77 protein-coding genes, 1 tRNA gene and 8 riboswitches (1 of these 86 only partly in view) are annotated in these 103,067 nt (G+C 43.9%); of the genes, 33 read left to right on the top strand and 45 right to left on the bottom strand.

Going from position 1 to position 103,067, the window contains the following annotated elements; all coding sequences use genetic code 11:
- From I2I33_RS05085 to I2I33_RS05055, 7 genes are all read right to left on the bottom strand, one after another.
- Nucleotides 1–1,439 (bottom strand): ATP-binding protein (locus tag I2I33_RS05085; protein WP_195666745.1); only part of this gene is annotated, 1,439 nt, incomplete at its 3' end.
- 91 nt (nucleotides 1,440–1,530) lie between these two features.
- Nucleotides 1,531–3,081 (bottom strand): ATP-binding protein, encoded by a 1,551-nt coding sequence (locus I2I33_RS05080; RefSeq protein WP_087419575.1) that lies wholly within the window; start codon nucleotides 3,079–3,081, stop codon nucleotides 1,531–1,533.
- A gap of 97 nt (nucleotides 3,082–3,178) precedes the next feature.
- The gene (locus I2I33_RS05075) at nucleotides 3,179–3,934 is read right to left on the bottom strand and encodes an ABC transporter ATP-binding protein (RefSeq protein WP_087419576.1); all 756 of its coding nucleotides are present in this window, start codon (nucleotides 3,932–3,934) and stop codon (nucleotides 3,179–3,181) included.
- Entirely contained in the window at nucleotides 3,931–4,884 is a 954-nt protein-coding gene (locus I2I33_RS05070; RefSeq protein WP_410491995.1) for a FecCD family ABC transporter permease, read from the bottom strand. Before I2I33_RS05070 ends, I2I33_RS05075 begins: the two co-directional genes overlap by 4 nt.
- A 297-nt stretch (nucleotides 4,885–5,181) precedes the next feature.
- The gene (locus I2I33_RS05065; protein ID WP_229128207.1) at nucleotides 5,182–6,270 is read right to left on the bottom strand and encodes an ABC transporter substrate-binding protein; all 1,089 of its coding nucleotides are present in this window, start codon (nucleotides 6,268–6,270) and stop codon (nucleotides 5,182–5,184) included.
- A 166-nt stretch (nucleotides 6,271–6,436) separates the two neighbouring features.
- A riboswitch (cobalamin riboswitch) is annotated at nucleotides 6,437–6,643 on the bottom strand.
- A gap of 78 nt (nucleotides 6,644–6,721) precedes the next feature.
- Nucleotides 6,722–7,240, bottom strand: a complete 519-nt coding sequence (gene cobO, locus I2I33_RS05060; protein ID WP_087419579.1) for a cob(I)yrinic acid a,c-diamide adenosyltransferase — start codon at nucleotides 7,238–7,240, stop codon at nucleotides 6,722–6,724.
- 48 nt (nucleotides 7,241–7,288) lie between these two features.
- Nucleotides 7,289–7,942 carry a hypothetical protein gene (locus I2I33_RS05055; protein ID WP_229128197.1) on the bottom strand — a complete coding sequence of 218 codons (654 nt, stop codon included), beginning with the start codon at nucleotides 7,940–7,942 and terminating at the stop codon, nucleotides 7,289–7,291.
- Nucleotides 7,943–8,212: 270 nt separating this feature from the next.
- On the opposite strand from I2I33_RS05055, the gene I2I33_RS05050 reads away from it, so the two are divergent.
- The 13 genes from I2I33_RS05050 to I2I33_RS04990 all read left to right on the top strand — a co-directional run bounded on the left by I2I33_RS05050 (nucleotide 8,213) and on the right by I2I33_RS04990 (nucleotide 31,858).
- Nucleotides 8,213–8,899 (top strand): hypothetical protein, encoded by a 687-nt coding sequence (locus tag I2I33_RS05050; RefSeq protein WP_087419580.1) that lies wholly within the window; start codon nucleotides 8,213–8,215, stop codon nucleotides 8,897–8,899.
- A gap of 169 nt (nucleotides 8,900–9,068) precedes the next feature.
- Nucleotides 9,069–9,271, top strand: a riboswitch (cobalamin riboswitch).
- Nucleotides 9,272–9,429: 158 nt separating this feature from the next.
- Entirely contained in the window at nucleotides 9,430–11,148 is a 1,719-nt protein-coding gene (locus I2I33_RS05045) for a PKD-like domain-containing protein (protein WP_158571803.1), read from the top strand.
- A 19-nt stretch (nucleotides 11,149–11,167) separates the two neighbouring features.
- Entirely contained in the window at nucleotides 11,168–13,219 is a 2,052-nt protein-coding gene (locus tag I2I33_RS05040) for a hypothetical protein (RefSeq protein WP_087419582.1), read from the top strand.
- 22 nt (nucleotides 13,220–13,241) lie between these two features.
- On the top strand, nucleotides 13,242–15,626 hold the full coding sequence (locus tag I2I33_RS05035; RefSeq protein WP_087419583.1) for a hypothetical protein: 2,385 nt from the start codon (nucleotides 13,242–13,244) through the stop codon (nucleotides 15,624–15,626).
- A gap of 182 nt (nucleotides 15,627–15,808) precedes the next feature.
- Nucleotides 15,809–16,011, top strand: a riboswitch (cobalamin riboswitch).
- 196 nt (nucleotides 16,012–16,207) lie between these two features.
- Nucleotides 16,208–17,890 carry a PKD-like domain-containing protein gene (locus tag I2I33_RS05030; RefSeq protein ID WP_087419584.1) on the top strand — a complete coding sequence of 561 codons (1,683 nt, stop codon included), beginning with the start codon at nucleotides 16,208–16,210 and terminating at the stop codon, nucleotides 17,888–17,890.
- Between the two features lie 17 nt (nucleotides 17,891–17,907).
- Nucleotides 17,908–19,995, top strand: coding sequence for a hypothetical protein (locus I2I33_RS05025; protein WP_087419585.1), 2,088 nt, complete (start codon nucleotides 17,908–17,910; stop codon nucleotides 19,993–19,995).
- A 22-nt stretch (nucleotides 19,996–20,017) separates the two neighbouring features.
- Nucleotides 20,018–21,997 (top strand): leucine-rich repeat protein, encoded by a 1,980-nt coding sequence (locus I2I33_RS05020; protein WP_087419586.1) that lies wholly within the window; start codon nucleotides 20,018–20,020, stop codon nucleotides 21,995–21,997.
- A gap of 159 nt (nucleotides 21,998–22,156) precedes the next feature.
- A riboswitch (cobalamin riboswitch) is annotated at nucleotides 22,157–22,359 on the top strand.
- Nucleotides 22,360–22,497: 138 nt separating this feature from the next.
- The gene (locus I2I33_RS05015; protein WP_087419587.1) at nucleotides 22,498–24,504 is read left to right on the top strand and encodes a TonB-dependent receptor; all 2,007 of its coding nucleotides are present in this window, start codon (nucleotides 22,498–22,500) and stop codon (nucleotides 24,502–24,504) included.
- 32 nt (nucleotides 24,505–24,536) lie between these two features.
- Nucleotides 24,537–25,709: a YncE family protein gene (locus I2I33_RS05010; protein ID WP_087419588.1), complete on the top strand. Its 1,173-nt coding sequence runs from the start codon at nucleotides 24,537–24,539 to the stop codon at nucleotides 25,707–25,709.
- Nucleotides 25,710–25,995: 286 nt separating this feature from the next.
- Nucleotides 25,996–26,197, top strand: a riboswitch (cobalamin riboswitch).
- 89 nt (nucleotides 26,198–26,286) lie between these two features.
- Complete coding sequence (locus tag I2I33_RS05005) at nucleotides 26,287–27,441, top strand: DUF5074 domain-containing protein (protein WP_087419589.1); 1,155 nt, start codon at nucleotides 26,287–26,289, stop codon at nucleotides 27,439–27,441.
- A 10-nt stretch (nucleotides 27,442–27,451) separates the two neighbouring features.
- Nucleotides 27,452–29,470 (top strand): TonB-dependent receptor plug domain-containing protein, encoded by a 2,019-nt coding sequence (locus I2I33_RS05000; RefSeq protein WP_087419791.1) that lies wholly within the window; start codon nucleotides 27,452–27,454, stop codon nucleotides 29,468–29,470.
- A 43-nt stretch (nucleotides 29,471–29,513) separates the two neighbouring features.
- Nucleotides 29,514–30,845, top strand: coding sequence for a DUF5074 domain-containing protein (locus I2I33_RS04995; RefSeq protein ID WP_087419792.1), 1,332 nt, complete (start codon nucleotides 29,514–29,516; stop codon nucleotides 30,843–30,845).
- An 8-nt stretch (nucleotides 30,846–30,853) separates the two neighbouring features.
- Entirely contained in the window at nucleotides 30,854–31,858 is a 1,005-nt protein-coding gene (locus tag I2I33_RS04990; protein WP_087419590.1) for a hypothetical protein, read from the top strand.
- Nucleotides 31,859–31,928: 70 nt separating this feature from the next.
- On the opposite strand, the gene I2I33_RS04985 is transcribed toward I2I33_RS04990, so the two are convergent.
- Nucleotides 31,929–32,747, bottom strand: a complete 819-nt coding sequence (locus tag I2I33_RS04985) for a GIN domain-containing protein (RefSeq protein WP_087419591.1) — start codon at nucleotides 32,745–32,747, stop codon at nucleotides 31,929–31,931.
- A 173-nt stretch (nucleotides 32,748–32,920) separates the two neighbouring features.
- Nucleotides 32,921–33,104, top strand: a riboswitch (cobalamin riboswitch).
- Nucleotides 33,105–33,222: 118 nt separating this feature from the next.
- Between I2I33_RS04985 and I2I33_RS04980 the strand changes: the two genes are divergently transcribed.
- The 3 genes from I2I33_RS04980 to I2I33_RS04970 are packed head-to-tail and all read left to right on the top strand — an operon-like array spanning nucleotide 33,223 to nucleotide 36,796.
- Complete coding sequence (locus I2I33_RS04980; RefSeq protein ID WP_087419592.1) at nucleotides 33,223–34,764, top strand: acyl-CoA carboxylase subunit beta; 1,542 nt, start codon at nucleotides 33,223–33,225, stop codon at nucleotides 34,762–34,764.
- Nucleotides 34,765–34,780: 16 nt separating this feature from the next.
- Nucleotides 34,781–36,265 (top strand): acetyl/propionyl/methylcrotonyl-CoA carboxylase subunit alpha, encoded by a 1,485-nt coding sequence (locus I2I33_RS04975; RefSeq protein ID WP_087419593.1) that lies wholly within the window; start codon nucleotides 34,781–34,783, stop codon nucleotides 36,263–36,265.
- 9 nt (nucleotides 36,266–36,274) lie between these two features.
- Nucleotides 36,275–36,796: an acetyl-CoA carboxylase biotin carboxyl carrier protein subunit gene (locus tag I2I33_RS04970; protein ID WP_087419594.1), complete on the top strand. Its 522-nt coding sequence runs from the start codon at nucleotides 36,275–36,277 to the stop codon at nucleotides 36,794–36,796.
- Here the strand turns inward: I2I33_RS04970 and I2I33_RS04965 are convergent.
- The 10 genes from I2I33_RS04965 to I2I33_RS04920 all read right to left on the bottom strand — a co-directional run bounded on the left by I2I33_RS04965 (nucleotide 36,751) and on the right by I2I33_RS04920 (nucleotide 48,752).
- Nucleotides 36,751–37,359 carry a DUF2284 domain-containing protein gene (locus tag I2I33_RS04965; RefSeq protein ID WP_087419595.1) on the bottom strand — a complete coding sequence of 203 codons (609 nt, stop codon included), beginning with the start codon at nucleotides 37,357–37,359 and terminating at the stop codon, nucleotides 36,751–36,753. The genes I2I33_RS04970 and I2I33_RS04965 overlap by 46 nt on opposite strands.
- Nucleotides 37,360–37,374: 15 nt before the next feature.
- Nucleotides 37,375–37,893 (bottom strand): anaerobic ribonucleoside-triphosphate reductase activating protein, encoded by a 519-nt coding sequence (nrdG, locus tag I2I33_RS04960; protein ID WP_087419596.1) that lies wholly within the window; start codon nucleotides 37,891–37,893, stop codon nucleotides 37,375–37,377.
- Nucleotides 37,886–40,093 carry an anaerobic ribonucleoside triphosphate reductase gene (locus I2I33_RS04955; protein ID WP_087419597.1) on the bottom strand — a complete coding sequence of 736 codons (2,208 nt, stop codon included), beginning with the start codon at nucleotides 40,091–40,093 and terminating at the stop codon, nucleotides 37,886–37,888. The genes nrdG and I2I33_RS04955 overlap by 8 nt, the downstream gene beginning before the upstream one ends.
- Before the next feature lie 135 nt (nucleotides 40,094–40,228).
- Nucleotides 40,229–40,411: riboswitch (cobalamin riboswitch) on the bottom strand.
- Between the two features lie 96 nt (nucleotides 40,412–40,507).
- Nucleotides 40,508–41,101: a MarC family protein gene (locus I2I33_RS04950; RefSeq protein ID WP_027200273.1), complete on the bottom strand. Its 594-nt coding sequence runs from the start codon at nucleotides 41,099–41,101 to the stop codon at nucleotides 40,508–40,510.
- Between the two features lie 107 nt (nucleotides 41,102–41,208).
- Nucleotides 41,209–42,564, bottom strand: a complete 1,356-nt coding sequence (locus tag I2I33_RS04945; RefSeq protein WP_087419598.1) for an aldehyde dehydrogenase family protein — start codon at nucleotides 42,562–42,564, stop codon at nucleotides 41,209–41,211.
- Between the two features lie 7 nt (nucleotides 42,565–42,571).
- Nucleotides 42,572–43,687, bottom strand: a complete 1,116-nt coding sequence (locus I2I33_RS04940; RefSeq protein ID WP_087419599.1) for a 4-hydroxybutyrate dehydrogenase — start codon at nucleotides 43,685–43,687, stop codon at nucleotides 42,572–42,574.
- 12 nt (nucleotides 43,688–43,699) lie between these two features.
- Nucleotides 43,700–45,010 (bottom strand): acetyl-CoA hydrolase/transferase family protein, encoded by a 1,311-nt coding sequence (locus I2I33_RS04935; RefSeq protein ID WP_087419600.1) that lies wholly within the window; start codon nucleotides 45,008–45,010, stop codon nucleotides 43,700–43,702.
- A complete protein-coding gene (locus tag I2I33_RS04930) occupies nucleotides 45,010–45,339 on the bottom strand; it encodes a NifU family protein (RefSeq protein ID WP_087419601.1) in 330 nt (109 codons plus the stop codon). The genes I2I33_RS04935 and I2I33_RS04930 overlap by 1 nt, the downstream gene beginning before the upstream one ends.
- Nucleotides 45,317–46,780, bottom strand: a complete 1,464-nt coding sequence (locus tag I2I33_RS04925; protein WP_087419602.1) for a 4-hydroxyphenylacetate 3-hydroxylase family protein — start codon at nucleotides 46,778–46,780, stop codon at nucleotides 45,317–45,319. Before I2I33_RS04925 ends, I2I33_RS04930 begins: the two co-directional genes overlap by 23 nt.
- Before the next feature lie 354 nt (nucleotides 46,781–47,134).
- Nucleotides 47,135–47,338, bottom strand: a riboswitch (cobalamin riboswitch).
- A gap of 220 nt (nucleotides 47,339–47,558) precedes the next feature.
- The gene (locus I2I33_RS04920) at nucleotides 47,559–48,752 is read right to left on the bottom strand and encodes a phosphoglycerate kinase (RefSeq protein ID WP_087419603.1); all 1,194 of its coding nucleotides are present in this window, start codon (nucleotides 48,750–48,752) and stop codon (nucleotides 47,559–47,561) included.
- 486 nt (nucleotides 48,753–49,238) lie between these two features.
- On the opposite strand from I2I33_RS04920, the gene I2I33_RS04915 reads away from it, so the two are divergent.
- From I2I33_RS04915 to rpiB, 6 genes are all read left to right on the top strand, one after another.
- A complete protein-coding gene (locus I2I33_RS04915) occupies nucleotides 49,239–50,669 on the top strand; it encodes a tetratricopeptide repeat protein (protein WP_087419604.1) in 1,431 nt (476 codons plus the stop codon).
- A gap of 5 nt (nucleotides 50,670–50,674) precedes the next feature.
- The gene (locus I2I33_RS04910; protein ID WP_087419605.1) at nucleotides 50,675–51,109 is read left to right on the top strand and encodes a nucleoside deaminase; all 435 of its coding nucleotides are present in this window, start codon (nucleotides 50,675–50,677) and stop codon (nucleotides 51,107–51,109) included.
- Nucleotides 51,110–51,271: 162 nt separating this feature from the next.
- On the top strand, nucleotides 51,272–52,297 hold the full coding sequence (gene ruvB / locus I2I33_RS04905; protein ID WP_087419606.1) for a Holliday junction branch migration DNA helicase RuvB: 1,026 nt from the start codon (nucleotides 51,272–51,274) through the stop codon (nucleotides 52,295–52,297).
- A gap of 208 nt (nucleotides 52,298–52,505) precedes the next feature.
- Nucleotides 52,506–54,050 (top strand): sensor histidine kinase, encoded by a 1,545-nt coding sequence (locus I2I33_RS04900; RefSeq protein WP_087419607.1) that lies wholly within the window; start codon nucleotides 52,506–52,508, stop codon nucleotides 54,048–54,050.
- Between the two features lie 56 nt (nucleotides 54,051–54,106).
- Nucleotides 54,107–54,796, top strand: a complete 690-nt coding sequence (locus I2I33_RS04895) for a response regulator transcription factor (RefSeq protein ID WP_027200284.1) — start codon at nucleotides 54,107–54,109, stop codon at nucleotides 54,794–54,796.
- 143 nt (nucleotides 54,797–54,939) lie between these two features.
- Entirely contained in the window at nucleotides 54,940–55,371 is a 432-nt protein-coding gene (gene rpiB / locus I2I33_RS04890) for a ribose 5-phosphate isomerase B (RefSeq protein WP_087419608.1), read from the top strand.
- A gap of 161 nt (nucleotides 55,372–55,532) precedes the next feature.
- Here rpiB and I2I33_RS04885 read toward each other — a convergent pair whose 3' ends face one another.
- The gene (locus tag I2I33_RS04885; protein WP_087419609.1) at nucleotides 55,533–57,815 is read right to left on the bottom strand and encodes an NADP-dependent malic enzyme; all 2,283 of its coding nucleotides are present in this window, start codon (nucleotides 57,813–57,815) and stop codon (nucleotides 55,533–55,535) included.
- A 153-nt stretch (nucleotides 57,816–57,968) separates the two neighbouring features.
- Here I2I33_RS04885 and I2I33_RS04880 point away from each other — a divergent pair, with 153 nt between their 5' ends.
- A complete protein-coding gene (locus I2I33_RS04880) occupies nucleotides 57,969–59,315 on the top strand; it encodes a TlpA family protein disulfide reductase (protein WP_087419610.1) in 1,347 nt (448 codons plus the stop codon).
- Nucleotides 59,316–59,319: 4 nt separating this feature from the next.
- On the opposite strand, the gene mutL is transcribed toward I2I33_RS04880, so the two are convergent.
- The 5 genes from mutL to I2I33_RS04855 all read right to left on the bottom strand — a co-directional run bounded on the left by mutL (nucleotide 59,320) and on the right by I2I33_RS04855 (nucleotide 63,927).
- On the bottom strand, nucleotides 59,320–61,185 hold the full coding sequence (mutL, locus tag I2I33_RS04875) for a DNA mismatch repair endonuclease MutL (RefSeq protein ID WP_087419611.1): 1,866 nt from the start codon (nucleotides 61,183–61,185) through the stop codon (nucleotides 59,320–59,322).
- 10 nt (nucleotides 61,186–61,195) lie between these two features.
- The gene (locus tag I2I33_RS04870) at nucleotides 61,196–61,504 is read right to left on the bottom strand and encodes a hypothetical protein (protein WP_087419612.1); all 309 of its coding nucleotides are present in this window, start codon (nucleotides 61,502–61,504) and stop codon (nucleotides 61,196–61,198) included.
- Between the two features lie 28 nt (nucleotides 61,505–61,532).
- Entirely contained in the window at nucleotides 61,533–62,627 is a 1,095-nt protein-coding gene (locus I2I33_RS04865; RefSeq protein ID WP_087419613.1) for a YbhN family protein, read from the bottom strand.
- Between the two features lie 88 nt (nucleotides 62,628–62,715).
- Nucleotides 62,716–63,426 (bottom strand): hypothetical protein, encoded by a 711-nt coding sequence (locus I2I33_RS04860; RefSeq protein WP_195666743.1) that lies wholly within the window; start codon nucleotides 63,424–63,426, stop codon nucleotides 62,716–62,718.
- 427 nt (nucleotides 63,427–63,853) lie between these two features.
- Nucleotides 63,854–63,927: transfer RNA gene (locus I2I33_RS04855), tRNA-Ala, on the bottom strand.
- Nucleotides 63,928–64,026: 99 nt separating this feature from the next.
- On the opposite strand from I2I33_RS04855, the gene I2I33_RS04850 reads away from it, so the two are divergent.
- The 7 genes from I2I33_RS04850 to I2I33_RS04820 all read left to right on the top strand — a co-directional run bounded on the left by I2I33_RS04850 (nucleotide 64,027) and on the right by I2I33_RS04820 (nucleotide 73,987).
- Nucleotides 64,027–64,608 carry an RNA polymerase sigma factor gene (locus I2I33_RS04850; protein ID WP_087419615.1) on the top strand — a complete coding sequence of 194 codons (582 nt, stop codon included), beginning with the start codon at nucleotides 64,027–64,029 and terminating at the stop codon, nucleotides 64,606–64,608.
- A 109-nt stretch (nucleotides 64,609–64,717) separates the two neighbouring features.
- A complete protein-coding gene (locus I2I33_RS04845; RefSeq protein ID WP_087419616.1) occupies nucleotides 64,718–65,878 on the top strand; it encodes a FecR family protein in 1,161 nt (386 codons plus the stop codon).
- A gap of 95 nt (nucleotides 65,879–65,973) precedes the next feature.
- Nucleotides 65,974–69,555: a SusC/RagA family TonB-linked outer membrane protein gene (locus tag I2I33_RS04840; protein WP_229128196.1), complete on the top strand. Its 3,582-nt coding sequence runs from the start codon at nucleotides 65,974–65,976 to the stop codon at nucleotides 69,553–69,555.
- A gap of 11 nt (nucleotides 69,556–69,566) precedes the next feature.
- Entirely contained in the window at nucleotides 69,567–71,159 is a 1,593-nt protein-coding gene (locus I2I33_RS04835; RefSeq protein WP_087419618.1) for a RagB/SusD family nutrient uptake outer membrane protein, read from the top strand.
- Nucleotides 71,147–71,812 (top strand): hypothetical protein, encoded by a 666-nt coding sequence (locus tag I2I33_RS04830; protein ID WP_087419619.1) that lies wholly within the window; start codon nucleotides 71,147–71,149, stop codon nucleotides 71,810–71,812. The genes I2I33_RS04835 and I2I33_RS04830 overlap by 13 nt, the downstream gene beginning before the upstream one ends.
- Before the next feature lie 11 nt (nucleotides 71,813–71,823).
- On the top strand, nucleotides 71,824–72,612 hold the full coding sequence (locus I2I33_RS04825) for a hypothetical protein (RefSeq protein WP_087419620.1): 789 nt from the start codon (nucleotides 71,824–71,826) through the stop codon (nucleotides 72,610–72,612).
- A 100-nt stretch (nucleotides 72,613–72,712) separates the two neighbouring features.
- Nucleotides 72,713–73,987 carry a thioredoxin family protein gene (locus tag I2I33_RS04820; RefSeq protein ID WP_087419621.1) on the top strand — a complete coding sequence of 425 codons (1,275 nt, stop codon included), beginning with the start codon at nucleotides 72,713–72,715 and terminating at the stop codon, nucleotides 73,985–73,987.
- A 50-nt stretch (nucleotides 73,988–74,037) separates the two neighbouring features.
- Here I2I33_RS04820 and I2I33_RS04815 read toward each other — a convergent pair whose 3' ends face one another.
- From I2I33_RS04815 to aspS, 7 genes are all read right to left on the bottom strand, one after another.
- Nucleotides 74,038–75,060 carry an endonuclease/exonuclease/phosphatase family protein gene (locus I2I33_RS04815; protein ID WP_229128195.1) on the bottom strand — a complete coding sequence of 341 codons (1,023 nt, stop codon included), beginning with the start codon at nucleotides 75,058–75,060 and terminating at the stop codon, nucleotides 74,038–74,040.
- Nucleotides 75,044–75,244 (bottom strand): hypothetical protein, encoded by a 201-nt coding sequence (locus tag I2I33_RS04810; protein WP_087419623.1) that lies wholly within the window; start codon nucleotides 75,242–75,244, stop codon nucleotides 75,044–75,046. Before I2I33_RS04810 ends, I2I33_RS04815 begins: the two co-directional genes overlap by 17 nt.
- Nucleotides 75,245–75,246: 2 nt before the next feature.
- Nucleotides 75,247–76,173 (bottom strand): rhomboid family protein, encoded by a 927-nt coding sequence (locus I2I33_RS04805; RefSeq protein WP_087419624.1) that lies wholly within the window; start codon nucleotides 76,171–76,173, stop codon nucleotides 75,247–75,249.
- A 13-nt stretch (nucleotides 76,174–76,186) separates the two neighbouring features.
- Nucleotides 76,187–77,011, bottom strand: a complete 825-nt coding sequence (locus tag I2I33_RS04800) for a rhomboid family intramembrane serine protease (protein ID WP_087419625.1) — start codon at nucleotides 77,009–77,011, stop codon at nucleotides 76,187–76,189.
- Nucleotides 77,008–78,441, bottom strand: a complete 1,434-nt coding sequence (locus I2I33_RS04795) for a stage 0 sporulation family protein (protein ID WP_087419626.1) — start codon at nucleotides 78,439–78,441, stop codon at nucleotides 77,008–77,010. The genes I2I33_RS04800 and I2I33_RS04795 overlap by 4 nt, the downstream gene beginning before the upstream one ends.
- Before the next feature lie 108 nt (nucleotides 78,442–78,549).
- Nucleotides 78,550–79,677 carry an ATP-binding protein gene (locus I2I33_RS04790; protein ID WP_087419627.1) on the bottom strand — a complete coding sequence of 376 codons (1,128 nt, stop codon included), beginning with the start codon at nucleotides 79,675–79,677 and terminating at the stop codon, nucleotides 78,550–78,552.
- 100 nt (nucleotides 79,678–79,777) lie between these two features.
- Complete coding sequence (gene aspS, locus I2I33_RS04785) at nucleotides 79,778–81,529, bottom strand: aspartate--tRNA ligase (RefSeq protein WP_087419628.1); 1,752 nt, start codon at nucleotides 81,527–81,529, stop codon at nucleotides 79,778–79,780.
- 367 nt (nucleotides 81,530–81,896) lie between these two features.
- Here aspS and I2I33_RS04780 point away from each other — a divergent pair, with 367 nt between their 5' ends.
- Together I2I33_RS04780 and tyrS are read left to right on the top strand one after the other, a co-directional pair.
- Nucleotides 81,897–82,394, top strand: coding sequence for a CvpA family protein (locus I2I33_RS04780; RefSeq protein WP_087419629.1), 498 nt, complete (start codon nucleotides 81,897–81,899; stop codon nucleotides 82,392–82,394).
- Nucleotides 82,395–82,491: 97 nt separating this feature from the next.
- Nucleotides 82,492–83,784 (top strand): tyrosine--tRNA ligase, encoded by a 1,293-nt coding sequence (gene tyrS, locus I2I33_RS04775; RefSeq protein ID WP_087419630.1) that lies wholly within the window; start codon nucleotides 82,492–82,494, stop codon nucleotides 83,782–83,784.
- Between the two features lie 186 nt (nucleotides 83,785–83,970).
- On the opposite strand, the gene I2I33_RS04770 is transcribed toward tyrS, so the two are convergent.
- The 4 genes from I2I33_RS04770 to I2I33_RS04755 all read right to left on the bottom strand — a co-directional run bounded on the left by I2I33_RS04770 (nucleotide 83,971) and on the right by I2I33_RS04755 (nucleotide 87,860).
- Entirely contained in the window at nucleotides 83,971–84,681 is a 711-nt protein-coding gene (locus I2I33_RS04770; RefSeq protein ID WP_087419631.1) for an energy transducer TonB, read from the bottom strand.
- A gap of 211 nt (nucleotides 84,682–84,892) precedes the next feature.
- On the bottom strand, nucleotides 84,893–86,125 hold the full coding sequence (hflX, locus tag I2I33_RS04765; RefSeq protein ID WP_087419632.1) for a GTPase HflX: 1,233 nt from the start codon (nucleotides 86,123–86,125) through the stop codon (nucleotides 84,893–84,895).
- 63 nt (nucleotides 86,126–86,188) lie between these two features.
- Nucleotides 86,189–86,881 (bottom strand): energy transducer TonB, encoded by a 693-nt coding sequence (locus I2I33_RS04760; protein WP_027200304.1) that lies wholly within the window; start codon nucleotides 86,879–86,881, stop codon nucleotides 86,189–86,191.
- Nucleotides 86,882–87,164: 283 nt separating this feature from the next.
- Nucleotides 87,165–87,860, bottom strand: a complete 696-nt coding sequence (locus tag I2I33_RS04755) for an energy transducer TonB (protein WP_087419633.1) — start codon at nucleotides 87,858–87,860, stop codon at nucleotides 87,165–87,167.
- A 221-nt stretch (nucleotides 87,861–88,081) separates the two neighbouring features.
- On the opposite strand from I2I33_RS04755, the gene I2I33_RS04750 reads away from it, so the two are divergent.
- Complete coding sequence (locus tag I2I33_RS04750; protein ID WP_087419634.1) at nucleotides 88,082–88,762, top strand: 4'-phosphopantetheinyl transferase family protein; 681 nt, start codon at nucleotides 88,082–88,084, stop codon at nucleotides 88,760–88,762.
- A 20-nt stretch (nucleotides 88,763–88,782) separates the two neighbouring features.
- Here I2I33_RS04750 and I2I33_RS04745 read toward each other — a convergent pair whose 3' ends face one another.
- The 10 genes from I2I33_RS04745 to I2I33_RS04700 form a co-directional block, all read right to left on the bottom strand.
- On the bottom strand, nucleotides 88,783–89,856 hold the full coding sequence (locus I2I33_RS04745) for a thioredoxin family protein (RefSeq protein WP_087419635.1): 1,074 nt from the start codon (nucleotides 89,854–89,856) through the stop codon (nucleotides 88,783–88,785).
- 2 nt (nucleotides 89,857–89,858) lie between these two features.
- A complete protein-coding gene (locus I2I33_RS04740) occupies nucleotides 89,859–90,944 on the bottom strand; it encodes a TlpA family protein disulfide reductase (RefSeq protein WP_087419636.1) in 1,086 nt (361 codons plus the stop codon).
- 110 nt (nucleotides 90,945–91,054) lie between these two features.
- Entirely contained in the window at nucleotides 91,055–92,176 is a 1,122-nt protein-coding gene (locus I2I33_RS04735; RefSeq protein WP_195666742.1) for a hypothetical protein, read from the bottom strand.
- Between the two features lie 14 nt (nucleotides 92,177–92,190).
- Entirely contained in the window at nucleotides 92,191–93,759 is a 1,569-nt protein-coding gene (locus tag I2I33_RS04730) for a RagB/SusD family nutrient uptake outer membrane protein (RefSeq protein WP_087419638.1), read from the bottom strand.
- A gap of 10 nt (nucleotides 93,760–93,769) precedes the next feature.
- Nucleotides 93,770–97,360: a SusC/RagA family TonB-linked outer membrane protein gene (locus I2I33_RS04725; protein ID WP_087419639.1), complete on the bottom strand. Its 3,591-nt coding sequence runs from the start codon at nucleotides 97,358–97,360 to the stop codon at nucleotides 93,770–93,772.
- Between the two features lie 77 nt (nucleotides 97,361–97,437).
- The gene (locus tag I2I33_RS04720; protein ID WP_087419640.1) at nucleotides 97,438–98,571 is read right to left on the bottom strand and encodes a FecR family protein; all 1,134 of its coding nucleotides are present in this window, start codon (nucleotides 98,569–98,571) and stop codon (nucleotides 97,438–97,440) included.
- A 77-nt stretch (nucleotides 98,572–98,648) separates the two neighbouring features.
- Complete coding sequence (locus I2I33_RS04715; protein WP_158571808.1) at nucleotides 98,649–99,215, bottom strand: RNA polymerase sigma factor; 567 nt, start codon at nucleotides 99,213–99,215, stop codon at nucleotides 98,649–98,651.
- A gap of 83 nt (nucleotides 99,216–99,298) precedes the next feature.
- Nucleotides 99,299–100,669 (bottom strand): redoxin domain-containing protein, encoded by a 1,371-nt coding sequence (locus tag I2I33_RS04710; RefSeq protein WP_087419642.1) that lies wholly within the window; start codon nucleotides 100,667–100,669, stop codon nucleotides 99,299–99,301.
- Between the two features lie 153 nt (nucleotides 100,670–100,822).
- The gene (locus tag I2I33_RS04705; protein ID WP_087419643.1) at nucleotides 100,823–101,812 is read right to left on the bottom strand and encodes an aspartate-semialdehyde dehydrogenase; all 990 of its coding nucleotides are present in this window, start codon (nucleotides 101,810–101,812) and stop codon (nucleotides 100,823–100,825) included.
- 201 nt (nucleotides 101,813–102,013) lie between these two features.
- Nucleotides 102,014–103,067, bottom strand: the 3' portion of a protein-coding gene (locus I2I33_RS04700; protein ID WP_087419644.1) for a lipid A phosphoethanolamine transferase. 707 nt of this gene lie beyond the right edge of the window; only the last 1,054 of its 1,761 coding nucleotides appear in the window; the start codon falls outside the window, past its right edge; the stop codon is at nucleotides 102,014–102,016.

Raw genomic sequence — 103,067 nt, 5'->3', positions numbered from 1 at the left:
TGGATTTGTTGCAAGGCCTCTTCGGCACTGCCATTCAGTTTAAATTCCATGATGTAAATGTAATCGTTGGTTTTCAACACGAGATCCACACGTCCCTCGGAAGTGTGATACTCGACTTCCGTGTAAAAACCTACCAGCTTGAAGATGATGAAAAGCACGTTTTGATAATGCCTTTCCTGCTCGCTGATCAGCTCGTAAGGAGTATCGGCTAGAAAACTTTTCAATCTATTGAAAAAGGCATCCAGTTGCCCTGTCTCGATCTCGTGGACAAATTTTTGAATTTCAAATGGAGCCTCAATTTTGTTGAATCGGGTGTAAAAAGGCATCAGAAAATTGATAAAACCCTCTTCCACCTCTTTGTTTGGGAATCCAAGGCGATAAAGTCCAAAACGTTTATCATAGCTTTTTATCGTGAGGTACCCGCTTTGGAAAATCACGGGAATAGGCTGTTCGTCCCCGTAAATGCTATTCAATACGTCTGAGTTGGTTTCTTCGGTTGCCATCCGTTCCAGATCGTAATGATTGCGTTTCAGTAGCTCCACGAGATAGGTGGGTGTACCCGTTTCAAACCAGTAACTACCGAATTTCATCTTGAAAAATGTATTCAGCACGCTGAATGGATTGTATATACCTTCAGAATTTTCGACAAAATGGTAACCATCGTAATACTTCTTCAATTCAGCTCCCACTTCCTCGTAGGTCATCTTTTGTGCAGCGGCTAACTCGTGCAAATCTTCTTCAAAATTGTCATGAATTTCTTGCTCTGTCATTCCGCACAAGGAAATGAAAGGTTCATCCATCGAAATGTCTATCAGGTTATTCAAATCACTGAACACGCTGACTTTCCCGAATTTGGTTACCCCGGTTAAGATGGCGAATTGGATGCAACCATCCATTGTTTTGAGCACTCCGTAGAAAGGTTTCAACGTGTTACGGTATTCTCGTTGAAGATTCTCATTTCCAATAGCTTGTAACAAGGGTTTGTCGTACTCGTCAACGAGAATGGCTACTCGTTGGCCGGATTGCTGGCAGGCTCGTTCCACGATTCCTTTGAAACGTAGGGCTAAGGTAGACTCTCCGACTCCGGTGCCGTAAAGTACTTCCCATTTTGATATGGCCTCTTCGAGTATTTTATCCAAGCTATCCGGGGCATCATATTTTCCAATATTGAGATCCAGGTGTAGCACGGGCCGCCGAATCCAATCCTTCTCTAATTTTTCCATGGCCAACCCGTTAAACAACTCCTTTTTTCCGAGAAAATAGGCATCGAGCGTGGAGATTAACAGGCTCTTTCCAAAACGACGCGGGCGACTGAGAAAGTAATAACTTCCTTTTTTCACCAATCGGTAAATCAAGGCGGTTTTGTCAACGTAAGCATAACCTTCTTTCCGGATTTTCTCGAAATTCTGGATACCTATGGGATAAATTTTCTCACTCATGTGCGTTCGTTTATGGATAATAATAGAACAAAGATATTCAATTTTATATGATTATCGAAGATAGCTATGTTTTAAAAATTGAATATACTGGTTATGGCTCCACGATCCATTTCTCGATATTCCTTGTTTTCGAACTGAAGTTCACGCCAATTTTAAATATCTTGCGTTTATCTGATTGGAATGGTTGAGCGTAATGCTTGTCATGGATTTGTTGCAAGGCCTCTTCGGCACTGCCATTCAGTTTAAATTCCATGATGTAAATGTAATCGTTGGTTTTCAACACGAGATCCACACGTCCCTCGGAAGTGTGATACTCGACTTCCGTGTAAAAACCTACCAGCTTGAAGATGATGAAAAGCACGTTTTGATAATGACGTTCTTGTTCGCTGATCAGCTCGTAAGGAGTATCGGCCAGAAAACTTTTCAATCTATTGAAAAAGGCATCCAGTTGTCCTGTACGTATTTCACGAACGAATTTTTGAATTTCAAATGGAGCCTCAATTTTATTGAACCGGGTGTAAAAAGGCATCAGAAAATTGATAAAACCTTCCTCCACTTCTTTATTTGGAAATCCTAGGCGATACAATCCGAATTCTTTGTCATAGCCTTTTATCGTGAGGTACCCGCTCTGGAAGATCACGGGGATAGGCTGTTCGTCCCCGTAAATACTATTCAATACGTCTGAGCTGGTTTCTTCGGATGCCATGCGTTCCAGGTCATAATGATTGCGTTTCAGTAGCTCCACGAGATAGGTGGGTGTGCCCGTTTCGAACCAGTAATTGCCAAAATCTTTCCGCTTGAATGCGCTAAGCAGACTAAACGGATTGTATATGCCGATAGAATTATGCGTGAAGTGATACCCGTCATACCATTTTTCCAGTTCCGTGTTGACTTCATCGTATGTCATGCTTTGAACCTTGGCAAATTCATGTAATTCTTCTTCTAAATTTTCATGTATTTCTTGATTGCTGACACCGCAAAGAGTGACATATTCGTTCCACATGGAAAGATCTTCCAGGTTGTTCAGGTCACTGAACACGCTTACCTTCCCGAATTTAGTCACACCCGTGAGCATGGCAAACTGGATACACCCGTCCATGGTTTTAAGTACACCATAGAAAGGCTTTAGAGTGTTACGGTATTCCCGTTGAAGTTCCTCGTCGCCGATAGCTTGTAACAAGGGTTTGTCGTATTCGTCAACAAGGATGGCAACCCGTTGTCCGGATTGCTTATAGGCGCGTTCCACGACACCTTTGAAACGTAACGCCAAAGTGCTTTCCCCGGCACCCGTGCCAAACACCGTTTCCCACTTCACTAGAGCCTCGTTCAATATCTTGTCCAGGCTGTCGGGAGCATCGTATTTTCCGATATTCAGATCAATATGCAGTACCGGGCGTTTCACCCAATCTTTTTCCAGTTTCTCTATTGCCAATCCTTTAAACAATTCTTTTTCTCCCCGGAAATAGGCATCGAGCGTGGAAATTAACAAGCTCTTTCCAAAACGACGCGGGCGACTGAGAAAGTAATAACTACCCGTTTTTACCAGTCGGTAAATCAAGGCAGTCTTGTCAATATAGAAATAACCTTCTTTTCGGATTTTCTCGAAATTCTGGATACCTATGGGATAAATTTTCTCACTCATATGCGTTCGTTTATGGATAATAATAAAACAAAGATACTCAATTTTCTATGATTATCGAAAATGAACGACAAGTTTAACGCCTCTCTTAAGCAGTCTTTCATCGGACACGGATACGCAATTCTTTCGGGTCGAACGTGATGGTTTCGTTCCGGAACAAGCGTTCGATATGACCGCTGTTGATCATCTGTCGCGTGGGCAGGTAATGCAAATGCGGACGGTCAATCAAGGCGATGGAATCGCAGAGCGTGAGGGCAATATCCAGTTCGTGGGTTGAAAAAAGAATGCATTTGTTTTGTTCGTGAGCCAGTCTTTGTAGTAGAACCCCCAGTTCGTAACGGTTCGGTAGGTCCAGAAAAGAGGTGGGTTCATCAAGCAGGATGATGGGGGTGTCTTGCGCGAGAGCCCGGGCGATCATGATTCGCTGGCATTCCCCGTCCGACATTTGGTCCATTGTTCGTTCGGCATAGGTGGACATATCGAGTAATGCTAGGGATTTATCAACGATTTCCCGGTCGCGTGGTTGCAGTCGTCCTACCCAGTTCGTGTAGGGAGCCCGCCCGAGGGCAACTACATCCCGGCATTTCAGGTTAGGAATCCGTACCTTTTCGGTCGTCACGAAACTGACGGTACGAGCCAGTTCCTCCGGTCGCAACCCGGTAAGGTCTTTCCCGGTCAGCAATATTCGCCCGGACTTGATTTTCCCTAATCCCGCCGTGGCCCGTAGTAAGGTACTTTTCCCGCTACCATTACGTCCCAGCAGGGCGATCAGTCCACCCCCGTCCAAGTTGGCCGATACCCGGTCAAGCAGAACCTCTTGCCCGTATCCTAGTGTTAAAGATTCCAGTTGTATCATGCCGGTCGAAGGTTTTTATATACCACCCAAATAATTACCGGAATTCCCAGCAGGGCGGTAATACAATTTATGGGTAGCACGAGTGTTTTAGCAATAATATCACATAGTAACATGGCCACGACTCCCAGCAATATACTTCCCGGCAAAAGCGTCCGGTGATCCGCATCGTTAAACAACATACGGGCCACGTGAGGCACGGCAAGTCCGAGAAAGCCTACCGGGCCGCAAAATGCCGTCACGGTTCCGGTCAACAATGTTGTCGATACGAAAATAAGCGTTCTGGCGCGCCGTATATTGAGTCCCATCGTCTGGGCGTAATTCTCCCCGAGTAGAAGAAGATTTAATGCCTTGATACAATAAATCGAGAGAATGACGCCCACGCAAATCACGGGAATCATGATAAATAGTTTCGTGGTCGTGACGTGTCCCAGGGAGCCCATCGACCACAGGAAAAACATTTTCAATTGCTCGGCAGAACTCAAGTACTGTAAAATTTGTATGATGGCTCCCGCGATGTAACCGATCATCACTCCCATGATCAACACTCCAAGAATATTTTTCACGTAACGGCTGATGATGGCAATCAGTAACAGAACCATGACGGCCCCGCCCCATCCGGCCCCGACAATACCTACCGACTGCCAAAAACCGGAATGTGCCAGTCCCAGCAGGGGAGCTCCCAAGATAAAGAAAGCAACGCCTAATCCCGATCCGGAACTTACTCCCAACAAGTAAGGATCTGCCAACGGGTTCCGGAAAACGGTCTGCATCTGCAAGCCGCTTATCGAAAGAGCCACACCGATCAAAATGGCGACGATCACTCTCACCAATCGAATCGACAGCACGATATTCCGGGTTGTCATATCCGTCTCGTTACCCGTGAACACGTTCCAAACCTGCCCGACGGAAAGTGCCGAATCCCCCGACAACAAGTCGAGTACGAACAACACGAAAGTCAGCAGACCCAGGAAAAGGAATATGATCGAATTGCGTTTCACGATAAAATTGAAAATTGAAAATGGACAATTGAAAATGACATCACTGTTGTTAATTTCTTGAGTTATGATTTTAGATTCCAGCCGTACAAGGCCGACGCTTTAACAACCCCCTCTACCTCCCCCTTACACGAGGGGTAGGATACGCTACATTGTAATATCTTAGCGCCTTCTCGCATTCGTCTCTCCCCCTGTGTAAGGGGGAGCTGGTGGGGGTAGATGCTTTTTTCATTCTAAACTCTAAATTTTAAACTATTCCAAGTGCCTGTAATAATACAAATCCTCCGTCACCAGTTCCGGGTGTAAGATTTTGATCAGGTCACGGAGTACGATGTCCGGGCGTACAACAGCCGATTCCCAGTAATCATTTCCCCCTTCGGGAGTTAAGCGCAGGTTATTATTATAGACCTCGTTTTCCTGGATGGCTTTTGCATCCTTGAATTTCGGATTCATGATCTTCAACTCGTCGAGAGTCGTCGCCATACCTACATTCAACCACACGTCAGCCTCGCGAATCAACCCGTAGGCTGTTTCCAGTCCGATGGGTTCGGCCCCGTTAGAGGTGTTTTTTTTGTAAATATAATCTCCCCCCGCGTCCGTGATTAATTGTGCCACGTAGCTTTTCATGGAAGGCATGGCCCAACTGTCATTCCACGGTGTGTTCAGCATGACGGTAGGACGTTTTTCCACGTTTGCCGTTAACTGTTTCATGTTGTTATAACGTTCGGGAATCTCTCTAAATACTTTTGTACCTGTTTCCCGGCTATCCGTCAATTCGGAAATGGCAACCAGCCATTCGGCCTTGCCCAGCGGAGATTCTTCCAGGTATTCTCCCACGTACATATAAGGAACATTCAATTCTTTTAGTTTGTCCGTCACGGTTGATTGTGCGTCCCCGATGCCGTATAGTAATACAAGATCCGGGGCCAACCCGACAAGAAGTTCATAATTTATTTCCGCCCCCATGTCTTTTATGGTTTCTTTGTGTGCAAGGACATACGGGTTGGAAACATAATTCATTCCGGAAACTCCTACTACCCGATCCACTTGGTTAATGGCATCCAGCATGGCGATGTAAGTGGATGACATACATACAATTCGTTTCGCTCCTGCGGGAATAATCACACCGTCAAAATCTTTCGGTGCCTGCTCCCCGTTCCGAGCCACGAAGTAGGACATTTCAACGCCTTCCGCTCCCTGCCAGGGGTTACGCACGTGAATAATCGTGCTTTCCGTGTTATCAGCTCCCATGATGTCGAATCCCGTGGCGTATTCCGGTGTGTAAACTTCCTTCGTGAAGGCGCTTGTGGACTTTGTTTTCGTCTGACAACCGGATAGCATCAGAAAAACGATAAACGTGAATAATAATAGTACTTGTTTCATATGTAATAGTTTTTATAAAACTTCGAGAGAGATATTTATGCGAGCGGGAAAAACCTGAAACGGTAAATCAAAAACAGAATGACCTTGCCATCTATACCTGATTACCATCTGAATCCCGCAGATGCAAATCTATCTCGATCATAGCAGGTCTTCTGACTTATCCCTTTTATCGTGCCTTCCCAGCATTCTGACCAGTGGCAAACGTACGATAAACTTTTCCTTTAAAAGGGGGAAATACAGCAACGGGTATTGTTCCGGATTTCCACCGGATTCCCTTTTTCATTCAACACAACACGAAGTGGTGTATGAAACTATGACGATGCGAAAATAGGTTGTAATTTTTAATTAGGCAATAAATTGTATAAAAGATTTTTATTTCATTGGAATGAACCGCTGTTAGGCGAGGTTTTCAATGATCAATCCCGTTACGGGACAGGACGCCAAGCGAATAATAGTGTTTCACTTCTTGCATATTTGTTACGAGGTCTGCTATATCGATTAATTCCTGGGGTGCGTAACGTCCGGTAATTACGACTTCGGTGTGAGGGGAGCGTTGGCGGAGAACATTTAACACTTCTTCCAGGGAAAGCATGGAGTAATACAAGGCAATTGTCAGTTCGTCCAAGATAACCATATCGAATTTACCTTCCATAAGATGTTGGCGACATATTTCCAGCCCTTCGTGAGCTGCTTGTATATCTGCCGGGGTGGGTTCTCTTTCAATGAAGCAGCCTTCTCCGAATTGCTGGATAACAAGGTGGTCGAACAAGGGTTCTATGGCTGTTTCGTTATATTTCATGCTCTTGACGAATTGCCCGATGAAAACACTTTTCCCGGCACATAAAGCCCGGACGGCCAGTCCGAAGGCCGCGGTTGTTTTCCCTTTCCCGTTTCCCGTGTAGATATGGATGTATCCTCTAAGTGTCATGTCCTTTTGGTTTTAAATTTTTTGGGGGGTAGGAGAGCTGCATGAACATTACACTCCCGTGTACACGCTTGGAGAGAAACGGGTGGTATCTTTATTGCCGAAAAACAAGTAGAGATGTAGGGGTGTCCCTTCCGGTTGTTTCGCTGCCGGGATGTCCACGGTCACTTTGCCGTCGCCCCGGAACGAGTTAAGGCACGTGATCATTTGCGGGGCGCGGGGTAAGGTCCCGTAAAAATATCCCACGTACACTTGATCTGACACGCTCGCTTTCGGGCAGTCAATGTCATTTTCCCAGTTTAGGGTCACGGACCATCCTTCCCTTGTGACACTCGTGATCACCGGTGCGTCCAGCGTGCCTGTCGAGAATCGGAATGTCGGGAAAGCCCATACCCCTTCTCCCGGGCGAAAACATCCCCCGTTTTGAGAATGGAATAAGGAATCGCTTTTATTTATTCCCATCTCCTTGGCCATGAGTTTCCATATCGGCAAATCCCCGATGGCACGACGGTAGATTCTCCACATTTTACGGGCTTCCGTGAAACGGCTGGAGGATTCCTCTTCCCCCTCGGTTCTTGTTTTTTTAGGACTCCGTCGTGATTTGCAGGCCCGAACTTTATTGCCGTGTCGGTAATAGGTTATCCCGTCAATCCGGATAGAGCCTTGTGCCAGAAAAGCTACAGGAATAGATAATGTGTTTTCCATGATAATAATTATTTGATAATCACTCGTGTATTAATTCATGAGCAAAAGTAGATAGAATATTTTTAATACGCAAATAAAACTCTTTTAAAACGCTATTATATATAGCGATTTAATAGGGATTTAATAGCGTTCTAATAGCGCTTTACATGAAAGTGATCACTTATATCTCATGAATAATACATGTAATAATTGATTTATTTAGCTTGAAAATGTAACTACATTGGTTTATTTGTGTATCTTTGCTGGCGAGGAACATAAAAATAACAGGATATGGCGGAATTTGTAAATCCACTTGGAAAGATTCGGGGTAAGTTCGGTAACGTGATCACTTACGGGGGACCAAACGGGAAAAATTATTGCCGGGGGACAAGCATCTCGCATAAACCGAGCCAGGAACCGCAAAAACGACAGTCCGCGGCTTTCGGGGCGATAACGGAACGGAAAGTATGGATGAGAAATGCCGTCCAGTTGGGATTTCCCGGAGGGAACGGTTACCCGAAAGGTTTTCGGGGATTTACCAGTGCGAACGTGATGGATGCGGTGACCGTGGAGAAAGCAAATCCGGAAAAACCTTTCAATAGCCGTAAGAAGGCAGTCAAGGAATTTAACGGGGTGATCAACTACGAGAAATTACGCGTGGCAGCGGGGTCGTTGGTGATCCCAGAAATTCGTGCCGAGGTTGATATGGAAAATCGGAGAATCTTTTTCACTCACGAGAAGGAAGAAATCGAGTCCGTTGATTGCTTTCTGGATGATAAAATTTATGCCGTGCTTCTTTGTAAGACAAAATATATTTGTCGTGTCGAGGAGTTGGGACTTCGGGGAGAGACGATAGAAAAAAGCGTGAACTTTTCAGAAAAAATAGCCGGGGGAGGCCTTGTCATTTATGCCTTTGCTAAAAATGCCGACGGGAAGGATGTTTCCGATTCGGTGTGCCTGTGGGAGGCTGAATCGTAAATGAGCGATAGGAGATACGAAATATGGTGGAATTTCGTTTTATGAAAACGATAAGTCATAACGGGTTGTGTTATAATCATTCACAGTCATGTTAGGTCTCTATGAATGATAAATTTTGTAAAAATCTAGAATTATAACTTTAAAATCCGAATAATATTTGTTTTTTATATATTTTTGCGACGATTTTGGTGTCACACCCTGTTTCAGGCGTGTGGTGAAAAGGGAATCAGGTGCGAATCCTGAACAGACCCGCTGCTGTAAGCTCCGCCAAAGTCCGTGAACACGACTCACATCCACTGTTTCGACACGAAATGGGAAGGGCGTTCAAGGACGGAGCAAGTCAGAAGACCTGCCAAAGTCACGAATCTAAAGCTTTCTGGGACTAGAGCTTGGATGAGGTAATTATATTCACTATTGTTAATGATAGGCGAGTACTGACTGTATCTGTTTTGGATACAGCGGTTTTGTCGTTTTTAGCTACAGCTTGAAGCGGGAATAGCAATATTGGAAAATTGTTTAAATATATGATTATGAAAAAAGATGTTCAATTGAAGTTTGCGTTATTGCTGATGCTTTTTGTCGCGAGTTTTGCGGCTTGCGATGATGATGACGAAAAGATCGATGCGGGTAGTCCTGATTTCACGTTCAATTCTGAAACGGGAGAGTATAACGTGAGAATCGGGAAAGAGGTCGCTCTTTGCGCTCGTGTGAAAGATGCCGTGAATCCAGTATATACCTGGAAACGGGAGGGAAAAATCGTGGCGGACGATACGGTGTATTATTTCAAGGGGGAGATTTTGGGTGAGAGTTTCGTGAATTTTCGCTTGGATGCAGACAATGGTAGTGTGGAAAAACAGGTGAAGGTGACGGTCGTTGATCGTTTAGCCCCGCAAATTAAGCTGGAATCAGCCGCGGTGGCTTATTGCGGGATCAAGAAAGAGTTTGCCGCGGAAACGGAGTACACGGATGAGACAACCACGTTTGAGTGGAGTTATGGAGGGCAGGTCGTGTCGCATGATTCGATCATGTCGTTTGAAGAGGAGGATATAAACGTGTACACTCTTGCCTTGAAGGTGACGAATGCGGATGGAGTTGATGTGAAGAATATCAACGTGTCAGTTATTCCCGAGGAGAAACCACTTTTGTTTTTCGACAACGCTCGCTACGTGTTGCCTTCCATGTTAGACAAGGCGATCACGATGACTTGTCCGATCGGTAAAAATGTGGTGTTGGCTCCTATAAAATTTGCTATTAGTGATCAGGCTATTTACGAGTGGAAAGTTGACGGGGCGGTACAGAGCGGGCAAACTTCCGTTTGTTTTGATTTTAAGCCTTCCGTGGAGGGGAAAACGTACGAAATCGATGTGACAGCGACAGATAACGGCAAGACGGCTTCCGCGAAAGTTTACGTGGAATGTACCCCGAAAGAGGGAACGTATTTTCGGGATGTGACTCCAAAGAGTAGCTATATTTCCAATTATTGTTATGAATTTATTCCCGCACCCGGGCAATTTATTAATTTCCCGGAAGGTAAGACGGCGGAAGATGCCCGGATGACAATACAGAAAACGTTAGACAACGGAGGAGGTGAAGGGGGGTATCTTGCATCTTTGGGTGCGTGGGGAGGATATTTTATTTTGAAATTTGACCATAGCGTGGAGAATGGTGGTGACGGGGAACCTGATTTTGATATGACGGGTAATCCTTTAGGCAAGTACTGGTGTGAGTGTGGTGTCGTGTGGGTGAGCCAGGACGAGAATGGTGACGGGGTGCCTAATGATACTTGGTACGAGTTGAAAGGTAGCGAGACGGGTAAGCCGGGAATCACGCAACGGTATGCGTTAAAATACTATCGCCCGACGGCAACCAAGCAGGATGTGTTGTCCATAGATAATGACGGGAATCTATCTTTCCTGAGAAGGAACGCTTATCACCCGAACTCGGGTTACTTCCCTTGGTTTATGGAAGAGGAGTATTATATTTTGACGGGAACTTGTCTCGGTAATCAGTTCTTGACGGAAGGAATTGAAACGAACTGGGGATTTGACTGGGGATACGTGGATAATATTAATGATCCTGTGGGATTCCGCATAGACAACGCCATCCAGCAGGATGGGACCCCGGCTAAATTGAAGTATATCGACTTCGTGAAAGTACACACGGCACAGATGGGACAAGGTGCGGCTGTCGGAGAGGTTTCAACGGAATCTTCTGCCGCGATCGATTTGCGTTTAAAAGCGAAAAAATAGTATCTAAAAATTATAGGTTATGAATAAAAATATACTTTGGGGAGTTCTTCTTTTCACCTTGGCTTTTATTGCCGGCTGTGAAGATGATGATGATCCTTTTGTCGGGAGTGATAATTTCATCACGTCTTTTATTTTGCAATCGGGAGAGACGTCTTACGTGGCCTCGTTCCGGGGGGATACCATACTGATGGAGACTCCCGAGAATGTTGCCTTGGGCGAGGTTACCCCGAATATCGTGTGCAGTGAGAATAGTACGATAAAACCGGAACCCTCCGCGATAACCAATTGGGAGGAGCAGATTTATTTCGTGGTAACTTCGCATAGCGGGAAGGAACGGAAATATATTTATATACCGGAAAAGAAGGGAATAGCATTTGAAGGGGTTGTCGTTTTGAACACGCAGGAAGAGGTGGATGCTTTCGGGGCCAAGGGCGTGAGCCATCTTGATGGTTCTTTGGTCATTGGCCGGCAGGGAGGGACGGACACCATTCGTTCTTTGGCCGCTTTAGTTTCTTTGAAGAGTGTGACTAATGACGTGACGATTAATCGTTTGTTTGCGGGATATGAATTGACCGGGCTGGATAATTTGGAAGAGGTTGGTGGAAAATTGTATGTAAATTCTGCGGATAGCCTGTGGGGGGTGACGTTCAACAAGTTGACTCGTGTCGGGGGAGATTTGAACATTACCAGTAATGCGGTCAGCGAGATTCTTTGTCCTCGCTTGGAGACCGTGGGGGGAGCCGTGACATTGGCAGCATCTTTTGTAACATTGGATTTCTCTTCTTTGAGGCAAATAAGCGGGGATTTGAATTTGAACGGGAAATCGGGAATGACAGGTATCGTGTTCCAGAGATTGGAACAAGTGGGTGGCACTATTGCGACGAGCATGACTTCTCTCAAGAAACTGGAATTTCCGGTGTTGCGGCACTGTGATAAATTAACCGTGGGTAGGGGAGCTTTATTATTGCTTTATATGCCGCAACTAGAGGAGGTTGCCACGGAATTGTCGATTGCGTCTAATCCCTTGTACGAGGTTTCCTTTCCCGTGTTGACTCATGCCGGGGTTATTACGTTGGATTGTTCTCAGGTAAACCAGTTTAATGCTCCTCTTTTGAAAAACGTGGACGGTAATCTTAGTCTTACGCTTGCCGGGTTGAATCCTGAACAGTTGGGAGAATTGGAGCGTGTCGGGGGAACTTTGGCGTTGAATTTCGTTAGTGAAAACTTTAAATTTCCGGCTAAATTGGAGAATCTGGGAACTTTAGTAATTTCTTCCGGGATCAAAAGATTGGATGTGCGAGGAATTGAGATTGACGAGATTCAATTTAACGGTACCGGTTTAGAGAACACGACTGTAGTCGGGAATGACGTTTTTAACGGGAATTTTAATCTACGAAATCTTGGCGGGTATTTCCCGAAGTTAGAGGGCTTTAAAGAAATTAACGCTCTCACGATCGGTTACCTGGGAATGAGTGGCGATGCGGTTGAAATAGCGAGTGTGCGTAAGGTTAACGGGAATTTTTCTTATTGGGCAAATTCAAACGTAACGGGAATATCATTCCCCGATTTGGAAGAAGTTAGCGGAAATTTTGAACTTTATTCCAATATTAAAGAGTTTCACTTCCCAAAATTAAAAACGGTCGGGGGAAGTGCCATGATGTCTATTAATAATTACGATGATGAGACGTTCCCCTTGTTGGAGTCCGTGGGAGGCGATATGACGTTCCAGACCGGTTATGTTAGCTGGAATAATTTTTATGGACCGGACAAGATTCTTTATCCGTCGTTGCGAATCGTGGGTGGGGTGTTGGATATACGTCCTAGGACTCCGGACCCTTGGTCGTCAGATCCTTCGGAGTTGAATAATACATTGACGAATTTGGATTTCCTTTCAGAAGTTGAAAGTATTGGAGGATTCCGGATCGAGAATCACGAGGCTTTGGTTTCTTACGAGGGGTTGAAGAAAGCTATCTCAACTTGTCCCTCGTCGAAATGGGCAGTGGAGAATAATGGATATAACCCGACTTACGAGCAATTGACGAAAGAACAACAATGGACCAAGCCGGAATAATTCATGAATAAAAATAAAGGATATGAAAATAAATAATTTAATATATGTGTTGTTGTTCGCCCTCGTATGTTTTATTACCGGTTGCGAGGATGATGACAGTTTGTTCTCGGGAGATGAGAATTATATTACTTCCTTCCGCCTGATAGAAGGAGAACATGTTTATGCCGGTTGTATCGTTGGTGATTCATTGGTTCTTTCCATTCCTGAAAGCGTGTCGCTTGAAAATGTTGAGGTGGAGTTTACTGCGAGCGAGAATGCCACGTTGAGTCCGGATCCGGCTTCGATTGATGATTGGGGGAAGGAACGGACATTTACGGTGACTTCTTATAATCAGGCTTCACGTTCGTATAAATATATTGTGATTCGGACGCTTGTTGCTCAGGCCGGAGATGTTGTGTTGACGACGCCCGAGGAGATTGAAACGTTTGCCGCTCGCGGTATTAATAAGATCGAGGGGAACTTGGTTATCGGAAAACCGCTTGGAACGGTAAAGGAGGATTCTTTGGTTTCTCTTGCTCCGCTTTCTTCTTTGAAAGAGGTAGCCGGGAGAGTTACGATTAATCCCACTTTTGCAGGAGTTTCACTTGATGGGTTGCAAAACTTGGAAAGTGTGGGTGGTTTTACGATGCTCGCTCGTGCTAGCGAGTACGGGGCTTACGGGCTACGGGATTTGAAAGAGATGGTTTTACCTAACTTGAGGAAGGTTGGTTCTGATCTTGTCATTTCTGCCGATACGCTTTATTCGGTAGATTTGAGAGCATTGGAGAGCGTTGGCGGAAGTTTCACGATTGAAACGCGTGATGTCAGGAGCATGGATTTATCCGCTTTACAGGTTATTGCTGGAAAATTCTCTTTTTCCGGGCGTAATGGCAATATGCTTTTTCCCGAACGGTTGGAATTGCCCAAGTTGGGTATGGTCGGGGATAAAGTGGAAATAAATAATCCCATTCGAATGAAGGAGCTTTTGTTTCCCGCTTTGACTTCAGCCGCGGGTATTACTTTGCAACAAACCGGGGTGCTGGAGAAAGTGGATTTCAGTCAGTTGAGAGAGGTGGCGGAGACGTTGACATTGCAATGGACCCATCGGGTGAAAGAATATGACTTTTCACAACTTCAATCGGTAGGAGGCTTCCGGGTATATTATATTGAAGATTTGGAAAAGATTAATTTGCACCAGTTGAGCCGAGTTGGGACACAGGGATTTAGTATAGAGGTTTGTAATAAATTGAATGATGTAGATCTTGCTGCCTTAACAGAAGTTCGGGGAAATTTTGTGTTATCTGCCCCCGTGGATCTGAACGCTTTGAAAGAGGTTGGAGGAAATTTAACCTTTTCGGCGAATACGGAAAATTTTGATGGGTTTAATAGTTTGACTTCGGTAGGGGGAAATTTCGCTTTGAGCGGAACGGCAAAAGAGGTGAATGGTTTCAAGGCTTTGACAACCATCAAGGGGGCAATGACATTGAATAATATGAACAATGTGACATGCGTGAAAGGATTTGATGCTCTGAGGTCGATAGGTTCCGGTTTATCCATATCAAACATGGAAAAAGTGGAAGAATTCCCTTTCTTGGCTAATTTGCAGGGAGCGCAGTTCGCACAATGCTCGTTTTCTCGACTTCCGGCATTACAAGGATTGGATATTTCGGTTTTTTCTACTTCTAAATTGACGATTGATAATGTTGGGGCTGATTTTGTTTTGCGGGGGAACTCGGAACTTGATGGAGAAGTTACGTTGAATTCCAGTCGCGGTGTTCGTTTTGACGGCATCGAAAAAGTGCAAACACTTACTGTTACAGGCTTTACACAAAAGGAATCTGCCGTATTTAATTTTACGGGATTGAAACAAGTTGATAAATTGACGGTTAATTTGGGATATGTGACGGAGAATGCTGCAGCCTTGTGTTTCCCTGATTTGGAAGAGGTAACGGGGTTGTTGACTTTGTCGGAAGGTTCTTCTTGCGGGATCAAACGGTTAGAGCCTGTTCAACTGCCGGTTTTGCGAAAGGTTGGGGCTCTGATTTACACGGGTGTTATTCCGGTACTGGAGTTGCCTGCGTTGGAAATCGTGAATGGCGAATTCCGTGTTAGTACGAGCTATCAGAATGGTCCGGTTGAGATGTTGGAGGAAATTCGCGTACCTAATTTGAAAAGTGTAGGGGGACTTGTTTTGACATCGAATGCCTATAATGCAGATAATTATAACAATCTGATTACTGATTTAAGTTGTTTTAGTGCATTGGAAAATGCAGGCTATGTCAATATTCAGAAACAAGCGGGTTTGGTCTCTTTCGAGGGATTGGAGAAAGTGATTAAAAAGCTTGAGGGAAATGATTCTTGGACGGTATCTGAGAATGCTTATAATCCGACCTTCGAGCAGGTAAAGGCGGGAGAACTTGTGAAATAAGAGTAATTTAAGTTTTTTAGGGAGAGGAGCTTGGTGTTGTGCCGGATTCCTCTCTCTTGTTTTATCCTGAAGCGAACTTTTCTGCGTGTATATGGCTAGTAAGTGATGTAAAATAAATGTATTATTATTTGTGAATAATTGAATTTTTCGTTTCAAAATCCAAATAGTATTTGTTTTTTATATATTTTCGTAACGATTTTGGTGTCACACCCTGTTTCAGGCGTGTGGTGAAAAGGGAATCAGGTGCGAATCCTGAACAGACCCGCTGCTGTAAGCTCCACTAAAGTCCGTGAACAAGACTCACATCCACTGTTTCGACACGAAATGGGAAGGGCGTTCAAGGACGGGGTAAGTCAGAAGACCTGCCAGTATCATGTATCTAAAGCTTTCTGGGATTGGAGCTTGGGTGCCATGTTGTATTTATCCGACTATTGTTGTAATGACGAGTGTTGCTATGAGTTAGCAAGCTGGGAGGGGTGTATGTGTGCAATTTCTCGTTGTTGGAAGTGTTTTCTTGGAGAAAATGGTCGTTTTGTAAACGGTCGTTGAACTCGATAATTATAAATTAAACAGATGATGTTATGAGAAAGGATGTTCTATTGAAATTAGTATTACTGGTGATACTTTTTATCGGTATGTTCACGGCCTGTGACGACGATGAGAAGGTCAAAGTTGGTAATCCCGATGTCGCTTTCAACACAGAAACGGGGGAGTACAGGGTGAAGATCGGAAAAGAGGTGTTGTTGCAGGCAACGGTGTCGGATGCCATGAATCCCCTGTGTTCTTGGAAATTGAACGGGAAAATAGTTTCTACGGATACCACCTATTTGTTCCGGGGGGAGCAGGTGGGTGATTATTTCGTGAATTTTAAGATTGATGCGGAGAACGGTTCGGTTGAAAAACAGGTAAAGGTGTCGGTTCTCGATAAATTACCTCCAGAGGTTACTTTGGATGATGCTGCCGTGGTGATGTCCGGTCGAGATCGGAGTTTTGGGGCCGAAGTGTCGAATCCCGAGGGAGCTACTTATATGTGGGTATTGAACGGTGAGATTGTCTGTCAAGATAGTCTTTTCGTTTTCAACCGGGAGGATGTACGGATGTATGATCTTTCTCTCGTGGTTAAGAACGAGGATGGCGCGACGGCTAAATCCATGACGGTGACGGTTGTACCGTTGGCTCCCCCGAGATTGATCTTTAATGATGGACGCTATCGTACGGTTTCTGACAATCGGATTACGAATTTCAGTGTACCTTTGGGACGGGAGCTTGTACTCTCTCCTTATCCTATTGACATCACGGAAAAAGCCGTGTATGAATGGCAGGTGGATGGGGTAAAGCAAAGCGAGACGACCTCTTACTTCAAATTTGCTCCCACCGTGCAAGGACGTTACTATATCACCGTGACCGCGACAGAAGGAGGACAAACCGCCTCCACGGAGACTTACGTGGAATGTGTTGATCCGGAGGGTACTCACCGTAATTGGCAGACGGATGGTAGTTCTGCCCGTTTCACGGAAGTCTTTGAGTACATTCCGGCTCCGGGACAATTCGTGAACTTTCCGGTCGGGTCCACGGAAGCCGATGCTTTGGCAAAAGGAAAAACTATTCTTGATCCCTCTACCCCTTATCTCTCGTTGGGAGCTTATGGCGGGTATGTGGTTATTGGTTTTGACCATAGCGTGGAGAACGTGCCGGGTGAATACGATCTGATTTTGGAGGGGAACGCTTTTGCCGGAAGTTCTGAGCCGGGTATCGTTTGGGTGATGCAGGACGAGAATGGAAATGGTTTGCCCGATGACACTTGGTACGAGCTGAAAGGAAGTGCCTCCGCGGAAGAGATGTCACGAAAATACGTGATCACTTATTATCGTCCCACGCAAGAGAGAGGGAACTCTATTTGGTCCGATAATTACGGGAATGCCGGTAGCGTGGATGCTAACGGTTATCACGGGCAGACGTTCTTTTTCCCCATGTTTATCGAGGAAGATTTTATGCATTTCGGAACCCGCTTGGCCTCTAAGGTGGAAATACGGGGTGGATTGTGGTACAACGGAGAATACGATTGGGGATATGTTGATAATTATGGAACGGATAAAAGTTGTTTCAAGATTGACAACGCGATTCAAATTGATGGTTCCCCGGTCAAACTGGAATACATTGATTTCGTGATGATCCAGACCAGCGTTAACCAGAAGGCGGGCGTGTTGGGAGAGTCCTCCACGGAGTTCCTTGACGGGTATGATTATCATTTGAAGAATAAATAATTTAAGGAGAAAACGAAATGAAGAAACAAAATATATTGACCATCTATGCCCTCCTTTTAGCTTGTTTTTTAGGAGTGTGGGGCTGTGACGATGATAATGATCCGTTTACGGGTACGGACAACTACGTGGTGTCTTTTCGGTTGACACAGAACGGGGAGGTTTTGAAAGCCGCTTTGACGGGTGATAGTATTATTCTGCAAGCTCCCGTGGGTGTTTCTCTTGCCGGGGCCTCGGCGGAAGTGATATTGAGCGAGAATGCTCGTATCATGCCTTCCCCTGACTCCATTGCCAACTGGAACGAGGAGGCACTTTTTGAAGTGACTTCGGCAAGTGGAGTAGGGAGAGTGTACCATTATTTTGTAGTCCGGGAAAGTGTTCCCGTGGAGGGCAGCGTGACCTTGGCGACACAGGAGGAAGTTGATGCTTTTGGGGAGAGTGGGGTTACCGAGGTAGGTGGTAATCTGATTATCGGACGTTCCGGTTCCGAGGAGGTGATTACTTCCCTTTTGCCGTTGAATAAATTGGTGCGTGTGGGGCATGACTTGAAAATCACCGAGGCTTACACGGGAATAGATTTGATGGGATTGGAGAACTTGGAAGAGGTTGGTTCTTTGTTGATTACGGCCAAGGGGGATATTGACCAAATTTATCTGCCCGCCTTGAAGAAAGTCGGTCTGGACTTGACCGTGCAGAACAATCTGGCACAGGAATTTGTTTGTCCCTTGTTGGAAGAAGTGGGGCGTAACTTCACGTTGGCGGGTACGGTCAGGAAATTGGATGTCGGTTCCTTGAAAACGGTGGATGGTGATATGGCTATTTCCGGTTTCACGATGGATCGAGTGAGTTTTCCGCGTATTACCCGTGTGGGAGGAACCCTTACCGTGGGGCTTGCTGATTCGTACACGGTTGATTTTCCGGCTCTCGAAAAGTGTAATGCACTTAACGTGAAACCGACGACCGGGAGCGCCGTGTTCTCCGTGATGAATGCCTTGAATATGCCGTTGTTGAAAGAGATTCCCGGAGCCTTGAGTATTGGTAGCTGCAAATTGGTAGAGACGAATTTTCCGGTTTTGGAATCCGTGGGAAGTCTTGCTCTTGATGGATCGGACATACGTGTTATTCGTTTTCCGGCACTGAAAACAATTGCAGGTAATTGTACCTTGAATAAATTGCAATACGTTAATAACTTGGACGGATTCGAGGTGTTGACTACGGTGGGTGGTTCTTTTACCATAACTAATTTGGCCACATTGAAAAACGTGAGGCTCCCGGCTACTTTAGGAGAGTTTTCTGAATTGAAATTGACTGATTTAGAAGGATTGGAGACGTTGGATGTCTCTGCCGTCAAGGCACAAACATTGACTCTCGAAGGTTCTACATTGACGAAAGTGTCGCTTGTTGGGGGAGAGGTCTTCCCCGGAATTTTGAAACTTGTCTGTTCTTCCACCAAGGTGGTGACTCGTTTCCCTCCCGTGTTCGGGATTAAGGAAGTGGGTGGAATCGACTTGTCGGGAGCGAAAACTCTCGCAGAATGTGAGATTACAAGTATCCGCAAGGTGAATGGTGATTTTACCACGGGAACGAGTATGGCTTATTTAAACAGTTGTAAGAAATTTGTCTTGGCGGATTTGGAAGAGGTGATCGGGAATTTCACGCTGTCAAAGATGCCTGTGGTGGAGGAGGTGAATATACCGAAATTGCAGAAAGTTGGGGGTAACGTGGAGATTTTTCCTTTTTCTACCACTTGCACGGTCTTGGATGTTCCCGCTTTGGAAAGCGTGGGTGGAAAGATGACCATTTATTCTTGGGCGAGTTATGTTCCTTTTACCGAACTTTCCTTTGGGTCTATCAAGAGTATCGGGAGTACCTTGACGATCATGGTTACCCCTCCTCTACCCATGTACGCTAATAATGACATCACGGATATGGATGGTTTTGCCACTTTGGAAAGCGTGAAGGAGGTGGTGATAAATTTCCAATCGGCTTTGACTTCGTATGCCGGGTTTAAGAAAGCGATCGACACGATCGAGAAGTTTACCACGAGGAGTAACGGTTACACGGTGACTTTGGATGACTTGAAAGCGGGTAAATGGACAAAAGAATAGTTACACTTGAAAAATATAGAATATGCGATTAATAAATATAAAAGCGGCCCTTTTTCTTCTCTGCGGGTTGGTGTTTGCGGTGGGCTGTGACGATGATGACAGCGACTTCAAGGGGAGAGACAATTACATCACTTCATTTTGCTTGGTTAAGGGGGAGACAACCTTGACTGCTTCCATCCTCGATGATTCTTTGAAGATTGTTGTGCCGGAGGATTTTTCGTTCGACGGTATGCGACCGGAGTTCAGCGTGAGCGAGAACGCCACGATCTCTCCCGATCCCTCGACGATCACGGATTGGGACGGGGAACACCGTTTCACGGTGACCTCCTATGCGGGGAAACATGACCGGGAATACGTTTATTCGGTAGAAAAATCTGCTGTTGTCCGGGTGGGTAATGTTACTTTACTCACGCAAGCGGACGTGGATGCCTTCGGGGAGGCTATGATTAGCGAGATTGATGGTAATTTGACGATCGGTCAGACCGATGGGGAAGATGTTATCGAGACGTTGGAGCCCCTGAATCATTTGCGGAAAATCAAGCACAATCTTACGATTAACCCGACGTATGCGGGCGAGGAAATCATCGGATTGGAGAATCTTGAGGAGGTGAGCGCTATCGTCGTGGATGCGAATACCCCGTTGAAAAAACTTTGCTTGCCAAAGTTGAAACGGATATATTTGGATTTCAAATTTTCCGGAATCGGTCAGTTGGAGGAGATTGATTTCCCGGAATTGGAATCTATTGAAGGGGGAATGGACGTGTCTTCCATGTTCGCGTTGATTTCCGTGAAACTGCCTAAATTGCAGAGTGTATCTTCTTTAACGATCAATTATTGCACGTCCTTGGAAAGTATCTCTGTCCCAGTTTTGGAAGAGGTTACGACATTGACGGTCACGAACAACAACGTCCTGCAGGCGATTGATTTCACCTCTTTGCAGACCGTGACCGGGAGATTTACCTTGTCCAAAGGTGTGTTTGAAAATTTAGAAGGGTTTAAATCTCTGGCAACTATCGGTTCAACTCTTGAAATACAAGATCTGAGTAACCTGACGAGCCTCGACGGGTTGGAAGCTTTAACTACCGTGGGTGAGAGTGCAAACTTCCGCAGCATGAGTTCCCTTGCAGATTTATCTGCTCTTGGTTCTCTTACGAAGGTTTCCAGCCTTTATTTCTCGGAAATCCTTGCCGAGGATTACTCTTTCTTAGAGCATTCCCTATCTGTCGGTTCGCTCTCTTTTAGCCAATCAAATGTTTCGGAATTGGATATCCGGGAGATTGACGGCTTGACTTATCTTGAGGTTCGTAATAACAATGTGCCTCTCACCTTGATCGGAGACGAAGCTATCTCCATGCAACGTTTATCTCTTTATGCCCCGAATATTGTCATCAAGGGTATCAAGGAAGTCACGACGACAGATTTCTTTGAATTCTGGATATCTGGTAGTCGTACGGAGACGGTTCAGTTGAATGTGGAAAAAGTGACCGGGAAATTCAGCCTCACGGTTGTGGCTGCCGTGGATGATTTGGATTTACCCAATTTGAAAGAAGTTGACGGGGAGTTCGGTTTTTACATTCAAGGACGTTCCCGGGTAAATCTACCGAAACTGACAAAAATCGGTTCGTTAAATGCCGGACATTGCTGTAACATAGAGTTACTATCACTGCCTGCGTTGGAAACGGTGAAAGGTGATTTCAATATTAGGACGAATGACTCTTATGGAGGTCATTTGGATGGTGTCTATGCGCCGGCATTGATGTCTATCGGGGGAAAGTTGACGTTGAACGCATGGACGACGAGAACAGCCTCTTTGGAATACGTCAATTTTCCGGTACTCGTGTCGGCGTCTGCTGTGGAGATTAAGACGAATGTGGGGTTATTCGACTTCTCCGGCTTGAAAAGCGTGATCCCGGTACTGACTTCTGACAAGTGGATCGTGTCGGGTAACGGGTATAATCCCCAGTATCAAGATATGGTGGATGGAAACTGGAAAAAGGAGTAGTTTATTTCCGTGAGATGGTAAACGTGCTGGGTCTGCAAGTCAAAATATGTGCTTTGCAGACCTAGTTGTATGTTTATGTAGTAGATTATCAGTATTTTGTTTTGTGAAATAAAGAGTGAAAAATAGTGTCATAAACTTCTACTGTCTTTATATTTTATATATTTTTGCAACGATTTTGGTGTCACACCTCGTTTCGGGCGTGTGGTGAAAAGGGAATCAGGTGCGAATCCTGAACAGACCCGCTGCTGTAAGCTCCGCCAAAGTCCGTGAACAAGACTCACATCCACTGTTTCGACACGAAATGGGAAGGGCGTTCAAGGACGGAGCAAGTCAGAAGACCTGCCAAGATCATGAGTTCGTAACTCTCTGGGACTAGAGTTCGCGAGGTGCAAGAAAAATAAATCTTTCTTGAATTAATGATTGGGTCCAAGGTGATTGCAAATGAAGGCGATCGCCGGAAATGGAATGATCGGATTTGTTATCGTTTAATGGCAGAGTAAATGAAATTAATCGTTTTTGGTGTAATTTTATGGTGTTCCTTGTTTGGGAATTATTTGTGGGCACAAAAAGTGGACACGACAAAGGTGTACAATATTGATGAGGTTGTTGTTTCCGCCAAGCGGGTTCAGAAGGAGGTGATTCCGGTTCAAACGATGGAAGGTCCGGTGTTGCAAAGGTTGACAGTACATTCCGTTGCGGATGCTTTGCGTTATTTTTCGGGGGTGCAGATCAAGGATTACGGGGGAATCGGGGGCTTGAAGACCGTGAATATCCGGGCGATGGGGACCCAACACGTGGGGGTGTTTTATGATGGTATCGAGTTGGGAAACGCACAGAATGGGACCGTGGATCTGGGACGTTTTTCACTGGATAACATGGAGGCGATCTCTTTGTATAACGGGCAGCGGAGTGCCATATTCCAGTCTGCCAAAGATTTTGGCTCGGCCGGGTCTATTTATATGACAAGCCGTACACCTAGATTTACAGACGGGAAGAAATATAACGCAAAGGTTACTTTTAAAACGGGATCTTTCGGGGTGGCGAATCCATCGGTGTTGTTTGAACATCGGTTGGGGGAACACGTGAGCGGGGCTTTTAGTTCGGAGTATATGTACACGACAGGAAAGTATAAGTTTAGCTACAAAAAAAAGAATGGTTACGATACGACTGAGGTTCGTAAGAACGGGGATGTTCGTGCTTTGCGGGCAGAGTATGGTGTGTTTGGCCGGATGAATGACGGGGAGTGGAAGGCTAAGGCATATTTTTATGATTCCGAAAGAGGTTATCCCGGCGCATCGGTACGGGAAGAGCCGGGAAAGTTCAAGCATCAGGATCGTCAATGGGATTCTAATTTTTTCCTTCAAGGTTCTTTTTTGAGGCATTTTAGTGGTTATAGTTTACAGATGAACGCGAAGTATGCCTATGATTATTTGCATTATCTTTCCGATCCCCGGTTGGACGTGAGTACGATGTACGTGAATAATCATTTCCGGCAACACGAAATTTATGTTTCGTCAGCCAATATGTTTGCCATTTTGCCTTTTTGGAACGTGGATGTGTCCGTGGATTTTCAGTGGAATAAGTTGAATGCGGACTTGGTGGATTTTGTTTACCCGACCCGTTACACGACGTTAGGGGCTGTGGCGACGGCCTTGCATTTTGACCGTTTTAAATTTCAGGCAAGCGTGTTGGGGACTTTCGTGCATGAGCGGACGAAGGTGGCGAATGGGGCAGCGGATGATATGCAGGAATATACACCCACGGTCGTGATGGCGTGGCAACCGTTCCGTGTGGCGGATTTTAACGTGAGGGCTTTTTATAAGCGAGTGTTCCGAATGCCGACGTTGAATGATTTGTATTATACTTTTATCGGGAATATAAATCTGGAACCGGAGTACACGAACCAGTATAACGTGGGAGTGACTTATAATCGCAACTTTGATAAAGGGGTGTTGCAGGAGCTGGACGTACAGGTGGATGCCTACTATAACGAGGTGTCGGATAAGATTATTGCCATGCCGACTTCCAATCAGTTTCGCTGGACGATGGTGAATCTGGGAGAGGTAGAAATTCGAGGTATTGATGTTGCCTTGCAGAGTAATTGGAGGTTCTGTCAACATTGGTTGTTGGATGCCCGGGTGAATTACACGTACCAGAAAGCCCAGGATTTTACAAAGAAAGAGAGTACGTATTACGGGGACCAGATTCCTTATATCCCTTGGCATAGTGGTTCGCTGATTTTGAACGGGACGTACAAGAGCTGGTTTTTGAATTATAGTTTTATATACACGGGGAAGCGTTACGAGGCGAGCGCGAATATCCCGGAGAACAGGGCTAAAGAGTGGTACACGAGTGATTTCTCGTTATCGAAGAATTTCTCGTGGCGAAAGACTGCAATTAGACTGACGGCGGAGGTGAATAATATTTTTAACCAGCAGTACGAGGTGGTACAGTGTTACCCGATGCCGGGGACGAACGTGAAGTTTATTATCAACATAGAAATTTAGATAAAGATCGAATGATGTATTGTGAAAATCGAATGAAATTGGGTATGTTAATGTTCCTTGCGTTGGGAATGTTATTGTTTTTTTCTTGCCGGAATGATGATGATGAAATTATTCCGTCCGTAATAACGAAGGTTACTCCGAGCGATTCGGTGCCGGGGCCTGTAAAAGGTTTTTTCCTGTTGAACGAGGGGAATATGGGAAGTAATAAGGCCACGTTGGATTATTTTGATTATGCTTCTGGCGAGTATCATAAGAATATATTCGCGGAGCGTAATCCGAACGTGGTGAAGGAGCTGGGAGACGTGGGGAATGATATTCAGATTTACGGGAATAAGTTGTATGCGGTGATTAATTGTTCTCACTTGCTCGAGGTGATGGATGTGAACACGGCTAAGGAAATTACGAAAATCACGGTAACGAATTGTCGTTATATTGTTTTTCATGAGGGATTCGCTTATGTCAGTTCGTATGCCGGACCGGTACAGATAGATCCGAATGCCCGTTTGGGTGAGGTGGTGAAGATTGACACGGCCACGCTGAAAGTCGTGGGGAGTTGTACCGTGGGGTACCAACCGGAAGAGATGGTGATTGTCGGGAATAAGTTGTATGTTGCAAACTCCGGGGGATACCGTGTGCCGAATTACGATAATACGGTGTCCGTGATAGATTTGGAAACATTTAAGGAGACGAAGAAAATCACGGTGGCGATTAATCTACATCGTATGCGTGTTGACCAAAATGGACTGATTTACGTGACTTCCCGCGGGGATTATTATAACGTACATTCAAATACTTACGTGATAAATGCGAAGAATGATCTCGTGGAAGGATCTTTGAATTTTCCGGCGAGCGAACTTTATTTGTGTGGCGATTCGCTTTATTCTTACAGCACGGAGTATAGTAAGATTACGAGTAAGTGGACGGTCAATTACACGATTTATGACACGAAGGCGAAACGTATTGTCTCTCGGAATTTTATCAAGGACGGAACCGAGAAGTCTATCGTGACTCCTTACGCTTTGGCGGTAAATCCGGAAACAGGCGAGATATTTGTGGGCGATGCCGGGGATTATGTTACCCCGGGGAGGTTGTACTGTTTCGGGCCTGACGGGAAGAAGAAATGGGATGTGCAAACGGGAGATATTCCTGCTCACATTGTGTTTACGACAAGGCCTTTACAGGAGAAAGACGGGAAGGAAGGATAAGTATTAAAGTGATCCTATAAAGAGCTTCCTTGCAAATGTGTACTTGATCATATAAAATAAACCCTAAAAGTTAGACCGAAAACTTTTAGGGTTCATTTCAATTATAGGGCAACCTCTCTTTATTCATGTGTTTTTGAACGAAACCTTAATATATCTGGAATGAATTCGGTGTAAAATGACGAATTTTAGATGATATTGAATTACGGTGTTATTTGTTTGTGAATAATAAATATTGTGAATAATCCAAATGATGGTTCTTAAATCCAAATGGTATTCGTTTTTTATATATTTTTGCAACGATTTTGGTGCCACTCTCTGTTTCAGATAGGTGGTGAAAAGGGAATCAGGTGCGAATCCTGAACAGACCCGCTGCTGTAAGCTCCACTAAAGTCCATGGACATAACTCTCTCCACTGTTTCAATTTGAAATGGGAAGGACGTCCGAGGATGGGGTAAGTCAGAAGACCTGCCAATCAATCATATTGTTTAACGTTCAAGGGAAGGAAGAACGTGGACACCGATAGTTTAATAATTGTCGACTGGATACGCCAAATCTTTTTTTGATTAAAAGGGGATTTATGTTTGCGAAGAGGTTATTTTATATTGTTACTATTATATGGATAGGTATAACGTTTACATCGTGTGATAAGCCGGGAGTACCTTATCCTGGAGGAATAATAGGAGGTGGGGATATTGAAGCTCTTGTATTGAATGAGGGAAAACTTAACACGAATACCGGAACGATTTCGGTGATTTATAAGGACGGTCGTGTTGTGGCAGATGCTTTTCAAGATGTAAATCACCGTCCTATGGGAGACGTGGCGCAATCTATCACGTTGGTAAATGGGAAGTATTTCGTGGCGATGAATAATTCAAAAAAGATAGAGATTGTTGATCCGGTAACTTTTAAATCCGTGGGAACAATTCTTTACACGCAGGCGGGGTATCCTCGGCAAGTGGTGCCAATTTCTTCCACGGAGGCAATTGTGTCCGATCTTGACCGACAATTAGTACGTATCCGGACGGTTGAACCTTACGGGAAACCATTGGAATATATTTCTATCCCTCGGGCCGTAGAGTATCTGACTGTGGTGGAAAATAAAGTGTTTGGAATAACTCAGGGTGGTTTATATGTATTTGATGCTGATAATATAAAGAAGGAACAAGCTCGAGTTGTTAAGGATGTATATAATGAGGAGGATACGAAAACTTGTCAGTTACTTGTGGATAAGGAGGGGATGATTTGGGGATTGATGAACGAGCAGGAAGGTGGACAGGTAACAGGTGTTACGTTGAAATGTGTGGATCCCAAGCGGGAGAAGGTGGTGAAATCGTACACGTTATCTTTCGGAGATTCGAATTCACAGACTCCAGGCGAGATTATCGGTTATATTAATTATAACCGTACGGATATTGATCCCACGGGTACTTGGATTTATTTCAGCGTGAAAACTCGTTCGGCTGAAGAAAATAAGGAGGGAGTGAAGGAACAGCAAAGCGTGTACCGGATGAACGTGGAAACGGGAGAATTCAGTCATTATTATGACTTGCTGGAAGTGGGAATGATGTATGGTTTTGCCGTCAGTCCGGAGGGAGATATTTACTTGTGTGATTGTTTGGATTACACGGCGCAAAGAGGTTATGTCCGACATTATTTGAAAGATGGGACGAAGATTAGTCATAAGGTTGGGATTTATCCCGGTCAGGTTTATTTTCCGGGAAATCAACGTTAAAGAGTAAATGATGTTTAAAAGGATAGCAATAGGATGGTGTGTTTGTTTCATCTTGTGTGGAATGGGGGCGGAGGCACAGAAGAAAGATCCCGTGGCGATGTATGGTGTGATAGATACGGTACAGGTAGTCAGTCAGCGTGTTCGTCATGCTAACGAGGCAAATGCGGGGGCAAAAGTAAGCCGTATAGACCCGGAGATTATGCGGGCAAATAAAACCCGTTCGTTGGCGGAGTTATTAACTGACTACACGGCTATTTATATCAAAAGTTTGGGAATGGGAGCCTTGTCAACGGCATCTTTCCGGGGAGCCAGTCCTTCACAGACCCGGGTGAATTGGAACGGGATTAATATTACCCCACCGATGTCGGGAACGTTTGATTTTTCACAGATACCGGTATTCTTCACGGATAATGTTAGCCTGTATTACGGGAGTAGTCATGTGAAGAACGGGACCGGGGCTATCGGGGGGAGCGTGAACTTATTTACAGATCCAGATTGGAACACTGGTGTTAGTGGAAAGGTCTTAGGAGAATATGGTTCTTACGGGACTTACACTACGGGGGCTCAGGTAAATACTGGTGGACAGAAGTCAAGTTTTAAGACTCGGTTGTATTATCAACATTCTGATAACAATTATACTTATTTGAATAAAATCTTGACGAACGAGCCTTTCCGAGAGAAACGGCAGGATGCTGATTACACGCAATGGGCAGCGATGCAGGAGGGATATTTTCGTTTGTCTCCTTATACCCGGTTGACAGCGGTTGCTTGGTATCAGGAAGGGAAACGGATGTTACCACCCGCACTTGGAGTGGTGAACCAGTCACACGAGCAACAAAGAGAAGTGAATGTGCGGGCGTACACGGGATTGGATTTTACGAAAGGGTTGCATGCTTTACGGGCAAAAGCGGCATGGCTTTATTATCGACAGGAGTATGATAAGTGGTATGCCGGAGGATTATTCGATCCCGAAGGAAATAAGAATCAATCGCACACGTGGCAAGGAATTGCCGATTATACGTTTACCCCGAGAGAGAATCTTGTACTGGGTACGAGCTTGACTTATTCGCATGATTTGATTCGGGTGAGTAGTTATATAGATGTCGATTCTTCGAAGTATACGTTAGGAGACGTGGATTATGATATTCCGGAGGTGGAACCACCGTTCCGGCATAACCGTGACGTGTTCTCCTGGCAGGCTTCGGCATTATGGACTCCTGTGGCGTGGATGATGTTGAATGGGCAGTATATGTTTGAACAAAATGATAGTCGGGGGGTATCTACATGGTCTGCCGGTATGGTGTTTAATTTGTGGGAGAAGGAGTTGCAGGTGAAAGGAAATGTGGCTTATAATTACCGGTTCCCGAGTATGAATGATCTCTACTGGAGACCGGGAGGAAATCCGGACGTGAAGCCGGAAGACGGGTATTCGTATGATGCGTCTGTAGCTTATCGGAAGCAGTTGTATCGTGGTTTATTTTTAGATGCGGAGGTTTCCGGTTATTTGATGTATATAGATAATTGGATTTTATGGTTGCCGAAAGACGGGAATCAATGGGTTTGGACACCACAGAATCATCGTAATGTGAGATCGGAGGGTGTGGAGTTGTACGGGAAATTGACATACGCGATTGGTGATTTGAGGGCAAATGTGTCGGGTAATTATAGTTGGTCGCAGTCCCGTACTCGTAAAAAACAGCACGTGGATGATGGTTCCTACATGAAACAAATCCCTTACGTGCCTCGGTTCAAGTGGAATGTACGGGTAGCTGCCGATTACCGGGGTGCCTTTTTCTCGTGGCAGGTGACTTATATCGGGCGACGTTTTATCACGACGGATCAAGAGTATGCTACGGATCCCTATTCGGTACATAATATTTTGGCGGGATACCGCTACACGTTCCGTAACGGGATGAGTCTGACACCGCAAGTACGGGTAGATAACCTATTAGACACGTATTACGAGTCCACGCAGTATTACCCGATGCCCTTGAGGAATTGCCTCGTGTCGTTGATGTGGGAATTTTAGGAAAATGAATAAATAGTTATATTATACAATGAAGATTAAGATTATGAAAAAGTTTTATTTAGTGCTTTTGGTTTTAGGAATGTTTGTGGGATTTCTGAGTTCTTGTGATGATGATGATAATGATACTCCGGAACTGCCTGTTGTAACAATTGAAAGTGAAGATGGTTGCTTTTCAATGCTTCCGACAGAATCTATTGTTTTAAAAGCAAAGGTTAGTAGCTCGCAGGTTACAGATTGGGTTTGGTTTGTGAATGGAGAGAAGGTGGGGACTGATTCCGTCTATACTTTCAAGGCAGAAAAACTTGGAGATTATAATGTCGCTATCTTGGCTTCAAATACGAATGGAGAGGCGTATGCTTCAACCATGATTGAGGTTCATGGGACATATAAGTATGGTACTTTTGTGATTAGTGAAGGAAGCCGTTCTCCTGGGACGATTGTTTTTATTAGTCCTAAAGGAGAGGTGATTGATAATGCTTATTATGTTGAAAATGGGGGTGAGTTAGGAGGAGCGACTCAGGATTTGTTTATTAAGGATAATAAAATGTATATTGTTTCTCAGAATGGTGGATATGATGGTGGTTTCTTGACGATTCTTAATGCAGAGACATTAAAAAGAGAACGCAAATTTCAAGAAGAGCTTGATGGTGAGGTGAGTATGCCAACTCATGTTGTAGCGTTGGGAGAGGACGATATTTATTTGCGTGATAATAATGGTGTGAAGAGATTCCAACCGTCAACAGGTAAGGTAACTTTGATTGAAGGAACAGAGGGTGCACGGAAGAATACGATGGTTGTTGCAGATGGTAAGGTGTTTGCTACGGTAGGTACAAGTGTTGTTGTGATTGAAGCTGGAAAGGATGAAATTGCGAATACGATAGAATTTGAAGATAGGGTTTCCGGAGTTATCAAGGCATCTGATGGGAATATTTTAGTTTCTGATGGATCTGGTAATATTACTAAAGTTGATGTAAAAACATATACAAAGTTAGGAAGTAGTAAGGTTTCGGATGAAGCAAAAAGTGTTTTATCTGCATCATTTGCGGCTGCTCCAAGTATTACGGCTAAGGGGGATACATTGTATATGAGCGGACTTTCTTCAAAAATATATCGTCATGTTTTTGGTTCTGATAAAACAGAGTTGATGGTTGATGCAAAAGATATGGTGGATAATGTAGGTATTATTTATAATACTTGTGCTGTTCATCCGATTACGGGAGAAGTATATCTCAATTCTATAAAAGGGTATAGTGATTATAAAACTAATAATATCACTGTGTTTGACTTTAGTGGTGATGAGCCTAAAGTGAGTGTAAATTATGAGAATTACACGGCATTCCCTGCCGGAACGTTCTTTACGTATAATTTTGAATGAAAATATTCATGAGAAGAGAACTATTATACATTTTAACTATTCTGTGTTTTGCGGGAATGTGGATTTCCTGTAGTGATGATGGAGGGAATGATGGGGAAGAGCCGCTTACGGCTCCGGAAGTGTCTGTTCAGAATTTGAGTTTGAAGGATGCTATCCTTCCGGGAAGAACTGTGAGATTGAGAGCGAATATCATTAATACAACAGAGGCAGGCTTGCAGTGGTTCGTGGATGGGAAAGAAGTATCTACTGATACTATTTTCGAGTTCTCATCAGTGAAGGAAGGGGCCTTTCGGATCAAGGTGACTGCTTTTAATAGACTTGGTACTGCATCCGATAGTTTGGACATTCAGGTGATGGATGGGTTCAAAATATCGGATATTACGAACTGGACTGGGAGTGGTGAGAATCAATCGATGTTGGCCATACAATGGATTACCGGAGAAGTGGAGAATTGGTCAAATCCTGAAGATCGTGATGTTTTCTTTCGTGCTTGGGGATATAGATGGGAAAAAGCAAATCCCCCTACGGGACATGATATGATCGTGGATATTGCTAAAAAAGATCCGCGTTTGTTTATTATCGTGGCATCTGATGGTAATCTTGGAATGACAATAAGGGGTTTCGGTTACGATATTGATGGTGATGGAATTGAAATTCAAAGTGAAGATCTTGAATATGGGGATAGAACGTTGAAAGGAATACATTTGACAGAGGCAGATTTCAAGGATGGTATTTATGAACAGAAAGAGGCTGATGTCAATATGGATGGTTTTAACGTAATTTCAGGAGGAGATTATTGGATTGGTGGATGGTATGTAGTTTATCCTTCTTATTGGCTAGGGAGTGGAGAGGCTGTATTAGAATCGAAAGAATATGAATATTCTGGTCTTTATGCAGGTAATCGCTTGCTGGAAAATGAGGAATGGCATACTTGGACATTCTCTCCGATTAATAATGCAGAGAAAAATATATTACCAATACCTCGTTTGTTAAAGGCTGCGCCAAACAATTAGTAAAGGTATTTTGTTGATACAAATGGGGAAAACAATTTTTCGTTTTCCCCATTTTATATTAGACTAATAACTATTTCTCGTATTCTTTCTTGTTCTCCAAGAGTTTTGAGGAGATCTTGTTAATGTTCGAAGCTCCTGATGAGTGCAGGGAGAGGATGATCGGATCGCCGGAGTATGTAGCTTTTGCGGCACCGGAGGTGTGTAGACTGATTTTTTCTTTGACTTGAAAATGAGCTTTTGCAGCTCCCGATACTTCTGCTTTCAGTTCGTTTATCGGAAAGTCTTCCAAGTTTGCTTTTGAGGCTCCCGATACTTCCATTTTGCAGTGTATGGTGTTACCTTTAAGGGAGAGGTTTGATGCCCCGCTAATGTCGAAGGTTGATTCGGGGCTGGTCATTTGTCCTTTGAGGTTTGAGGCACCACTTAGTTCTATGTCAAGTTTTTCTTTTGCTAGGAAGTCTCCACCTACAAGCATTTTGCTGGCACCGGAGAGGTCCACCTTTAGCTTGGCTGTCGTGAAATCCCCGATTGTTTCCAATTTGCAGACTCCGGTTAACTCCACGTTATCAAGGCTGGTAACGGTAACTTCTGCCGTGAAATGGTCGTCGTCATTATTTCTTTTATTTTTAGTGGTAATTTTTCCTTCGATATAGATTTGTAATTTTCCATCGGAATCCAGTTTCAGAACGAGTTGTTTTTCGAGTCGGGCCGGAATGTTTACGGTGACTCCGGTGGTGCTACCTTGTTTCGTTGTGATACTGAAGATTCCGTGAGCCTCGATTCCGGTGATTTTTTGTCCCTGGAATCGGGAAACGGTGATTTGCTCTTGTGCGAAAGCTCCGACTATCGAGAGGCAGAGAACGAAAATGACAAACAATATTTTTTTCATAATAATCTGTTTTTATGATGGGACGCTTAAAGGTAATGAAAAGTTACAGGTATGGGTGTTATTTTCTAAAAAAAGGGAGAATGAGGAGAAGCATGGAAAGAACTTTTCTGATGATAAATTGAATCAAACCAATTATATTTTATACATTTGTTCCCATTAAAGTTCTTTACAACACGTAATCAGACTGCTCAGGTGCCTCGTTTTGACGAGGAGAATAGGGAACCGTGTGAGAATCACGGACTGTCGCGCAACTGTAATCACCAGAAGGGTTTTGCCACTAATGTCCACTGTCCAGGGGATGGGAAGGACGGCAAAATGGTGAAAGTCAGGATACCTGCCTTTGCGGATTGACAATGCTTTCGCGGAATGAAGCTAAGGTCAGACTTATCAACCCGGTTGAGATACTTGGGGCGTATTTTTCTTATTTCTTTCCTTTATTTCGTGTGGAGCTAAATAGTGTATAAACTAATTTAGTATGAGAAAATCGTTTGAAAAATTTCTGGAAAGACAAGATGCCTTAGCCCGGCAATACGGTAAGGAGTATGAGGACAAACAACACAACCGGGGAAAACTTACCGCTCGGGAACGGATTACATTTCTTTTCGATGAGGGGACATTTGAAGAGGTGGATGCTTACTCACCTTCTGCGGCGACTTCTTTTGGTAAAGCAGTACGTTCATACGGGGATGGGGTGATTGCCGGATTCGGCACGGTGAACGGGCGTCAGGTTTTTGCTTATTCGCAAGATTTTAACGTGCAGGGTGGTTCGTTGGGTTCCGTGCATGCGGCCAAGATTATAAAAGTACAGGATATGGCTCTGAAAACGGGATCGCCTGTCGTGGGATTGATTGATTCGGGAGGAGCCCGGATTCAAGAGGGGGTGGCTAGTTTGGCCGGGTATGCGGGAATATTCCGACGGAATGTACTCTCTTCCGGAGTAATCCCTCAGATTTCAGTTATTATGGGGCCGGCTGCCGGAGGGGCTGTTTATTCTCCAGCCTTGACTGATTTTATTTTTATGACGGCAGCAACCAGTTATATGTTCGTGACCGGACCTAACGTGGTGAAACAGGTACTGAATGAAACAATATCTCCCGAAGAACTTGGAGGTGCATCTGTACATGCCGTGAAATCAGGTGTGGCGGATTTTGTTTTTAATGATGATGAAAATACGTTATTGGGGGTAAAGATGTTATTATCTTACCTGCCTTCCAATAATATCGAGAACGCTCCTTTTCTGGTGACGGATGATCCGGTTGACCGGATAGAAGAGAGTTTGCGGGATATTGTTCCTGAAGATCCGGATAAGCCTTATGATGTGAGGGATGTTATCCGTTTGATTACAGATAAAGGAAAATTTTTGGAGATTGCGGAGAGTTACGCTCCCAATATCATTATTGGGTTGGCCCGATTCGGGGGATTCGTGACCGGGATTATTGCGAATCAACCCAAAGTTATGGCGGGTACTTTGGATATGAATTCATCGGTGAAAGCTGCTCGTTTTATTAATTTCTGTGATAGTTTTAATATTCCGGTTGTTACTTTGGAGGACGTTCCCGGTTTCCTTCCGGGGGCCGATCAGGAACATGCCGGAATTATCCGGCACGGAGCCAAGCTCCTATATGCTTACACGCGGGCGACGGTTCCCAAGATTACCGTGGTCTTGCGTAAATCATACGGGGGTGCTTATATCGTGATGAACAGTAAGGGAATTGGCGGAGATTATAATTTTGCATGGCCGACAGCCGAGATTGCTGTTATGGGACCGGAAGGGGCTATTGCTATTCTTTATCATAAGGAATTTGCCGCTGCTGATGATCCGGTAGCTTTGAAAAAAGATTTGTTGGCGCAGTATAGGGATGAGGTGGCTAATCCTTATATCGCTAACGAGAAGGGATTTATTGATGAGGTGATAGACCCGGCGGTTACCCGACAAAAGGTTATACGAGTTTTGAAATCTCTGGAAAAGAAATCAGTAAGTCTACCACGACGCAAACATGGAAATATTCCTCTTTAAACGTAAAATGTAAAGTATGATAAAATCAGTTTTAATAGCAAACCGGGGAGAGATTGCCATCCGGATTGCACGTACTGCCAGACGCATGGGAATCGTGACGTACGCCATTCGTACCCGGAAGGAGCCGGAGACCGTGTATTTATCGTCTGTTGATATTGTTCTTGACTTCCCGGAAACGGATGGGAATGTGCCTGAATTTTTGGATATTGATCGTTTGATTTATTTGGCCCGGGAACATGAGATCGAGTCTCTTCATCCGGGGTATGGTTATTTGTCAGAGAATGCGGAATTGGCGGAACGGTGTCGAGAGAACGGGATTATTTTTATTGGTCCCTCGCCGGAGGTGATTCGTCTGATGAGTGATAAGGTGGCGGCAAAGGAGATTGCAGAACGTCGTGGCGTGCCTATGCTGGGTGCTAGCAAGGGTGCCGTTCGGGATGTTGATGATGCTCGGGAGACGGCGGATAGGCTAGGGTATCCGGTTATTATAAAGGCTGTTTCTGGAGGAGGAGGAAGGGGGATGCGTATTGTACGCAAGAAGAGTGAACTGGCTCAATTATACAAGTTAGCTGCGGCAGAGGCTCAAGTAGCTTTTAATGATCCTTCTGTTTTCATTGAAAAATATCTTGAAAGTCCGAAACATATCGAGTTCCAGATTGTTGCCGATAATTATGGGAACGTGGTTCATCTGGGTGAACGTGAGTGTTCCATTCAGCGGAAACATCAAAAATTAATGGAAGAGGCCCCATCTCCGGCTCTTGATGATCGTTTGCGGAAGAAGATGGCCACGGCTGCTGTTGCTTTGGCTAAAGCTGCGAGGTATCAGAATCTGGGAACCGTGGAATTTTTGCTGGATCGTCAAAAGCGTTTTTATTTTATGGAGATGAATACTCGTATTCAGGTGGAACATCCGGTTACCGAGGAGATTACTGGATTTGATCTGGTGGAGTTACAATTTAATATTGCCGCAGGGCGTAAGTTACCGCTCCGTCAGTCTCAAATTCGGCTCACGGGCTGGTCTATCGAATGTCGGATTAATGCTGAGGATGTACAGGCTGGGTTTGCTCCTAGTATGGGTGTTATCCGGCGATTGCGTTTGCCGCAGGGAAATCATATCCGTATTGAAACAGGAATTGCTCCCGGCTCGGAAATTACTCCTTTTTTCGATTCAATGGTGGCGAAATTGATCGTTACGGGGGAGACTCGGGAACAAGCTATCGAGCGAATGCTTTCTGCTTTGGAGAGATTCCATGTAAAGGGAATCCGGACGACAATTCCTTTTTGTAAAGCGGTTCTTCATAACGAGACTTACCGTAATGGTGATTTTGATACTTCATTTATAGAGAGTCGATTGAGTTCTCCGGTTTGGCGAGAGCCTCACGAGGAGTTGCTGGGTGCTTTGTTTGCGGTATATACATATACTCACGAGAATACACCGGAGGTCGGTCCCGACACCCGTATTGATCCTTGGGTGCTTAATAAACGAATTAGAAATTTATAATGATCGGATATGGATAACAAGGACGTAACAAAATATATAGCCCTTAGTGGCAGTAACACGGCATACGAGTTCTCCGTGAAAAATAATTACGAGTTTAGTCTGAAACGGCAAAATATGCGTATTGATTTAGTCGAAGAGGCTGATGGTTTTTTGATCCTGCTGTACAAGGGGATTCGCTATCCGGTGGAAATTGTGTCTCGCAGGCAGAATGAATACGAGATTTTACTTAACGGGGTGGCCTATACGTTTTCGGTGGAAACTCCTTTTTCTTTGAAACGGAAAAGATTGTTGGCAGGTCGGCAGGGTGAAGTCTTCGACATGACTATTAAATCTCCTATGCCGGGAAAAATTTTGGATGTATCGATAGAAGTCGGGCAGGAGATTAATAAGGGAGATACGCTAGTCGTGCTTGAGGCAATGAAGATGCAAAATGTTATCATCGCTTCTCAAAAAGGACGAGTTCGTCGGGTATGCGTGGTTGCCGGTCAAACTGTGAGTAAAGACGAGATTCTGGTGGAAATCGGGGCGTAGATACTCTCTTTCGTGAAAAGACCACTTACAAGGGTAAGGTATTCCGGTAAACGGGCATCGTTGCTCCATTGTAATTCGATGTGGAGAAGTTCGGAGGCTGTTTTGCCGATGTCGAATCCCACGGATTCAAGCGATGGGCGTATTTCTTGAGGATGGAGACAGGGAAAACCGTTTATCCGGGTACACGAGTTTAGGGGGCATAAGTGACAGGTCCCTGCATAAAAGGCCCGGCTGTCAGGATATTCATGTTCAAGAGTCAGTAGTCGAGGATCAATGATCTTCCGGGCAGATTCTATGGCTTGGAGGGAAATTGTTTTGTGCCGTTCAAGTGTCGTGCAGGAATTGCGGGTTGCCGTTTCGAATGTTATTTTAGTTCCGATAATGTACGTTTGTTGATAACCGGAGAGGTATTCGTCCGTGTTAAACTCGAAAGGAGGGCAGGCCCAGCAACGGTTATAGCGTTCGCATTGCTGACAGAAAGAAATAAATTTTTCCGGATTGCGATACTCCTGAATGTATTGCGAGGTCGGGAGCGAGACGATATGGTGCGTGAGTTCATACATTTTTTATCTGGTTTATTAAACGTATTGGGGATACGGGTTATATTCCCAGAGAATTACTTTTTCCGAATGAAGAGAGGCTGGAACGTTTATCAATCTTTGGTTGGAACTTCCTCGAAAGAGCAGACCTTCCTTTCGTTTGGCCGGATCAAATCGTCCGTCGACTAAAACATCTATGTAAGGTAGAATTTGGGAAAGTCGTCTGGAATTAATAATTTCCTCGTAGCGGAAACCCGTGTAGCACCAGATATTTTTGGATGTAATGATTTTCAGTCGTTTGGCCAATTGTGTGAATCCTTCTACTTGAAATAGCGGATCTCCCCCACTGAATGTTACGTCGGAGAAAGGATTGTTTGTGATTTTCGCTACAATATAATCCAAAGAAACAGGATGGCCGTTTCGTAAGTTCCAGGATTGTGGGTTATGGCAACCCGGGCAATGATGAGTACAACCCGCCGCATAGACGGACACCCGGAATCCGGGTCCGTCAACAACGGTGTCTTCAATAATGTCCAATAATGTAATAGTGTTAGTCATGTCTTACCCGGTCGTTTAGTTCTGCTAGTTTTGCGTGATTCCAGCGGTCAGTGGTACCTACCAGATAACCGGTAATTCTTTGTAAGCGGTCAATGTTCGTACTTCCGCATTTCGGACAGGTTTCCAAATGTGCGGAGGCATCCTCGAAACCGCAGTCCATGCAACGATTCCGGTTGTGGTTCACGGAGCAATACCCCATGTTGTACCGGTCCATCATATCGACAACTGACATAATCGTGCTTGGATTGTGGGTAGCATCCCCGTCTATCTCGACATAAAAGATATGGCCGCCCCGGGTCAAGTCGTGATAAGGTGCTTCAACCTCGGCTTTATGGCGGGCGCTGCATTTATAATACACGGGTACGTGATTGGAATTCGTGTAATATTCCCGATCCGTGATTCCTGGTAAGATGCCGAAACTTTTCTTGTCTTTTGCGGTAAATTTTCCGGAGAGTCCTTCGGCAGGAGTGGCGAGTACGCTGTAATTGTGTTGATATTTATCCGAGTACTCGTTTGCCTTGTCCCTGATGTGTGATACGATGCGTAGGCCGAGTTTCTGTGCATCGTCGTCTTCTCCATGATGTTTACCGGTTAGAGCAACTAGACATTCGGCCAAGCCAATAAAGCCGATTCCGAGAGTTCCTTGGTTAATGACGTTCTCGATAGTGTCGTCCGGTCCCAGTTTTTCACTACCCAGCCAGAGAGAAGACATAAGTAACGGGAATTGCTTTACCCGGGCTGTTTTCTGGAATTCGAGACGTCGGTGCAGTTGTAAAGCTGTTAAGTCGAGTATTTCATCCAGTTTTGAGAAGAATGTTTCCACCCGGGTGGTCTTGTCCTTTATTTCCATACATTCGATGGCAAGTCGTACGATGTTTACCGTGGAGAAAGAAAGGTTACCACGTCCGATAGAGGTTTTTTCTCCGAAGCGATTTTCGAATACGCGGGTACGACATCCCATAGTGGCTGTTTCGTAGCGGAATCGTTCGGGATCATCAGCTCTCCATTGTTCATGCTGGTTGAAAGTGGCATCCAAGTTTATGAAATTCGGGAAAAAACGACGCGCGGAAACCTTGCATGCGAACTCGTATAGATCATAATTCGGGTCTTCCGGAAGGTAGTTTACTCCTTTTTTCTTTTTCCAGATTTGAATCGGGAAAATAGCCGTGGCTTCGTTACCCACTCCCCGGTAGGTGGAACGCAATAATTCACGGATGACACAACGTCCTTCGGCAGAAGTGTCTGTACCGTAGTTGATGGAGCTGAAAACAACCTGATTACCTCCTCGGCTGTGGATGGTATTCATGTTGTGGATAAAAGCCTCCATGGATTGATGTACCCGGTTTACCGTGCGGTTGATGGCGTGTTGTAAAACTCGTTGTTCTCCGGTCAAACCTGATAATTCCCGGGGAATATAGTCTTGAATTTCGATGTGATAAAGATGGTTATAGTTTTCTCCGTTTAATTCTTCCAATACTTTGACTTCTTCCACGAAACTGGAACGTACATAGGGAGCCAGGTAAAAGTCAAAAGCGGGAATCGCCTGTCCCCCGTGCATCTCGTTTTGGGCGGTTTCCAGAGAGATACACCCTAGGATGCTGGCTGTTTCGATACGTTTGGCAGGACGTGATTCCCCGTGTCCGGCAAAGAATCCGTTTCTCAGAATCTTATCCAACGGGTGTTGCACACAGGTAAGGCTTTTCGTGGGGTAATAGTCTTTGTCGTGAATATGCAAGTAGCCTTGGCGAACTGCGGTTTTCACTTCTTCGGTTAACAAGTAGTCGTCAACAAAAGGCTTGGTAGTTTCACTGGAAAATTTCATCATCATCCCTGCCGGGGTGTCCGCGTTCATATTCGCGTTTTCCCGGGTAATGTCGTTGGATTTTGTTTCGATAATTTCCAGAAAAATATCTCTCGTTTTTGCTTTACGTGCAACGCTCCGCTGGTTTCGATAAGCGATATATAGTTGTGCCACATCTTTTCTGCGGCTTTTCATGAGTTCGATCTCTACATTGTCTTGTATTTCTTCCACGGTCATCTGTTCTGCCCCGCGGTAAGCGACCCGGTCGGCAATGGTGGATGCCAATTCCATATCCTCTCCCTGTGCCGTGTGGAGCATTGCCCGACGAATGGCCGCGATAATTTTTTCTTCATTAAAGCCGACAACCCGGCCATCCCTTTTTACAACTGTCTGAATCATGTCTTTCTTATTCCTTTAGTTTAGTTACAATTACATGAATTTTAATTTTGTTTTGGTTTGAGATGACTTTATGATTAAAAACGGGATGTAAGTATGTTTGAAATACCTGCGTTCCCGGCTTTTTCCTCGAAAGCCTTTGAAACCTCTGGTCTTGGCAGGTCTTCTGACTTGTTCCCGGTCAAGCGCCTTCCCGTTGGAAAACAGTGGCAATGTGATGCTTGAACGATTCAGTGAAACTTACAGCAGCGGGACTGTTCAGGATTTTCACCTGATTCCCTTTTAATCCTTGTTGAAGGAACCAAAATCTAGACAAATGTATAAATAATTTTTCTATTGGTGAGAGAAAAAATATCTTTTTTGGAAAACTTTCTTGTTTGATTTTTTCAAAAAGTTTTCCAAAAAGAATTTTTTGATCTAAGATAGTGATGCCAGCAGAGTGTTTAAATTGGATGCGAAAATTTTTACAGACATGGCAAGTAGAATGATGCCAAAGAATTTTCGTAGAATGTAAACGCCGCCTTTCCCGAGAACCCGTTCTACTAAATAGACATTGCGTAGAACAATATAGACGACCGTCATGTTAAGAAGAATGGCAATGATAATACTAAAAACGCTACATTCAGCTTTAAGTGTCAGCGTGGTTGCTAATGCCCCGGCTCCCGCGATAAGCGGAAAGATAACAGGTACGATTGTTGCCGAACCTTCCGGGCCATCATTTCTGAAAATCTCGATACTAAAGGTCATTTCTATGGCGAGTACGAAAAGCACTAATGCCCCGGCAAGGGCAAAAGAGGAAATGTCGATGTTGAATAATTTCAATAATCCGTCTCCTGCGAAAAGAAATGCTATAAATATAACGAGAGATATTCCTGCGGCTTTTTCGGCACTGACTTTTTTTCCTGCATCATTCAACCCGATAATAATAGGAGTTGATCCCGTGATGTCGATCACGGCGAAAAGTACCATAAAGGCGGTGAATATTTCTTTTATATTGATACTGAAGTCCATATTCGTATAACATGAAATTTGCGGGTTACAAGTGCTGTACGTATTTATGAAACCAACGTTAAAGAGGTGTACTGTCACTTGTAGTCCCGCAAATTTACGATTATTTTTTATAATTCCCATATTTCGGCATCGGAGGGTACGTGTATCCGTGCGGATAACGGGGCGATGCGTGTGATATTTAATAGGTGTTTATAGGTGAAGTTTTCGGAAATCGAGTTGTTCCCCCAACTTCCGCACCCGAGGGTGTTGGTCACGGGGAGCCCGTTTTGTATGGAACCTCCGGCCGTGGTAGCACACGGGGCATTCACGATCAGGCGTGATACGGAGAGTTCTGTTCCAGCCTTGATGATGTTTGCCTGATTGTTGGAGTGGATTCCGGCCGTGTGTCCGTTTCCTTCCATGAACAGATTTGTTTTGGCGATTTTTATCGCTTCATCAAAGTTGTCATAAGCGAATGCAGCCATGACGGGACACATTTTTTCTTTGCAGATGAGGTCGTCACGTCCTATTCCGTGAGCTTCTACCACGAGGACTCGGGTGTTACCCGGTACGAAGATGCCGGCTTTGCTTGCGATTGTCTGAACGGATTGTCCGACAATATCCCTGCAAATATGCCCGTCTTCAAAAAGTGCATTAACTACTTTGTCTCGATCTTCTTCAGACACGATGTATGCCCCATGACGGCGGAAAGCGTCCATAACTTCCTGTTTGTCATCTTTGTGATAAATGAAACTCTGTTCCCCGGAACAGATGATGCCGTTGTCAAAGGAGCGACCGGTGATGACTTTTTCTGCCGCTACATCGAAATCAATAAATCGATCTAGGATAACCTGTACGTTACCTGCACCGACACCGAAAGAGGGTTTGCCCGATGAGTAAGCTGATTTTACCATGGGCATTCCTCCCGTGGCAACCACGACATCACAAGCTTCCATAAGTTCGCAAGTCTTTTCGATCGTGGGTTCCTCGATCACCTGAACTAGACCTTCCGGAACTTCAAACGGGGCAATAGCCTCGATAATAAGTTTCACGGCTGCACTAGAACATTGTTTTGCTTTCGGGTGAGGGGCTATGATGATAGCATTCTTTGTTTTTAATGCAAAGATAATTTTAGACATCGGGGTAACTACGGGATTTGTCATCGGAGTAATTCCGGCTACCACGCCAATAGGTTTAGCTATTTCGATAAGATTCGTTCTCTCGTCAATACTTAGGATTCCCATGGATTTTTTTCCTTTCAGGTTGTACCATACTCCCTTGGATTTATTCCTGTTTTTGGCTACTTTGTCTTCGTAAACACCCATTTGGGTTTCATCAATCGTAAGTCGTGCCAGTTCTTCTGCATGGTCAAAAATTGTGCGGGCGGCAGCTTTAATGACTTGATCGACTCTTTCTTGGTCGAATCGTTCATCATAAATAACTTGAGCTTTGCGGGCTCTTTCTACCATTTCTTTTATTTCCATGATATTTTTAATATAGGGTTGAATAGATTTCTTTTATTTCTTCTCTTGTTAATTCCACGTGGTTGTTAGCCAGCAGGCGTTGTTGTGTTTGAAGTACGTTGTCGGTGAACCCATCAATTTCTTCGGGTTTCATACCATAGGTGTGGAGTGGGTTTTTGGATAACAATTTACCCAATAGGTAATCGAGTTCTTCATACACGTGTTCCGTGTCGGTTCCCAGGAGGTGTGCGAGTAACGCGTTAACTTCCGTGATGTTCCCGAAAGGTTTTTTCTTGTAATAGAATTTGAATACTTCCGTGAAGAACTGGTAATTAGCTTCCCCGTGGGGTACGTGATAGTTTCCCCCGAGCGGGTAAGATAGTGCGTGTACGGCACCCACTCCGGTGTTTCCGAATGCAATACCGGCATAATTGCTAGCAATCAGCATTTCTCTCAGGCGCTCTAGGCGATATTCCGGTCCTTGTGCGGCAATGTGTTTGAAAACGTCAATGATGCTTTCAATGGCTGCTCGACAGAATATCTGGGTGTAGGGATTTGATTTCGGGGAAACGTATGATTCAACGGCATGGATGAGGGCATCGATGGAACTGCACACGAAAAACTTGTAGGGAAGTCCCCGTACCAGTTCCGGGATTAACACGGCATCATCTGCTAGTAGGGCGTCGTCGGCCAAACCCATTTTCGTGTGGCGGGATTTAATCTCGGCGATCGAAATATTGGTTACTTCGCTACCGGTGCCGCAGGTAGTGGGGAGGATCACCAATTGACGGGCTTTTTCAATGGGTATTTTGCGTTCGAAAGCATCCGTTGCATTAACGATGCCACGCAGAGTAAATAGTTTAGAGATGTCAATGACGGTTCCTCCCCCTACGGCTATCACACGGGTATAATTTTCTAGTTGAATATCTGCGAGAATATGGTTGATCATCTCGTCGGACGGCTCTCCCATTCCGTATTGTTCTTGCATGATGAAACGGCAAGGAAGGTTAAGACCACGCATGTATGGATTGTATAGGAATTCGTTCGTGATGATTAAATCTTCTTTCGCGAGATTGAATTCTTTGGCAAAGTCTGCAAAAGAGTCGAATTCACTTAAACGGGTTTTTAATTTGAATAATTGCATGATTATTTCATTTTATATTGTTTTTAGTGCTAACGGGAAACGACGAAAGAATTCTTCCGTGAGCGATTCTCTGAAATCGGGATGAGCTATCCGGATTAGGTTCTCGGCTCGTTGGCGTAAAGTTTTTCCTTTGAGGTGAGCGATTCCGTACTCCGTGACAATATAATCCACCTCGTTTCGTGAGGTCGTGACGGCTGCTCCTGCTGCTAGATACGGAACTATACGGGAAACCTTCCCCCGGGCTGCCGTGGAAGGCATGGCCAGGATGGATTTACCGCCTTCGGAGAGGGCTGCTCCCCGGATGTAATCGACTTGGCCTCCCGTTCCGCTGAATTGTTTCGGGCCGATGGTTTCGGAACAAACTTGTCCGGAAAGATCGATCTCGATACAAGAGTTGATGGATATTAATTGACGATTCTGGCAAATGATGTAAGGATCGTTTACATAGTCCACGGGAAAGAGGGCTACATCGGGATTGTTATCAACAAAATCGTATAGGCGTTGGCTTCCCATGAGGAAGGTGGCAACCAGTTTCCCCGGATGGAGGGTTTTACATTTTCCGTTGATGACTCCTTTTTGGACCAGATCGATTACCCCGTCAGAGAACATTTCCGTGTGAATACCCAGATCTTTTTTGTCTTGCAGGCATTGCAGGACGGCATCGGGGATAGCTCCTATTCCCAGCTGCAGGGTGGAGCCATCCTCGATGAGTTCTGCACAGTACCGACCGATAGCTTGTTCCGTTTCCCCGATTTTAGGCAGGGGTATTTCAAACAAGGGGTTGGAGGTTTCCACGATATATTCCAGTTCGGAAACGTGTATGTGGTTATCACCTCCGACATGAGGCATCCGGTCGTTCACTTCGGCAATTACCATGCGTGCGGCATGAGCCGCGGGTTTCGTGTAGTCGGAAGAAACTCCGAAACTACAATAACCTTCTTCGTCCGGTGTGCTGAGATGAACGATTGCCACGTCAATAGGTAGAGTCCCGTTGCGGAAAAAGTGTGGTAATTCGTGAAAGAAACAAGGAATGAAGTCTGCACGGTCTTCATTCACGGCTTGTCGGGTGTTTCCTCCCACGAAATTGGTATTATGCCGGAAGTGGGATAACATTTCCTGTTGAGTATAAGCTCCATCGCCAAGGCATAGCATATGGTATATTTCCACGTTATGGAAATCGTCTTTGTGTGCCACGAGAGCTTTGGTGATTTCCTGAGGAACACCTGCTGCATGGGCAAAGACAACCCGGTCGTTGTTCCGGATGGCCTTGATTGCTTTCTCGGCTGTGGTTAGTTTTTGTGTATAAAGTTCTTTCCAGTTCATCATCTATCTATTTTATTGCGGTTGAGAATCTGACGAGCAAAGTCTAATATACCGGGATCTATTTCGTTCACCAGAATGACTTTCCCGATCTTGTTTCCCATTTGTTCCGAGAGAATGCGTTGCACGGTCTGTTCAATCGTGATTTGTGCGGCAGGGCATCCCTTGCAGTTGCCGAGTAGAGCAACCCGCACGTCTTTCTTGCGGATTTCCCGAATAACAATATCCCCCCCGTGGTCCTGGAGGAGAGGGCGAATGTGTGTTTTTATGATCTCCTCCAGGTGCTTCCACAGAGTCGTGGGGTCTTGATTATTTCCGGTTCTTACTTTCATCGATCCGGGCAATTTGTTTTGCTAATTCTTTCTTGTTTTCGAGGTTTCCTTGCCGGGCAATCATGATTCGTTGTGCTTGTGGGGAGCCGGCTCCGTGCATGGATTCCGTGCGGTAGCCTACCGCCGCGGTCCCGAGCGTGATGTTCTCGATCAGGCGAAGAATACGCATCCGGTTTTCAGTGTCAGTCCCCGTGGCTCCTTGCAGGTATTTTTTTACATATCCACCGATATACGGGTCTCTTAAATCTTGGGCTGAAGGCATGGTTACCATTAATCCCCCGGCAATATCTTCCGCGAGTCTGGCAATTTCATACGGGAAACGAGTCACGTTCTGTTTGCAGACATTGGCAAGTAGCAAATTGATCTGGTAGTTGCCCGCCAACGTGGGTTCTCCTTCTGCCGAGCAGGCGATTCCGCACGAGTAAAGGGTTTCGTTGAGGTGCATCATTTCGATGAGCTTGTCCTTGATATGGTTGGCTTTAGGTACTCCATTGTAGTCTGCGGCGAGAGCGGCAGCACCGATAAGTACATCCCCTACACCGACTTTACATCCCCCGTAGGATTGTCTGTGATAACCGGCAAAACGCTCTACCATCATGCCTGCAAATTCGTATTCTTTGCACATGAAAATTCGCTCGTTGGGGACGAATACATCGTCAAATATCACGAGAGCTTCATGTCCACCGAATTGTGAATTTCCCAAGTCGAGATCCGCATCTTTTTCCATTTTGCGGGTATCGCAGGACTGGCGTCCGTAGATCATGAGTACGCCTTCCGCGTCAGAAGGCACGGCAAATGAAACAGCGTAGTCTTTATCGGATTCTTTCATGGCTACGGTCGGCATAATCAAGTGTTCGTGGGAATTGACTGCCCCGGTTTGGTGAGCTTTGGCCCCGCGAACGATAATCCCGTCCGGGCGTACTTCCTTGATGCGAAGATATAGGTCCGGATCTTCTTGTTGTGATGGAGAAAGACCCCGGTCTCCTTTCGGATCGGTCATAGCCCCGTCGACAGTGAGATCGTTGTCTTGTACATATTTCAAGTACTCTATGAAACGTTTGTGGTATTCCGTTCCATGAGCTTGGTCAATTTCGTAAGTGGTGGAGTAAATGGCGTTGAAGGCGTCCATTCCAACGCAGCGTTGGAAACAAGCCCCGGTTTTCTGTCCGACTAAACGTTGCATCTTTACCTTGTTGATCAAGTCTTCGGTGCTTTGATGCAGGTGGCAGAAACGATTAACTGTTTTTCCGGTAAGATTGGATTTTGCCGTCATGAGCGTCTTGTACTCATCTTTTTCAGCCAATTCATAAGTCATGGCCACTGAATTCATGGACGGGCGGATCATCGGGTGATCTACGGGGTTGCTGATTAGTTCTCCCATGAAATAGACCTTCAGGTTTAGTTTCCTGAGACTCTCAATGTACTGTTCTTTTGTCATCATGATCTTTGATATTTTATTAGTTGTAATATTTTGAATAAAGAAAAATTGCAGTAAATAAAAGCCGTTTGCTGTCTGTTACAAGGGAGAATTTGAAGGGAAGAAAGTGAGAAGGGAAAGGATACAGAGGATCGAGGCGTATGTTTGCCGTTGAAGGGGTAACATTCGCTGTCTCTCGTTGCCATCATAGAGAAACATTTTCTTTTTCTCGTTGAAAAAGAATTAATTACGTCAGTATAAATATACTCACGCTGTAATGCTCCTTTGTTCATAATGTTCCATCCCGGGGGACGTCAACACAATTTTATTTTTATGAATAACTTCGCACATCTCCTTTACCCCAAATCCCCAGAGTAACGGATTTATATTTTGTCAGGCAGGTCTTCTGACTTGTTCCGGAATTCGCGGCCTTCCCTTTTCTTGTTGAAAAAGTGACCATTAGAATGCGAAAACCTTTTTAAGAACTTACAGCTGAGGGCACAGTCCCGGATTTTCACCGGATTCCCTATTCAATCTTTTCCCTTGCAGGGGGAAGAGATCACCATGACGTCACAAAGGTATATAAATATAATTGTATTCCTACTTTTTTTCTGTAATTTTTTAATGGATGTAAAAAAGCTTAGTCCGTTAATTTGTTAATGAGGTCTTGATGGAGACGTGTAGAAATTCGAGAGAATAGGTAATAATGATTTAATGGTGGTAAAGTCTCAAAGAAGAAATTTTCTATATAAGAAAAGTGACCGGAATTTGCTCCGGTCACGATTATGATGTTTGGTGAAGTTTATTTTCCTCGAATAGCCGTGATTCCCGGTAACTCTTTCCCCTCGATGTATTCGAGCAGGGCACCACCTCCGGTGGATACGTAGCTAACCTTGTCGGCCAAGCCGAATTGGTTGATGGCGGCAACAGAGTCGCCACCCCCGATTAAGGAGAAGGCGCCGTTTGCAGTGGCTTTCACGATGGCATCAGCGATGGCTTTGGTTCCCACGGCAAATTTAGGCATTTCGAATACTCCCACGGGGCCATTCCAAAGGATTGTTTTGGATTGTTCGATGACTTTGGTGAAGGCCGCGATACTTTCCGGGCCGACGTCCAAGCCTTCCCATCCATCGGGAATTTCCATGGATGGAACGATCTGGGTGTTGGCGTTATTGTCGAAAGCGTCGGCAGCGACAGTGTCGGTTGCCAATACAAGATTTACACCTTTTTCTTTGGCTAGTTTCATGATTTCAAGAGCCAGGTCGAGTTTGTCTTCCTCGCAGATGGAATTGCCGACATGACCGCCCAGTGCTTTTTTGAACGTGTAAGTCATTCCACCCCCCAAGATGAGGTTATCCACCTTGTCCATGAGGTTCATGATAATATCGATTTTGGATGAAACTTTGGAGCCTCCCATGATGGCCATGAACGGGCGGGTGGGGTTGTGCATTACTTTATCCACGCTTTCCAATTCTCCTTGCATGACGTATCCGAATAGTTTGTCATTCGGGAAAAATTTGGCGATAACAGCGGTGGATGCGTGAGCCCGGTGGGCTGTCCCGAAGGCATCGTTGATCCAAACGTCGGCTAAAGATGCCAGTTTTTGAGCGAAATTCTCGTCTCCTTTTTCTTCTTCTTTGTAGAATCGAAGGTTTTCCAACAGGAGAACTTCTCCCGGTTTCAGGTCTGCTGCAGCTTTTACTGCACTTTCCCCGATGCAGTCATCGGCGAACTTCACGGGTACACCTAACAGTTCTTCCAGGTGTTTCTGGATATGTTTTAATGAGAATTTGTCTTCCGGTCCGTTTTTCGGGCGTCCGAGATGAGACATCAATATTACGGAACCTCCTCCCGCCAACACTTTCTTGATCGTGGGAACGGCTGCCCGCATACGGGTGTCGTCCGTGATCTCGAACTTTTCATTTAAAGGTACGTTGAAGTCTACGCGGATAAGCGCCTTCTTGTTTTTAAAGTTGTAATTATCAATTGTCTGCATAGCAATTGTTATTTTAATGAGTAAATTACTTAATCAAAAGATAAAGGTAAGGATAAAATTATTTAAACCAAAAAATATGCAGAAAGGAATTTCGCGTGTAAAACCAACTAGCAAGAACAAGTTTGCAGATATTCACGTGTTTTAATCTTTGATTAATTGTTATAATCTCCAGTTTATGGGATATAGCCGACATAAAGCTGAGATATAGACGAGTTGAATCGTCTTTATCCAATTGAGTGTGGTGGATATGCCTTGTGTGGGGGGGGTATCTGTTCGATAGGTGGGATATAAAACCTGTTCTCAAGTGTTGATCGGGTTTATTATCGTGTATGTGAAAAGAAAAAATGTGGGAGAAAATTTGTAACCTTCATGGAAAATATGGATTTTTACCTCTTGTAAAAACGTACCCGATAAGATGTAAGTTATTAATATAGGTGTGGCAGAACGAAATTAGCAGGAATGAGACGAGTTGTAATCATAATATGCATGGGGATAACAATTTTGTTTTTGTTGTCTTCTTGTCGGAAAAATGAGAAAGCGAAAACAGCAGAATTGTGCAGGGAGTTGGAGAACTCTGTGATGTTATCGCCTGCGTTTGATTCTTTGGTAAAGGTGTCTATGGGGTTACCTAATTTTTTTCGTTCGAAAGTATTGTTGACTGCGGGAAGTTGTTATTCCACTAGGGTGGAGCAGATGCAACAGGCTCGGATTTACTTACGGGAGGCCTACCGGATTGCCCCGCGGGACGTGAAGAATTTAGTGGCGCTGGAATTAACCCGGCTTTACGGTTCTTTGATTTTGCGGGATAGTTGTGTGGAAGAGGCCATTCGTTTTATCAGCCGGGTGCCTTCTAAGGTGGTATTTACCCGGGAGGAAGAGGCTAAATTCTATTACTTGGGAGCTTGTTTTTTTAAATCGATCGATATAGACCGGGCTTTTAAAGCCGTGGATCAGGCATTGTCGTTGTATCGGGGACTTTCAGATACGGAGGGGGAGATCGAGGCTTATCGCTTGAAAGCAACTTTATACGGGGTCTTGCAAGAATATGAAGAACAATATGCTTGTTACGAGGAGGCCTATCGCCTTTTACGACGATCAAGATTCCGGGATAAGGTGAAACCTTTTTACGAGCAGATGGCGGCAAGCCTGAAAAAGTTGGGAAGGCATGAGGAGGCGTTACTTTGGTATGAAGAGGTTTTAAAGGAATTGCCGGATTCAAGTAGGCTTGGACGTTACGGAATTCAGGTAGCCGAGGCTTATTCCGGGTTGGGGTATCACGAAAAGGCTCGGGAGATATTGAGGGGCGGGTTGGTGAATGAAAAACGAGGTGGAATGCGTAACGTGTTGCTTACTCGTGTTGCCGAATCTTTTATCCAGGAGGGACTTCGGGACTCGGCTTTGATAGCGTTAAAAAGTGCGATTGACTTTTACGAGATATATGCTCGGGAAAATCAATTGAAGGTTCCCGGTGTGATGTTCATGAATTATTTAAGGTATGGGCGTTGTTTGTGGGAGATGGGGGAAAAGGATGAGGCTGTTGCGTATCTGGAAGGTATTAGTTATAAAAAAGCAGAATCCCCAGAGAGTCAATTAGCTCAGGCCCGGGTGTTGGAATTGCTGAGCGAATATCACGAGGATATGGAGAATCGGCAGGCGTTTTGTGACGTCTTGCATCGACGGGATTCGGTTTTGGAGTTGTACGATTCCTTTTATGATAACGGGCGTTATCGTCAGGTGTTGAAAAAATACAAGAATCAAAAATTTCTACGGGAGATCGAAGAGATGAACCGGAAACAGGAGTCTGCCAATTGGTGGTTGGTGCTGGCATTACTTGTGACCGTGGGACTGATCGTTTCGGCCTTGATATATACCTGGGTTTCGTGGGGAAAAGAAAGAGAGTATAAAAAGAGAAAATAGTATTTATGGATAAGCACGAGATATTCATGCGGAAAGCGTTGGAAGAAGCCCGCTTGGCTGAAGAAGAAGGGGAAATCCCGGTTGGGGCAGTAGTCGTTTGTAAAGGTCGGGTAATCGCCCGGGCCCATAATCAAACCGAGCGTTTGAATGATGTGACGGCACATGCGGAGATGCTTGCCATCACGTCCGCGACTTCTTTATTGGGAGGAAAATATTTAAATGATTGTACCCTGTATGTCACGTTAGAACCATGCGTCATGTGTGGTGGTGCGCTTGCTTGGGCTCAATTGGGAGAATTGGTGTACGGGGCTGCCGACCCGCATCGGGGGTATGCCCGGCTTTCTCCGTCCGTGTTACACCCGAAGACAAACGTGGTTACCGGAGTTTTAGAGGATGAATGTGGAGAATTGGTAAAAAATTTCTTTGCCAGAAAAAGGTGATTAATTTGTTGATTTATGATTTGTGATTATGTGATTTCCACCCACAAAATCCATACTCTTGATCTCACGTTAGACTTTAAACTTTTATCTTTTCATTTTCAATTTTCAATTGTTTTGTTGTACATTTACGAATTGAATAGATTGTTATTAATAAAATAGTACATGGGTAATTTTGATATAAGGACCGGGAATGTGCCAGATAGTGAGAAAGAGCTGGAGAAGGCTTTGCGTCCGTTGAGTTTTAGTGATTTTCAAGGGCAAAAGAAGATCGTGGATAATCTGGAAGTCTTCGTGGAGGCGGCGAAGATGCGGGGTGAATCTCTGGATCACGTTCTGTTGCACGGCCCTCCCGGATTGGGAAAGACAACGTTGTCGGCTATTATTGCTAACGAGTTGGGAGTCGGGATTAAGATTACTTCCGGTCCGGTGTTGGATAAACCGGGTGATTTAGCGGGGTTGTTAACTAATCTGGAGCCGAATGATGTGTTGTTTATTGACGAGATTCACCGGTTAAGCCCGATCGTGGAAGAGTATCTTTACTCGGCGATGGAGGATTTCAAGATTGATATTATGATAGATAAAGGGCCGGCTGCCCGATCCGTGCAGATCCAATTGAGTCCTTTCACGCTGATTGGGGCGACCACGCGTAGCGGCTTACTGACAGCCCCGTTGAGGGCGCGTTTCGGTATCAATAGTCACTTGGAATATTATGATCTCGACGTGCTGACGGGGATCGTGGAGCGCTCGGCGGCTATTTTAAGAACAAAGATCACGAGTCAGGCCTCGAAAGAGATCGCGTCCAGAAGTCGCGGGACTCCTCGTATCGCTAATGCCTTGTTGCGTCGGGTACGGGATTTTGCCATGGTGAAGGGAAACGGGGTGGTTGATCTTGAGATCACGACCTTCGCGCTGGAGGCTTTGAATATTGATAAGTTCGGGCTGGATGATATGGATAATAAAATTCTGTTGACGATTATTGATAAGTTCAAGGGGGGGCCTGTCGGTTTGACCACGATTGCAACTGCGGTCAGCGAGGACCCGGGAACCTTGGAAGAGGTTTACGAGCCGTTCTTGATCAAGGAAGGTTTTCTGAAAAGAACCCCCCGGGGACGTGAAGTGACAGATTTGGCTTACAAGCATCTACAGAAGAATCGGCGAACGGATGACTGGCAAGCCACGTTATTCTAGCTAATTCCGGAGGATTGGGAAAGCGGGAAGTGTTGGATAAAATGATAAATTCAAAAGTTTTATTAATGTTAAAAATGGGTGAAAGCGGGGTTTTGACTTGTTTAATTTGCGGAACGGATAAAATTTTGAAGAGGATCAATGAGTTATATTTGTGTTAAATAGTATTAAGCCTGTCAATTGTTAAAATGGATTTGTTAAATTTGCGTGTATGAGAAAGCAACAGATAATCATATTAGGAATTGTGTTTGGTATATCCTTGCTGGGATTGATTATTCTCCAGACCAGTTATTTCCAAACGGCTTACGAGGTGAAGAAGGAGCAATTCTTCTACTCGGCTAACCGGGCTATGGATGATATGGTCGATTATATCCGTAAGCAGGAAGAGGCGGGTAGGCTTTCTGAAAATAGGAATCTGTCTGAGGTCAGACGTCGGGGAGTGGAGATTGATGCCCCGATCTATATTGATCCGAAACGTCCGATTGCCGTGAAAAATGACCCGTCGGCAGTTGCCAATTCTATGCTTAATTTGATTGATGATGATTCGGAGGTGAAGGATGTCAGTGAATTTGTGGGAAGTAAGTTCAAGGAGGATAATTTGGCCACTTCTATCTCCAAGTTGCAACAAGCCATGAAGGAACGGACCGGGGAAAACTACAGGTTTGTACCGGAAGGGAAAGAGGATAAACACGTGATCGAGGGGCGGGTGGATTTGAATAATCTATACGGTTTTATCGGTAACACGCTGACAGACGCTGGAATCCGTTCCCGTTTTGAATTCGGTATCAAGGAAAATGGTAAATTTATTTTGACCTCCAAGAATTTTTTAAGTCATGTCTCGGATGATGTGACGCTTAGCCGGAAGATATTCCCGGGTGAAAGCTCATCGGCTATCCTGTATCTGAAGTTCCCGGATGCATCGTCCGATACGGCAGGTTCCGTGTGGATGGTTCTGCCCGGGGTGCTGATCACGATTGCTATCGTGTTTTGTGCCGTGTTCTGTTTGATCGTTATCGTCCGGCAAAAAAAGTTGTCGGTTATCAAGAATGACTTTATTAATAATATGACGCACGAGTTCAAAACCCCGATTGCGACAATTTCTTTGGCATCCCAGATGTTGAAGGACGGGGCGGTGACGAATACCCCGGAGACCATTGACCGGGTGGCCACGATTATCCGGGATGAGAGTAAACGTTTAACTTTCCAGGTGGAACGGGTGTTGCAAACGGCCTTGTTCACGGAAACCCGGATGAAACTAAAGCTAAAGAATATAAATATTAATCAGTTGATTGAAGATTTATTGCCTAAATTTAGCTTACGTGTGGAGGATAAAGGGGGTAAGTTCTCCGCTTATCTTGAGGCGGATCAAGATGAAGTGCTTGCGGATGAGGTGCATGTGACAAACGTGATTTCCAATCTCGTGGATAACGCGATAAAATATTGTGTAAAACCACCAGAAATTACCATTTATACTCGTAATAAAGATAAAGAAATTATAATAAGTGTCATTGATAATGGCATAGGAATTGCTAAGAAAGATCAGAAGTTGATCTTCGAAAGATTCTATCGTGTGTCCACGGGGAATTTGCATGACGTGAAGGGATTCGGCTTGGGACTATCATATGTGAAGAAAATCGTTGAGGCTCATGGTGGAAGGATAGACGTGGAAAGCTCCCTTGAAAAAGGTAGTTGTTTTGACATCATTTTACCTTTAACCGTAAAAAAGCAAAAAATAAAGAGAACCTTATTTTTCTAAATTCGTATATTTTTACAGAGAATTAAAAAATGAGAATTATTTAAAACAACATAGCTATGGATGAGAAAATTAAAATTTTATTGGCAGAGGATGATACCAACTTGGGTATGCTTCTTAAAGAATATTTGAGAGCTAAAGGTTTTGAGACCGTTTTATGTGAGGATGGAGAGATTGCATATGAAAGGTTTTTGAACGAACCGTTTGACATTTGCATTTTCGACGTGATGATGCCTAAAAAAGATGGTTTTACGCTTGCGAAAGAAGTTAGACAGATCAATAGCGAAATTCCGATTATTTTCTTGACGGCTAAGTCGATGAAAGAAGATGTGTTGGAAGGATTCAAGTTAGGAGCCGATGATTATATGAGCAAACCTTTCAGTATGGAAGAGTTGTTGCTTCGTATCGAGGCTGTCTTGAGAAGATCAACCGGGTTGAAACCGGAAGACGAACAAGAGATCTTCAAGATTGGTAAGTTAACATTCAATTCTAAGAAACAAACCTTGTTTGACGGGGAAGAAGAACAAAAATTGACCACGAAAGAGTCTGAGTTACTTCGTCTGTTGTGCTTGAATGTAAACAAGGTATTGGAGAGAAACTACGCTTTGAAGAATATCTGGGCTGACGACAATTACTTTAATGCCAGAAGTATGGATGTTTATATCACGAAGTTACGTAAACATTTGAAGAAAGATCCGTCGGTGGAAATTATCAATGTTCACGGAAAAGGATATAAATTGATTCTTTGATGATAAAAAGGGGATTCGGAAGAGTCCCTTTTTTGTTGGAAGTTGACAGGTTTCAAGTTGCAAGTTAAAAAGTTTCTATGTAAACTTGCAAACGATAACAAGTCAACTTTTGTTTTATAGTTAAGGACAATAATTTTAAAGAGATGAAAATAGCGATAGCATGTGACCATGCCGGTTACGAGTACAAGGAACGGTTGGTAAAATACCTTCGGGAAAAAGGTCATGAAGTAAAGGATTTCGGTGCTTATTCTGCCGAGAGTATGGACTATCCGGATACAGCTCATCCGATGGCTGCGGCCGTGGAGGCTGGTGAATATGAAAGAGGAATTGCCATTTGCGGAAGTGGTAACGGCATTTCCATGACCGCCAATAAGCATCAGGGTATTCGTTGTGCTTTGTGCTGGAACATGGAACTTGCAGCTTTGGCTCGTCAGCATAATAATGCGAACGTGGTTGGATTGCCTGCTCGTTTTATTGCTTACGAGGAAGCTCAAAATGTGGTAGACGTTTTTTTGTCAACAGATTTTGAAGGTGGTCGCCACCAAAGAAGGGTGGAGAAGATTCCGGTAAAATAAAAGGGTTGGAAGGTTCATAAAGTTTATAAGGTCTATAAAGTTCTTGGTCCCCCGAGGGGCGCTTTGTCTATGACAGCTTGAGCTGCCGTTAAATCATTGTCCGAAGGACACCCGTTACTTTATAGACCTTATAAACCTTATAACTTTATGAACTCCGAACGTCAGATTCGGCACATATCCACCGGCATTTCTTTCTGTGCGTCCGTCACGGCCAAGGTGGTCATGTAAACAATGTCTCTCACGCTACATCCCATTTGTAAAATATGTACGGGTTTATTCAAACCAAGTAAAACGGGTCCGATGATTTCGTTGTTTCCTAGTTCTTGCAACACACCCAAGGCTATACTTCCGGAACTAAGGTTTGGGAAGATAATCGTGTTCACGTCCTTGTCTGCCAGTGGGGAGAACGGGAAACGTGCTTGTCGCAATTCGGTATTGAATGCGATGGATGCAGACATTTCGCCGTCAACCAGGATTTCGGGGTATTTACGATGAAGCGTGTCAACAGCCTCTTGTATCTGTGCCGGGCTACCCAAGCGGTATTCCCCGAAATTGGAGTATGAGGTGAGGGCGACAATTGGTTCCACGTTGAATTGTTTTACAGCCTCGTAGGTCAGGACGGTCACGCATTCCAGTGTGTCGGCTGACGGATGACTGTTGACTGTCGTGTCGGCTAGGAAATAAGTACCTTTTTTATTGGTCACGATGTGCATACCTACGGCATATTTGCAACAAGCTCTTAGGCCGATGATGTCTTTGGCAGCCCGGAGTACATCGTGGTAATTAGAGTGAATCCCGGAAATAAAACCGTCTGCCTCTCCTGATTCAACCATCATTAAACCGATGAAATTCGGGTTTTTCATTAATTCTTTGGCTTGTTCCAGAATAACCCCTTTTCTTTGTCTTTTTTCGTAATAAGCCTGAGTGTATTGATCTATTTTATTGATCTCTTTTGCCGGGTCGAAAATGGTTAGTTCGGGTAACTCTAATTTATATTGTTTTTGGAGAGTTTCGATTTCGGTTTTGTTGCCGATGAGTACGGGATAAGCGATCTTTTCGGAAAGAATCTCCTGTACAGCCATCAGGGTTTTGATGTCAGCTCCTTCCGCAAACACGATTCGTTTGGGATTAGTTTTGGCTTTGCGGGTCATTCGGCGCATGAGTCTTTCGTCTTGGCCCATACGTTTTTCCAATTGATCCCGGTAGGCATCCCAGTTTTCGATCTCCGTGCGGGCAACTCCCGATTCGATGGCGGCTTTTGCCACGGCAGGGGCGATGCGACTGATCAGACGGGTGTCCAAAGGTTTGGGAATGATATAATTCCTGCCGAAAGCGATGGACGGGTCATTGTATGCCATTTTCACGTTTTCGGGAACGGGTTCTTTCGTCAATTCAGCCAGCGCGTAAGTGGCGGCAAGTTTCATCTCCTCGTTTATGCTCCGGGCTTGCACATCCAATGCTCCCCGGAAGATATACGGGAATCCGAGTACATTGTTGATCTGGTTCGGGTAGTCCGAACGTCCCGTGGCGAAAATAATGTCCGGGCGGCTGTGAATGGCTTTTTCATAGCCGATTTCCGGATTCGGGTTAGCAAGGGCGAATACGATCGGGTCTTTGGCCATGCTTTGAATCATTTCTTCGCTCAATATATCAGCGACAGAAAGACCTAAAAACATATCAGCTCCAACGAGAGCTTCGGTTAGTGTACGGGCAGAGGTCTCAACGGCAAATTCTTCTTTCTCTGTGTTGAGGCCGGCTCTTCCCGTGTAGATAACTCCTTTGCTGTCGCACATGGTCATGTTTTCTTTCTTCACACCCAATGCTTTATAAAGGCGGGCGCAGGAAATGGCCGCGGCTCCGGCCCCGTTGACCACGACACGAATGGTATCAATTTTTTTCCCGTTGAGTTCGAGGGCATTTAATAACCCGGCAGCTGAAATAATGGCTGTCCCGTGTTGGTCATCGTGCATCACGGGAATATCCAGTTCTTCTTTGAGCCGGCGTTCGATTTCGAAACATTCGGGTGCTTTAATATCTTCCAGGTTTATTCCCCCGAAAGTCGGGGAGATCATTTTAACCGTTTCGATGAATTTATCCACGTCTTTCGTGTCGAGTTCGATGTCAAACACGTCGATGTCCGCGAATATTTTAAACAATAATCCTTTCCCTTCCATGACGGGTTTGCCGGACAAGGCACCAATATCTCCTAGTCCGAGTACGGCTGTCCCGTTTGAAATCACGGCTACCAGGTTGCTCTTGGCTGTATATTTGTAGGCATCAATTTGATTTTTCTGGATTTCCAGGCAGGGTTCCGCTACCCCTGGAGAATAGGCCAGTGAAAGATCATATTGTGTACTATGTGGTTTTGTCGGAACGACTTCAATCTTTCCGGGACGTCCCATTGCGTGGTAATGCAGGGCCTGTTTTTTATCCATGTTGTTCATATTTTTAGTCATTTTAAGCGTGTGTAAAGCTATTTGGACTTGATTTAAATAACAAGGTATGATACGTTAATAAAAAGTTAAAGTCAGGACATTAACTCGGGTTAAAAGAATTTATAATTAATTTAGCAAATTGTAACATTGGTGCGTTAGATAATGGGAAAATTTGGAGGCATAATATTGATCTTGATATTATTGATGTGGTGTTGTAATACCCGGAAAACGGTTGTGGAGTTTAATCTTATCGGGTCTTCAGGGATACAGCCGGAGCTGATGGTTAACGGGGAGGAACGGGAAATTGAAGTGGATGACTCCGGCTATGCCAAATTGATGCTGACAGGGGGCGAACGCGGATACGCAACGTTAAAATATGGAAAGGATCGTCTTCCTTTGTTTATTGAAGACGGAACGACATTGCAAATATATATTTACGGGGACCATGCTAAAGGGAATATCCGTTTTGAAGGAGACGGCTCTCCCAAGAATAATTATTTGAATAGTCAGGTCATGAAGAATCTGTCTGTCGATTATGAACTGAATGCCCCGGAGTTTTTAGGCCAGTTGAAAGACTTGATTCAAGAGCAGTTTCATTATCTGGATACCATGGGTTTCGATGCCGCTTTTACTGAGATGGAACGGAACCGGATCAAGTTTTCCACTTATAAAGCGTTGGAAAATTACCCTTTGTATCATGCTTGGAGTACGGGAAACACGGATTATCAGCCGGATACCGCTTATCTTTCCTGTATCAAAAAATTGATCAAGGAAGATGAGAAGTTGTTGGTTCTGAAGGAGTACCAGGAAGGAATGGCCTCCTTGGTTTCGTTGATCAGTACGTACCACATGAAGGAGCTGGATGCCTACAAGCAAGTGATGGCACAGTTTGATTACGTGATCCACCATTTGACGAACGAGACGCTGGTGGAGTTCCTGATCGATCATTACGCTTATGCTTATTTGCTTGGTGTGGGAATTGACGAGCATATTGATGATGTCTTGCGGGTGTATGATTTTTACGTGAAGGACCCGGCATTGCGGAAACGGTTTCAAGAGATTTATGATCGTTGTGCGAAAATTGTCCCCGGTAGTCCTGCTTTTGATTTTATGTTTACGGATATTGCCGGGCAAGCCGTCGAATTGGAAGATTTCAGGGGAAAATACTTGTTCATCAACGTGTGGACTACTTGGGGTGTTCCTTGTCGCTATGAAAATCTGGCTTGGGAGAAACTGGAGAAAGAGTTTGAAGATGAAAATATCGTGTTCGTGGCTGTTTCTTGTGATAATGACCGTGCAGTCTGGGAAAAGCGGGTGCGAGAGAATCCCAAGGGAGAAGTACAATTATACATGGGGAGTGACCGTTCTTTCATGGATTTTTACATGATTCGCGGAATCCCTCGTTTTATTTTGATCGCTCCGGATGGACGTATTATCAACTCGGATATGTCACGACCTTCTGATCCCGAAACAGCGAAAACGTTGCGGGCTTATCTGAAAGAAAAATAGTTTTTTATTTAAACCACTGGGTCACGTCCTCATTTTTTAGAATGTGGATGATTGTCTTGCCGTCAGCCGTGTAATTGGGATGCTGGCAGGCGAACAAGTTGTCGAACAGATTGCTCATTTCCTGTCTGTCCAGTGGGGTATTGTAATCCAGCGATGCCGCCTTAGCGAGCGACAGGGCTATGCGTTCCCTCATTTTATCCCTGATTGAACCTTCCGTGTTCTTGTAATGTTCAATCAGGCTGATAAGCACTTCTTTTCCGCGAGAAGTCGACAAGTCGGACGGGGTGGCGTAGATGGCGTAGCAATTCTTTCCGAATTCTCCGAGTTCAAAGCCTAACATGGCCAGATCGTCCATGATTTCTTTTACGAGTAGAAAATCTTCAGCCGAGAGTTCCAGAGTTTCGGGGAACAGGCTTTTTTGTCCGCAGATTTGTTGGTGTGACAAGGTTTCCAGGTAACGTTCGTATAGCACCCGTTCGTGCGCCCGTTTCTGATCAATGAACATCAACCCGGAATGAACGGGCGTGACAATGAATCTGCCTTTCATTTGCACGAAAGAGATGATTCCTTCGTGGTCCTCCTGTTTCTCTGCCATTTCGGGGATTTCAGTTTGTACTTCTTCGGTTTTATCTTCCAATCCGGCGAAGAGTGCATCCCAGTTTGCGGGAACTTGTTCCTTGTGCCGGGGTTCGAAGCTCTGGCGTGAACTATTACCGCCTGACTGTTCGAAGTTTGAATCTTCTTTCGAGATCGAGGTGGAATAGTTGAACGGGTTGTAATGGGGGTTATAACTGACCTTGGGAACCTTCGGGAGAATCGGAGAGTCGGGAACCGTGAAGTCAACCTTGTCTTCCGTGTCAAAGTCGATTGTCGGGGTTACGTTGAATTTGCCCAAGGCCTCTTTCACGCTGGCCAGTATAATTTGGAATATAGCACTCTCGTCTTGAAATTTGATCTCCGTCTTTGTCGGGTGGATGTTCACATCTATGATGGAAGGGTCCACCGTGAAATAAAGGAAATACGAGGGGATCATGTCCCCGCTAATCAGTCCGGCATAGGCTTCCGTGATTGCTTTATGGAAAAAGTTATGTTTCATGAACCGGTTGTTCACGAAAAAATACTGTTCCCCGTAAGTTTTCCGGGCGTGCTGGGGGATGCACACGAAACCATTGATGGTGACGATTCCCGTTTCGCAATTAACCGGGAGTAGTTTTGTATTAATCGTTTTCCCGAAGGCATTTACAATGCGCTGGCGCAAGCCGGATGCGGGCAGGTTGTATATTTCATTCCCGTTGTTGACGAGCGTGAATGCGATATCCGGGGCAGTGAGGGCTACCCGTAAGAATTCCGTGGTAATATTACGGAGTTCCGTGGTGTCCGATTTCAGAAATTTTCGCCGAGCGGGAATCGTGTAGAACAGGTTTTTAACCAGCATATTTGTTCCCCGGGAACAATTGATATTTTCTTGGTTTTTTAATTCAGAATCGGCCACGAAGAGATAGGTTCCTAGCTCGTCCTCTTCCCGTTTTGTACGTAATTCCACCTCTGCCACGGATGCAATCGATGCAAGGGCCTCTCCGCGGAATCCCATCGTGCGGATGTTGAACAAGTCCTGCGCACAGGATATTTTGGATGTGGCATGACGTTCAAAAGCCATGCGGGAATCTCTCGGGGACATTCCTTTCCCGTCGTCAATGACCTGGATGAATCCTTTGCCTGCGTTCTTTAGGATAACTTGTACTTTTGTTGCCCCGGCATCAAGGGAATTTTCCATTAATTCCTTCACCACGGAGGCCGGACGTTGCACGACCTCTCCTGCCGCAATCTGGTTCGCTACCGAGTCAGGTAATAATTGAATTACGTCTGCCATACCGGAATCCTTAGAATAATTTCATGATGAGATCGATCTTGTACGTTGCCAAATAGAAGATCCCGATCAGTATGATAATAAGAATCATGAAGATACGGGTCGAGTAACCAAGACCTCCTCCGAGACGTTCATTTTTACGTTTGGCGTATTCTTTTTGAAGACTGGCCTTGACATCGGGAATATATTCATCCCCATCTTCCGCTAACCCTAATTCTGCACGAATACGTTTTTCCCGTTCTTTTCTGGCTTCTGCTTCCGGGTCCCAGTAGCGGGGTTTTAAGTTGAAACGACGGTGTTCCGGTTGTTTAAATAGTCTCATGGTTTTTATTCCTTAGCACGTTAAATCTTTAATTGTTCGTTTTCGTTTTCTTCGATGTCTTGCCAAAACTACGGGCAATCCATTTCGGTACGATAAATGCCCCGATAAACAGGTAAGGGTAGTAGCTGATGAGCCTCCATAAAATGGCCATCGCTATGGCAACCCCGGCGCTCGGAAGAAATTCTCCGAGGTACTTGGAGAAGACAAATTCCGCAAAACCGCTACCACCTGGTGTCGGGCTTACCAGCATCATGATCCACATGACGAGTTGTCGTGCAAAGATAAGAAAATGTTGCGCCCAATCATAACGTCCGAACCAAAAAGCCACGAGGATGGCGTTTACCACCCAGTAACGTGCTGTCCACGAGAAGAAAGTCGCTCCGAATGTTTTTAGCCAGAAGGAGAACGGCATACTTCTTAATTCGTGGGAATTCCGGATAATATCGGTTCCGGCCTCGTTGGCATCATGACGCCATTTGCGGAGAATGCGCCACCGGAATAATTTCATGATCAGCCATTTCAAGCCCCGAGGATTCTTGAATAACCCGTAGCTTAACACGAGAAGGTAGGCAAGTTTCACGCTATACCCGATAACGGCCACGAGAATTAACCCGTCGGCCACTGCTTTCGTGGTATCCGGCATTTCCCACAGTGCCTGATGGTTGACGAACAGCAGTATGAGTGGAAACATGATGATGAAGTACAATTCGTCAAGAAAGGAGGTTGCCATGACCATGGCGGAACTTTTCCCGACTCCGATTCCTTCTTTATGCACGAAAAGGATCGCCAGGCTGGTTCCCCCGATGGCGGAGGGAGTTACGGCCGAGGTGAATTCCCAGAGGAATATGACCCGGATGGACTGAATCCAGTTTAGTTTCCCGCCGGACAGTATTTTGATCCGGATAATATACCCGAAATCCCGGATGGCCATACACAGGACGGCAACGAATAACCAGAACACGGTGTTCCATGTAAAGGTGATCATGTCAAATGCTTTGGGATCGAATTCTTTATATAACATGTAAGAGACCACGGCCAACCCGATAATGATGGGGTATATGATTTTATACGGGCTGATTTTTTTTGTCAGTTTCTGGTTCTCTTCTTGGCGCTCCTGTTCCATAAACTCCGGTTTTTATTTGTGGCTAATTTACGAAAAAAAGGACAACGTGTTAAACTCGTCGTCCTTTTTTTCAGGAAAGAGTGGTTAATTAGGCTACGATGATTTTTTCACGACGGGAGAGATTTTCGTGGTATCGTTTACTTACAGCCCAGTGAATGAAGTACATGTAAGGTAGTCCCAAGTTGGTTTCGAGAAGGGAGTTAACCACGATGGTCATGAAACTCGGGTTACGGATTCCCGTGACCAGTAGTACGAATTCCCATGCGAATTGTACTAGAATCCCGATGGCAAGAATCCACGGTATGTTAATCTTTCGGGTTTCGTCCGTTGTTCTGATGTTATGAATACAAAGAATAGCATATCCGACGAAGAGAATGAGGGCCATGATACCATGGTAGGCTCCCGTACCCCTTGAAATGGCGATCGGGGCGAAATTACCCCCGAAACTTTGGCTTAGTAACGAGGTGGTAAACCAAGAGGCGATAATCAAGATGGACCATTCCAATGCCCGTTTGTCCCGGTCGAGCCAGAGCCATATCCATACGAAATTCGTGAAACCATAACTCATGCTTAACCACAGGAGAAAACAGAACGGATCGGCTCCTTCCACACTTCTCGTGCCTAAATACAGGTAAAAATAACCATAGTCAACAATGAAATACAGGATTCCGGCCAGTAATCCGACAATGATTGCCAAATATCTTTTCGTGTAAACTAAGGTTGCACCTAAGAAAAGTAGGAACGCGACATCAAGGTACATGTAAAGTGCGTTCATCGTACGTGCTGCAATAACTTCCATTATGTTGTATTTTTAGGTTTAGTGATGATTTATGCAACATAATTTATGCCAAATTGGATTTTTTTGCTGAAATGCTAAAATTGTTCCTACCCGTTTCTAGGATTTGTAATCTTCCGGGTGAAGTCTTACCCTCGGTATGGCTACTCTTGCGTCTTGTCGTTATCTCTTCGTTATCCTTTCGATGAAGTCAGTTTCTATAGGAACGAAGGGAACACGGAGAGTTGACGACAACATAAAGAGACAGATGTAAGTGTTGGTTTGGGGATGGAGGGGTAGAGAAATAGTTTTGAAATAAAAATTTGAGTATTTGCACTCCACTTTTCCTTGTTTTTTTAAGCCGTTCCAAAACCTAAAAAAAGCCCCGAAAAAACCGAAAACACTCTTTAAAATTTAAAGCATTGAAATTCAATGCTTTAGGTGGTATTCGTGGAGAATATCGGAATCGAACCGACGACCTTTTGAATGCCATTCAAACGCTCTAGCCAACTGAGCTAATTCCCCATTTGCGATTGCAAATATAGATAAATATTTGAAAATAGGAAATGGTTAAGGTGTGATTTTGTTGATTATTCTTATATTTGCCAGGTAAATCGGCGTAACATGACCAATTTTGATAACGAATCGAAATTCTTTTTGCAAATGCAGCAGGGGAATCGGCGGGCGTTTGAATATTTTTTCAAGACGTACGTGGATATGCTATACGCTTATGCCTTGGGATATTGTCGGGATTCGGATTCGGCCGAGGATTTGGTACAGGAGGCGTTCGTGCGTTTTTGGACCATGCGGAAAAAAATCACTTATTCGGAATCAATTTACGGTTATTTACAACGGACGGTGAGAAATTCTTGTATCAATCAAAAAATTCGGGAACGGGTTGAGGACCGTTACAGGCGGGAAATGCTGAATGGAGAGACGGAAGTGTTTGATTGGGAGAATGATGATGCGTTGGAAGAATTGAGATGCCAGTTATTGGGTGCGATAGATCGTTTACCGGAAAAATGCCGGGAGATTTTCGTGTTGAGTTGCGTGGAAGGATTAAAGTACCAGGAAGTGGCAGATAAATTAGGGGTTACGGTAAACACGGTGAAAACGCAGGTACGTTTTGGTTATAAAAAGGTAAGGTCAGACTTGAATCTTCCGAAGAATACGTTATTTGTATTATTGAGTATATTGCTGAAATAAGGACTTTTATATCTATTTAAAAAATAAAATTCATTTTATTTGAAAAAATAATTTTTTTCTTTCACTCGATTTGTTTCCAATCTTGTTAGTAAAGTGTAAAACGAGAAAAATGGAAACAGAGAGAATAGATCATATAGGAAAAATCTTGAGACGTTTTCTGACGAGAGGCGAAACTGTGAATTGGGATGAGTTGCGGGTAGAGCTAGGGAAGGACGAGTATGCTCACGTGAAGGAAGAACTGTTAAGGATGAGGACTATGCATGTCGGGGTGAACCGGGGAAGAATTTGGGATAAGGTACAGGAAAGTCTGCAACAGAAAGTAAAAAGGCTGCATTTGTTTCAGATTATCCGGTATGCAGCGATATTAGTATTACCATTATCAGTACTCCTGTTATTTTGGTTACATCAAGAAAAGGAATTGCCTCCAATGAATGTTGCAGTTGTCGGGGTGATGGATTCCACGGATATGCACAAGGTTTATCTGGTGCTGGAAGGAGGGACGAAAGTGGATTTATCAACTCCACATGTGGATACGATCCGACAAGATGACGGGCAGCCTTTAGCCGTGGATACATTGGGAAAATTGGTATATAATACTGTGCAAGAAGAGGTGGAGGAATTATCCTATCATAAAATAGTCGTTCCTCGGGGTGGGGAGTACACGGTGGAGTTGAATGACGGGACCCGGGTGCGGTTGAATGCGGATTCAGAATTAAGATTCCCGGTGAAATTTGTTGGGAATGAGCGAAAAGTATTTTTGAAAGGTGAAGCCTATTTTGAGGTGGAACGTGACACATCAAGACCTTTCCGGGTGGATGTGCATGGTGATGCGATAATCGAAGTCTTGGGAACAGAATTTAATGTTAATGCTTATCCGGAGAATGCTGAAATCTTTGCGACGTTGGTACTGGGGAAAGTTAGGGTGGCTGATTTACAGACGGATTCGACGGTCGTGTTGCTACCGAATCAACAGGCAGCTCTTTCCGGTGCGGGGATTAACGTGAAAGAGGTAAACCCGGAAGATTTCATTAGCTGGATTAACGGTCGATTTTATTTCGAGAAGATGCCTTTGGAAGAAATTTTGATTCAACTGGGACGTTGGTACGATTTGCAAGTGTTTTGGGTAAACGAAGAGCTGAAATCCTATGAATTTACGGGAGCCATCTGGCGAGATAATACTATTCGGCAGACATTGGATATGATTGAAAAAACTACGGATGTTTGCTTTACGGTTTCCGGCCGGACGGTAACAGTGAATGTCTTGTTATAAAAAACGGCATCTGTTCGCACAGATACCGTCTTGATAATTCGACTAGCCTAGAGTTGGATTCAAGGTTAGTCATGTTAAACTATTAATACAAAATTATGGAAAAAAATCGAACGATGCAACAAAATGCGTATCGGCTACTATGTCCGTCCATTTTGGTAAGTGCAAGAGTGTTACTGATTTTGTTGTTCTGTGGCTTATCCGTGGCTTGGAATCCATTGTTTGCGCAGGATAGGAAAGTGACCCTTCACGTGAAAGAGGTACCTCTGGGGGAGGTGGTGAAAGAGTTGAAAAAGCAAACAGGGAAGGATTTCCTTTTCAGTAACCGAGAGGTAAACGTGAGTCGTAATGTCTCGGTGAGCATTTCCAACATGACGTTAAAAGAAGTCTTGCCTTTGGTCTTTGGTAAAGATTACCGTTTCGAGATCGAGGAAAATGTGGTGATTGTTCGTCCGTTCGTTGCCGTGACAGGTGACGGGCAGCGAAGTGGTTTTGTCGTGACGGGAGTGGTGACGGATGTGAAGAAACAACTTTTGCCGGGGGTGACGGTGAAAGTGGCAAATACCACTGTGGGTACGGCGACGAATAATGCCGGACAATTCGTGTTGCGTTTGCCGATCACGAAGGGGAGCCTCGAATTCTCGTTTGTTGGTTTTAAATCTCAAACCATAAATTTTACGGAGAACACGAAGGACACGATCCGGGTGGTGCTGCAAGAGGATGTGACCGGATTGGAGGAAGTTCAAGTGATTGCTTACGGTTCCCAAAAGAAGCGGACGTTAGTTAGTGCGGTGTCTTCTGTGAAAGCGGATGATATAAAGGAGCTTCCGACGCATAGTTTGGAGAATCTTTTACAAGGACACATGGCAGGTGTGGAAGTCAATAACATTTCCGGTTCTCCGGGTGGTGGCGGTTCCATTGTTGCCATTCGGGGATATAATTCCTTTTTTGCCGGGGATGGTGCGAGTAGTGGTTCGGAAGGTCAAGACAGGGCCTATGGAACTCCTTTGTACGTGATTGACGGGGTTCCCATGCAGGCATTTACCTCCCCGATCACGGGAACAAATACATTGTCAGACCTTGATCCCTCTATGATCGAGTCTATCGAAGTGTTGAAGGATGCTGCCTCGGCGGCTATTTACGGTTCCCGTGCGGGAAATGGTGTTATTCTGATTACTACGAAAAAAGGGCGGAGCGGACAGGCCCGTTTTACGGCAAATGTATCCTATTCGGCTTCGTGGTTGCCTGAAACCCCGAAACAGAGCGGGGGACAGTTGGAACGTTTGTATAATATTCAAGGATTGAGGAATACCGTAACCCCTTATCAGGCGAAAGATGGGACTTGGAAAATACCGGCTTCTTACGAGGAAGTATACAGGTTTGGAACTTCCGATACGAACCAACCGGAATATGATTGGTTTTGGGGAACGGCTTCTGCGGCGAATTCTTCATTGATCTTGCAGGATAGTTTGAATGCATTCTTTAATAATTCCACGGATTGGTGGCGGTATGCCTACCGTACGGCTAGTGTTTATAATGCCAATATACAAGCCAGTGGGGGTAATGATAAAATGAATTATATGATTGGTGCCGGTTACTACAAGGAAGAAGGTATCATGCATAATAGTGATTACCAGCGAATAAATGTGTTGACAAATATCTCGGTGACTCCTACAAAACGCCTTACTTTGGATAATCAGATCTCACTTTCTTATACGGACCGGAGCCGGGGACAGAATAGCGGAGGGGCTAAGATCGAAGCGATGTCTGTGAATCCGATGATAGAATCTTCACTGACACCTGGGGAAATGTATATTAAATCGGAAATGGGCGAGTCCATTAATAGTGTTTCTCAAAAAGACCATGGTTATTCGGCAAGGTATAATCTAGTGATGGATTACGAGATTATCCGTAACCTGCACTTACGGGTGTCCGGAGGTGTTGATTACAGTCAACAGAATGAAAATACGTTTACTCCCAGTACGTTGGATAAATATAAACATTGGTCTTCTTCAACGGGAAGTATCGGACGTAATATTTCCTTGCTGAATGAGAATTTATTGAAATACTCGTTTAGCGTGAAACAGACTCATAATTTCGATATATTGTTGGGGTTGTCCTTTCAGAAGGACCAATTTTATTTGAATAGCGGGGGTGCTGAAAATGGCCCGAATGATTACGTGCATTACGTGGATGGGAAATGGGGTGATTCCAACGGTTTGAATAATGGGGCCAGTTCAACTTCTGAAAATGCGGTCTACCAGTCAGCTTTTTCGTATGCCTCTGATTTTACGGAAGAAAGGATGAATAGCTATTTCGGACGTTTGACTTATAATTACAAGGAAAAATACATGTTCGAGACAACCTTGCGGCGGGATGGTTCCTCTGTTTTCGGGGAAAAAGTACGTTGGGCAACTTTCCCTTCTTTTGCTGCGGGATGGGCTTTTTCCGAAGAATCATTTATGGATCAGTTCTATTGGTTAAGCTTTGGTAAGGTGAGGGCCAGTTGGGGAAAATCCGGACAGAAATTCAGTCAACCTTATTTGGCTCATGGATTGATGCAGTCTTCATCAAATACTTTTTTTGGCGTGGCAGGAGTTGAACCGGATACGCAAGGAGGTACGATAAATCGAAAGTTGACTTGGGAAGAAACAAGCCAATATGATGTCGGTTTGGATATGAGTCTATTCGATTACAGATTTAAATTTACATTGGATTATTACTATCGGTACACGAAAGGGCAATTGAACCAGGCGGAACTTCCCGGGGATGTATATTTCCATACTTTTCAATGGCAAAATGCTTTAGGGGTAACGAATTCCGGTATAGAGTTGGAGTTGACGGCAGATATTCTCAGGACGACACCTGTTACCTGGCGTATGAAGTTTAATTTTTCCCGTAACTGGAATCGCTTTAAAAAGAGTGCCGACGGGTATGATTATGACAAGAATGTTTTGGGTAAACCCTTGTACCGGATTCGGGTATACAAAACGGACGGGTTCTATGATACAATGGAGGAAGTCCCGGTTTATTACACGGGTTCAACCGGAATGCCTAAACCGTTAAATACGGGTAATAACGGCATATTCTTTCCGGGAACACGTAAAATTCTGGATTTGAACGGGGACGGGGTGATTACGAATGCTGATATGTACTATGCTGAAAGTCCGCTCCCAATAGGTCATGGCGGATTTATAAACGAGATCGCATGGAGACAGTTTGATTTGAATATTTTCTTCACGTATTCTCTCGGACGTCACATTATCAATGCCTATAAATATACCTATTCTTCCGTAAATACAATTGCCGGCCCTCTTATGGGGGATGTGCGTAAATTTGATACGTGGACCGAAGCTGACGGACAGAATCATACTTTCCCTCGTTTACAAAAATATTCAGTGTTAAATTATCAGACCACCGGGCTGTATGATACTAATTTGGAGAAAGTAAATATGCTGCGTTTGAAGCAACTCACATTAGGGTATAATTTACATGAACAGTTAGCGAAAAAAATAGGCTTGTCGAGTGCACGTGTATTCCTAAGTATGGAAAATTTGTTCCTGCTAACCAATTATTCCGGGCTTGATCCTGAGATTGTCAGTATTTTCGATGGGCTTGACACTATGGGATCTTACCCGTTACCGCGGAAGTTTACCATTGGGTTAACCGTTAATTTTTAAAGTAGATGTTTATGAGAAAGATATTTATCATTTTAATGCTACTGCCATGTTTCTCCTGTACGGACTGGCTGAATGTCGAGTCGGAGAAATCGGTGACTTATTTGAATTATTTCAAAAGTGAGAGCGATCTGGAAAAAGTGCTGATCTCGATTTTTGGTTATGAAAAGGCTTTGTATGCTCCGGCGAATCCGGAAGCATTCGGGTATGTCGGGTTGCTTTGTGATGATGCGGGGGCTAGAAAGGGGTATAAGGAGTTGAATGTACTTGATTTTTATAGTAACCAGTATATGGAAGGATGGTCCCGTTATTATTCTTTGATATATCTCGTTAATATGTTGGAAGAGAACCGTTATCGATTTGAAAATATTTCGGAAGAACGGACTGATTATTGGATAGCACAGGCTAATTTTGCAAAGGCTCTTGCCTATTTTACCCTTGCCCAGAAATGGGGGGAAGCCCCGATGGCTCCCTCGACGGAATCTATCGATGCCGTGGGAAAGAGTTCCGTGGAGGATATATTGCAGGAAGCGATACGTTGTGCTGAAATTGCTTTGAGTTTGCCGACACATGAGAACTTGACGGATGCGAACGGGGAGGCTGTGACTTCCAAACAATATGCCAGTTTGGGGAGTGTCCACACGCTGTTGGCAAATATCTATGCGTGGATGGGAGGATTGTACGGAGAAACTTCTTATTGGGAGAAGGCCGAAAGCTATGCTTCGCAGGTGATTGATGGAAAAGTAGGTTTTTACAAGTTGGAAGGAGATATAAAGTCTGTGGTAAACAATACATTGGGAGGAAACCGGAAAAGTGATGAAACTATTTTCACGATAGAAGTCAATAGCCAGGATGACAATAAATATTCATCAGCATGGTTTTCTGCAATTTATCCGGGGCAATCTTTGATTGATTACCCTTATGACCACGCCTCTCCTGAAGCGTTGGAAACCAATACCGATAAACCGCGTATACTCGTGAACACGGTTTATAATATCTTTCTGGAGGAAAAAGACCAGAGAAGAAAAGAATATTGGAAAGAATTGGGAGAAGCCAGTTATGAAGGATCAACTTGGGAAGAAGACCCCGAAACGGGTGATTGGGTAGAGGTGCCGGTTACGATTATTTCCGAGTATGCATTTTTGAACAAGTGGCAGGAACCTATTGTTTCTTCTAACCCTGATATTATTGGTGAAGAAGGACGTATTCCATTGTTGGGAATGGAAGGTAATCGTGTTATCTGGCGATTGGCGGACTTGATTTTGTTAAGAGCAGAATGTCGTGCCCGGTTGGGGATGGCAACGGCAGTGGATGATCTGGACCAGATCAGGATTCGTGCCGGACTGGAAAGATATGACGAGAGTACGAACCCGGAAACACTGCGTAGAGAGATTTTCCGGGAAAGGGAAAGAGAATTATTCGGGGAAGGACAACGTTATTATGATGCAGTTCGGAACGGTTATTTAAAAGAACTGTCGGATGAGTACGGGGCGTTGACGGATACGGACATAAAGAACGGGGCTCTTTACCTGCCTGTTAATTCAAATACACTTTTAGAGAAAAATCCATTGATGACACAAAATACATATTGGTTATGGAGAGAATAAATCAGATTGCAAAAGGAATGGTGGTCATGATGATCGTGGTGTTCTGTTCCTGTACAAAATATAATTATATTGACGGTGGAATTGCCAATGGAGTACATGATTGCACCATGTGGGAATATTTTCACACGGATAGTTACAATTGGGATTCTACAATTATCATGATCGAACATGCCGGGTTAAAATCACTTTTTGACGGGACGGGAGAATATGAACAGATTACGTTTTTCGGTTTGACCAATCTAAGTATTCTTCGTTACATGATGATCAATAATGATGGATTGGAAGAGACAGATCCTCATTATATGCATCGGGTTACGGATATTCCCAAGGGGAAATGTCAGGATATCCTGCAAAAACTAGTGGTACCGCAACGGCTGATGTTAAATGACATTCCCCGGGGAAGTCGGTTACTTCAGAAACAGCAGTACGTGGAAACCGGTGGTGTAGAGTATGATTGTGTGAAAGGGAAAGTCTTCCTGTGGACGTTACGGGGAACTTATAATAACGTTCAGGATGCAGGAGAAGTCCAGTTTTATTTGGCCAGTCATAATATGGATAACATAAGAAACGAGCAAATCGTCTCCACGGATATTCAAACGACCAACGGGGTGGTACAAGCGTTGAACTACGATTTCAGGTTTACTAATTTCTAAAAGGGAAAACTATGAAAAAATTAATATATCTATTGATTGCGGGATGTGCGTTTTTCTTTTCCTCGTGTGAGAAAATAGAAGTCGGTTATCTCGTGACAGGTACGGCAGGTTACCCGATTGATACCTTGTATATTTATGATATTGGGGGACAGTATGATGGCTTGGTTGCCCTGCGGGATGGAGTTGAATCTTCGGAAAAAGTGTTAAGTCTTACGGCATCGTGTGAGGAGTGGGAGGCAGAAACCCAAAGAAGAAGTGATGAACGTTATGATTATGAAGATGACGTATACTATCCGGCAATGGATGCTTGGGAGGCTAATCCCACACAGGAAAACACGGAGGCGTTGGATGAGGCTGAGGAACGGCTTGGTGAGTTGGTTGCCGCTTGGAAAGAGGCCCGGAAGACCTATTGGAATTATTTGGATGAACTCGATGCGGCCATACTTGAGATTGCCGGGATGACAAAAGACGAGATATATGACGGGATTGAAAAAATCCAGAACACGATAACTTACCAGATTCCTTGGTTTACCTCTTCGATACAGGGGGTGTTGGGGACTGAACCTTTGCAGTATTCGATTGTCAGCGTGAAGAACGAGAGTGCCGAAAATGCGGCGTTGTTTAATGAAAGTTTGTCTATTGTAGGCGGGGGAAGAATGTATGTTGCCTATGATGTGAAAGCTCCGGTGGGTGTGTATACGGTTTCCATTAAGGTGGAGAACGAGGGACAGTCTGCCGTATTGGAGGATATTTTCACTTTTGTAATCGAGACGGCAGAGGATGCCACGGAAGGAGAATAAGGAATAGCATTATGGGGGAGGGAAACCATTGGATGGTCACCTCTCCCCATTACACAGGTGGAGAACCTGTAATGCAGAATAATAAACGAGGAATCATTTTATGAAGAAAATACTTTTTATCCTTATATTCTTCATGGGAATATTGGGAGAATCGAGTGCCCAAATGAATTTGTTTAAAGGGTCTTTCGAGGAGGCGTTAAAAAAGGCACGAGAGGAAAAGAAATCACTTTTTGTCGATTTTTATGCAGATTGGTGTGGTCCCTGTAAGGCAATGGCAACCCAGGTATTTCCCCAAAAAGAAGTGGGGGATTATTTTAACTCCCGTTTCATCTGTGTACAGGTGAATGTAGAGACGGGGGAAAATACGAAGCTGGCAAAAAGTTATAATATCACGGGATTGCCTTCGATGGTGTTTATGGATGCGGAAGGTAAGGAACTGCGGCGTGTATTGGGCGTGGTTAACCCCAAAGGGTTAGTGAAAGAGGCTAAAATAGCATTGGGAGAAGAATTAAGTTTTGAACAACTGTACGAGTTATATAAAAAGAAGAAGAAAGATTACGACGTGCAGCAGAAATTGCTGCTTGAGGCCCCGGAATTTATGCAACGGCAAGAGGGATATGAACGGGAGAAATGGGGTGCCCGGCTGAAAAATCTGTTTCCGGATTACGTGAAAAATAAGAAAATAGAGAATATGATGAATGAAACGGATTTTACGCTTCTGGTCATGTATCACTCCCAGACATCGGAAAAAGACCCGATCTTTGATTTCATGGTGGCTCATTTTAACGAGGGCGTGCAACTGGTCGGGAAGGAAGAAGTTTGCGCTTATTTGATAGGGTTAAACAACAGTTATATTATTCAATTGTGTAAAAAAGGAGACCCGGCGTACAGGGATCGTTTGAAACGGGTGGGTGAAGATTTGAAAGAGGTGTATTCCGGGATAACTTTCGGATCGTTGTCCGTGTTGGAAGCGATTACCTTGTTGTCCGATGCTACCTACTACCTGTACAAACATGACGAAGGGAAATTCTTTGAGAACATGGACAAATATCTAGCAGGTTTGGGAGAACAGGCCACGTTGGAGGATTATACCCAGCCTTTGGAGGATCTTTCCGTGGCTTATAACGGGGGATTGTCAAAACCAGCATACGTGAAAAGTATCGTGTGGATTACGAAAGCTCTGGAAAAGGACATGACACCGGATTTACGGACTCGCTTGTTAATCATGATGGGACAATGTTTCCAGAATACGGACAATCGGGAGAAGGCTAAACAATGTTACAATCAGGCATTTCTGGTAAGTGCGGAGATTTCGAATAAGATGCAGATGAAACAAATTCAAGAAACAATACAACAGAGTTTACAAGGACTTTAGTATTTAATTAATGATTAAAAAGTGCAGGATAGTGGGTTGAGATCGTAAATTTAAAATCGAATATCACTTTGCACCGGATAATGATCGGAATACTTAACGGTATCACGGGTATAAGATACGGTGCCGAGTGTTGGTGCGTGCAGGATGTGGTCTATACGGAACGAGGGAAATTCCCCGATATACGTGTTCCCGAGACCACGTCCTTTTTCAATGAAACAATCTTTCATCCCTTCGGACAACGTGTGATAAGCGAAGGAGATCGGGGTATCGTTGAAATCCCCGCAAATGATAACCGGGTAGGGGGATTGTAGCATATGATCTTTTATTATTTGCGCCTGTTTTGCCCGGTTCCGGTTGGCGGTAACCAGACGGGAAGATATCGTCTTGACGCCTTGCGTGGCATTTTGCGTGTTGCCACTGGTGAGTTCCTTGTATATTTGTTGTTCATTTTTGCCTAACCGGTAGGATTCAAGATGTACAGAGTATACTCTGATCGTGTCTTTACCGATGGCTATGTCTCCATAAACACAGGCGGCCGAATGTCCCTTGTCGAATTTAATCACGCCTTTGTTAATAATCGGATAGCGGGAGACAAGTGCAACATCCCGATTGCGGTGATAATACGGGTAAGCAGGGAATTTTTTAAAGGGGGCTTCCCGTTGAGGAAATTCCTGCATACAAACGATGTCGTTACCGCTATTATTTATGTAATTTTCGATCTTTACAGCTGCATCCTTTTCGCCTACCCCCAGCATCTGGATATTGTAAGTCATGATGGAAAGGTCGTGGGGGGCATTGGGTACGGTTTGCGGGTTCAATCCATAGTAAGTGGTAATTAACGGATACCCGGCTGCGATAATCAGTATGGATAGAATAGCTATCTTTTTCCAGCGTGCAATCCAGTAAAGTAGCAGGATAATGTTTACAATCAATAAATAATGATAGGTGTAGCCCAGCAGGGATGAAAAATAAAACACGTTAGGGTTAATATAGGGAGCGGTGTAGCTCCCAAGTAATCCGATCATGGCGATGATCGTGACGATCCTCATGATAATATCAAATAACCGGCCCAAGGAATTTTAGATTTAATAATTTTAAATAGAACTCCTCCGTCAGCTTTGCTGCCACCTCCTCTATAAACAGAGGAGGTGCTGGAATCGTCTTCGTCTTTGGGAAAAGGTACCAGCTCTCCCTCTGTTTATAGAGGGAGTACCCCGAAGGGGGGAGGGAGTTTATTTTCAATTCTCCATTCTCCATTTTCAATTGTTTTTCGATTTGAACAATATTTCCTTTTCTTCTTTTGTCAGGCTTTCATAACCATGTTTGGAGATTTTGTCCAAGATGCTGTTGATGCGGTCGTCTTTTCGTTTTTTGTACTCGTTATATTCCATGTCATTCATGTCCGAGACTTTCTTTTTGTACTTGACTCTCATGGTCTTCTTACGGAATAGGCGGCTGTTGCCTAACTTGGTGAAGAGGGATGAAAGTCCTTTGGTCAAGTCGAGATTGCGACGGAAAGACAAGGTGAAAAGATAACCGAACAAGGCTCCCCCGAGGTGGGCAATATGCCCTCCCGCGTTACCGCTGGGGATACTTAGAAGGTCTATGACTGCCGTGAAGATCGCCAGGTGAATAAGTTTCACCGGGCCGATCAGAAACACGTATATCTTGTAGTTCGGGTGATAAGTACACACGGCGAACACGATGGCCATGACGGATGCCGAGGCACCGATGGCCCACGACTGGTAACGTTCAAGTTCGAAAGCGGGAAATAAGGCGTAGGCAGCCATGTAAATGATAGCCCCGGTAATTCCCCCAAGGAGATACACTCCCGTGAGTTTCTGGCTGGAGAACGTGTTTTGAAAGATCGAACCGAACCAGTACAGCCAGAGCATGTTAAACAACAAGTGTAGAAAACCGAACTGGGTGAACATGTAGGTAATTATTGTCCACGGCGTGTAAAGCAGGCGTTCCGGCAGTGCGGGAACACCCACGTAAGGCAACAGGAGTTGTTCGAAGCCCCGTTGTCCGGCCAGTACGAAGAATACTTCCAGAATCTTGATGATGAGAAAAACACCGATATTGATATAGATCAGGCGGGTAAGTGCCGTTCCTTGTTTGAAGGAGTTCTTTATCCCATTCCAGATTCCACCTGAAAAATTCGATCCATACGCCCTGTTGTACATAACCTATCTTTTTCTAGTAAAACTTCTTGCTGTGTTTTCGCCAGTAAAGAATCAGGAAGAAACCGAAAAGCATACCACCCAAGTGTGCAAAGTGAGCCACGTTGTCACCTACCGAATTCTGTAAACCGAAGAACAATTCAGCGGCACCGTACAAAAGCACGAAATACTTCGCCTTGATGGGAATGGGAATGAACATCAAGTATAACTCGGTGTTCGGGAACAACATACCGAATGCCAGCAATATGCCGAAGACAGCCCCGGATGCCCCGATAGTCGGAACGTTGGTATAGGCCTGAATAATACTTTGCATGTAATATTCTGCCTGTCCGGCAAACTGCGAACTGGCAGGTGCGGCATTCCAGGCATCGACAAATTGCATCAATTGCGAAAGTAGCCTGGGGTTGCTCACGTGAGAGCGGACGAACTCGGCGAAGACTCCCGCGTCGGGAGTACTTTGGAATGCGTAGAATTGTTCCTGCATATTGTGTAGCCCGTACCAGCTTACCAGCGAGTGGAGTGCGGCAGCGCCTAATCCGGTAACAAAATAGTAAATAATAAAACGTTTGGTACCCCATACCGATTCCAGTATCCGGCCGAACATGAACACGGCAAACATGTTGAAGAAAAGGTGAGTAAGCCCTTCTTGCGTGAACATATGTGTGATATACTGGTAGATCTGGAAATACTGGGATTGCGGCAAGTGCATTCCGAGTATATTGACAAGATCAACGTCCGACCGCTGGCCGATCATGTTAACGGCCAAGAAAACGAGTACGTTGATAATGATGATGATCTTTACTGCCGGGGTGATCCCGGCGAAGGGTCTATAATTGTTCATTGTTCAGCAGGTTTATTATTTTCCTTGTTTTCCGGTTTATTGTTTTTGTCTTGTTTACGTAACACTTTCGGTCCGTCCGGGCGATTTGCCGGTTTCTCGTTGGAACGATTACCCTGTTGGTTATTATTCCGGTTTTCTGGGCGGTGCTTGGGCCTGTTGCCTTGCCTGTTTTCGTTTCTATTCTCGTTCCTGTTTTCAGGCTTGTTCCCCGTGTTGTTGCCCGGATTTTCCTTGGGTTTATTCTCGTTATTCGTGTTGTTGTTCTCTTTCTGGTTGTTTTTCCGGTTATTACGGTTTCTGGAGTGATTTCGTTTGCCTTGATTTTGTTTTTTCTCGTCAAAACGATTCAAGCTTTCTTCTCCCACCCCGTCCGTGTAACCGATGTTCACTTGTTCTTCTTTTTCGACATCGACAGCTTTTGCCGGAATTTGTCCCCGTTTGTTCATGGCGATGATCTCTTTCACGCGGGCAACGGATAGTTTGATCAACGTTCCGCGTCCTTCTTTGTCGAAAGAGTAGGACATATTGCGACCGAAAATATCTGTTTTCTGGTGATAGAGCATACCTTCGCCCGTGTTCAGCCAAATATTGGTGGACGGGAAATCTTTTTGCTCGTCAATATAAGCATCGACTTCGTAATTCAGACAACATTTCAGCTTACCACATTGTCCTGCCAGCTTTTGCGGGTTCAAGGAAATGTCCTGATAACGGGCGGCAGAAGTGGAAACGGAAATAAAGTTCGTGATGAACGTGGAACAGCATAATTTACGTCCACACGACCCGATTCCCCCGATACGTCCTGCCTCCTGACGGGCCCCGATCTGTTTCATCTCGATCCGGATGTGGAATGTTTCCGCCAGAATCTTGATCAGTTTCCGGAAATCCACGCGGTCATTGGCGATGTAGTAGAAAATGGCTTTTGTCTTGTCCCCTTGGTACTCCACGTCCCCGATTTTCATGTCAAGTCCGAGTTCAGCAGCGATAACACGTGAACGGATCATCGTGTCGTGTTCCAAGGCAATGGCCTGTTGCCATTTCTCTATGTCGTGGGGTTTTGCCTTCCGGTATATCTTTTTCAAGGGATTACGTTCCAAGTCGACTTTTTTCAGTCTCATCTGTTCCCGCACGAGTTCTCCCGTAAGGGATACAATCCCGATGTCGTGTCCAAGAGCTGCCTCCACGGCCACGATGTCCCCGATATTCAGTTTCAGGTTACTGTTGTTTAAATAAAAACCTTTCCTTGTATTTTTAAACCGGACTTCCACGATTTCAGAAGGAGTGCATCCTTCCGGGGTATCTTCCATCCAGTTATATACCGTGAGTTTTCCTGCCAGCAGGCGGTGGTCAATCACGGGGACAACCTGTGGTTGTTGCTTTATATTTTTGTTTTCGGAGTTATTCTGTACTTCTTCTTCGTTTATCTCGCTCATACTGTATTAATTGAAAATTGAAAATTGAAAATTGAAAATGATGTGATATTTATTTTCGGTTTTCAATGGTTCAATTTTTAGTTTATATCTTTTAGTTTTTCATGTTTTTCACGGTCTGATGTTTTGCATCACCTTGATGCAGAGATCCGTGAAAATTATTTTCCCGTTCCCGTTCCGGATGATGTCGCTATATGCACGTTCAAATTCATCGAAAAGGGGAATAATATTGCCTTCATGAACGTAGGGAGAGAATCTCGTGGAGAAGGTTTTCTCCCGTTCAGTCATGTATACTATTTTTTCAATACCAAAGTTTCTGACAAAGTTTTCCCGTAACATACGGATGCAATGCATCAGGAAACTTTTTTGCTTTTCTCTTCCGAGAGAAGCGAGTTCATTGACAAATTCGTTGACGGGGAGCATTTTTCGTTCCCAGCAGAGACGCATCATCTGCACGAATTTCTCTTGATTGTAAACAGATTCGTCGGTCTCGTTCAGCATGCGGAGGGCTCTCAGCCAGCTACCGGATGCCACGTGAGCGACTTGATCGGCCGAGTCCCGGACCAGGTGTTTTTGAAGAACCAGTTGTTCCGCTATGTTTTCTTGGGTCAGAGGGGGTACCTTGATCCGCTGTGTCCGTGAGAGAATCGTGGTAATGATTTCTTCCGCATGTTCGGTGACCAGCAGGAATAACGTGTTTGGATAAGGTTCTTCCAGTATCTTTAAAAGTTTGTTGGAACATTCCGTTTTCATCTTTTCGGGTAACCAGATGATCATGACCTTGTAGTCCGATTCGAAGGATTTCAGGTTGAGTTTCCGGAGGATGTTCCCGCTTTCTTCCGTGTATATCAAGGCTTGAGCGTTCTCGTCGGCACCCATGGCTCCCAGCCATTCTTCCATGTCTATGTATGGACTTTTGAGCAGAAGGCTACGCCATTCGTTGATATACTCGTCACTGATCGGTGTTTTTATTTTGGCAGATTTTACCACGGGAAAGACAAAGTGTAAATCCGGATGGATCAGTTTCTGCATCTTCTTGCACTCCGGGCAGATCCCGCAAGCGTCTTCATGTTTGTCGCCCGTGCAGAAGAGGTATTGCGTGAAAGCTAACGCCAGGGCAAGTGATCCCGCTCCTGTGTCACCGGAAAAGAGTTGTGCATGACTGATTCTTCCCGTTTGCAGGGAAGTAATCAGTCTTTGCTTTATCTCTTCATGTCCTATGACGTCTTTAAAAAACACCTTATTAATTTTAGATTTTAAATTTTAGATTTTAGATTCCAGCCGCACGAATCAACGCTTTTTTTTCGACAGGAATCATAAATTCATTCATTTTCAATTGTCAATTTTCCATTTTCAATTGAATGCCCAGTTCCTTGAATTGCTCCGGAGAGATTTCAGAAGGGGAGTCAATCATCACGTCACGCCCGGAGTTGTTCTTCGGGAAGGCAATCACGTCGCGGATAGAATCCAACCCGGCGAACATAGAGGCTAACCGGTCGAAACCGAATGCGATACCGCCATGAGGAGGCGCCCCGTATTTGAATGCACCCATAAGGAAGCCGAATTGAGCCTGTGCGGCCTCGTGAGTGAAGCCCAAGCAATCGAACATTTTGGATTGTAATGCCGAGTCGTGAATACGGATAGAACCACCACCAACTTCCACGCCGTTAATGACCATATCGTAAGCATTGGCACGTACTTTACCCGGGTCGGTATCCATTAATGGAATATCCTCCAGCTTGGGAGAAGTGAACGGGTGGTGCATCGCGTAGAAACGTTGGGTTTCCTCGTCCCATTCCAGTAAGGGAAAGTCTACTACCCACAACGGTTTGAAGACATCCTTATCCCGTAATCCCAGACGGTTACCCATTTCTAAGCGTAACTCGCACAATTGGGGGAGGGTTTTGAATTTCGGACCTACTAGAATCAGAATCAGGTCTCCCGCTTCTGCCTTGCAGGTTTCTGCCCATACCTTCAAGTCGCTTTCCGAGTAGAATTTATCAACAGAGGATTTGAATGTCCCGTCCTCGTTGTATTTCACGTAAACCAATCCTTTGGCTCCAATCTGTGAACGTTTCACGAATTCGGTCAACTCGTCCAGTTGTTTACGGGTATATCCGGCACATTTAGGTGCGCAGATAGCCCCGATATATTCAGCATCGTTGAACACGGCGAAATCTTTCCCTTTGGCAACGGCAGTCAAATCCACGATCTTCATCCCGAAACGAAGGTCCGGTTTATCACATCCGTATTGCTCCATGGCATCCATCCAGGTCATTTTTTCCAGTTTGGGAATATCCACGCCACGAACTTCTTTGAACAAGTGACTGATCAAACCTTCGAAAACTTCCAACACGTCTTCTTGTTCCACGAATGACATTTCGCAGTCGATCTGTGTGAATTCGGGTTGACGGTCAGCCCGTAAATCCTCGTCCCGGAAACATTTCACGATCTGGAAATAGCGGTCGAAACCGGAAACCATCAGCAATTGTTTGAAGGTCTGCGGACTTTGTGGCAAGGCGTAGAATTGGCCTTGGTTCATACGGGAAGGTACCACGAAATCGCGGGCCCCCTCGGGAGTACTTTTGATTAATACCGGGGTTTCTACCTCGATAAAGTTCAAGTTACTCAAGTAGTTCCGGGTCAATTGCGCCATACGGTGGCGTAATTCCAGATTTTTGCGAACGCAGGAACGACGTAAATCCAAGTAACGGTATTTCATCCGGATCTCATCCCCCCCGTCGGTTTGATCCTCGATCGTGAAAGGCGGTACTTCCGATTCGCTCAGAACATTCAATTCATTCACGATAATCTCGATGTCGCCTGTCGGTATTTTATTATTTTTGCTGGCTCTTTCGATCACCCTACCCTTTACCTGGATCACGAATTCACGTCCGAGCTTTGCCACGTTAGCTTTAATTTCTTCGGGAGCCGATTCCTCGACAACCAATTGGGTAATCCCATAACGGTCACGAAGATCCACGAAAGTCATGGCTCCAAGTTTCCGTACTTTTTGTACCCATCCGCTAAGACAAACGCTTTCATTCACGTTCTCCATTCTTAGCTGCCCACAAGTATGTGTTCTATACATAAATTCTCAATTTTAATTCTGGCATAAACATTGTGCGAAAATAGTAAGAATTTGTCAGTTTAAGGCATAAATAATTGAAAATTGAAGTGCGGATACTGAAAATGAAGAGATCCGTGGGAGATCGACGGGAGTTGAGAGGGAGATCGATGCCTACGGGAAGTTGATAACGGTTTTTCCTAGGTATTAAAGACAATCTAATTAGTCGGGTTTAACTCGTGGGGGAATCGGCTTTGTCTCGTCTTTGGGGACCGAACTCCGTTTGAACTCGGATGTAATTCCTCTTGATTTTGGAAAGTTTTTTCAATATTATTGTTCCGATTTTGTGATGAAACGTGGACAATTGTTTATCTTTGAAATCTAAAATAAAGTGATTAATAATTTAACGGTGAATTACATTGATGTGATTATATTGCTTCCGTTGGTATACGGGGCTTATAAAGGGTTTAGTCAGGGGTTGATTGTTGAGATGTCAACGTTATTTGCGTTGGTGTTAGGAGTTTTTATCTCGTTGAGATATGCCGTGAACGTGGAGGGCTTCTTGAAAGATTTCGTGGCTTTGCCGGAATCATACGCCTACTACATCGCTTTCGCCGTGACTTTTCTGCTGGTTATTATCGTGATGCATCTGCTTGGGAAATTGTTGACCAAGTTGATTGATATGGTTTCATTGGGACTGTTTAACAAGTTATTCGGGATCGTTCTGGGCGTGTTGAAAGCTGCTATCGTGGTATGCGTGGTGCTTTTCATCGTGAACGCGCTGGACGTTCGTTATGATTTTATTTCGGCAAAAACGAAAGGTGATAGCTTGTTGTACAAACCTTTTGTTAACTTTGCAAATGGCGTTTACGAAAGTGCGATAAAATAAGCTAAAAACTAAAAGCTAAAAACTAAAAGATAAGAGTTGAAGAACTCGTAACTTATTAACTTATAACTCGCAAATGCGAATTAAAAATTAAGAATCGATGAATTTTGTTGAAGAACTAAGATGGAGAGGGATGATTCATAATATCATGCCGGGAACCGAAGAACAATTAGCAAAAGAACAAACGACGGCTTATGTCGGAATTGACCCGACGGCTGATTCGTTACATATAGGTCACCTCGTGTCGGTTATGATGATGAAACATTTACAGATGGCCGGGCATAAACCGATTTTCGTGATTGGTGGAGCAACGGGTATGATCGGAGATCCCAGCGGTAAATCCTTAGAACGGAATTTGTTGGACGAGGATACCATTCAAAAGAACATGGCGGGAATTAAAGCCCAGTTGTCCAAGTTTATTGATTTCAATTCGAGCGAGCCGAATGCGGCAATCATGGTAAATAATTATGACTGGATGAAAAACTTCTCTTTTCTCGATTTTATACGAGAAGTGGGAAAACATATCACGGTGAATTACATGATGTCGAAGGATTCCGTGAAAAAACGATTGAGTGCCGATTCAACTAACGGGATGTCATTCACGGAGTTTACCTATCAATTGGTGCAGGGGTATGATTTTTTGTATTTACGTCGTAATTATAACTGCCTGTTGCAAATGGGTGGTTCCGATCAATGGGGAAATATCACCACGGGGGGCGAATTGATTCGCCGGAAAGATGGTGGGGAGGCTTATGGTTTGACCTGGCCGTTAATGACCAAGAGTGACGGTAAGAAATTCGGAAAAACAGAGTCGGGTAACGTGTGGTTGGATCCACAACGGACTTCTCCATACAAGTTCTATCAATTCTGGCTGAACAGTACGGACGAGGATGCTGCCCGGTATATCAAAATTTTCACGATATTGCCACCGGCAGAGATTGATGCCTTGATTGCAGAGCATCAAGAAACTCCGCATTTGAGGAAATTGCAGAAAGTACTGGCGAAGGAGGTGACTTGTTTGATACACGGGGAAGAAGCCTATGATTCAGCTTTGGAGGCCTCCCAAATTCTTTTTGGTAATGCAACATCCGATGCGTTGAAACGTTTGGATGAAGACACGTTATTGTCTGTTTTTGAAGGGGTGCCTCAATTTGACGTTGCACGAACTGATTTAGAGGCCGGAATTCATATCGTGGACTTGATGGCAGAGAAAACTTCCATGATGTCTTCAAAAGGAGAGGCTCGGCGTGCATTGAAGGGAAATGCGATCAGTATAAATAAGGAGAAAGTGCAGGATCAAGAATTAGTGGTTACTCCCGAATATTTGATCGACGGTAAGTTTATCCTTTTGCAAAGCGGGAAAAAGAATTATTTCTTGATTACGGTGAAATAAATCGGTTTATAAGGTTCATAAAGTTATAAAGTCCGTAAAGTCTATAAGGTCACGGGTGTCCTTCGGACTGTGTTTGTCTGCAGCTTAAGCTGCAGTGGATAAAGCGCCCCGCGAGGGGTCCATGAACTTTATAAACCTTACAAACTTTATAGACTTTATGAACGAAGGTGTGCTTTCGCACACCTTTTATTGTAATTGAAAATTAATAGGAACCGTGAAAGATACTCTCACCGGTTTCTGTCTTTGCTTTCCAGGAGTCCATTTTGGCATGGATTGAATGACACGAATGGCTTCCTTGTCTAGTGAAGGGTCCACGGACCTGGAGACCTTTACGTTTGAAACGCTACCGTCTTTCTCGATGACAAATTGTACAAAAACTTTACCTTGGATGTTGTTTTCTTGAGCGATCATCGGGTATTTGATGTGCTTGGAAATCCATTTCTGTACATTGCCTCCCGGGAATTTGGGCATTTCTTCAACAACCGCGAATACTTCGGATTCCCCGGAATATTCATCTCCATACCCGTATTCCCCTTCGTACCCGTTACCCGTGCCGCTAAAGTCGTAAACTCCGTGGTTGGCAACGTTGGCATCCACGTCCATGATATCCAAGTTGTCATCCAGATTTATTTCTTCATCTACGATCTCTATTAAGTCGGTTAACCGGGGTGCAGGAGGTGGTGGCGGAAGAGCTTGTTGTATTCGTTGGGTGACGGGTATGATCTCTTCATCCAATTGTTCTTCCGTGTTTATTACTATGAAGCCTTCTTCCATCTTCACGTCGACTTTCCACTCGAAAGCAAGGAATATGCAGGCTAATGCTACGATTAGTCCGATCTCGAAGAAGATTCCTTTTTTGTTTTCGAGGTTTGCCTTTGATGATTTCTTTACTTCCATAATGTTTATTTATGATGGTTAAGCTTATACCTCTAATATACAAAAAATTAGCCAGAAATCAAAATAAACGAATGGTTTTGTCAGAAAATAGGTGAAAGATGTATAATTATATATATTGCTGATTTTCAGTATAAAAAAGGAGCGGCATCCGAATGTCGCTCCTGAAGGGGAAAGGGTCTGATTTCCTTGTTTTTTTGTCTTGATTGGCACCTTATTTTGTTTCTTCGTCCATCTCGAAATCCTGGTATAAGAAATCGTTGAACGGGAAACGTGCCGAGTGAATGTCTTTGGCAATCTCGTATATCTTTTCTTTCAATTCCTCGATATTTTCTTTAGATTTAGCCGAGATGTACACGGTTTCTCCTTCCTGTTTGGACATCCACATTTGTTTCAAGTCCTCTAGGCTATAGTTTTTCCGCTCGATGGGAGTGAGATCATCTTCCTCTTTTTTCGTGTACGTGAAGGCGTCTATTTTATTGAATACAGTAATCGTGGGTTTAGAATTATCCATTAACTCACCCAGTGTTTCGTTCACGACCCGGATTTGATCCTCGAATTGGGGATGGGAGATGTCGACTACATGCAAAATGACATCTGCTTCTCTCACCTCGTCCAGCGTGGATTTGAATGATTCTACCAGGTGATGGGGAAGTTTACGGATAAAACCGACCGTGTCCGCCAGTAGTAGCGGGACGTTCTTTATGGCTATCTTGCGTACCGTGGTATCCAGGGTTGCGAAAAGTTTGTTCTCTGCGAATACTTCCGATTTGCTCAAGAGATTCATGAGCGTGGATTTTCCCACGTTCGTATAGCCCACTAAGGCTACTCGTACGAGTTTTCCGCGGTTTTTCCGTTGTGTGACCATCTGTTTGTCAATCTTGGCCAACTGCTCTTTCAAACGGGTGATTTTGTCCCGGATGATACGTCTGTCGGTCTCGATTTCACTTTCTCCCGGACCGCGAAGTCCAATACCTCCTTTTTGTCTTTCCAAGTGAGTCCACATTCCCGTCAGACGAGGAAGTAGGTATTGATATTGTGCCAGTTCAACTTGAGCTTTTGCTTCTGCCGTACGGGCTCTTTTGGCAAAAATATCCAAGATGAGGTTAGTACGGTCAAGGACTTTTCTGCCTTTTAGTTCTCTTTCCAGATTTCTGATTTGTGTCGGGCTTAGTTCATCATCAAAAATAATCAAGTCAATGTCGTTATCTTCGACGTATGTTTTGATTTCTTCCAATTTCCCTTTACCGACAAAGGTAGCCGTTACCGGCTTATCCAAGTTTTGCGTGAATATTTTCACGGTTTCCGCTCCTGCCGTTTCTGCTAGGAACGCAAGTTCGTCCAAGTATTCACACATCATATCGTAGCTGATGTTTTCTGATTGTAGCGCTACACCTACAAGAATGGCTTTTTCTGCTTCTTTTTTCGTGTAAAAATATTCGCTCATAAATAGGAAAAGAAGGGGCTGACGATGATCGACAGCCCCTTGTTATAATTTAACATGTCTTATTTACTGTAACTGGAAGTTGATAGGTACAGTGTAAGATACTCGAACCGGTTTACCTCTCTGTTTTCCAGGTTTCCATTTCGGCATGGCTTTTACCACGCGGATAGCCTCCTTGTCCAAAGATGGGTCAACGGATCTGGCAACTTTCACGTCGCTAACACTACCGTCTTTCTCGATCACGAATTGTACGAAAACTTTACCCTGAATGTTATTTTCCTGTGCGATCATCGGGTATTTTACGTTCTTCGCAATCCATTTTTGTACACTACCTCCGGGGAACTGCGGCATATCTTCTACTACTTGGAAAATATCAGCTTCTCCGTCGCTCTCTTCTTCTCCCCAGCTGTCTCCGTCGTAATCGAAGTTATAATTATTCTTGTTTTCAACGTCAGCTTCAGCGTCGTCGATTTCAAGTTCCTCGTCAATACTTAATTCATCTTCCACGATCTCGATCAAGTCCGTCAATTTCGGGGCTGGAGGAGGAGGTGGGGGTGGTTTCATCATTTGTTGAGTAATAGGAATAATTTCCTCCTCAACCTGCTCTTCTTGGGTAATAACAAACCCTTCTTCTACTTTCGTGTTGGTCTTCCAGTTGAAAGCACTCAGTAGAATCCCTAGAGCTATAACAAAACCGATCTCAAGGAAAATGGTCTTTTTCCCTTCAAGATCTGCTTTAGGTGATTTTTTTACTTCCATGTTATTAGTTTAATATTATAGTTCTGTTTTTCTCGCAATTTGCGTGGGTAAAAATAGTCAAATTCATAATAAACCGCAATATTTCTCCCCTTTTTTTTGAAGAAAATGTTAAAATGATAGCTAAACTTCATTAAAATCTTCTTAAAAGTTTGGGTTGTTGTTCATATCAGGTTGATTTCATGTCGATGATGGCTTGGGAGAGGAAAAGTAAAAAAGGACAACCTTAAATTGGTTGTCCTTTTTCGGGATGTTCGTATTGTATGTAAATCACTGTATGTTTCTCTTACCTTAACTGGAATGTAATCGGGATGGTAAACCGAACTCTTACGGCTTTGTCCCGTTGCATTCCCGGAATCCATTTCGGCATGGCCTTAACCACGCGGATAGCTTCTTGTGACAAATCCGGATCAGCGGAACGAACCACGTTAATGGAACTGATGTTACCGTCTTTCTCAACCACGAATTCAACAAACACTTTTCCTCCGATGCCCATTTCTGCACATCTTGCCGGGTATCTTAAATTTTTCCTAAGCCATTTGTTCAAGTCTCCGTTAAAACGAGGCATTTTTTCAACTGTAAAGAACGGAAGATCTCCCTCTCCGGGATCATCACCCTCGTCATCATACCCGCTCTGCCAGTCGGTCGCCTTACCCGTTAAAGAGCCTTTCGTGTTTGCGTTATCATCAACAACGTCCATCTCATTTTCAAGATCCATCTCGTTTTCCACGACCTCGATGAAATCCAAAGGTTTCACGGAAATCTTGGGAAGTGGTTGTGAAGCTCTTTGTGGTACAAAAACGGGAAGAACTTCCTCTATATCACTCGTCTCAACAGGAAACGTGATCTCTTTGGCCTCTTCCTGGTAGTATTTTGTCTCAAAGGCAAAAAACACCGTAGCCAAGGCTACAATAAAACCGATCTCGCGGAAAATAAACCGCTTGTTCTCAAGATCGGAACGGGATGTTTTCTTTGCTTCCATGACGTTTATCTTTAAATGTTATTTAAACGTTAATTTGATGTTTCAAAAATAGAAGATAAAAATGATATAAACAAGTTTTTTGCCGAGAAATGTGAATATTTTCTTAAAATTTTTACCCTGTAATTTTAAAATAACGTTAAGATGCCCGTGTTTATTAGGTTTTCTGGATTATTTGTTTTAGAAAAGAAAATAGTTGTCTCTAACTTTTTTACCTTTGTGTTATGATTGAAGTATTATTTATTCAAATTCCGGCAGGAGCTAATCGGGATAAAATGTTTGCTGGGTTACGATCTGTTGTGTCTAAAGAATGTTATGCCGAAGTCCTCGGGTATGGAAGCAAGGAAGTTGCCCTTCGCAGGTTGTTAGGAGAGGCATTGGTTCGTTTTGCTCTGAAAAAATATTGGAATCTGACCTCGGAAGATTATCGGATTGACCGGGGAGAGAAGGGAAAACCTTTTATTGTGGGCGTAGAAAATGTATTTTTTAATATTTCACATTCGGGGGATTACGTTGTTTGTGCCGTGTCCGACCGGGAGATCGGTATTGATATTGAAAAACGGGCAAAAGCTCGTATGGAAGTTGCGGGACGTTTTTTTCACGGGGAAGAGGTGGCACAATTGAAAATGTTGGAAGAGGATAAACAAGATCAATTATTTTTTAATTACTGGTCTGTGAAGGAAAGTTTTTTGAAATATATAGGTACCGGATTGACCCGCCCGTTGAATAGTTTTATTGTTTCGTTTTCCGGGGGAGATGTGTCTTTATTTGAAGGGGAAAATAAGTTACCGCTGTACGTGTATGCCTGTCCGGTAGATGATGGATACGCCTGTCATGTCTGTTGCGAGTACGAAGAATTAACGGGGATACATGAAATCTTTTTAGAAGAGATCACCGGGTGTTAGATGATCTCTTCGTGGGGTTATTACTTGATGCGTGTGATTATTCTTTCGACTTGTTTTGTTTGAGTCGGTTGGAGTTTTTTGCAGATCTCCTCCAAATAAGAACAAGCTTTCTCTTTCTGTTGTTGATTTGCTATTTGTTGGAATCCTTGGAGTTCTTGCAACACGTTCATTTGTTCTTTGGTATCTGTAATCCGTTCGGGTAGATCCCGTAATACCGTGAGAATTTCAAGTATCCTGTCTTTTTGCTTGTTGTCGATTATTTGGCGGAATACCATACAATACCTTAGTGAAAGAACTCCTTTATAATGGTCTTTTTCAAAAAGTTTAAGGTCAGCGATGCGTTTCTCGAAGTCTATTCCCATTGATTTAAAGATACGGAATTCTTCTAAATAGGCCGACATGATTTTCTCTTCGACTTCTTGCTGTCCGATTTGTTTGCTAAAAGCTTTTCGATTGTCAACCAGATAGCGGAATAGAGGGGTGTCGACATTTGTTATTTCTGTTTTAATGAGGGACCAATTTTCTGCTTCGCATAGTTTTTTGACTCCCAGTTGGGGCATCGTTTCTCCCAGAACGATTTGTAGTTTTTGTTTATCCTGTTTTTGCAAAATAGTTATATATTTTTTTAGAAATGCCTGCTCCCGGTTTCCTTCGGCGTACTCCTTGTTTAATTCTGTCAGTTCGATTACGTTTTTGACTTTTTGTACGAAATTATCTTCAGGCTTTGACACGGCTCCCCCGTCCATGCGGCAATAGAGACTTCCGTCATGGTTGATGAACAAGTATGTCGGATAGAATTGTACGTTGTATTTTTGAGCAATATCAATCCCTTCTCCCTCCTGCATATCTTTCATGATGCAGATATAGTTCTTGTTGAAATATTCCCCGCATTCTTTTAACGGGAAAATAAATTTGACCATGTATTTGCATGGTCCACAGGTTTTCGTGTAACAGTCAATGAATAATTTCTTCCCGGTTGTTTTTGCTTTTGCCAAGGCTTCCTGAAAGGTTAGATCCTCGAAGTTCGTACCTTCTTGAGCAATGCTGTTGCTGGCTAGAAGAAGTAATAAGCTAATGATAGAAATAAATTTCATGGTTATGATTTTAAGATGTTTTGAATTAAGTCTTTCATTTCTTTGTCGGGACTGGGGGCAAATACGGTGATGATTTTTCCTTCTTTGTCTATGATGAAATAACGAGGTACTCCTACTATTTGATAATCTGTTTCAAAATGAGAATCACCTGTGGGAGAGATAATAAGATTTATTAATCCGGTCATGTTGTTTTCCTGGATAGCTTTTAACCACTTATCCCGGGTTCTTTCTTGATCAATAGAAACTGTTAGGAAAATAATGTTTCCATTTTCTTGAAATTCATTCTTTAGTTGAATGAATTTCGGCATTTTTTCAATGCAACTGCAACACCACGTGGCCCATACGTCTACAACGATGACTTTGCCTTTAAAATTACCGAATGTGTAGATGTTCCCATCCGAATCTTGTAATGAAGATAATGGTGCCGGTTTGCCTTGGCCCAAGAGTTCATATTGCGTGTATAGTTTTAATATTTCAAGTTTTAAGGGAGAGGATTCTACATGTGATTCTATGATTGGGCGTAGTTGGGCAATTTCTTTTGTACAGCCATTGTTTTGAAGAAGGAATTTTATTTTTTTCAGATAAATCTCATGTAACAATTTATTGTCACCGGAAAAGATTTCATTTAGTTTCGTGTAGTCATTATGATTGAGGGCTCTTGTGGGAAATTGTGTCGAGATGGTGATACCGTCTCTTGCTGCATCAAAAGACTCTCCTTCTTTTAAGGCGAGAATCATGTAATAATAATTCGTGAATTCTTCTGGAGAATTTTGTTGCATGAATGTGATAACCGAGGAGTCATTTAACACTATGGGTGAAATTTCCTGAAGTAAAAGTTGAATATCTTCTTTTTCTCCTTTACTGCAAATGATGTATTCTCCGCTTTTTAGAGTCATAAAGCAATTATTTATGGTAGTAAATGCTGCCGTGTTTGTTCGTTTGGTATTATTGTGATAAGTCTCGATAATATCTTTGGCGGAGGCAAAATTCTTTGACCATTCTTGCTTTAGATGCTGATATGCATTGAGGTTTTGTGCAAAAAGAGGAAAATATAATAGTTGCAGGAAAATTAAAATTTTTATCTTCATATCTTGTGTGAGATTATGCTTTTTTCGAGTTACTCCAACTCCCCTCCCGTGTAAGGAGAGGGGAGTTGTGGTGTGGGATTCGTAATTAACGAAAGGACTTTTGACGCACCTTATTTCTTAGGTCCTTTGGCTATTCCTTCGAGATCAATGTTGTAATTGTTTTTTATATGGTTTACCACGATTTCATATCTTGAGTTGACAAGAGGATATGTTTCCGGAGAATATTTTGCTTGAAATTCTTCTTTCGTGTAAAACATGGCTGCTCTTATGTAGGATAGATAGTCTCTATACGGATAGGCTTTTGTGTCCCAACTTGCATTTGTATATTCGGATATACTATACGGCGAGCTTTCTTTACTAAAATCTCTGGCAAGAATGTTAATAAAACCTCGAGTTAGATAATAATCTGGCTTGTCTTTTTGACTGTTCGTAATTGCAGTGATGTAGTCAATTCCTTGTTTGAAACTATCCGGTTCATTTATTACTTTGTTTTGTAAAGCCGCTTCAAACATTAGATAAAGTAATGTTGCTCTTTTGATTTTTAAATCTTGTGAATTAGGATGAGCAATTTGATCGGCAGTGAAGCTAATTGCCCAATAATCAAAACCGTCTGTTTTTAATCCTACAAAATTACGGTTCCCCGTTCCGGTCCCCGTTCCGGTCCCCGTTCCGGTCCCCGTTCCGGTCCCCGTTCCGGTCCCCGTTCCGGTCCCCGTTCCGGTCCCTGTTCCGGTTCCTGTTCCAGTTCCGGTCCCTGTTCCGGTCCCTGTTCCGGTTCCTGTTCCAGTTCCGGTCCCTGTTCCAGTCCCCGTTCCGGTCCCATTGGGATCCTCTCCCGGGTTCAATCCTCTTAAATTATCCAGCATATATATTTTAGCTGGTAACACTAGTTTAGCAATTTCCGGAGTTACATAATTGAGAACATGATTTTTGAGAAAGTCGACGTAATACGGTGTTTGTTCGTCTGTTAAATCATTCCCATAATATAATTTTCCTGTACCCAAGGATGTCCATTTGCGATTAAGGTCTTGGGGGGTAATACCTTTGTATAGTAAATATACCCCATAAACATCGTGAATGTCCTTGATTTCTTTATCCCACGAATTGTTTCCTTGAGGGAATTCAAGTCGTAAAACCGAATAATTACCGGAAGGGGTAACATCACCTTCATTGTAACAGGAGGTTAACATGAAGATACTGCTTATAGCTATTAACAATATGATCTGTTTCATGGCATACTATTTAATTAAAGGTTAATACCGTTGCGTGGTGCGGGGGCCAATGGGTTTTGTTCTAGTAAATTATTCAATTCCAAAGCATCGGGTGGTAATGGAATCGTGTATCCGGGATCATGTTCTTTGAGCGTGTAAACGAGCGTTGATTGCGCATCCGGGTACCATGTGTGTTGAATTTGTGGCATTCCCCAACGGCGTAAATCAAACCAGCGATGATCCTCAAAGCAGAGTTCTCGGCGTCGTTCGTTATGTATAAATGTAATTAATTTCTCGGGGTCCGTGATATTCTCGTTTTGATAATTTAAAGGAAACCGGAATCTTCTAAATTCATTTAGTGTATTTAGGGCTTCTTGTCCGGCATTCGCTACTCCGGCTTTGTAAAGCATGGCTTTTGCCTCGCAGAAATTCAAGTAAGCTTCCGACAATCGAAGACTTCTACCAAAAGCATCATTCGCTGCAACCGGTTGATAATATGCCTTAGAACTTACGTTTATTTTCCCGAAAGCTGAGGGCATTGCTTCAAGCTCGTTATCTTCATTGATAATTTGAAATTTACTACGAATGACGTAACGTTCTTTACGCAGGTCGTTTTCTGTTTCGTCAAAACAATTCATGAGTTCTTTCGAGGCTCTAAAAAACGGATGGTCATTTGTTGAGACACTTACGTTGTAAACATATTTAGTTACATCTGTAATATTTCCGTATACCCAAATAACTTCGCTCGATGTCGTGTAAGAGTGATAGTTTATGTAAGAGGGGATACTAGGGTCTTCTTCTGAGTATGTTTTGATTGTGTTCAAATCCAATAAATGAAAATTCCCGTTTGTAATGACATGATTTGCGTAGGTTGCGGCTTTTTCCCATTCTTCCATGTATAAATAAGCTCTGGAAAGAAGGAGATGAACCATGGGAAGGCTGGTTCTTTTGTTGGGTTGCCATTGTTGAGCGCTCGGTAAGGTCTTGTATAAGCGTTCGGCTTCTAGAAGATCTTTTATAATTTGAACATACACTTCTTCTACGGTGTTTCTCTTCAGTTCGGATTCCTCAATACCACTATTTAACTTCAATGGAACACCTAGCGCTGTCTTATCGTAGTTGTAAGGGGCTCCGAATATGTTGATTAAATTGAAATAAAGGAATCCGCGAAGAGCTAAAGCTTGGGCTTTTACAGAATTGATAGCATTCTTGTCATCGTTTATATCATCAACATAGTCCAGAATAGCATTTGCTCCTAATATCAAGGCATAATAAGAGCTATAAAGGTTTGTGTATTTCTCCCCGGCAGTACCCATAATGTCATACATATTGGATTGCCAAGTGTAAGGAGCATACCATCTGTTTGCATCTGAACCGACTTTCACTCCTTGATAAGGAGCTGGAGCGATATCGTCATCCAACAGATGGAGAAATACATTTAATTCTGTAATACCGTTACGTGGATAAGCTTCTCCAAGTAAAAGTTCACTTAAGGAGTTGGCGTCTTTGGGAACAAATTCACTCTTGGATTTGGGTTCGAGAAAATCTCCACAACTTCCAAGAATTAGACTTACAATGCAAAGAAATATAATTCGTTGTTTCATAATGTTATCTTTAAAATCCTACACTTAAACCACAAGAAAAGATCTTGGGCATGACACTATCTCCTAACTCCGGGTCGAATCCATTGAAACGATTACTGCCAATGACGAATGGATTATTGAGGTTTGCACTAATCGAACAATTGGTGGCTCCGAATTTAGAGCATATCCGGGGTGGCATATTCCACGATACTGAAATTTGGTTACATCGTAAAAAAGAGGCATTAACAACCATTGCATCGGAATTTGCCCACATGGAGTAAATGGAATTGGATTGTGTTCCGTCAGGAAGTTGTATGTTATATACGTCTTCGACGGAAGTGTATAAAGCCGGGTAAATCGTGTGTTTTTCATCGCCGGGTTTTTGCCACCGTTTTAGCAGGTCTTTCGACAGGTTATGGTAAGGGGCCGGAAGTTTCCCGTAGTTGAAATTTGCATAAGGATTCGGAAGGCGTTTCTTGGCACCAAGTAACACGGAAAAATCGACACCTAATGACAGGCTCTTGTAGCGTACACGTGTGTTGACTCCACCCGTGAAGTAAGGGTCCTTTTGACCGGAATATACCAGAAACGTGGTAGGATCAATATCGGGATCTATTTCATCGAAACCAATCCGGTTGAAGGTTGGATAACCTGTTTGCGGGTCAAGTCCGGCAAAAGAATACGACCAGAAGGCACTTAGTGGATACCCTTTCTTTAATAAACGGTCACTACTGCCGGTAAGGAAATTATCTTTCGTCAGTTTATCTGCTTTTATCCGGACATCATCGTTTTGAGCTTTATTCCAGTTTTTGGATGCGTTGATACCGATGGTCCATGCGAAATCTTTTCTTTTGTAAGGGGTTAAATTTATAGAGTATTCAATCCCGTGATTATGGATCCGACCTCCGTTTAATTTCATGGTTGCCATACCGTATTCTTGTGCAATATCCTGGTTGATAATGGCATTTGAGCGTCGTCCATAATATTCGAAACTCATGGTGATACCATTAAACAATTGCATGTCTAACCCTAAGTTCCAAGTTTTTGTGCGTTCCCATTTTAACAGGGGGTTGGGCAAACTGGATATGGTCAAGTAATATTCGTCATAACCTCCTATAATTCCCCGGTACTGGGCAATGAGATCAGGGCTTACGGAATTTACAACATTTCCTTGAATCCCGTAGGTAGCGCGTAAATTCAGTTGGTTGAGCCATGGCAGGTAGTTTTTTATAAATTCCTCCTCGGCAATTCTCCAAGATATACCGAAGGAATATGTCGGGTCAAATTGGTTGTTGGCATCTTGCCCGAATCTATTAGATGCGTCTGACCTTATGTTGGCATTGAATACGTAGCGATCTTTTAAAGAATAGGCTAACGTAGCAAAAAATGACACGAAATTATTGGTAATACTTGTGTTTGCCCATCCTCCTTGGTAGAGTTTATCCAGCGCACCCCAGGAAATAGGGACGACTCCGCCAACGGGAACAATTTCTGTCGGCTTGGAGGGAGAGACTAATATCTCGCCTCGTTCGGGAACGTATCCCCAAACCGTGTTTGTGTTATTTTTGTTTGCTTCTGAACGGATTTCCATTCCGGCCATTGCGTTGATCCGGTGGAATTCGTGAATGGTTTTGGAGAACACGATTTTGTGTTGCATATTGTACGAGGTATTGTTTGTCTCGTTTGTGGCCAGTTCACCTCCGAATGGTAATAACGCTGCTTTGAATTTGGCGGAACCGGATGACTCTGAGCCATAAGCATAACCTCGATAGTTGCGTTCAATGTAGGATGTTTTCTCTCCTGCAAATGATTCCGAATTATTCAGGTTGAAAGCAATACTTCCCACGAATTGGTATTGAAGCCAGGTAACAATATTCCAATTCACGTTAAGTGACATATTTACGTTTTTTGCTTTATTTTTAGAGTAACTGTTTTCCATCTCGTTCAAGATGTTGTAACCGTATTCAAGTTGCCCGGTTCTATTTAGTTTGTACTCGTAGTATTGTTTATAAGATACCCGATCTCCGTTTTCATCAACAAAAGGAATTGCCCGGCTGGTTTGTTTTGCGTAAGTTTCAGGACTAACTCCCGGTCCATATCCTTTCCTGTCAGTAAATGAATTACTTAGATTGAAATTAACAGAAAGAGATTCCAGTAGTTGGGCGTTGACATTCAATCGAGCGTTAAACTGTGTCATGTCATCACCTTTTTGCGTTCCGTGGCTTGAAGAGTAGCCAAAAGAAGCATTGTATGTCACTTTCTGGGAACCTCCGGTAATGCTTAAGTTATGAGAATGACTGACAGAATTTCGACACAGGATGTCAAACCAATCAGTGTTACACGTTTCCAAGTATTCCATCTGTTTCATGAAATTTTCTTCGCTGATTTGGCGATTATTGTACATGGCCATTAACCCTTCATAGGTATATATTTGAGGAAGAGGATCGCTCTGGTACCTGATTCCGGCGTCATAAGCTTCTTTACTGAATTGAATCCTTTCTTTGGAGTTCATGAAGTTGAACATCCCGTAGTTGGGACGGGCTCTAAATGATAAATTCGTTGAATAACGAATGCTTGTTCTCTCTGCGCTCCCTTTCTTCGTGGTAATCACGATGACCCCGTTGGAAGCTTTTGAACCGTAAATAGCCGTTGCGGATGCGTCTTTTAAAACAGTGATTGTTTCAATGTCAGCAGGATTTAACCATGATATCTGGTTCCCGATCAAGTTTTTCATATCTTCCGTTACAGCGGAGCTGGCATCAATGGGGAGTGGGTCTGGCTGGATGATACCGTCAACGACCCATAGCGGATCCGTGTTTCCGAAAATAGTGGAAGTTCCGCGGATCGTGATTTTAGGTGAACTACCTATACGAGAAGAAGAATTGACGACAACCATTCCCGGAATCTTCCCTTGTAACATTTGGTCGATAGAATTGTATGCCGGCATCATAATATCTGCGGCTTTTACTGTCGTGTAAGAACCCACCATGTCCCGGCGATTGATGCTTTGATAACCTGTCACCACGACTTCATCCAGTTGGGCCTCTTCTGGCTCCAGGATTATCGTCACGGGTTTCCCGGCCATGCAGGAGACCTCTTTCGTTTGCATACCCACGAACGAGAAAATAAGAGTTTGTTCTTTTTGTTCATTTAACGTGATCGTGAAATTTCCGTTTACGTCTGTTGCCACGCCCGATTTTGTTCCTTTAATAATTACCGTTACCCCGGGGAGCGAGTTGCCGGCTTGATCGACGACTTTGCCGGTGATCGTGTGTGTCGAAGTCGTGGGAGATGTTTCTTCCGTCTCTTTCACGACGACCACCCCTTCCACCATCGAATAGGTTAAACCGAAGTGTTTCAGTACGGTTTCAATAGCTTCGTTTACAGGTACATTTTTCAGTACGAGGTCTTTACATCTTTTATCTTTTACTTTTTCCAAGTTGTAAAGAAATTTTACCCCGGTTTGTTGCCGAAAAGAATTGATCGCTTCGACAAAAGAAACTTCTTTGTAGTTCATGTTTACCGCTTTGCCTTGTGCTTTTAAGTTCGTATGACACGTAAGCAAAACAAATAAAAACAGAAAGCTTGCAAGAACCTGCATGATTCTTCCTTTTTTTTTCATAATTTTGAGACGTTTAGTTATATAAATTAAACCATATCAAACCGGATTTTAGTTGGCGCTTGGTCCGGTTTGTTTTTTTATAAACCTACTGTTAAAGTATTCCCTTTTAATGTTAGTTTTACATCAGCACTTTTTTCGAACATCTCGATGAAAGTTATAATATCCTTGAAACGACTGAGGTCTCCCGAAAAATGCAAATCTTTTACCTCTTCATTCGTGTAGAAAATGTGAATATCGTACCATCTGGACAATTGTTCCAGAATATCTTCCATCCTCATTTCCTCAAACAAGAACATACCGTCTTTCCAGCAAGTGAAGTACTTGGTGTCCACCGTTCTTAACTTACTTTCTCCGTTCCCGTTGACCGATAATTGTTGATCGGGAGCAAGGATAATGCTTTTACCATCCGGTAGATCACAAGATACTTTTCCTTGTACTAACGTGGTCACGAGTTTCTCTTTCCCCGGATAGTTACACACGTTAAATTGAGTACCGAGAACCGTGATGTTTCCTAGGGATGTCTTCACGATAAAAGGTTTGCCTTCTTGTTTTGTAACTTCAAAAAAAGCCTCTCCTGCCACGGAAACTTCTCTCGTGTCACCCGTGAATTGGATCGGATACCTTAATTCAGAATCGGCATTCAGCCACACTTTTGTCCCGTCTGCCAACACTAACGAGTATTCCCCTCCCCGGGGAACAACCAACGTGTTATAGAGGGGTGCCGTTTGCTGTTGAGCCTGTTCGGTATCATACCGTAGTCCCATGGAATCGATATGAATGTTAATCCCGTTTTGTTCGTCGATTTTCACGGAGTCTCCTTTCAATTCAATTTCCAGACCATCATGTTTAATCAAGAAAGCTTTACGTGTTCCCGGATGTACTTCGGTAAGAAAGAGTTCATCTGGGGTAGGTGTCGATTCGGGAAGTTGCTGGAAATACAGGAATGTCCCTGTTCCGATTAGGATAATAATGGCGGCTGCAATTTTTAATAAGCCGGGTGACACCCATCTTTTTCTTGGTTGAACAACTTGCTGGTAGGCCTTTAGGTAATTGAAGCGTTGTTGTTCCCGAAGTTTTTTGGAAACGTAACCCTTCTCTTGCAGTTTATCTGCAAGTTGTTTCAGCATATTGTCATCGATAGGTTCTTCCGTGTGTTCTGTGATCTTTTTTAATAGCCACTCGGTCTTATCTGATAATGCATTCCATTTCATCGGATTCGATTTTTATGCGTTATTTTATCTATAAATCCGAAAGTGCTATATGCGGGTGACAGCTAGAGTAATTTTTTTTACTTTAATATTTCCAGAATGTATATGAGAAGTAAACTTTGTTTTAAATTTTCTTTGAGAAACACGTAGGCTCTTTTCTTTTGCGTTTTTACCGTGTTGATGCTGATATTCAGTTGGTCGGCAATCTCTTGCACGGTCAACCCGTCAATACTCAATAGCAAGATGTTTTTACGTTGTTCCGGTAATTGATCAATGACCACGTGTAATTTGCGAATAAGCTCTTCTTCGACGGCTTGGTAGAAATCAACATCTTCAACATCGTCTTGTTCTTTGCTCCATCTTTGTAATCTTTGATTATCGACATTCTTATCCCGGAGATATTTTAAAGCGTTATTGTGTACCGAACGGTATAGATAAACCGAGAGGGCTTTCATCTCTTGGAAATGGAGCGAAGAATTCCAGATGGAGATAAAGCATTCTTGAACGATGTCTTCCGCCACGGTTTCATCTACAACAATTTTGGTCGTGTAATTGCATAGAGTCCCGTAGAAATAGCGATATAGCTCTTTCCATGCATCAGATTCTTTCTGATTTATCCCTTTTAAGAATTTCTCTTGACTTGACACGGTGTGATTTCCAATTGTTTTTGCAAATAAACAAAAACTTATTGAAATAAAAAAGTTGCGGCCCATGCACGGGCCGCAAAAGTCTAATCTTGGATGGTCTCTTTGATAAAATCTTCCATGTTGGAAGACTGGAAAGGAGCTTGTAATTCTATGATCTTTCCAGCGGGATCAATGAAAATAAATTGAACCATGCTGGCAGCACTGTAATGACATTTCTGTAAAAAATGTTTATCGAATCCCGCGTAAAGATGAGTCCCGACTTGTATTTCCTCGTTTTGTATGGTTTGGACCCAGTTGTCTTTTTTATTCTCAATAGATAAGTTAACCAAAACGATGTTTTTCTTTTTAAATAGAGGTTGTAGTTTTTTCAACTCGGCAAATTGTTGTATTGCGGGGCTGACACATGGCCACAAATAAAGGCAAACATATTTGCCCTTGAAGTCTTTAAGGGAGAATTCTTTATCTGAAATATCAACGGCTTTAAAATCCGGAGTAGGTTGTCCGGGGGAAACTGCGGCCCAACTATCATACGTCTGCTGGTATTGGGCAAGTAATTCTTTGTCTGTCACGTGTTTCCGGTAGAAAGCATCCAGTTTCGTACTTTTCTGAATTCCGGCATCCTTGATATAATTGTTGGCAATAATGGTGAGTAAATTCTGTTTAACTTGTTCATCTTTGGTGTTATTGTTGATGTACTCCATTTGTTTCATGGCTTTTTCGTAGGGAGTACGAATAGGCGTCTTACGACTCATGATGAATGTGGGAACTTCGGTCATGAGAGTGCGATATTGTGATAGGCACAATGAATTTAGGTCTTCTTCCAACCAAGCTTTAAGCTCGTTGTAATAATCATCTCCCGGGGTATATTCAATCTTTGCCATATAGGGGTGCATCCGGGGATAGTCGAGTAATGACAAGCCCAGCATGTATTTAATCCGATTCTTTTCGAGTTTCACGAATTTACTGCTTTCCTTTGTCAAGGCTGGTGTCAGGCTGTCTAACAATTGTTGATTCTCCTTTACTTTCTCTTTCAGCAATTTCACAAAGTCTTTTATGTCTAAAGCGAAGTCCTTGTTTGCGGGCCATGATATTTTCACGTTCTTCAAGTAATCGGCAATGTTTTCTCGCACTCCCTCCATTTTTAGTGTTTTCTTCATGCTTTCTCCGTCAAAGGATAGTTGGATATGATCTCCTTTTTCGGCATAAATCGTCTTCTGCTCGGCAAAGCCGTTATGGAGAGTTAAGTAGATCGCATCCATATCTTCGATACGATATTCTGCATGTCCTTTGGCATCGAAATCCATACCAATCATGGACTCTTTCAAGTAGGAAATGACAAAACCCATTTCCGGGGTTTTCTCCACATCTACGGAGAGCGTGATGTTGTTTTGACTTCTTGCAGTATGAGTACAAGAGGTTAGTGTGATTAGAAAAATAATAAACTTACATTTCATGTTACAAGTTTTAAATTTACAATGATTTTACGATCACAGAACACGTTATTAAATCCGGAACGGGTGGTTGCGGGTGACAGTGTTTATAAAAAAAATGAAGGCCGGCAAATAATTATTGCTGGCCTTCATTTTTTATAATGAACTTACAGGTCCTTACAAAAGATCGTGTTTGTACAGGTATTCCGCTATCTGCACGGCGTTTGTGGCGGCACCTTTGCGTAGGTTATCGGAAACTACCCACAGATTGAGGCTGTTGGGTTGGGAGAAATCCCGGCGTAAGCGGCCCACGAAGACCTCATCTCTTTCGTTGGCGGTGATGGCCATCGGGTAAAGGTTTTGGGCGGGATCGTCCTGCACGATGATACCTTCTGAATGGGCGAGCAAGTCACGAAGTTCGTCAAGGTCGTAATCTTGTTTGAATTCGATGTTTACACTTTCGGAATGTCCGCCCATGACGGGAACCCGTACGGCCGTGGCGGTTACTTTAATCGTGTCGTCATTTAATATTTTGCAGGTCTCGTTGACCAGTTTCATTTCTTCTTTCGTGTACCCGTTGTCAGTGAATGAGTCGCAATGCGGCAGACAATTCCGGTCGATTGGGTGAGCGTATGCTTTTTTCACCTCCCGGCCTTCCCGTTCGCCTTCGAGCTGGTTGATTCCTTTCAAACCGCTTCCGGTCACGGATTGGTACGTGGAAACGACGACTCGTTTGATCCCGTATTTTTTGTGAAGGGGTGCCAACGTAACGAGCATCTGTATTGTTGAACAGTTCGGGTTTGCGATAATCTTATCTTCTTTGGTTAAGGTGTTTGCGTTGATTTCGGGGATCACCAATTTCTTCGTCGGGTCCATTCTCCAGGCTGACGAGTTGTCGACCACGGTAATTCCGGCTGCGGCGAATTGGGGTGCCCATTCCAGTGAGGTGTCTCCCCCGGCAGAGAAAATAGCGAGTTGAGGTTTCATGTTGATTGCGTCCCGCATACCCATGACTTTGTAGTTTTTCCCCTTGAAGGTAATTTCTTTGCCTACCGAACGCTCGCTGGCTACCGGTATTAACTCTGTTACCGGGAAGTTTCTTTCTTCCAGAACCTGCAACATTTTTCTTCCGACTAATCCTGTTGCTCCTACTACTGCTACTTTCATCGTGTATAATTTGATTTAATGATTAGATTCCCTTTGCGGGAGTCTTTTTATGAGTTAGGTTATATTAACGCCTCAAAAGTAGTGAATAAGCATTGCTTGAACAATAGGGGAATATTATTTTTTCAACAATCACACAGGATGTTAAATTCTTAACTCTTTTAATCATCTAATCATAAAATCACTTAATCGGAAATCATAGAATCACTCAATTGAATGGTCCATTCCCCTTTTGAGTATCATCTCTTTATCTTGTTTCTTCAACCCGACCTCGTAATAATTCACGGGTTGGTCGTGGTCTCCGAGGTACATGCGTGGTCTCCGGACAAAACCGGGATTGACGAGCGAGTAAGTGGAGTCAAAATAAGGGGTCTGAATCTCGGCCATATTCAACAGGGTATGGAAGATTGAGGCGTTCGAAGAAATGGGGGCGCTACTATTGTAACGTGCAACCTCGTATTTTTCCGGTCTGGCATCAATGTAATTTTCCGAGAACCACATCAGGAATGGAATGTGTATCTGGTAATAGGTCGGGATCGGTGAGGCGTGCAGGAATCTTTTCCGGCTGTCGTCCAGTAAATCCTCCCCGTGGTCCGGCGAGTAAATCATGGTAGCATCAGTTCCCGAGTTCTTCAATATCCCGATCAGGCTGTGCAGGAAGTAATCCGTGTACAGGACGCTGTTGTCGTAAGCGTTGATGAGTTGGTCCTTGTTTTTGTACTCGACTTCCGTGGCGTTGGCCGGTTGGAATTTGGCAAATTCTTCCGGGTAACGCTCTTTGTAGTTGAAGTGCGACCCGTAGGTGTGGAAGACAATGAATAGGTTCTCGCTTAACGAATCCACGTATTGCTGTATCAACGGGAGCATTTCTCCGTCGAATTTATTGACCGTGATTAATCCCCCGTCCGCTTGTGGACGTACATTGACATGAATGTCTGCCTCCGCGGCAAAGTAATCCGTGAATGATCGGTTCGGTGTCTGGTTTGACAGGAATATTGTTTTAAACCCGGCCTCTTTGAAGGCAGTTACGATGCTTTTATGCGTGTAGAGGTACTCGTAGTGGCAAGCGTCGGCGGCGGACAGGATGAGTGGTACGCTTTTGTGTGTCGTGTTAGATTGTGTTAAGGCATCTTTGTATAGTACCAGATTATCCTCGTTTTTTAATAACGGGTTGGTTTCCCGCTGGTACCCCCACAGTTCCCAGTTTTCAGCCCTTCCGGCCTCCCCGATTACCAGCACGTATATTTCCCGGCGTTGG

Origin of the sequence: Butyricimonas sp. BSD2780061689_150309_C8, from assembly GCF_015560935.1 — a bacterium.
In the GTDB taxonomy this organism is placed as follows: Bacteria; Bacteroidota; Bacteroidia; order Bacteroidales; family Marinifilaceae; genus Butyricimonas; species Butyricimonas paravirosa.
Note: the sequence above shows the minus strand (reverse complement) of the source record. Positions and strands in the feature narration are given on the sequence as shown.

Excerpts from the sequence above, each read along its gene's own strand:
- I2I33_RS04945 (WP_087419598.1), bottom strand. The coding sequence starts at position 42,564 with ATGGAAATAAAAGAAATGGTAGAAAGAGCCCGCAAAGCTCAAGTTATT.
- rpiB (WP_087419608.1), top strand. The coding sequence starts at position 54,940 with ATGAAAATAGCGATAGCATGTGACCATGCCGGTTACGAGTACAAGGAA.
- I2I33_RS04710 (WP_087419642.1), bottom strand. The coding sequence starts at position 100,669 with ATGAAATGTAAGTTTATTATTTTTCTAATCACACTAACCTCTTGTACT.
- I2I33_RS04810 (WP_087419623.1), bottom strand. The coding sequence starts at position 75,244 with ATGGAGAATGGAGAATTGAAAATAAACTCCCTCCCCCCTTCGGGGTAC.
- I2I33_RS05020 (WP_087419586.1), top strand. The coding sequence starts at position 20,018 with ATGCGATTAATAAATATAAAAGCGGCCCTTTTTCTTCTCTGCGGGTTG.
- I2I33_RS04755 (WP_087419633.1), bottom strand. The coding sequence starts at position 87,860 with ATGGAAGCAAAGAAAACATCCCGTTCCGATCTTGAGAACAAGCGGTTT.
- I2I33_RS05075 (WP_087419576.1), bottom strand. The coding sequence starts at position 3,934 with ATGATACAACTGGAATCTTTAACACTAGGATACGGGCAAGAGGTTCTG.
- I2I33_RS04930 (WP_087419601.1), bottom strand. The coding sequence starts at position 45,339 with ATGAAAGTAAGAACCGGAAATAATCAAGACCCCACGACTCTGTGGAAG.
- hflX (WP_087419632.1), bottom strand. The coding sequence starts at position 86,125 with ATGAGCGAATATTTTTACACGAAAAAAGAAGCAGAAAAAGCCATTCTT.
- I2I33_RS04870 (WP_087419612.1), bottom strand. The coding sequence starts at position 61,504 with ATGAGACTATTTAAACAACCGGAACACCGTCGTTTCAACTTAAAACCC.
- I2I33_RS04720 (WP_087419640.1), bottom strand. The coding sequence starts at position 98,571 with ATGAAATGGAATGCATTATCAGATAAGACCGAGTGGCTATTAAAAAAG.
- I2I33_RS04730 (WP_087419638.1), bottom strand. The coding sequence starts at position 93,759 with ATGAAACAACGAATTATATTTCTTTGCATTGTAAGTCTAATTCTTGGA.
- I2I33_RS04750 (WP_087419634.1), top strand. The coding sequence starts at position 88,082 with ATGATTGAAGTATTATTTATTCAAATTCCGGCAGGAGCTAATCGGGAT.
- cobO (WP_087419579.1), bottom strand. The coding sequence starts at position 7,240 with ATGACACTTAGAGGATACATCCATATCTACACGGGAAACGGGAAAGGG.
- I2I33_RS04880 (WP_087419610.1), top strand. The coding sequence starts at position 57,969 with ATGGGAAAATTTGGAGGCATAATATTGATCTTGATATTATTGATGTGG.
- I2I33_RS04735 (WP_195666742.1), bottom strand. The coding sequence starts at position 92,176 with ATGAAACAGATCATATTGTTAATAGCTATAAGCAGTATCTTCATGTTA.
- I2I33_RS04740 (WP_087419636.1), bottom strand. The coding sequence starts at position 90,944 with ATGAAGATAAAAATTTTAATTTTCCTGCAACTATTATATTTTCCTCTT.
- I2I33_RS05005 (WP_087419589.1), top strand. The coding sequence starts at position 26,287 with ATGTTTGCGAAGAGGTTATTTTATATTGTTACTATTATATGGATAGGT.
- I2I33_RS04805 (WP_087419624.1), bottom strand. The coding sequence starts at position 76,173 with ATGTACAACAGGGCGTATGGATCGAATTTTTCAGGTGGAATCTGGAAT.
- I2I33_RS05030 (WP_087419584.1), top strand. The coding sequence starts at position 16,208 with ATGAGAAAGGATGTTCTATTGAAATTAGTATTACTGGTGATACTTTTT.
- aspS (WP_087419628.1), bottom strand. The coding sequence starts at position 81,529 with ATGTATAGAACACATACTTGTGGGCAGCTAAGAATGGAGAACGTGAAT.
- I2I33_RS05055 (WP_229128197.1), bottom strand. The coding sequence starts at position 7,942 with ATGGAAAACACATTATCTATTCCTGTAGCTTTTCTGGCACAAGGCTCT.
- I2I33_RS04795 (WP_087419626.1), bottom strand. The coding sequence starts at position 78,441 with ATGAGCGAGATAAACGAAGAAGAAGTACAGAATAACTCCGAAAACAAA.
- I2I33_RS04980 (WP_087419592.1), top strand. The coding sequence starts at position 33,223 with ATGAGAAAATCGTTTGAAAAATTTCTGGAAAGACAAGATGCCTTAGCC.
- I2I33_RS04910 (WP_087419605.1), top strand. The coding sequence starts at position 50,675 with ATGGATAAGCACGAGATATTCATGCGGAAAGCGTTGGAAGAAGCCCGC.
- I2I33_RS04770 (WP_087419631.1), bottom strand. The coding sequence starts at position 84,681 with ATGGAAGTAAAGAAATCATCAAAGGCAAACCTCGAAAACAAAAAAGGA.
- I2I33_RS04705 (WP_087419643.1), bottom strand. The coding sequence starts at position 101,812 with ATGAAAGTAGCAGTAGTAGGAGCAACAGGATTAGTCGGAAGAAAAATG.
- I2I33_RS04800 (WP_087419625.1), bottom strand. The coding sequence starts at position 77,011 with ATGAACAATTATAGACCCTTCGCCGGGATCACCCCGGCAGTAAAGATC.
- I2I33_RS04860 (WP_195666743.1), bottom strand. The coding sequence starts at position 63,426 with ATGGAAGTTATTGCAGCACGTACGATGAACGCACTTTACATGTACCTT.
- nrdG (WP_087419596.1), bottom strand. The coding sequence starts at position 37,893 with ATGACTAACACTATTACATTATTGGACATTATTGAAGACACCGTTGTT.
- I2I33_RS04840 (WP_229128196.1), top strand. The coding sequence starts at position 65,974 with ATGGAAAAAAATCGAACGATGCAACAAAATGCGTATCGGCTACTATGT.
- I2I33_RS04985 (WP_087419591.1), bottom strand. The coding sequence starts at position 32,747 with ATGAAAAAAATATTGTTTGTCATTTTCGTTCTCTGCCTCTCGATAGTC.
- I2I33_RS05045 (WP_158571803.1), top strand. The coding sequence starts at position 9,430 with ATGAAAAAAGATGTTCAATTGAAGTTTGCGTTATTGCTGATGCTTTTT.
- I2I33_RS04845 (WP_087419616.1), top strand. The coding sequence starts at position 64,718 with ATGGAAACAGAGAGAATAGATCATATAGGAAAAATCTTGAGACGTTTT.
- I2I33_RS04895 (WP_027200284.1), top strand. The coding sequence starts at position 54,107 with ATGGATGAGAAAATTAAAATTTTATTGGCAGAGGATGATACCAACTTG.
- I2I33_RS05010 (WP_087419588.1), top strand. The coding sequence starts at position 24,537 with ATGAAATTGGGTATGTTAATGTTCCTTGCGTTGGGAATGTTATTGTTT.
- I2I33_RS05015 (WP_087419587.1), top strand. The coding sequence starts at position 22,498 with ATGAAATTAATCGTTTTTGGTGTAATTTTATGGTGTTCCTTGTTTGGG.
- I2I33_RS04970 (WP_087419594.1), top strand. The coding sequence starts at position 36,275 with ATGGATAACAAGGACGTAACAAAATATATAGCCCTTAGTGGCAGTAAC.
- I2I33_RS04820 (WP_087419621.1), top strand. The coding sequence starts at position 72,713 with ATGAAGAAAATACTTTTTATCCTTATATTCTTCATGGGAATATTGGGA.
- tyrS (WP_087419630.1), top strand. The coding sequence starts at position 82,492 with ATGAATTTTGTTGAAGAACTAAGATGGAGAGGGATGATTCATAATATC.
- ruvB (WP_087419606.1), top strand. The coding sequence starts at position 51,272 with ATGGGTAATTTTGATATAAGGACCGGGAATGTGCCAGATAGTGAGAAA.
- I2I33_RS04745 (WP_087419635.1), bottom strand. The coding sequence starts at position 89,856 with ATGAAATTTATTTCTATCATTAGCTTATTACTTCTTCTAGCCAGCAAC.
- I2I33_RS04920 (WP_087419603.1), bottom strand. The coding sequence starts at position 48,752 with ATGCAGACAATTGATAATTACAACTTTAAAAACAAGAAGGCGCTTATC.
- I2I33_RS04760 (WP_027200304.1), bottom strand. The coding sequence starts at position 86,881 with ATGGAAGTAAAAAAATCACCTAAAGCAGATCTTGAAGGGAAAAAGACC.
- I2I33_RS04825 (WP_087419620.1), top strand. The coding sequence starts at position 71,824 with ATGAAAAAATTAATATATCTATTGATTGCGGGATGTGCGTTTTTCTTT.
- I2I33_RS04865 (WP_087419613.1), bottom strand. The coding sequence starts at position 62,627 with ATGGAACAGGAGCGCCAAGAAGAGAACCAGAAACTGACAAAAAAAATC.
- I2I33_RS04975 (WP_087419593.1), top strand. The coding sequence starts at position 34,781 with ATGATAAAATCAGTTTTAATAGCAAACCGGGGAGAGATTGCCATCCGG.
- I2I33_RS04965 (WP_087419595.1), bottom strand. The coding sequence starts at position 37,359 with ATGTATGAACTCACGCACCATATCGTCTCGCTCCCGACCTCGCAATAC.
- I2I33_RS04830 (WP_087419619.1), top strand. The coding sequence starts at position 71,147 with ATGGAGAGAATAAATCAGATTGCAAAAGGAATGGTGGTCATGATGATC.
- I2I33_RS05080 (WP_087419575.1), bottom strand. The coding sequence starts at position 3,081 with ATGAGTGAGAAAATTTATCCCATAGGTATCCAGAATTTCGAGAAAATC.
- I2I33_RS04940 (WP_087419599.1), bottom strand. The coding sequence starts at position 43,687 with ATGCAATTATTCAAATTAAAAACCCGTTTAAGTGAATTCGACTCTTTT.
- I2I33_RS04915 (WP_087419604.1), top strand. The coding sequence starts at position 49,239 with ATGGGGATAACAATTTTGTTTTTGTTGTCTTCTTGTCGGAAAAATGAG.
- I2I33_RS05000 (WP_087419791.1), top strand. The coding sequence starts at position 27,452 with ATGTTTAAAAGGATAGCAATAGGATGGTGTGTTTGTTTCATCTTGTGT.
- I2I33_RS04725 (WP_087419639.1), bottom strand. The coding sequence starts at position 97,360 with ATGAAAAAAAAAGGAAGAATCATGCAGGTTCTTGCAAGCTTTCTGTTT.
- I2I33_RS05025 (WP_087419585.1), top strand. The coding sequence starts at position 17,908 with ATGAAGAAACAAAATATATTGACCATCTATGCCCTCCTTTTAGCTTGT.
- I2I33_RS04900 (WP_087419607.1), top strand. The coding sequence starts at position 52,506 with ATGAGAAAGCAACAGATAATCATATTAGGAATTGTGTTTGGTATATCC.
- I2I33_RS04995 (WP_087419792.1), top strand. The coding sequence starts at position 29,514 with ATGAAAAAGTTTTATTTAGTGCTTTTGGTTTTAGGAATGTTTGTGGGA.
- I2I33_RS04885 (WP_087419609.1), bottom strand. The coding sequence starts at position 57,815 with ATGAACAACATGGATAAAAAACAGGCCCTGCATTACCACGCAATGGGA.
- I2I33_RS05035 (WP_087419583.1), top strand. The coding sequence starts at position 13,242 with ATGAAAATAAATAATTTAATATATGTGTTGTTGTTCGCCCTCGTATGT.
- I2I33_RS04955 (WP_087419597.1), bottom strand. The coding sequence starts at position 40,093 with ATGATTCAGACAGTTGTAAAAAGGGATGGCCGGGTTGTCGGCTTTAAT.
- I2I33_RS05050 (WP_087419580.1), top strand. The coding sequence starts at position 8,213 with ATGGCGGAATTTGTAAATCCACTTGGAAAGATTCGGGGTAAGTTCGGT.
- I2I33_RS05065 (WP_229128207.1), bottom strand. The coding sequence starts at position 6,270 with ATGCTATCCGGTTGTCAGACGAAAACAAAGTCCACAAGCGCCTTCACG.
- I2I33_RS04950 (WP_027200273.1), bottom strand. The coding sequence starts at position 41,101 with ATGGACTTCAGTATCAATATAAAAGAAATATTCACCGCCTTTATGGTA.
- I2I33_RS04850 (WP_087419615.1), top strand. The coding sequence starts at position 64,027 with ATGACCAATTTTGATAACGAATCGAAATTCTTTTTGCAAATGCAGCAG.
- I2I33_RS04935 (WP_087419600.1), bottom strand. The coding sequence starts at position 45,010 with ATGAACTGGAAAGAACTTTATACACAAAAACTAACCACAGCCGAGAAA.
- I2I33_RS04990 (WP_087419590.1), top strand. The coding sequence starts at position 30,854 with ATGAGAAGAGAACTATTATACATTTTAACTATTCTGTGTTTTGCGGGA.
- mutL (WP_087419611.1), bottom strand. The coding sequence starts at position 61,185 with ATGGCAGACGTAATTCAATTATTACCTGACTCGGTAGCGAACCAGATT.
- I2I33_RS04835 (WP_087419618.1), top strand. The coding sequence starts at position 69,567 with ATGAGAAAGATATTTATCATTTTAATGCTACTGCCATGTTTCTCCTGT.
- I2I33_RS04925 (WP_087419602.1), bottom strand. The coding sequence starts at position 46,780 with ATGATGACAAAAGAACAGTACATTGAGAGTCTCAGGAAACTAAACCTG.
- I2I33_RS05040 (WP_087419582.1), top strand. The coding sequence starts at position 11,168 with ATGAATAAAAATATACTTTGGGGAGTTCTTCTTTTCACCTTGGCTTTT.